Consider the following 111975-nt stretch of genomic DNA (forward strand, 5'->3'; position numbering starts at 1 on the left):
AAGCCCGCCTTGGGCGGCGCGATGAAGCTGCCCTGTGGCCCGCGTGCTTCGATCAGCCCACGCTTGCGTGCTTCATCGAACGCGCGGGTCACCGTGGTCAGGTCCACGCCGAGCTGCTGCGCCAACGCGCGCTGCGAGGGCAGCCGTTGCCCGGGCGCAAGGCCGCCACGATTGATGGTGCGTTCCAGCGTGTTGACGATGCGCAGGTAGATCGGGCCGCTGTGCACGTGCACGTCCTGCACCCAGCCCAGCCCTGCAATGCCAGGCCCTGCGACATCGGGTCGCGGCATGTACGGAGGATGTCGGGGCGTATCGTTGCTTCCAACGGCGGGAGCCTGTCCATAACCATCGGTCGGTTCGGACAGGTGACCGCCGTTGTTGTTTGTGGCGGCTGCGCCGGCCAGCGTCGGTGATGTCATCGCGCGTCCTCAGCGCTGGGCCTGCCACGGGCAGTAGCAGCCCACGGCAAGCAGTCCTTTCGGGCGCACGGTTTCCCCGCGCACCAGTTTGTCCAGCAACGGTTCGACGAAGCTGTTGGCCGAATTGCAGACCATGCCGATGCTGTACGGGCCGGCATAGGCCAGGTGGCCCTGGCGGTCCCAGATCGCCACCGCCGGGCTGGCTGGAATGTTCCCGATGCCGTCAATGGTCGGCAGGGTGATCACCTTGCTGCGCAGCGGCTCGGGCAGTTCACCCTGGGTACCGGGGCGGCGGATCGCATAGAAGTCGATGCCGGCGCGGCGATACATGCTGATCAGGTAGCTCAGGTGCGCACCGGTTTCGCGGTTGCACACGCCGCAGGCCGGGTCCCAGAAATGCACCACGCGGATGCGGCCGGTGTCGCCGGCCAGTTCCGCCGGCAACCGCAGCTGCGAGTCATCGAAGACGATGGCCTGTTCGGCGAACGTGGACTGCTCGCCATAGCCGAAGTACTGCCACAGTGCCACCGCCACGCCGGCCATGAACAGGCAGGCGAGGGCGATCATCACCGGCAGCATCGGACGGCGTGGGCGCGGCGCGGCTGCGCCCATCAGGAGCCGTCCGCGCCGAACTTGTGCACGTACTGCTTGCGCATCTCGCGGCAGGAGTCGGCCTGGGCGCGGCGCTGGATCTCGCTGCGCGCCGCGTCCTCGCTGCGTTGCAGGCACTGTTCAATGGCGTGGCGCTCGGCGGCCTGCACATCCACGGTCTGCGGTTGCAGGCAGACCCAGGCCAGGGCGGCCAGCATCAGCACGACGAACCCGCCGCAGCCGGCCATCACCAGGTGGAACTTCAGTTTGTCGGCGGCCATCTGCGGCACATCCTCCGTCCATACATTACATACAAGATATCATCTTGTATGGGTATGGCCCACGGGATGGCTCAGACGATCGCCGAATGCCGCGCGTCGGGCGCCTCGGACAGGATCTCGTTCAGCTTGGCCAGCGCACCGGCCAGTGCCTCCTGATCCACCGCACCGCCCAGCGACAGGCGGATGGCGTTGCCCGGTGGTGGTTCCTCCACGCTGAAGGCATCGGAGCTGGCAATGCCCAGGCCCTGTTCCTGTGCCGCCTGGATCAGCCGGTACTGGTCCAGCCGCGGCGGCAACGGCAGCCACACATGCAGGCCGGCCGGGTGGGCCTGGCGGCGGGCGGGCAGGTAGCGGGCAGCAATGGCCTGGCGCTCGCGCAGTTCCTGCTGGAAGCGCTGCACCATCGCCTGCGCCTGGCCGGTGCGGATCCAGTGCGAGGCCACTGCCACCATCGACTGGGTGGGCATCAGCGCGATCGCACGCAGGGCGTCCAGCACCGGCTCCATCGGCTCGCCGCCCGGCACCACCAGGTAGGCCGTGCGCAGGCCGGGGGCCAGGCACTTGGACAGGGTGGAGATGTAGTAGACCGGGCAGCCACCGTCGGCCAGCGCGGCCAGCGGCGGGGCGGCATCGCCGGCCAGCAGCCAGTAGGGATCGTCCTCGACCACGGTCAGTTCGTGCCGCCTTGCCACCGCCAGCAGGGCCTGCCGGCGCTGCGCCGACATCGTCGCCGTGGTCGGGTTCTGGATGGTCGGCACCAGGTACAGCAGGCGCGGCCGGCGCTGCTGGCAGGCTTCGTCCAGGGCATCGGGCAGCATGCCCTCGGCGTCCATCGCCACCGGCACCACGCCCCGCTGCAGCACGCGCGCAGCGGCCAGCAGGCCCGGATAGGTCAGTTGCTCGGCGGCGATCAGTTCGCCCGGCTGGGTGCGGGCCAGGATCAGTGCGCACAGCGCAGTCTGCGCGCCGGGGCAGATCACTACCCGCTCGGCGCCCACCGTGCCGAGCACCGGCGCCAGCCATTGCACGGCCGCAGCGCGGTCGTCACGGCTGCCGGCACCAACGTGGTAGCTCATCAGCTCGCCTTGGCCAAGCTGCTGGCCCAGGTGCTGGAAACCGGCCTCCATGCCCTGTGCGAACGGCGCGCTGCCCAGCAGCGGCGGGATGTTCATGCTCAGGTCGACCGAGGTGCCGCGGTTGCCGGCGGACATCGCAATGAAGGTGCCGCCCGCGCCCTGCGCGTCCAGCAGGCCCGCCTGGCGCAGTTCGGCGAAGGCGCGGGTGACCGTGGTCAGGTCCACCCCCACCTGCTGGGCCAGGTCGCGCTGTGGCGGCAGGCGATCGCCCGGCCGCAGCACGCCATCGTCCACCGCCTCGCGCACCTGCTGGGCGATCTGCAGGTACAGCGGTCCTGCGCCCTCACGGAACGGGCGGACCCAGGTCCGGTTGGGGTGTTTCAGGCGGCGGCCGGCAGCAGGAGGCGTCATCGGTCGGATTTTTCCATACGTGCAGATGCACAAGTCCATACAATGCTGTATCTTGTATGGGCTTGATTGGAGTGGCTCGCCTGTTTGTAGGCGACCTCGTACCCACAGTGTAGCCGCTCCACGCCCGGGCGCTGCGCGCAGGCGAGCCGGTCAAGCGCGCATCTTCAACAGGGTTGACCACCAATGAATATCTACTGGAACCGCATTCGCCTGGCGCTGGTCGCCCTGGCCTGCATCGCCCTGACGGGCTGCGATTGGGTGCTGCTGGATTCGAAGGGCATGGTCGGGATCGCACAGCGCGACCTGATCCTGATCTGCATCGGCCTGATGCTGATCGTCGTCGTGCCGGCCATCGTGCTGACCTTCGTGTTCGCCTGGCGCTTCCGCGCCGGCAATACCAAGGCGAAGTACACGCCGGACTGGTCGCACTCCACCAAGGTGGAAGTGGTGGTCTGGGGCGTGCCGCTGATCATCATCGCGGTACTGGCGGTGATCGTGTGGAAGTCCACCCACGAGCTCGATCCGTACAAGCCGCTGGACGTGGCCGGCGAACCGCTGCACGTGGACGTGATCGCCACCGACTGGAAGTGGGTGTTCGTGTACCCGGACCTGGGCATCGCCACCGTCAACCAGCTCAACTTCCCGGCCAACCGCGCGCTGGCGTTCAACATCACCTCCAACTCGACGATGAACACCTTCTTCATCCCGCAGCTGGGTGGACAGATCTACGCGATGGCCGGCATGCGCACGCAGCTGCACCTGATCGCCAACGAACCCGGCCAGTTCCGTGGCATGTCCGGCAACTACAGCGGCCATGGCTTCTCGAACATGAAGTTCATCGCCACCGCCAGCAGCAACGAAGACTTCGATCGCTGGGTGGCCGAGGTGCGCAGCGCGCCGGATGCGCTCAGCTTCGAGCAGTTCAAGGCGCTGGCCGCGCCGTCCAAGAATGCACCGGTGCAGCACTTCTCCAGCGTCGAACCGCTGCTGTTCAAGAAGGTCATCGACCAGTTCATCGGCGTCGGTGAGAACACCGCTGCTGCAACCCCGGCGGGCGCTGCCGGCGGTGCCCAGGTTTCCCAGGAGTAACGAACATGTTGGGTAAATTGACGTGGGAGGCCGTGCCGCTGCACGAGCCGATCGTCGTGGTCACGTTGGCGGCCATGGTGCTGGGCGGCCTCGCCCTGCTCGGCGCGGTGAGCTATTTCAAGCTGTGGGGCGTGCTCTGGCGCGACTGGTTCACCACGGTGGACCACAAGAAGATCGGCATCATGTATGTGGTCGTCGCGCTGGTCATGCTGGTGCGCGGCTTCGCCGATGCACTGATGATGCGCGCACAGCTGGCGGCGGCCGGGCCGGGCAGTGATGGCTTCCTGCCACCGGAACACTACGACCAGATCTTCACCGCGCACGGCGTGATCATGATCTTCTTCGTGGCCACCCCGTTCGTGGTCGGCCTGATGAACATCATCGTGCCGCTGCAGATCGGCGCGCGCGACATGGCGTTCCCGTTCCTCAATGCCTTCAGCTTCTGGATCTTCGTGGTCGGCGCTGCGCTGATGATGATCTCGCTGGGCGTTGGCGAATTCGCGATGACCGGCTGGGTCGCCTATCCGCCGCTGTCGGGCATCGAGTTCAGTCCAGGGGTCGGTGTCGATTACTACATCTGGGCGTTGCAGGCCTCCGGCATCGGTACGTTGCTGACCGGCGTCAACCTGTTCATCACCATCCTGCGCATGCGTGCGCCGGGCATGACCCTGATGAAGATGCCGGTGTTCACCTGGACCGTGCTGGTCACCAGCGTGATCATCATCGCCGCCTTCCCGATCCTGACCGTCGCCCTGGGTGCGCTTACCCTGGACCGCTACCTGGACTTCAACTTCTACACCAACACGTTGGGTGGCAACCCGATGATGTACGTGAACCTGGTGTGGGCCTGGGGCCACCCGGAGGTGTACATCCTGGTGCTGCCGGCGTTCGGCATCTTCTCTGAAGTGACCGCCACGTTCTCGCGCAAGAAGCTGTTCGGCTACAAGTCGATGGTCGGCGCCACCCTGGCGATCGGCATCCTGTCCTTCATCGTCTGGCTGCACCACTTCTTCACCATGGGCTCCGGTGCCAGCGTCAATGCCTTCTTCGGCATCATGACGATGATCATCGCCATCCCCACCGGCGTGAAGATCTTCACCTGGCTGTTCACCATGTACGGCGGCCGCGTGGAGTTCAGCGTGCCGATGCTGTGGACCATCGCCTTCCTGGTCACCTTCACCATCGGTGGCATGACCGGCGTGCTGCTGGCCATCCCGGGCGCCGACTTCCTGCTGCACAACAGCCTGTTCCTGGTCGCGCACTTCCACAACACCATCATCGGCGGTGCGCTGTTCGGCTACCTGGCCGGCTTCGTCTACTGGTTCCCGAAGGTGTTCGGCTTCACTCTCAACGAGCGCCTGGGCAAGTGGTCCTTCGCCTGCTGGGTGATCGGCTTCTACCTGGCCTTCATGCCGCTGTACATGCTGGGCTTCATGGGCATGACCCGGCGCATGAACCAGTACGACAACCCGGCGTGGACGCCGTACCTGATCGCCGCCTTCATCGGTGCGCTGTTCGTGTTCGCGGGCATCATCCTGATGCTGGTGCAGATCTACGTCAGCGTGCGCGACCGCAAGCGCAACCTCGACCTCACCGGCGACCCGTGGAATGCACGCACGCTGGAATGGGCCACGCCGTCGCCGCCGCCGTTCTACAACTTCGCCGTGGTGCCCAAGGCCGATGAGCTGGACGCCTTCCACGAAGCGAAGAAGCGTGGCCTGCCGCCGCCGCCGAAGAAGTACGCACCGATCCACATGCCGAAGAACACCGGTGTGCCGCTGATCCTCAACGCCTGGATCCTGGTGCTGTGCTTCGCCCTGGTGTGGCACATCTGGTGGATGGCCGGTGCCAGCTTCATCGCGATGATCGTCACCCTGATCGCGCGCTCCTACAACGAGGACGTGGATTACTACGTCAGCTCCGAAGAGGTGGCGCGTACCGAAGCGGCAAACCACGCCAAGCTGCAGGAGGCAGGCGCATGAACCTGTTGACCCGTCCGCAACTGGGCAGCGATGTGCTGGCCCACGACGACCATCACGAGCACGATCACGCCCACGAACAGGGCGGCATGAAGGTGTTCGGCATGTGGGTATACCTCATGTCCGACCTGGTGCTGTTCGGCTCGCTGTTCGCCTCGTACGCGGTGCTCAGCACCGCCTACGCCGGCGGCCCGACCGGCAAGGAACTGTTCTCGCTGCCGTTCGTGATGGCCGAGACCTTCATCCTGCTGGTGTCCAGCATCACCTATGGCCAGGCCGTGCTGGCCATGCACCGCCTGGACAAGGCGGCGGTGCTGCGCTGGCTGGGCGTGACCTTCGTGCTCGGCGCCTCGTTCATCGGCATGGAGCTGTACGAGTTCTCGCACCTCATCCATGAAGGTGCCGGTCCCAGCACCAGTGCCTACCTGTCGGCGTTCTTCGCCCTGGTTGCCACCCACGGCCTGCACGTGGCCAGCGGCCTGATCTGGATGGCGGTGGTGATGCACCAGGTGTATCGCCGCGGCCTCACCCCGACCAACATCACCCGCGTGTCCTGCCTGAGCCTGTTCTGGCACTTCCTGGACCTGGTGTGGATCTGCGTCTTCACCTTCGTCTACCTGATCGGAGCCTTCTGACATGGCCCACGTCGAAACCTCGCGCGCCGGCAATGCGCACGGTTCCACCAAGTCCTACCTGATCGGCTTCGTGCTGTGCGCGTTGCTGACGGTGGTGCCGTTCGCGCTGGTAATGAACCCGGTGCTGTCGCGGCCGGTCACCCTGTTCCTGCTGGTCGGCTTCGCGGTCGCGCAGATCCTGGTGCAGCTGGTGTACTTCCTGCACATGGACCGCAAATCCGAAGGTGGCTGGAACCTCGCCAGCTTCGTGTTCACCCTGGTGATCCTGTTCATCGTGGTCGCGTTGTCGATCTGGATCATCTGGAGCATGCACTACCACATGATGATCAACTGACCGTGGCCGGGGCGATCGGCAAGGAGTGCGCGATCGCCCTGGCACCTCAGCCCTCTCTCCCCCCAGGGCAGGCCTGACCGAGACCGCGCCCACCTCGTGTTGGTGGTACCCGTGATGCGTGTTGCTTCCGTTGTTCGTTCCCTGCGCCTGCCGCTGCTTGCCGCAGGCCTCGCACTCGGCCTGCTGGCCGGCTGCAGCGCGCAGTCGCGCATGGATTTCTATTCCAAGGACATCGCCTGCGAGGAACTGGGCCAGCACTGGACCATGCCTGACAGCGCCGGCACCCTGCGTGGCCCGAAGGACCTGCAGGGGCAGGTGACCTACCTGTTCTTCGGCTTCACCAGCTGCCCGGACGTGTGCCCGACCACGATGGTCGAACTGAGCCAGGTCAAGCACCTGATGGGCAAGGATGCCGACCAGTTGCAGGTCGTGTTTGTGAGCGTCGATCCGGCGCGCGATACCCCCGAAGTCGCGCACACCTATGTGCACGCGTTCGACCCGAAGGCGATGGCACTGGTCGGTGACGAGGCACAGCTCTCGGCGATGGCCAGTGACTTCAAGGCGTTCTACGAGAAAGAGCCCGGACAGCTGCCGGACACCTACACGATGAGCCACATCGCCGGCGGCTACGTGTTCGACCGACAGGGTCGCCTGCGCCTGTTCGCGCCCTACGGCATGCCGGTGGAGCAGCTGTTCTCGGACGTGCAGCGGTTGCTGCTGGAGCCGGAACATCCGGCCGCAGGCAGTGAAGCGCTGGCGGCGTGCAAGCTGCCGCACAGCGCGAGCATCGCCGCACGCTGAACGACGCATCGCCCTGGCAGGTGTCGACCTTGGACGACACGCGATGAATGAATCTGGTGGGTGCCATTGGATTCTGGTGGGTGCCGACCGTTGGTCGGCACGCCCTCCCGCTCGCCAATCCCCCCGGCCGGCCAGGAGAGCCAACCGGCCGGGGGGGGTATCACGCAACGCCCAGGATCACTTCTTCTCTTCCCACTGCACCACGTCCGGCTCGGCTGCGCGCACGCCCGCAATCGACAGCAGCCGGGTGCTCGCATCCAGCGCCGCGTTCACCGATGGGTACTCGACGATGGCCAGGCCGGCGGCCTTGGACACCTTCACCACGGTGCCACCCGTGGCCTTCGCCGCGCGTTGTGCAGACGCCGCATCGGTAAAGAACACCTTCACCCGCGAGGTCGCCACCACCGGCGCACCATCGTTGGACACCGCAGCGGCGAACTTGCCGGCGCCGGCATCAGCGCCAGCTGCTGCCGCGCCATCCAGCGAACGCTTGCTGCGCGAACTGGTGGTGGCCGCTGCCTGCGGCGTGATCCGGAACTGGCCGCCCGCAGCCTGCTGCACCGAGGTCGACGGGGACAGCTGGAAACGCGTGCCGCCCACGTCGAACGAACGGCCGGTGGCCGAAGCTTTCAGTTCCTGTGCATCCACGGTGGACAGGCTCCGTGCCGGTGGGGTCTGCCCCGAGCTCTGTGCCCAGGCAGGGGAGGTCATCGCCGCGAAGGCGAGCGTGCTCAACAGAATGGTCGTTTTCATCATCAGTGCCCCAGAACGCGGATCTTGAAGAATTCGAGGTTGCCGCGCGATGCAGCATTCGCGGCCTGCCCCATGTCGGTCACTTCCAGCGTCCAGGTGCCGGTGGCACTTTCATCCAGGAAGGCATTGCTGGACAGCAGATCCCAGTTGGTGAAGTTGCGCTGCACGCCATTGGTACCCGAACCGATGGCGGTGAAGGCCGGCTGCACCACGCTGCGCGTACCACTGGGCGAAACAAGCACGAACTGCAGCTGGCGGGTATTGCTGTGGTTCACCCGGAAGCCCAGCTGCACCGACTCGATGTTGCGTGCGCCATTGGCCAGCTGGAAGGTCAACCGCGCGGCGGCGGCGGAGGTGTTGCCGATGGCCACCGTGCGCGTGGTGGTGCGCCAGCCCGTATCCAGCAGTGGGCCCAACGACTGGAAGGTCTCGGCGACCTGCACGGCGCGCGCCGCGTTGACCACACCGAACCCGTACCAGTTGCTGTAAGCGCGGTTGGCTGCATTCACCGTCCAGCCCGGCACCAGCGTGCGGCCGTCGGCCAGGGTCACCGCCGGCTGGTTCGGATGGTTGCGGGTGGCCGTCGTGGCGAGGATGTACTTCACATCGCGGTAGGACAGGTTCGGGTTGGCCTCCAGCACCAGCGCCGCCACGCCCGATACCATCGGCGCCGACGCCGACGTACCGTTCATCTTCGCGGTGTAGTTGCAGGTGCTGTCGATGGCCGACAGGTTGCTGTCCAGCGTGTTCTGGCGGTTGGTGTTCTTGTTGCTGCCTTGGGTGCAGCCGGTCACGTCGGTGGTGACGATGGCCGGATCGTACGCACGTGCCACCAGGTTCGGGGCGTACTGCGCCTGCAGGCCGTACTCGCCGCCAAAGGCCGACACCCACAGTGCCGAACCGGTGGACGAGTACGACGAACGCACGCCATCGGCGCGCACTGCACCCACGGTGATCACGTTGAACAGGTTGTTGCGTGGATCGCGGCCGGCCGGCACACAGCCGGTGTTGCGGTTCTTGGTATCGGTGGTGCAGACGTCCTGGGTCTGGCTGATCGAGGCGTTGTTGAAGTTGTTGCCGGCTGACTTCACGTAGATGCCGCCGCGGCCACCGCGCGTGCCCGACAGTGCCTGCTCGTACGAACTCACCGTGTTCTGGCTGTAGGCCACGGGCAGGTTGGGGTTGCCCGGGCCAGCGCCCCAGCTGTTGTTGAACACCTGCACATCGGCCGACTCGGCGCCATCCCACCAGGCGTATTCGATGTTGCTCTGCTGGTTGCCCTGCGCATTGGAGGCCAGCACGTTGAAGCCCTTCAGCGTTGCCGCCGGGGCCACGCCACGCACGCCCAGGTTGTTGGCGCCCACCGCACCGGCGATGCCGCCCACCATCGTGCCGTGGTTGTCAGCGTCGGGATTGGACGGCGTGGGATTGTTGGAGCCGTTGGCGAAGTTCTTGCCCGCTACCGCCGCCACGTTCGCGGCCAGGTCCGGGTGGGCAATCTGCAGGCCGTCATCGACGATGCCGATCACCACGCCCTGGCCACGGATGCCATTGCGGAACAGGCCATCGACGTTGAGATCGTTGCCGGCCACCGGCAGCGTATCGGCCGGCACCGTCTGCCCGGTATTGAGCAGATGCCACTGGATACCCGCCAGTGGGTCGGCCTGTTGCGCCTGGGCGGTAACGGCCAGGCTGCCCAGTACCAGGGCAGTGGCCAGGGCCAGGCGCGCAGAGCGCGGTGGCGCGGAGCGTTGCGTGTGTCGCTTCATACACGAATCCTTCTGTTGTGAATCGGCATGGCAGGACGGCGGGGCGGATCTGCCCCATCGCAACGAGCCAAACGCGACACAACGAACACCCCCCTACCTCTTCACGCAGCCGATGTGCGGATGTGCCAAATACGTCACAAACACTTATGCCGCCTTGTAATGACGACTGCGCCGCTCTGGTCGGTGCCCCGCTAGGTGCCAACCTTGGTTGGCACAATCCACCCGCACCGGAACCCCACCGCCATGCCCAGGCTCCCCGGAGGACACCGGATGAAACGCCCCAATGCCCGCGCCCGCGCCGATCTGGCCCCACTCACCGTGGCCACCATCCGCAAGGTGGTGCTGTCGATGTATCACCGTCGCCACGATTACTGGACCGACGCCGACATCGCCGAGCTGCTGCCGGAGCTCACCGCATTCAACATCACAACGGTGAAGCAGCTGCGCCTGCTGATGAAACGGCACCGCCGCGCGTTGCTGCGGGAGGAGAAGACAAAGATGCCCCGGGCGCAGACGCTGGATCTGCTGGCAGGGGGCGGTTGGCATGGGATCGATGTGCACGCCAATACCAGCTGGTTCGCCATTGGCGGCCTGGTCCGCATCAGCATGGAACACGAATTCGGCTTCGAGACCATGCTGCCATTCCATGAGATACGGGACGCTGCCATGGAGCTGGATGCGGAGGCGCAGACGTGAAGACCCTGGCGTGGCTGTTGGCGTTGGCAGCCGTGCTTTACGTGGGGGGATGCTCGGCTACTTCCATCCTGGCCGAGCGCGGCATCGCTTCCCTGCAGCCCGGGGACCGTCGAGAGGCGGTCATCGATGCGCTGGGTGCACCCGATGTCACAGAGCCGCGTGGACAACGGTTTTCCCGCTATGCCAGCACCCCATGCAGTGGTACCTGCGTGGAACGGCTGTGGTACGAAAACCCATTCCTGCCCCATATCGAGGCGTGGTCGGTGGAGCTGGATGGCACTGGCCACGTCGTGCGGACTTCGCATTGGGCATCGCCATAGCGTCGAGGCCATCCGATGCCCAGATCATCGCACCCCCTCCCGCCCCCCTGTGCTACTACAGCCCGTGCACCCCTTCCCCGAACGGAGCACGACCATGGTCAACCCCGTCGCCCAGGCCCATCGCGGCCTCGGCACAACACTCTTCAGCCTGTTGAATCCGATACCGTTCGGCTTCTTCGTGGCCGGCCTCATTTTCGACATCCTCTACCTCAACACCGCTGAAGTCATGTGGGGCAAGTCGGCGGCGTGGCTGATCACCTTCGGCCTGCTGATCGCCATCCTGCCGCGGCTGATCAACCTGTTCGCGGTCTGGCGCCGCAACGGCACCGCCACCGGCACCGACCGCCTCGATTTCCTGCTCAACCTGGTCGCCATCGTGCTGGCCGTCTGGAACGCCTTCGTGCACAGCCGCGATGCCTATGCGGCGGCCGTGCCGGGCACCATCCTCTCCGCGCTGACGGTGGCACTGATCGCGCTTGGCTTCATCGTGCTTTCGCTGCAGCAGCCGGTGCTGCAAGGAGCCCGTCATGGCTAAGCGCATCCTGCCTGCCGTGGGCGTGCTTTCGCTGGCATTGGCGCTGGCCGCGTGTGCCGGCAAGGCCGAATACCACCCGGCCGACCAGTCCGGTGCACAGCCACCGCTGCCCGCGCCGCAGAACTACCTGATGCCGCCGATGCAGGTGCCCAAGGGCGTGGGCTGGGCCGAGGGCCAGGCACCGTCGGTGGCCGACGGCCTGAAGATCGAACGCATCGCTGCCAACCTGCAGCACCCGCGGCGATTGTTGACCCTGCCCAACGGCGATGTGCTGGTGGTGGAGGGCAACGGCCCCGGCGAAGAGCCGGTCACCACGCCCAAGCAGTGGATCGCCGGCAAGGTGAAGGCGCGCTCGGGCAAGGCCGGCAAGGGCGGCAACCGGGTCACGTTGCTGCGGCGCACGCCGGGCACCGGCATCTGGACCCAGCACGTGTACATCGAAAACCTGCACTCGCCGTTCGGCATCCAGCTGATCGGTGACACGCTGTATGTGGCCAACACCGGCAACATCATGAAATACCACTACGTGCCGGGCGAAACCCGCATGTCCGACAAGGGCAGCGAGTTCACTGACCTGCCCAGCACCATCAACCACCACTGGACCAAGGAACTGCTGGCCAGCCGCGATGGCAGCAAGCTGTACGTGGGCGTGGGCTCCAACAGCAACATCACCGAGAATGGCCTGGCCGTCGAGTATCGCCGCGCGGTGGTGCTGGAAGTGGACGTGGCCACCAGCGGCAGCCGCATCTACGCCTCGGGCCTGCGCAACCCCACCGGCCTGGACTGGGAGCCGAGCACCGGCAAGCTGTGGGCGGTGGTGAACGAACGCGACGAGATCGGCGCCGACCTGGTGCCCGATTACCTCACCTCGGTGCAGGAGCACGGCTTCTACGGCTGGCCCTACAGTTACTACGGCCAGCATGTGGACGAGCGCGTGCAGCCGCAGCGGCCGGACCTGGTAGCCAAGGCAATCCGCCCGGACTTCGCCATCGGCTCGCACGTGGCACCGCTGGGCCTGCTGTTCTACACCGGCCAGGCACTGCCGGCGAAGTACCACGGCGGTGCCTTCATCGGCGAGCACGGCAGCTGGGACCGCTCGCCGCTGAGCGGCTACGAAGTGGTGTACGTGCCGTTCAAGGACGGCAAGCCGGCCGGCCGCCCGGAAGCGGTGGTGAGCGGGTTCGCGTCCAAGGACGAGAAGACGCTGATGGGCGCGCCGGTGGGCATGGCCATCGACGCGGAGGGCGCGCTGCTGGTCGCCGATGATGTGGGCGACGTGGTGTGGCGGGTGTCGGCGAAGTAGCCGGCTGCCCGCGCATCACCCGTGCTGTAGAGCCGAGCCCATGCTCGGCTCTACAGCGCCGATGACCCGCTGCGGAAGCCACTGAACACCGATTCGGCCGCAAAGCCCACGCCGCCCAGCAGCACACCGAAGTACACCAGCGACGCCACCACGAAGCCGTAGCCGGCCGCCACCGCTGCGCCATCGCGCTGGATGAAGCCGATGGCAAAGGACATCAGCGCCAGCGCCGGCAGCGTGTTGCTGAAGGGAATCGGCCCGGCCGGCAGCATCAGCAGGATCGTGGCGAACACCAGCGCCAGGTTGTTCAAGCGCATCATCTTCTTTGAGCGCACCATCGCTGCCAGCCGCATCGGCCGGGACAACCGCTCCATCCGATGCACCCATTTCAGGGCACGGCCCAGGTTGGCTTTCAGCTTGTCGGTGGCGATCTGCTTGTCGGCCAATCGCTGCGGCACCCACAACGGACGGTCGCGCACGCGGCTGAGGCCGATCAGCAGGATGGACGCACCGAACACCGTGCTCAGCCCGGGAATCGATACCGGAATCAGGAAGATCGCCGACAGCAGGATCACCACCAGCATCAGGCCTTCGTCGCCCAGCGCATGCAGCAGCGTGCCCACGCGTATGTGGTCGCCGGGCAGGCCGTCGATCAGGTCTTCAATCTGCTGGGCAAGAGGGGCGGTGTCGGTGGCGTCGGGCGCTTGGTAGGTCATGCGTCGAAAGAGTGTCCAGGGAAGGGCGGTCGATAGGGCCGTCCTGCGGTGGGGGACGCACAGGCCCCACGAGTATCCCCGGCCAGCGCCGCGCAGAGGTGAACGATGCATGAGGCCGGCGTTGCCAGGCGGCCTGGCCTAAAATGGGCGTCCCCCGCACTGGTTGAAGATGATGGACATGGGTCGCAGGCAATCGACCATCGAACTGGTCGCCATCGATATGGATGGCACCCTGCTGGACCCCGCCCACAAGCTCACCGCGCGCGTGAAGCAGGCCATCGCCCAGGCGCGCGCGCTGGGCGTGCACATCGTGCTGACCAGCGGCCGCCCGGTTCCCGGGTTGGCGCCGTTCCTGCATGAGCTTGGCATCGAGGGCGACGATGACTACTGCATCGCCTGCAACGGTGGCCTGGTGCAGCGCATCGGCCCGCGTGAAACCGTAATCGAGTATCCGCTCAGCTTCGACGATTTCGTGTACTGCGAACAGGTCGCCCGCGAGATCGGCGTGCACTTCCAGGCGCTGGACGCGCAGCGCATGTATACGCCCAACCAGGACATCAGCATCTACACCGTGGCCGACTCGCATCTTTCGCGCATGCCACTGTCGTACCGCCGCGTGGCCGACATGGACCCGGGCATGTCCTTCATCAAGCTGATGATGATCGACGAACCGGACGTGCTGGACGCCGCCATCGCGCGCCTGCCGGCCGCGCTGACCGAGCGCTTCGCAGTGCTGAAGAGCGCGCCGTTCTTCCTGGAAGTATTCGACCACCGCGCCGGCAAGGGGCCGAGCCTGCAGAAGCTGGCCGAGCACCTGGGCATCGACCGCGCCAATGTGATGGCCATCGGCGACCAGGAGAACGACCTGACCATGCTGCAGTACGCCGGCACCAGCGTGGCGATGGGCAATGCCATCGATGCGGTGAAGGCTGCCGCGCGCTTCGAGACCGCCACCAACGCCGATGAAGGCGTGGCCAAGGCGATCGAGCGCTTCGTGCTGCAGTAACCGCGCGTCCATCTTCGCCGGTAGGTGCCAACCTTGGGTGGCACACGCAGCCTGCAAGCGCCGACCAAGGTCGGCCTATCACGCAAGGGCTATACCCAGGTATAGCGCATCCATACACAGCGCCATCGGCGCTGTACCACGGTGCAATGGCGGATGCGGCAGTGCGATGCAAGAATTCCGCACGTCGAAATCACGCCACCGAATCCCACGGCAGATGATCGTCTTCATCTGCCACTGACCAGCGCTTACCGCGCCGTCATCACTTCAATGCAATCGCCGCCAGCCAGCGCGCCGTACACCGGCGTCGCATCGCGCTGGGCGTGCGCCTGCGCCACCTTTCCCCTGCACCCTGGATCTGGCCATGAACACTCCACCTACGCTTCTTGCCCTGGCAATCGCTACCGCCCTCGTTTCACCGCTTCACGCTGCCGAATCCACCGACGCCGCGCACGACACCCCCACCACCTTGAACGCGCTGCAGGTCATCGCCACCCCACGCGGTGCCGCTGTCGCCCCCACCCAGGTGGTGGGCCCGAACCGCTACGTCATCAATGCCACCGACCTGGATGCGATGGTGACCGGCAACAACGGCCTGTCGATGCTGAAGAACGTGCCGGGTGCCAGCTACACCGCCACCGACGGTCTCGGCCTGGATATTTCTGCCACCAGCCTGTTCGTGCGCGGTTTCCGCATGAATGAAATGGGCATCACCTTCGAGGGCGTGCCGCTGAACGACAACGGCTTCCTCTCGCTTACCGGCACCAGCGTGGTCAACGTCGGCGTGCCCGATGGCATCGGTTCGATCACGGTCAGCCCGGGCGGTGCACCGGTCAGTGTGTTCTCCAGCAGCGTCAATGGCGGCAGCCTCGAGTACCGCCTGCGCGACCTGCAGGACACCCCCAGCCTGCGCATCAAGCAGGGCGTGGGCAGCAACAACACGCGGGTCACCACGGTCTCGGGCCAGAGCGGCCAGCTGGGCGAACACGGCCCGAAGCTGCTGGTCGACCTGCAGCGCGTGTCGGCCGACAAGTACCAGGGCGCCGGCACCCAGAAGTTCCTGCGCGGTGACCTGAAGGCGCAGCAGGATGTGGCGTGGGGTGACTTCACCGTGTTCCTGTCCGACAGCAAGGCCGCAGTGTGGGGCTACAACAACATCTCCTTCGACATGATCCGCAAGCTGGGCTGGAAGGCCGACAGCTTCTATCCGGACTATGCGTGGGCGTACTACGTGGCCTCGCCGGAGAACGCCGAAAAGTCCTGCGGCGCCTACACCTGCGGCGAGCTGTCCGAGCTGATTCCCTACGACACCGGCCAGGTGACGCGCGACCGTGTCGCTTCGATCAACCATCGCTTCCAGATCACGCCCGCGCTCAGCGGCAACGTGCAGCTGTACAACGCCAACAGCCACACCCAGGCCACGTTGACCGACCCGACCGTGCCCTCGCCCAACGGCGCGCCCTTCTCCGAACAGGTGCAGACGCCGCACCTCAATCGCCTCGGTGGCATGTTCAACCTGCAGTTCGAGACCGGTGCGCACACCCTCACCACCGGTTTCTGGCAGGAGAAGAGCAAGGCGGCCGCGAAGACCGAGTGGTACCAGCAGCCGCTGCTGGGCCAGGGCAAACCACTGAAGGCCACCGGACCGTACGATGTGTACGGCCCAGCGTTCCAGACCGACAACGCATCCAACTGGGTGACCCGCTCGCGGCAGTTCTACCTGCATGACAACTACGCCGTCACCGACACGCTGGTGCTGGGGTTGGGCTTCAAGGCCGTGGACTTCACTACCACCGGTGGCGGCATCGGCGATGCAGCGGAGCGCCCGGTGTTCGGCACGCTGCGCGCAAAGAGCAACTTCCTGCCACACGTGTCGCTGTACTGGAGCCCGACCGAGCGCACCGATGCCTTCATCGACCTGGTCAACACCATGAACGGCTATCGCGTGGCCCAGCGCGGCAACATCGGCTATACCGCGTCGGCCTGGACCATCAGTGACCAGAAAGAGTTCGACCGCGTGGCCGGCACCCTGCGTCCGGAAAAGAACTGGAACCTGACCGTGGGCGCCAGCCACCGCTTCGACCGCCTGACCGTGACCGGTGATGTGTTCTACAACGACATCCGCAACCGCCTGCTGTCGGCGGCCATCGGCACCCAGTTCGCGCAGATCAACACGGTGCGCTTGATGCCGAAGATGCACGTGATCGGCGCCGACCTCGGCATCACCGCCGACCTGACCGACCACCTGCAGTTCTACCAGGGCATCGCGCTGGCGCGCTCGTACTACGACAGCGATTTCGTGGTGGGCGATACCGTGTACCCGATCAAGGGCAACGCGCAGCCGGGCTACCCGCAGCTGTCGCTGGTCAGCGACCTGTCCGCGCATTTCGGCGACTGGCGTTTCGGTGCCACCAGCACCTCGTACCTGCGCCAGCCCTTCACCTATGAAAACGACATCCGCGTGCCGACGTTCTGGCAGGTCAACGCGTACACCGCCTACACCCTGGGCCCGGACAGCCTGCTGCCGGGGCTGGAGCTGCGGCTGGACGTAAGCAACCTGTTCAACCGCAACAACATCGGCACCGCCACCATCGCCGGCTCGTCGTTCTCGGGCGACTACCAGACCCTGCAGCGCAGCGCCCCCCGGCAGGTGATGTTCAGCACCTCGATAACCTTCTAAGTAGATCCACGCCATGCGTGGATGCACTTCGCGGCAGGCTGGGTAGCGCCGGGCCATGCCCGGCGAAATCCCTCCGGCGCCGACGCGCCTTGCCAACCAAGGTTGGCATCTACCCAAGCGGGGGCCCTTCGCCGCACGCAATCCGGTAGCGCCGGGCCATGCCCGGCGGAATCGCTCCACCCAAACGGGCCATCCGCCGCACTTTGCACAATCAGCACTGATATTCCGGCACCAACGCAAGGTTCCCACAATGTTGCTGGGTCATCCTGTACGCATGGCACAGCACAACCCCCGTTTCCCTCCGGTCCGCAGGCGCGCCCATGGACGTGCGCGTCCGGTGCCGTTCGCAGCACCGGCGGTCGACCTGGAGGCCGAATACCAGTTCTGGCAGGTCTATGACCGCGTGGTCCGCCCCCTGCCCGGGGGCGGGTTCCGCCTGGCCTGGCTGGTGCTGCAGGCCGTGTACCGGGCGCGGGCGCGCTATCCTGCCGACACCCACAAGGCGGCGCTGTCGCGGGTACTGTTCGGTACCAACATGACCGATGCGCGCGCGGCCGAACTGGAAGAACTCTACGGGCTGGTCAGCCGCAGGCTGGCGGCGGTGGCCGTGCGCACGCTGGCAGCCGGCAGCACCGCCTAGCCCGCCTTGCAGGGCATGCAGATCCGTCCCACCCCGCCGGCACCGGCGCGCAGGTCAGGGTCGAAGAACTCTTCCTGGCTGCGGATCTGCCCACAGCGGCTGCAGGCCTTCTTCTCTTTCGATTCCAGCCCCTGCACCTGCTCGATCACCTGATCGACCGCTGCCGAGCGGATCTCCGTGCCGGCCACTTCAATCAGGCGATAGAGGCGGTCGGACAGTGTCTGCACCGGGTCGCTGCCGAGGTTGAACCGGTTGATGCGCAGGAAGCGGTAGCCGTAGCTTTCCAGGGTCAGCTGGCGCTCGACGTCGGCCTCCACCAGATAGCGCTCGTGGTTGCCCACATGCACCGGCTTGTCGCGGCGGAAATGGAATTCGAAGCCGTCGTACTCGATCACGATCTGCAGCGCGCCGCGCACGGTCTGCACGGTCACCAGGAAGTCCACCCGCCACGCCGGGTGCTGATAGGTCGGGTCGAGCTGGCGCAGGTAGTCGCCCACCGGGAACTGCGGAATGATCTCGACTGCATCACCATGGGCAAGCACGAACGGCGTCTGCTGCAGCCACTGCAGCACCTTCGATTCCATCGGGCTGCGCGCATCGGTCTGCGCGGCGTCGGGCGCGGGACGGTCCAGCTGGCTGGCGTAGTAACGCAGCGCATGGCCGATCGCGCCGCGGAACGAATCCACCGGCATCGAATGTACGAACCAGATCGCCTCCTGCGCACGGGAGAAGCCAACATTCAGGCGCTGCACTTTCAGCTTGTCTTCCACCGCATCCACCGCGCCGCTCAGGCTGACCGGGAAGATGTAGTTCAGCGCATCCTGGCCGGCGGTCGCCACCATCGAATAGAAGATCAGCCCGCGCTCCTCACCCTGGCAGGAGTCGACCGTCATCACCTTCAGGCGAAGCCGCTCTTCAAACTCGCGGCCGCGCGGATGGTTGAACAGCGTCTTGGACAACAGCGTCTGCTGCTCGCGGAACGGAGTGATGATGCCCACAGTAGGCGGCGCATCCGTAACCAGCAGTTCCACCAGGCGCTCGGCGATGAAGGCCGCTTCGGCGTCGTTGGTGCTGCGGCTGGTGCGGTGCCCACTGGCATCGACCTGGCTGAAGCGGATCACTTCCTGCAGCGGCCGGCTGCGGATCTTCAGTGCCTGCAGCTGGTGGTTGTAGAAGGTGGAGGACGAGAAGCCGATCAGTTCCGCATAGCTGCGGAAATGCTTGCGCAGCATCACCGAGTACGAGGCCGAGAGCGAGCAGAACTCCAACACCGAGCGCTTCACATCGAACATGGCCAATCGTTCCAGCACGTCGGCCTGCTGGCTGACGTTGGTGCGGAAATAGTTGACCAGGTCCGACCGGTACTTGTCGTTCAGCGCGATGCTGGCGTTGGCGGCCTTGACGTTGGAGAACTGCTTGGAGTCGCCCAGCACCACCACCTTGCGCGCGCGCAGCAGCGCCGGCAGCGCCTGCGCCACCGAGACCTGCGAGCCTTCGTCGATCACCAGCACGTCGAACAGGTCCGGCGCCAGCGGCATGTATTCGCCGAACTCGCGGATGCTGGCGATCATCACCGGGAACGACTCGCGCACGCTCTCGAACTTGTCCACCGGGAACTTCTGCCGATTGGCGATCACGCCCGCCAATGCCCGCGCGTCGGCGCGGTGATGATCCATGAAGCTGATCAGGCGCCCATCCACATGGGCATTCATCACCGAGGTGTTCAGGCGTTCCAGCTTGGTCTTGGTGCCGACATAGTCGTACTGCGGTGCATCGACGAAGGCCTTGCGCGTGGCCATCCAGCCCTGCAGGAAGCGCAGGGTCAGCGCCCACAGTGCGGGATCGTCCTTTGGCTCGGCCAGCAGGGCCTCGACGATGGCCGGATTGAGCCGCGCCAGCAGCGTCATCGCCTGGCGTGCAACCGCCGCACCCGGTCCCGGCGCGGCGCCGTGGGCGATCTGCCGATAGCAGGCCGGCAGCTGCGTGCCCAGGCCTTCGGCCTCCAGTTTCATGCGCAGCGCGTTTGCGCCCTGCACGATGTCCTGCAGGGCAGCTGCATCCTGCTTGAGCAGCAGCGGCCGTGTAGTACCCAGCTGGTTGAGCTGCAGTTCCAGCCCGCGCACCGCATTGCCACGCAGCAGATAGCCCAGCAGCGGCATCTTCAGCTGCTGGTACTGCAGCAACAGCGTACCCAGCAGCCGTATCTGCCCGGCATCCAACGACTCGAACAGCGCCCAGCCGTCAATCGGTCGGTCGGCGAGGAAGGCGGTGGTCACCGCATCGCGGCGGATACGTTCGTCCAGTGAGGCCGGCGTGTAGTCGGTGCTGCCGAACAGGTCGGCAAGATAGGCCTCAAGCACGTCCGCCTGCGCAGCCACCGCTTCCAGCTCGGCCAGCACGTTGGCATCCATTACCGCGTGCACCTGCTGCAGCACTGCAGGGGCGCGCTCGCCCAGTTCCGCTTCCTGCTCGTGCATGGTCTTCACTGCGGCAAGCGATACACGCCCCAGCGTCTGCACGGTATTGGAGATGGCCTGCCGCAGTGTCTGCGCCGTGTCCTGGCGCTCGCTTTCTAGTGCGGGCTGGTTGGCCTTCATGGCCTTGGCGAAGGCCGAAATCTGGCTGATCGTGCCGGTGGAGGTCAGGCGCTTGAAGTTGGCCGCCTGCTGGCCCAACCGCAGGATCGGGTTGGGGAAATCGCGATCATGGCGAACCCGGCTCATCGCATCGGACAGCTTGTCGTACACCACGTCCAGCGCTTCGGTCTTGTCCGACAGCACCAGGCAGCTCTTCTTGTTGAAGGCGCAGTCGGCGGCGATGGCGGTGATGGTGTGCGACTTGCCGGTGCCGGGCGGGCCTTCGACCACCACGATGCGGCCCTGTGGCTCGCGCACGGCCAGCAGGATCTTGCGCTGTTCCTCGTTCAACGGAATGGGCGAATCGAACACCATGCGCTCCACCAGCGGCAGCGCATCCCAAGCCGATTCCACCCGTTCCCCGATGGGCTCGGGGTTGCGCATCAGCACGCCTTCCACCATGCCGTGGAAAAGATCCACCAGTTTCGACCCACCATTGCGGGCCTGGTCGATGATCTCCTCGAAATCATTCAGCAGCGCCTCGTCCGCGCGCTCGAACGCAGCCAGGTGCAGGGCAGGCGACAGCGCCACGGTGGCGGTGGAAGCCTCGCTGGCAGACGAGGAAAGCGAGACGTCGCCGCCCAGATCCATCGCGTTGGCTACCTGCCGGAACAGCGATGCCGCCACTTCGAACAAGCTCTGCGCCGGGTCGAGGTACTGGATGCGCTCCTGGATCGGCGACACCCACTCGCGGGCCATGCCCACGGCCAGTTCCTGCAGCACGAAATCGATCGCGCGGCGGTTGGCGAACAGGCGGTTGCTGAGGGTCAGGGTGTAACCCGATCCATCCTTGGCACGCACCACGTCCAGCGGCAGGTAGAACACCGGGTACTGCACCCCCGCGTACTTGAGCGTGCCCACGTAGAGATACAGCTGCAGACCATCGCCGGTGGCGACATAGGTTTCCAGGTCGCGGAACTCATGGAAGGCGTCGGCCGCCACGAAGTTCTCGAAGAAGGCCGTCAGCGCGCTGATCGTGCCGTCGCGGGTCAGCTGATGCTCGCAGGCCTGCTGCAGCGGCAGCTCGTCACCGGTGGCCAGCAAGCGCGCCAGCACCTCCGGCAGGGTCTGATACAGATCCACAACGGAGCGGGTGACCAGGTCCGATTCAGCCGCGTGCAGCGAATCCATCACCCAGTACGCCTGGCCCTGCAGTGGGCCGGCCAGATGCGCGATCAGCGGCCGCACCACCTGCACGCACATCGCATCCACCAGGGTGCCCTGCACCGATTCCACCCAGGCTTCCGGGTCTTCCAGTGCACCGGCCATGCTGGCACGTGCCTTGTCCAGCACGGCCACGCGCACCGTGGCGATGGCGGTCTCGGTGATGGCGTTCACTTGTTCTTCGACGATGCGGCGCAGCGTCGCGCTGATCGGCCGGGTGTAGCTGCGCGGTCCGATGGTGAACGACAGCTCCTCGCCGGAGGGCCGGCTGAGCAGCTTCCACAGCTCCTTGTCCAACGCCGGATACGGCGCGGTGCGCATGCCTGCGCGGAAGCCGGAATCGCTGGTCAGCACGATGCGGCGCCGCGGTGCCTGCGCGCGCTTGAAATCCGATTCAAGGAAATCGCGGAAGTACTGCGAGATCCGCACCGCGATTTCGCGCATCTTCGTTTCACCCAGAGGCCCGCCGCCGCCGGTTGCCGCAGGTGTCAGCGGGGTGGACGCATCGGAGGTCGGCAGGTGCGGCGGCTGGGGAGTGCTCATGTATGGCTGGGCGGGCACCTGGCAAGACAGGCACCGCTAGGGACTGGGTCCTGCATGGTCGCACGCGTCGCCCACGGCGGGGAGGGGGCCAGTGCCCTCCAGTACCGACGGCAGGATCATGTGCGACGTCAATGATCGCCAGAACAGCGACTCGTCATAGCTGTCAAAGCCGGTCCGGACCAGAATCGGCGACGGCAGACCCTGCGCGCGCAGGCGCAGGCGGATGCTGGCGACTTCCTCGCCCAGCCCCATGCCGAACAGCACCAGTTGCACCTTCGCATCGCGCAGCACGAACGATTCCTGCAGGCGCGTGCCGAGGCCGGCCGCAAGGAACGTTCCCACCAGGTCGTAGTTGCGCCATTCCAGCACCGACAGGCCGCTGTCCACGCTGTAGATCGATTCCATGCGGATCAGGCCGCGCCGTCCTATCGTCCGTGATATCCGCTGACGGGCGGCCTCCTGCCCGCCCATGATGAGCATCCTGAGCAAAGCCGCGTCTCCTTGTGTATGGGCTCGCGGAAATGGTCAGGGCGCAGGTGGCATGGCAGATATCAGATGAATCTGATTCCTTCGTGCATGCAGTAGCGTGCTAGGTGCCCGGCTTGCCCCGGTCCAGCTGCCGATAGCCGATGGCCTCGGCCAGGTGCGCAGTCTGGATGATCTCGCTTTCGGCAAGATCGGCAATGGTGCGTGCCACGCGTAGGATGCGATGCATCGCCCGCGCCGACAGCTGCAGGCGCTCGATGGCTTGTTCCAGCAGGTCCTGGTCGGCTTCGCTCAAGCGCGTGCACGCGCGCAGGGCAGCAGGCGGCAGGTGCGCGTTGAGGCCGCCACGCGACTGTTGCCGCGCATGTGCCGCTTCCACCCGCGAGCGTACGCTGGCGCTGGGCTCGCCCAAGGGTGTGCTCTCGCGCAGCTCCACCGCATCCATGCGGTTCACGTTGATGTGCAGGTCGATGCGGTCCAGCAACGGGCCCGATACCCGTGCGCGGTAGCGGGTGATGCGCTCCTCGCTGCACAGGCAACGGTTGCTGCGGTCGCCGGCCCAGCCACAGGGGCACGGGTTCATCGCCGCCACCAGTTGGAAGCGTGCCGGGTAGACCACGCTGCGCGCTGCGCGGGAGATGCGGATGTGGCCCGACTCCAGTGGCTCGCGCAGGGTTTCCAGCGCACTGCGGTTCCACTCCGGCAGTTCATCCAGGAACAGCACGCCGTGGTGCGCCAGCGAGATCTCGCCGGGGCAGGGCGGATTGCCGCCCCCCACCAAAGCCGCCGCGCTGGCACTGTGGTGCGGCGCCCGGAACGGCCGCTGCCGCCAACGCTTCGGGTCCAGCCCTTCGCCGCTGACCGAGGTAATGGCCGCCAACTGCAGGGCATCGATCTCTTCGGAATCCGGCAGCAGGCTGGGCAGGCGCGAGGCGAGCAGCGTCTTGCCGCAGCCGGGGCTGCCGATCAGCAACAGATGGTGACCACCGGCCGCGGCAACCTCCAACGCGCGGCGCGCGAGCGCCTGCCCGCGCACATCGGCCAGATCCGGCAGCGGCAGCGGTGTGGTGTCCACCCGTTCCACCTGCGGCAACAGGCGCGGATTGCCCAGACCGGCACAGCATTCCAGCAGGGTACGCGCCACCCGCACATCGGCGTGCTGGGCGAGGGCGGCTTCAGCGGCGTTGCCTGGCGGCACGATCAGGATTCGCCCCGCTTCGGCGGCGGCAATGGCGGCGGGCAGCGCGCCGGACACAGGGCGCAGCTCGCCGGTCAGGCCCAGCTCGCCGAGGAACTCGTACTGCAGCAGCGACTGCGGATCGACCTGGCCACTGGCAGCGAGGATGCCCAAGGCAATCGCCAGGTCATAGCGACCGCCCTCCTTGGGCAGGTCGGCGGGCGCCAAGTTCAAGGTGATGCGCCGCTGTGGGAAATCGAAGCGCGCACAGAGCAGGGCGGCACGTACGCGCTCGCGTGACTCGCGCACGCTGGTCTCGGCCAAGCCGACAATCTGGGTAACCGGCAGTCCACCGGAGAGATGCACTTCGATCCGCACCAGCGGGGCGTCGACGCCGGCGCGGGCACGGCTGTGGACCAGCGCCAGGCTCATGTGTGGATTCCTGCGGAGGGGCGCTTGATGGTGAGGCGGCGCGCTGCGGGTAGCCATCGGGGATTGCTGGAGAAGCGACTCGGGAGATTCCGACAGATAGTTGGAGCGTGCTGCTTCCTCTGCCGTACGCATCCTTGCAATTGAGTGACGGAAATCGACCGGCGTGAAGTGGACCCGCGCGGGCGTAATAACCGGTGTCGCTCTTTCCTGCGTGTTTTTGACACTACGTGATCTGTACCCAAGAGCCTGCTCGGCTCGACCGGCTTTCTCTCAAATTGCTTTGCGAACAGGCGTTTAGGTCCAGCCAAAACGACACCTGATTACTTGCAGGTAAGCGACTAGGGCGCTAAAATAGCCCCAACACACCCGCCACGCCTCTGACGCGCTAGTTCGCGACATGCTCAAATTGGCGGGTTTTTTTTGCCTGCAGATTGGTGTCAGGATGACGCATTACCGCAAGCCGCCGCTGTCAATTCAGGCGCAGCTAGATCAACTCCAGCAGCGCGGGCTTGCCATCGGCGATGCCGCTAACGCCAACCGCTATCTGCAGCGAGTCGGCTACTACCGCCTCATGGGCTATCTGCATACCCAGCGCCTACCCGGTAGTGATCACTTCCAGGACAAAGCGACCTTCGAGGAGGCGGTTAGTCTCTATGAGTTCGATAGGGGGCTCCGAGACCTTGTGATGGAAGCGGTCGGCCATATCGAGATAGCAACGCGGACCGTGCTTACGTATCACTTTGCACATGCTCATGGCGCCTTCGGTCACCTTGAGCCGCGCAACCTGACCTTCACTGTGCAGCACCATGCGGAGTGGCTTGCCGGCGTCGAGAGTGAAGTGATGCGCTCCAAGGAGACGTTCATTCGACACTACAGGAACAAGTACACCTCACCCGCGTTCCCCAAGGTGCCCATCTGGATGGCGACGGAGGTAATGTCGTTGGGCTCGCTTTCTCGCTTTTACAAGGCACTGCACAACAGAGAACAGAAGGCTGTTGCTGGGGAGATGCAGATGGCAGCGCCGGTCCTCGCGAATTGGCTGCATATCACCAGTGTGGCGCGGAACGTTGTCGCACACCACGGCAGGTTGTGGAACAAAGAGCTCGGTGTTTCGGCGATACGTCCACGGTCCACGGGTTGGTCTGAGCGTGAAGCACCGTATGCACCGAATCGCTCTTTCTTCCTATTGCTCGTGCTTCGCAAACTTCTGGAAGGCACCACCGCTGATTCCCAAAGTTGGCGCAGACGTGTCGATGCTCATCTTTCGGCCGGCCTCACGAGCGAGGTCCGAATGAAGAGCCTTGGGGCTGCGGACGGATGGCAGGAACACCGTCTTTGGCGGGAATGAGTCCCAGTTGGGGCTCAAAACAAGCACCGTTGCCCATAAGGTACCGCCGCACTGAAGCGCCCAAACCGCGCCTCAACCCACGATGGCCCTGCTATCGGGGGTGGGTCAAGCTCAGTTCGGAGCCGTGCCGCACAATACGCTGCGCACGGTGATAGCTGGAACAGGGCAGAAGAGCCACCATCTCATTGAGAAGAGACTTTCCGAAGTGGTGGGGGCCGAAGCAGGCTCAGATGTTCTCCGTCGCAGTTGCGGAAGCCGAGAATCAACTGTTTACGCTGCGCAGCGGAGAGGTTTCCCATATGGAACAACGGCAGGTAGTTGAGTTCTGATCGAATTAGAAACAAGCTGCGCGAAATTCGTGCTAATTATCCAGCCATCCTTATGGGGCGGATCTTGAGGCCCATTTATTCATGAAGGTAAATTATCGTTTTACATTTAAATGGACGGCCAAGCGTGCTCTGGAGCTCGAGCAGATCGGCGTCGCTGTCGATCCGCCATCTGACTTCAATGGGGAGTGCATCATTGGTGTCGTCCACTCGGCGGAAGGGGCTCCAGAATGGGCTGGTGTTTCTTCGCTGATCAGGGAATGGGGCGGATCTTCCCTTGTAACGACGGATTTTTCTGCCGCTGAGATTGCCGCTGCGGATTATTGCGAACTGCTGGTTACTCATGCAAATGGGTATCCTCAGCCAGAGGATGATTTTGGCTTCCTGGCGCAGAGTTATGACACTTCGAAATACTGTGATGAGTGCGGAGCTTGGGCTGTCCAAATTGCGCCTTTTCGTGTGCGGAAGTCATTGAAGTGGGGGCGTAACGCCTTCCTCAAACTGTTCTGGGTTGAAGATGCGATTTTCATGCATAGGGAGGTATGGCAAGCGCACCTTGCTCCACTCTGCATTGAGACGTGGCCGGTTGAGGACACACAGGGGAATGTTCTTGATCACATCGTGCAGCTACGCGCTGACACGAGCGTGGCGTTGCAGATTGAGGAGGACTTGGGGGTTCGTTGTCCGAAATGCGGGCGCGTTCGCTACATGGGCCCAGAGCGAGGATTCCTCCCGGCGCCAGTTGGGGCTCCAGATCTTCCCATCTTCCGAAGCGAGCAGTTCTTTGGGGCAGGCCACCAGTCCTCCAATGCCATTCTCATCAGGCGGGATGTCGTCGCGGCGATTCAGGCGGCCAAGCTAAGGGGAGCTAAGCTATGGCCCTGTGCTGCGCCAGAATAGGCTTCGGGCTGACGTCCCCCAAGATTGAGCAGCGGAATTCGACCGTATCAAGCGGAGCAGCGCTGTGGACAGACCCGCCGTCGTTTGGCCAGCCTGTCTCTCACGCGTCCTGACACCCGCCCGAAAGCTCGTTGATTGGCGGGTGTTTCTTGCCCGCTGGCTGGTGCCACGATGGAGCATTACCGCGAGTGGCCGCTGTCAATTCAGGCACAGCTGGATCTGCTCCATCAACGGCGCGAGTGAGTTCCAAGACCGGCCGTAGTTGGCTCGATGATTGTTGGCGACGTGGGGCTCAAAACACACAACGCTGCTCATCAGGCACCGACCTGTCGAAGCGCCCAAACAGCGCTTCGATCCACGATGTTCCTGCACTCTCCACCAGCAACGCGCCCTGGCTCTGGTGGTAGTCCAACCATCGCCCGAAACTGAGGCGCAGGCGCTCGATATCCGGTGCCCGCGTAAGTGCATCGGCGGGCACCCGGATCAGCACGCGTGAGGGGGCGTTCTCCACGTCCATCACCAGGACGCCCTTGCAGCGGATCTCGAAGGACGTCACCCCGGCATAGCGCGTGTGCAGTTCAAAGCCCTCATCTGCTTTGGCGGTCACGAACCCGAGTGCATCACTGTGCAGCAGCCGGTAGTCGACTGGCTGCAGCTTCTGGTAGGCCCACACCTGATCGCCCGCTGGCTCCGGCCACCCCGCCCATACCGCGCCGATCACCACGATGCACACCGCCGCCGCGGCAAGCCCACGCTTCTTCATTCATCACCCCGCACAAAAACAGAACGTCACGCCCACAAGTGCGCCCTCAGTCCTGTGGCCGCACCCGCTCGTGGATGAAGGCCGTGAGTGCGATGTCGGCCATTACCAGTCCCTCCATCACCCGGTCGCCCACGTACTGGTCGGGCTCGCCGTTCTGGCGCGTGCGTTCGGCCGCCAGCAGGATCTCCTGCACGATGCGCTGGCCCGTCAGCGCGCAGTCGGCGTCGGACAACTGCATCTGCCGGCTGCGCAGGTGGTGACGCTCGGGCCAGGGTTGGCCGTCGGCTGCAGCACCAGCGCCGATGCTGTGCAGGATGGCGATGAGGCTGTTGGGGTCCAGCGCAGGGGCGGGCGAGGGCGCTTCCTGGATGGGGCGCGGGGGAGGGGAGTGCGGCTTGGTCATGGCAGGCTCCGTGCAAGCAGGCAGAAGCCGCCACCGATAAGGGTGGCGGACGATGCGTGGCTCGAAAACCGGTTGCTGTTGTAAGGCCGGCGGGTACAAGACCCCCACGCACCGCCCGCCATAGCCGGCAGACGGATTGCCAGCCGGCACCACGCGTGGTGGTGCCGGCTGACAAGCGTAAACAACAACAGCAATCGGGTTTTCGACGCCCGGCCACCCCTTTTCGGTGGCCCTACCAGAGTTGCCTGATGTTGTTTGGAATGCCAAGGGGTTGGGGCCAAAGCCGCCAAAGCCTGAGACGTTTTTGGCATTGTCGCATAGCGTGTAAAGTGGCGAGAGCGTTGTGTTACGGGAAGACTGGCACTTCTGGAACGGAGTCGTCAGAACCTTCCGCCAAAGACGCAGGGTGCGGCAAATGCGACAGCATTCGACGAGCGGTCCTTCATGGCACTGGCAATAGAGCACGTGTTGCGAGCTTCACTTCCTGGCGATGTGCAAGTCACGGCTTCACCCATGCTATCCACGTTTGTTATAGGTGGAATTCCCAAGCTGTGATTGCACGCATGACTCTGACGGACTTACTGGCTTCTGCCGCCTACCGCGACTATCTATTCGCCTTGGACGCGTACCTGAAGAAGCAGCCCTTCAAGCATGAGGCACCGATCGAGCCGGTCATTGTCCGTGTACAGGAATGGTGGATGCGGCACGCCAATATCAAGGCAGATGCACTTCTTCAGTTGATCAGTGCCGAGCGAGTTCAGACCTTCAGCTACATAGCGCAGAAATTGGCCGCCTATTCGGAGGCGGACGGAGGGCCAGACAACCTTGTCAATCTGCCCGCAACGCTCCACATGCCTATCGGCCACCTGATTGAGTATCTCCTGCTTCGCGACGATGTGGCTGGAATGAAGAGCTACTTGAAAAAGACCCGGGTTCCGGATGCCATTGCTTATGTCAGCGAAGTCGCGGAGATGTTCCGTTCCACGCGAGTCGCCAACGAGTAGGACACCCGCGCCCGCCCAGCTCGCGTTAGCACGATCCCTCGCGCTGCAGCTGTCAACTGCGATACCAGCCGCCGCAATCGAATCGAGATCAGAGATGCACAAGTTCATTGCAGAGCTATGTACGCGGACTCGCAAGTCAAACGGCGAGATTGTGCAGGACGCAGGCGATCAGAATGACAAAAGCTGAGCAGCTACTTAGCGGCAAACTGGCTGGCATGTGGGGGCTCATGCCTAGATGCAAACGCCCTTCGTAGAGACGAGTCTAGAGGCATCTCAAGCCAACAATGCTACGCCACCTGGTCTGATAGCGATCGCCCTGCAGTGGCTACATCGGCCTGGCTACCGATGCTGGCTAGACACACGTGCCGCCTCTTTCCAACAGACTCTATACCGCTATAGAGTAGGCTAAGGGGGCTAAGTGCGATGGATTCGAGTTTTCTGCCGGTCCACTTGCGCGCAGCTAAATTCAAGGCAAGGAAGATCATGGCTCGTAAAGGCAAGCGGAAACACTCACTGCATCGTTCAATTGGCGCAGTGCTTAAGGGGGGGGACTTTGCGAGAGAGTCGCTCTTTCTTTTAAAGGTCAACAGCGCCGCGGCAGAGCTATTTGAGCGATTTCCCAAGCTTATAAAGGAGCCGCGCCGCTTGCTTCCAGTGCACGGCGCACCATTTCCACGGACATACAAGGATATGTTTGAGGTGCAGGCTGCTGGTGCACCCGCTGGTCCAGTTAATGAGGTAATTTGGGCAATCTGCAGATGTGTGCTGCACAGCGCCGAAATAAACCAGTACGTCACGGACAGGGTTAACTTTGAATCTCTTTTGCTCCTATCCAAGTTCGACAGCGCGGCGGCGATACTAGTGGAGCACGAGCAGAGATTCGGAGTGTCTCTTTGGCTCGCGCAAGCTTGGTTAACACTCGGCGACAACGCTCCCCTTGCCGAACGGCAGCGGGTTCAAGAGCAATTTGACTCGACGGCTCCGAAGTCAATTTCGGCATTTCTTATCCATTACCTGTCTCGTAGGGCAGAGAGTCGAGGAACAAAGAGATTTCTCAAGGATGAGGTGCTCGCTAAGCTAAATGACGTATCAGACGTCTTTAGGAAGTACGCGGCGAGTAGAGTGAGTGATGTATCTACGGCGAATCCCAGCGAACTATCGGCGTATTTGTTCTTTGAAGCCCAGGCAAGCGTCATAGACCACTATGAGGCGCTCATCGCAACCCTGCAAGATATGGCTGGAACAGATCGACTGCCAGCATCTGTCTCGTCGGCTCTCGAAACGCCGTTCGCTCTGCTTCATCGTCGAATCAAGGATCGTAGGGTCGAGCCCCTGGCCCTCGCATTCGGCTGTGTGGTTAAGATTGACGTCGATGCCAGAGCAAAATTCCGAGCGGAGATCTTTGACTCCTACTTCCAGAGTCGAAACGAAGACGTCTTGCGAAACGGGACAATATTCCTGACTCAGTACGACGCAACTGACGCGGCAATGCTAACGCTAGTCGCACGTGCAGCGGTCAGATCAAATCGTGAGGTGTGTGGACTTTCGGCGGCACAGGCAGCTCTCTGCGCAAGCCTCATAAGCGTCCTCAGGCTAGACGAACACTCTTACGGCGAGGCGACGTCCATCCTTTCGACCGCAGATATTCACTATGGACACTCCTGGGCGCTCTACCTTCGCGGAGTTGTTCTCTCCAGCCTTCAGCAGGAGTCTGCGCTACCAGTGGTGGATCAGATAAGAGGAATTGTTGTCTACGATCCGTGGCTATCGCCACTAACTCTGGCCTGTGCAAAACCTCTTTCTCTACGGTCCGCGGTCGCTGCCCAAATTGAATCCGGAATATACGTTAATACTTTGGCCGCAGTGAGCCTGCTCTACTTCGGTACAGATGGTGGATCTGCGGCTGCGCACATTTCTAATAGAAGGCGCTTGTCATACTTGGCGCATAATATAATGCGGACTGGTCGCTCATTAGAGGCGATCGAGAAGCTAGCCGCTCTAATGCAGGGTGCTCCAGCGGATGCGCGCTATAGAATAACTACTGCCTTGGCGATGGCTAAGGCGATCTCCGGGAATGTGCAAGAAGCAATCGAGCTTCTAGTGGATGCGCATATTTTGAACCCGGAAGTTCCGACCTCATTGCCGCTTGATCTTGTTGTAAGTGGCTTGAAAGACGCGGAGGACTGGCCCACCACAATTGACGTCCCACTTAGCTTCGAGCTCTTCAATGCCTTCTCCTCCGATGCAAGACTAGCAGAGTTAAGGTTCTCATTCGAGAGGTTTCAAGAGCACAAGAATATTAATGGTCCGGCAGACGTCGTAGATTTTCTGGGTCCGGCGAATAGGGCTAGAGCAGTGCTCTATCTCGATCGCGTATGGACGCCGGAAGTGATGAGGCAAACTCTTCTCTATAACGGTACAGAGGACATCGTCGAGGCGCGTATAAACGTATGTAGGCAGCTTGCATCCATCGACCCTAACAATGCGACAAGATACCTCGATGAAATTCGCGATAGAGTGAAACAGCAGGAAATCTCTAAGGGAACTTCTCTCTTGGAGCAGAGTAAGGTGTACGTCGATATAGCTGCGATAAAAAGAAGTTTGAAGTCCAAGATCGGGGGGCAATACTCTCGATACAAAGCCAACGCTGGGGCGATAAGTGATTCATCACACGCTGTTGTTGAGCGAATCGCAGATGCTCTCATGGACATTCCAATGACTGAGAGCATTTCAATAAGTAGGGCGCTCTCCAGTGTGCACCTTGTCGACGAAGCTGAAACGGAGACTGATAATCAATTCGATTCAATCTTCACCGAGGTGACTCATGAGTTCTTGCGAGGAGATCACGGGCTAAATGCGTACCTGAGCACTCGCGTCAGACATGGTGTGCTCGCTAATACGCTCAGGAAACCTCTGGCGGACGACCGTTTGATAAGCACCCGAAATCCGACCGGCCAGGGCTATAAGCGGAATAAGCACTGGGATGATAAGTTCGAGTCCTACGATTCGGTGGCGAGAGACCTGATTGCCGAAGCTTTGGCAATATTCTCATCGGAGTTCGACCGCATTTTGCATGAGCTGCGAGACGAACGATTGCAGATAGCCATCTCTCACGGCGTAAAAGATGTGAGGCAAGATCATAAGGCTGCTTTCATATACAGGTCTTCCAATCTTGAAAGGCGATTTATGCAACGCTATGCGATCCGGTCAAGATCCATGGACGAGTTTATTGATGTTTGCATTGACAATCTGTGGGAAAAAACTGACGAGAACCTTCTCATGGTTAGGGAGCTTCTTGATGGCACAATTAAGCCGGCTTTCAATCATGCATTTGAGCAGCTCACGGATAGCATTCACGGCTTGCCTTATAGTCAGCCCGTTGGCGATTTAAGGAACGCGATAGCGCGCGCTCGGACTCAGCTCAGGATGAAACTCGATGAGGTCTCACTCTGGTTCCACCGAAGCCAAGTATATGACCGACAGGACTATCAGCCGAACCTTCCGGTCGACATCGCACAGAACATGATCGCAAAGACGGCTTCGGAATCCTCTCAAGTGCCCCGAGTTCACGTCGGCTCATACGAGGGTGGGGTTAGGCTTCCGGGTCGCACGTTGGACGGGATGGTCGACGCATTCTACGTCGTACTTTCTAATGCCGTTGAGCACTCGGGTCTTGATGGTGAGGCACTGAACGTAAACGTGACGTTCGAAATAAGCCAAACCAGGTACTCCGCTCGAATCGTTAGCTCGCTAGCAGGCAGTGTTCCTAGTCCGGTGCAGCGCGAGAACGTAGCCTCAATTAGAGATAGTCTCAGCAAGAGCGAGTCACTAAGGCTTGCGCAGGTCGAAGGAGGAAGTGGATTGCGTAAACTCTGGCGATCTATCAACTCTCCGTTCTATGAGGATCCGCGGTTGGATTTTGGTTTCTCCGACGACGATCGCTTCTATGTGGAAATTTCTTACAACATTCAGGCTCAGGATGAAAATTCTCCTAATTGAAGATGACGCAGATAAGTCTGTCGAAATTAGAGATTTTGTAGTTGGGCTCAGTCAAAACATACAAGTTGACGAGGCTCGATCATTCAATTCCGCGCTCAAAGCCATATGCAACCGAAACGTGGCATACGACGTCGTTCTTCTGGATATGAGCATGCCGAACTTTGACGTGGGCGCCGGTGAACCGTCTGGAGGGGCCCAGGAGAACTTTGCCGGCCGGGACCTTCTGATGCAGATGAAAATGCGACAAAGGATGATGCCGACGATCATAGTCACGATGTTCGATGGGTTCGGTGAGGGGCAGAGTCGAGTATCTATTGAAGATCTCGCATCAGAAATGGCGCAGTCTTTCCCGACCTTCTATTTAGGTCACGTCTACTACAGTCAGACTGAGGACGCTTGGAAGACCAACTTGACTAAACTACTGGAAGGGATAATAAATTGATTGGCGTGCGAATTATTCTTGTCGACGATCAGGTGGACAAGGCTTCATCGATCGTGTCTCCGCTGAAGGCGCGTCACGGCAATGCAGTCGAAATTGTACATGTGAGCAATGCGGTGGATGCTCGTAAGCGCATGAGGGAGCATCGCTTCGACATAGCGCTGATTGATGTGAATCTCCCGGAAAGCTTGGGCGATCCCCCAAGTCCTGATTCTGGGTTCGATCTTCTTGATATGTTAAAGGTTGACAACAAAGTCACCCTGCCAGACGAAATAGTGTTCGTTACGGCGCAGGAGGAATTGCAGCATGAGGCTGTCGCGAAGGCGACCTCGCGAGGCGCTTCTCTTCACTTCCATACAGCAGAAGGCAATGGCTGGATAGACATTCTCGTAGGACGTGTTGGCTACATTATTGACAGAGGTAAACGGCATCGAACCCCCGTTGTCGACGTAGCTATTATTACTGCACTCAGTACGCCAGAACTCGACGCGGTGTTGAAGTTGAATTTTGGCTGGGTGCAACATATGGTTCCCGGCGATCCGACGCACTACTATTTGGGCAAAACAAAGGCTGGTTCTCGAGAATTAAACTTGGTCGCGGCTTGTGCCCCCCGAAAAGGTATGCCGATGTCTGCGGCACTGTCTGCGAAGGTCGCGCAAATATTCAAGCCGAAGGTCTTGGCGATGGTTGGTATCTGTGCGGGAGTACGCGGGAAGGTAAATTTGGGTGACATCATCGTGGCGGATCCGACGTGGGACTGGGGAAGCGGAAAGCATGTGCAAGGGACAGATCCCCTGCCCGTATTTAGGGCGGCACCATATCAAAGCGCGTTAAGAGGTGATGTCGCAGCCATCGTTCAAGCCGAGTGCAGGGATGCGAGGCTCTGTGCGGCCGTTTCCGCAGAATGGAATGGCTTGGTTCCTGCAGGGCGGCTCGCGTTGCACATTGGCCCGATGGCCTCCGGTGCGTCAGTGCTAGCGCATGATGGTGCCATCGCTCCAATCGCAGAGGGGCATCGTGAAGTAATAGGCGTGGAGATGGAGGCGTATGCAGTGATGGCTGCGGCAGAGCTATGTAGTGCAACGCCGCTCGTCATCAAGTCCGTCTGCGACTTCGCTGACTCTGAAAAATCAGATGGCTGGCAAGCGTACGCAGCATTTACGAGCGCAACGTTCTTGGCGGAGCTGCTTCCTAAGCTTGCTGCTGCAGATATCTGCTAGTCATCGAAAGCGGCTGCCCCTCTGCTTCAGCAACAGGCCTCTACAATAGGCTACGCCTTGTTGGTGGTCAGGCGCTCCATCTGGTGGGCTGCTGTCGCAGCCCTCCTGAGTGTGGGCACATTCTCCCGATGCCGGTGGCCAATCCGCTTTGCATCGGTCGAGCGCTTATCTCCAAGCTGGATTGAGCGTGGCGATCTTACGCTGACTGGTGTTGCGCGGGGATCTCTACTCATGAGTCGACCCTCGCACAAGGGCTGATATCTCAGTGCGCGGCTTTCAAACAATGGACTCATGGGGCTGAGTAAAAAATCGGCCGCTTCTTCGCCAGTGTGCAGCGGTTGCTGTCCTTCAATTCTGTGAGCCAGGCCATGGTTGCGAACAAGATCGCGCGCCTTTTCCTCAGTGAGAGAAGGGGGCGGGAATTTCTTGCCGAAGGTGGGCTCTAGGTGCGTATAATTTAATTTATCCATTGACATTTGACAAATAGAAATCGCGGAGCCGTGTTCATGTGAATAGTGTTGCCGTTGGAATTTCTGGATGGCTTTTTTGGTGTTGTTAAATGGAAGAAAATTGGTGTGAATAATTTATATAAATACTTACCTCCAGATCGTGTAAGCTACCTCAAGGATGGGCTTTTAAGGTTCACTCAGCCGGATGATTTGAATGACCCGTTCGAGCTTCTTCCTACGATAACTAGAAGCCAGTTTTTGATAGTTCGTGAGACGTTGCTTCGTGAGGAATTGGAAAGGGCCCTACCTGTGGCAGGGGGGCGTAATGAGAGGCGGCTGGAGCGGAAGAGAAGAGAGAAAGTCTACGCGGCTTCAATGAGGCGAACGGAACTTGATTTTAGTGATTTTGTCGGCTTCTTCTTTAATGGCGCAAAGGCCAAGATAAATTCGAGTATCGGGATATTGTCGTTGTCCCGTCGCTGGAATAGCTCGCTGATGTGGTCCCATTACACCAATTCTCATGCTGGATTCTGCGTGGGTTTTAATCGCGACCACGATTTCTTCAAAACCAAGGGGGAGGTGGGCGATCCAGAACGATCTTTGCATGAAGTTGAATACTCAAAGCAGCGGGTCGCTGTGTCGCACGTTAGGGGGCAGCCAATTGATTTAAAGGTGATTTGGACAAAATCACAAGACTGGGAGTATGAGCAAGAGGAGCGCGTTGTGGCTCTTCTTTCTGGCGCGGACAAGCGGATAAGTATGAGCCCGTACGATGTGTGTTTATTTAACGTACCTCATGAAGCTATCTCGGAGCTGGTTCTGGGACTGCGCGCGCAGGCTGCGCTTGTTGAGGAGGCTACCGACCTTGGCAAGCGCCTCGGCGTGCAAGTTTTCCAGTCAACTTTGTCGGAAAATTCATTTGACGTTACTCGGAAAAGGCTTGCTTAGATTCAAGTTGACTTTGTTTTCGCAGGCGATTGTTGCATTTTGATAGAATTTATCAAAAATAACGATTTGGTCTGCATCGATAGATGGTGGCGGATTGAAACGATTGGGCTGAAGTTGATTCGGGTGCACGATTTTGTGACTGGCACATCACGTCATTCAGCGAACCGATCGACGCCGGGACGCGACAGATGAAAGGCGAGATTCTAGGCGGGCGCCATTGTAAATTGGGGCGTCCTCGGACATGCCGAATGGAATACGCTCGCCTGCTGCGCCCGCATTTCGATCCATCAGTTAATAATTTCTCCACTTCCCGAAGCAACAAGCGCCCTCAACTGCCGAACGAACTCCGCATCGTAGGCCTCCCACTCCGTAATCTCCCCAACAACCCGCAACGGCTCCACACTCCGATACGACCGCGTCGGATTCCCGGGAAACTTCTTGTTGGTCACATTAGGATCGTCCTCAAACGGCCCGGTCGGCTCCACCAAATACACACGCGGTCGCCCCTCACCCCGGGCCATCTCCGCAGCCAGCCCGGCGCCCTTGGCAATCGTGGTGAAGTAGATGTGGTTCATCACCACGCTGTGGCGATAGTTGGAGCGGAAGCCCGCGCTCAGCAGCTCGCCCACCGCGAGGTCAGCGCGGGTGCCGTGATAGAACGGCCCGGCAACCTGGTCGCAGGTGTCATGCGAAACGGGTGTCCATTCGGTGTCCTGCGCCATCGGCACTGCCCCTGACTGTCCTGCCGGATCGACAGGCCGGCGAGTCTAGGGCGCCGGGCGGGCCTTGCGGCAAGGCCCCTTCAGGGAAATAATCTGTAAGTGGGAGGCGCAGCGCGCCTCCTTTTTCATTCTGCCTTGCCGCGGCCTTCCAGCTCGCGCACCGCCGTTTCCAGCGCATCCAGCTTCTCGCGGGTCTTCAGCAGTACCGCACGCTGCACTTCAAACTCTTCGCGGGTCACCAGGTCCAGCTTGGCCAGCCCCGCCTGCAGCGCGCTCTTGAAGGTGGCCTGCAGTTCCTCGCGCGATTCGCGCAGGCCCGGCGGCACCAGGTCGCTGAGGCGACGGGCCAGGTCATCGATTTGGTTCAGGTCGATCATGGGGTGCTCCGTGGGGTGGTGGGCCTGCGCATCCGGCGCGGCCACGGCTGTTCGGCGCTAAGGATACTGCCGGCCCCGGGCCGCCGGACAGGCGCGGCGGGTTTCGCACCGGCCGCGTTCAGGCGCTATCCTCCACGCCGGAATACAGGAGATAGACGATGAAGATGGTCATGGCGGTGATCAAGCCGTTCAAGCTCGACGACGTGCGCGAAGCGCTGGCCGAGCGCGGGGTTACCGGGATCACGGTGACGGAAGTGAAGGGCTTCGGTCGCCAGAAGGGCCATACCGAGCTGTACCGCGGCGCCGAGTACGTGGTCGACTTCCTGCCGAAGGTGAAGCTGGAAGTGGCGGTGACCGACGATCAGGTGGAGCTGGTGGTGGAAGCCATCGTGAAGGCGGCGGGCACCGGCAAGATCGGCGACGGCAAGGTGTTCGTGTACGACCTGGGCAGTGTGGTGCGTATTCGTACCGGTGAGCTGGACGCGGACGCGTTGTAAGCCGCTGAAGGGATGTGACCGGCGGGGTTTTGCGTCGCCGGAACGAAGAGCGGTCGAGCAAGCTCGACCCCTACCGGTGAAGCGGGGCGGTGGCTACCGGCGCTTGGCCCACTTGTAGAACCGCTTCCAGCCTTGGCGCACAGCCGCCACCCAACCGGGGTCGGCCACCAGCGCCGCCTGCGCAGGGCTCGGCGCCTGCCCGGTCACGCGCTGGCGCATCTTCAGCAGGTTCTTCATGTCGCTGCGGCTCAGCTGCCGGCTCAGCGGGTTGCGGCGCAGCCAGCGCGGTACGCGCCAGGCCGAGGTGAAATCCAGCAGTACCGGCACGCCGGCGCTGACCACCACGTTGGTGCCATGCAGGTCGTTGTGGGTGATGCCGGCGGCATGCAGGCGGCTCAGCGCGTGCTGCAGCTGTTCGAACACTTCATTGCCCACGGCCTGCGCGGTGCTCAACGTCTGGCCGGGGATGAATTCCATGCCCAGTGCGAGGCCACCAAGGGTGCCGAGCAGGGCCGGGGCGTGCTTCCAACCGCCCAGCCGCTCCAGCATGCGTGCCTCGCGGCGCACCATCAGCCGGGCGATCGGCGACACCGGGGTGCCACGGTAGCGGGAGTAGTCCTTCACCACCGCCGGACGGCCGTCCAGGCAGGTGCGGTAGACATCGGGGGCGAGGAAGCGCTCGCCGCGCTTGAGCAGCAGCGGCGCCACGGCGTCATCGCCGCAGGACGGGGAGGGAGTGATGGAAGGGATCATGGGGGTCTCGGGCGACCCGGTGGGCGGCGCTGAAGCGTCAAGCGAACCGGTACGACGGGGGGAACTGGCTAAACTTTCGTTAAGTCAATTTTAGTACCGGCAAGTTCGCTATTCCACGATTTGTCGGAGAAATGTCGGCGCCGTGGCTGGAACAGTTCGTCGCGCTTTTTCGGACAATTCTGTCTCACTTTTCGAAAAGCAATTTGATTTCAATAGCTTGCAAATGCGGACGACAGCGCTCGCGGCGCAGCGCTGCGGCCCACGCACGCCTGGCTTGACCCCGGCGCACGGCCTGCCGACCATAAGCTGTTACACGCGACATCGACGGCCGCACCCACTCGGCACGTCCCCGTCTCCTGCCGCGTTCCCCCACTGATGCCGGCCCTGCGGCCGCATCGCCCTGTTTCCCTGTCCGGCGCGTGCTGGAGGAAAGTGCTTTGATCATCAAAATCGTACTTGCGGCGCTGTTCGTGTCCTGCGTGCTGTACATCCACTTCCGTGGCAAGGTCCGTGCGCGCTGGTCGCGCCAGCTGCTGGACCACTCCAGCTTCATGGCCCCGATCAACGTGGTCATGTACATGTTCTCCAAGGTGCCGACCACGCCGTTCCTGGACCCGGGCAAGGAATTTCCGCAGCTGGAGCCGTTGCGGCAGAACTGGCAGATGATCCGCGACGAGGCATTGGCGCTGCGCGATGCGCAGGCGATCGCTGCCTCCAGCACGTTCAATGATGCCGGCTTCAATTCGTTCTTCCGCCGCGGCTGGAAGCGCTTCTACCTGAAGTGGTACGGCCCCTCGCACCCGTCGGCCAAGGCGATGTGCCCCAAGACCACCGCGCTGCTGGAATCGCTGCCGGACGTGCGCGCGGCGATGTTCGCGCAGCTGCCCTCGGGCAGCGAGCTGCGCCCGCATCGCGACCCGTTCGCCGGTTCGCTGCGCCTGCACCTGGGCCTGGCCACGCCCAACAACGATGCCTGCTACATCGAAGTGGACGGCATCAAGAAGAGCTGGCGCGACGGTGAGTGGATGATGTTCGACGAGACCTACATCCACCATGCGCACAACGAGACGCCCGATGACCGGGTGATCCTGTTCTGCGATATCGCCCGCCCGCTGCGCTTCGGCCTGCCGGGCCTGTTCAACCGCCTGGTGGCGTCCACGCTGCTGGCCGGTGGCGCCTCGCCGAACCTGCCGGGCGACCCGACCGGTGGCGTCAACAAGGCCTTCGGCAGCGTGTACAAGGTGCGGCTGAAGGCCAAGGCGCTGCGCGAGCGCAGCGTGGTGGCCTATCAGGTAATCAAGTGGGGCCTGGTGGTGGCGGTGATCGCCGGTATCTGGGCGCTGTGAGCGGACCGCCGCCGGGCATGGCCCGGCGCTACCGGAAAACGAAAAAACCCGCGCTGTCGCCAGCGCGGGTTTTTGCTTTGGTAGGTGCCAACCTTGGTTGGCACATCCCAATCCCGGTGGGTGCCGACCGTTGGTCGGCACGCCTTACTTCAACGCCGCCTTCACGAACGGCGGGGTCACCAGCACGCCGGTGTGCAGCGCGGCGGTGTAGTACAGGGTATCGAAGGTCTTGGCGGCCGAATCGGCCTGGCGGAAGTCGAAGCTGCTGTCGCCCTTGCGCGCCAGGGTCACGCTCCACCAGCCGGTGGGGTAGCACGGCTGCGGGAACGGCAGGGTCTTGAACGAGCCGAAGCCGGCCTTGCCCATCTCGGTACGCATTTCGTTGATCAGCTCCAGCTGCATCAGCGGCGACTCGGACTGCTGCACCAGGATGCCGTCGTCCTTCAGGGCCTTGAAGCAGCTCTCGTAGAACGCCTTGTTGAACAGGCCTTCACCCGGGCCGACCGGATCGGTCGAATCGACGATCACCACGTCCACACTGCCGGCCGGGCAGTTGGCCATGTAGGCCACGCCGTCGTCGAACATCAGCTCGGCGCGCGGGTCGTCGTTGGAATCGCACAGTTCCGGGAAGTGCTTGCGCGCCATCACCGTCACCTGCTCGTCGATGTCGCACTGGGTCACGCTCTCCACGCCCTTGTGCTTGAGCACTTCGCGCAGGGTGCCGCAGTCGCCGCCGCCGATGATCACCACGCGCTTGGGCGCAGCGTGGGTGAACAGCACCGGGTGGCTGATCATCTCGTGGTAGAAGAAGTTGTCCTTGCTGGTCAGCATGATGGCCCCATCGATGGTCATCAGGTTGCCCCAGTCGGTGGTCTGGAAGATCTCGATCTTCTGGAACGGCGACTGCACTTCGTCCAGCTTGCCGGTGATGCGGTAGCCGATGGCCGAGCCGGTGCGCTCGAAGTGTTCGATGTACCAGTTGCTGTTGTCAGTCATGGGAAAGCATTCCTGTTCGGAGGGGATGGAGCCGGGCTGAAGGCGGGGTGCCACGCATCCGGACGGATCGGCCCGTTCAGGTTCAGACCTGCCACGGGCGCGGGCGCGCATGATAACGAACCTGTGGGCATATAGGCGTTATCATGCCCCCCCTTTTATTTGCCACAAGGCCGACTGCAATGACCGATTGGTCCCTCGACCAAGCCCGCAAGACCTACTCGATCCCGCACTGGGCGGATGGCTATTTCGACGTGGATCAGGCCGGGCACATGGTGGTGAGACCGACCGGGGCGGATGGCCCGGTGGTGTCGCTGCCCAAGGTGGTCGATGCCGCGCGCGCGGCCGGTGCCAAGCTGCCGCTGCTGGTGCGCTTCCCGGACATCCTCGGCCAGCGCCTGGGCAAGCTGCAGGCGGCGTTCGCCCAGGCCCAGCAGGATTGGGACTACCCGGGCGGCTACACCGCCGTGTACCCGATCAAGGTGAACCAGCACCGCGGCGTGGCCGGCACCCTGGCCAGCCACCACGGTGAGGGCTTCGGCCTGGAAGCGGGCAGCAAGCCGGAACTGATGGCCGTGCTGGCGCTGTCGCGCCCGGGTGGCCTGATCGTCTGCAACGGCTACAAGGACCGCGAGTACATCCGCCTGGCCCTGATCGGCCGCAAGCTGGGCCTGCAGACCTTCATCGTCATCGAGAAGCCGTCCGAGCTGAAGCTGGTGCTGGAAGAATCCAAGGCGCTGGACGTGAAGCCGGGTCTGGGCGTGCGCATGCGCCTGGCCTCGCTGGGCGCCGGCAAGTGGCAGAACAGCGGTGGCGACAAGGCCAAGTTCGGGCTGTCGCCGCGCCAGCTGCTGGACCTGTGGAAGTCGCTGCGCGATACCGAATACGCCGACTGCCTGAGCCTGCTGCACTTCCACATGGGCTCGCAGATCTCCAACGTGCGCGACATCGCCAACGGCATGCGCGAAGCCACCCGCTACTTCGTCGAGCTGTCACAGCTGGGTGCGAAGATCACCCACGTCGACGTGGGCGGTGGCCTGGGCGTGGACTACGAAGGCACCCGTTCGCGCAGCTTCTGCTCGATCAACTACGGCCTCAATTCGTACGCCAGCAACATCGTGCAGCCGCTGGCCAATGCCTGCGAAGAACACGGCCTGACCCCGCCGCGCATCGTCACCGAGTGCGGCCGCGCGATGACCGCGCACCACGCGGTGCTGATCGCCAACGTGTCTGAAGTGGAACAGGCGCAGGAAGGCCGCGTGCCGGACCAGCACGATGACGAGCCGGCTTCGATCCGCCACCTGCGCGAGATCCACGAAGAACTGGACGTGCGTCCGGCGGTGGAACTGTTCCAGGAAGCACAGCACTTCCACGCCGAAGGCCTGTCCAGCTATGCGCTGGGCCAGATCGACCTGCCGCAGCGTGCGCGCATCGACGATCTGTTCTATGCCATCGCCCATGGCGTGCGTGCGCGCCTGAGCTACGACGAGAAGAGCCATCGCCCGGCGCTGGATGAACTGAACGAGCGCCTGGTCGACAAGTACTTCGTCAACTTCAGCGTGTTCGAATCGATTCCCGATGCGTGGGCGATCGACCAGGTGTTCCCGATCGTGCCGATCGAGCGCTTGAACGAGATGCCGGATCGCCGCGGCATCATCGCCGACATGACCTGCGATTCCGATGGCATGGTCAAGACCTACGTCGAGAACGAAAGCCTGGACAGCTCGCTGCCGCTGCACGCGATCAAGCACGGCGAGAGCTACCGCATCGGTTTCTTCATGGTCGGTGCCTACCAGGAAATCCTCGGCGACATCCACAACCTGTTCGGCGACACCGACGCGGTGGAAGTGCTGGCCGATGCCGATGGCTACGCCATCACCCAGCAGCGCCGCGGCGATACCACCGACGTGATGCTGGACTATGTGGGCTACAAGCTGGATGACCTGCGTGCGGCCTACGCCGAGCGCGTGGCATCGGCGGACCTGTCGCCGGAACGCGCGCAGGAGCTGTCCGAAGCGCTGGAAGCGGGCCTGACCGGTTACACCTACCTGTCCGATGAACCGTTGATCTGAGGGTGACGGGAACGCCGGGCATGGCCCGGCGCTACCGGTGCTGATGAGCGCCCGCGCGATCTTCCATCTGTTCCTGCATGCCGCCGTGCCAGCCCTGCTGGCATGGCTGTTCTGGCGCAAGCGCTTCGCCTCGGCGTGGCTGTTGCTGCTGTTGGGCTGGATCATCGACCTGGACCATCTGCTGGCCGATCCGATCTACGCCCCGAACCGCTGCAGCATCGGCTTCCACCCGCTGCATACCGCACCGGCGATTGCCGTGTATGCCGGGCTGTGCGTGCCGAAGAAAACGCGACTGGTGGGCATCGGTTTGATGATCCACATCGTGCTCGATGCCATCGACTGCTGGTGGATGCATCACCGTTGATGCTCCGGGTGGCGCATGATCCGGTAGCGCCGGGCCATGCCCGGCGAGCGCAGCGGCGCGTCACCCCATCGGCAACCACAACGTGGCGCGCAATCCCGGTTGTGCATTCTCCAGCGCCAGCCGTCCACCATAACTGGCGGCGATATCACCGACGATGGCCAGGCCCAGGCCGCTGCTGTTTTCGCGCTCATCCAGCCGCACGCCACGCTGGGTCACCTGCGCCAGCGCCTCGGCTGCCAGCCCCGGACCGTCGTCGCGCACATCAATGCGCAACTGTTCGTCGTCCACGCGCGCAGTGACTGTCACCTCCCGCTGTGCCCACTTGCCGGCGTTGTCGAGCAGGTTGCCAAGCATCTCTTCCAGGTCGGCGCTGGCGCCGGCGAACTGCAGGTCGTCGGCAATGCCCTCGGCCTGGAACTGCAGCGCACGGTCGCCATGCACGCGCGCCATCAACCCGCACAGCGCCTGCGCCACCGTGGCTACCGGCGTACGCTCGCGATGGTCGGCGGTCAGCCCGGCGGCAAGGTAGCGATCGACGCTGGCCTGCATGCGTGCGCCCTGTTCGCGCAGCGTCGTGCGCCACACGCGGCCCTCGCCATCGGCTTCGGCGGCGAGCACGCTCAGCGGTGTTTTCAGCGCATGCGCCAGATCCTGTGCGCTGGTGCGGGCGCGGCCTACCATCCGTTGCTGGTGGTCGAGCAGGGTATTGAGCTCCTCGCCGAGCGGTGCGATTTCAGCGCCCAATCCGGCCGTATCGATGCGCTGTGCATCGCCGCGGCGCACGCGTTCCAGCTGCGCACCGAGACGCTGCAGGGGCCGCAGGCCGAAATGTACCTGGCTGGCCAGTACCGCCAGCCACGCCGCCACCAGCACGGCCAACGCCATTGCGCTGCGCTGGCGGAATGCGGCGACGTCCGCATCCAGTGCACTGCGGTCGGTGGCGACCACGGCGACATAGGGTTGGTTGGCGCGGGGCAGGCGCACCGGCTGCACGCGCGCGCGCAGCGATTGCTGCAGCGGGCCCGGCAGATTGCGTTCGGCCGGGCCAGTGGCGGCCACTGGCAGCGTTTGGTCCCACAACGAACGTGACTGCAGCAGCACCTTGCCGCTGCCATCGGCGATCTGCCAGTACGCGCCGGAGAACACGCGCTGGAAGCGCGCATCGTTGGGTTCCTGGCGCAGCTGCAGCTGGCCATCGGCATCGATCTCGGCCTGCGCCAGCAGGGTCAGCATGTCCTGCTGCAGTTCGTTGTCCAGGCGGTCGCGCGCGCTGCGCTTGAACAGTTCGCCCAGCAGCGCACTGGCCAGTGCCGAGACCAGCAGCAGGCCGATGCCACCGGCCAACAGCAGCCGGCGTCGCAATGACGGCTGCCGGCTCACGGCGCGGCCAACCGCCAGCCCTGGCCGCGTACGGTCTGGATCAGGTCGGTGCCGAGCTTGCGGCGCACCCGCCCCAGCAGTACGTCCAGCGCATTCGAATCCGGGTCATGACCGCCATCGAACACATGTTCGCCCAGGCGGTCGCGGCCGATCACCTGGCCGCTGTGGTGGATGAAGTAGCTCAGCAGGCGGAATTCCTGCGGGCTCAGCGCCAACGCCTGCCCATCCAGGTCGAAGCGCCCGGCATTGACGTCCAGCTGCAGCGGACCGCACTGCAACCGTGGACTGGCATGGCCGTGGCTGCGGCGGATCAACGCGCGCAGGCGCAGCACCAGTTCGTCGGCCTGGAAGGGTTTGGTCAGGTAGTCGTCGGCGCCGGCGTCGAAGCCGGCCAGCTTGTCATGCCAGCGCCCGCGCGCGGTCAGCACCAGCACCGGAAAGTCGCGGCCGTTGCCGCGCCAGCGTTCGATCACGCTCAGGCCGTCCAGCCCGGGCAGGCCCAGATCGACGATGGCGGCCTGCAGGTCTTCCACCTGGCCGATCTCCTCGGCCTGGCGACCATCGGCCACCACCTCGACCACGTAACCGGCCTGTTCCAGCAGCGGCTGCAGGCGCTCGGCCAATGCGGCATCGTCTTCGGCCAACAGGATGCGCATCAGTCGTCCAGCTCCGTCTTCAACAGCCTGCCGTTGCGCGCATCATAGTCCAGCTCCACCACCACGCCGTCGGCGCGCAGGATCTCCACTTCGTACACGCCATCGTCCAGTTCCACTTCCAGCAGCTGGCCGGGGTGGCGCTTGAGTGCATCGCGCACCACGCCTTCCAGCGGCACGTAGCGGCCCTGCTGCACCGCGCGGCGCGCGACCTGCTGCGCCGGGTCCTGGGCAGGGCCGGCGGCGGTCGGGGCGCTGGCCAGGGCCAGCAGCAGGGACAGGGAGGGCAGGATCGGCACGTGAGTGGCTGGGAACATGGGAACAAGTGACAGGCGCGAGTGTGCCGCGGCCGACTAACGGTTGGCTAACAGCGCCGGCTAAGCCGCTGTTAACCACGCCGTGCATCGTGGCGTTGCCGGGATGGTCCGGCACCGAACAGGAGAACCCCCATGTTGAAGTCGCTCACCCTCGCCACCGTTGTCGCCCTGGCCGTGGCCCCCGCCGTACAGGCCGCGCCGCTGGGCATGGCCCAGGTCGAACAGACGCTGCGCAAGGCCGGCTACACCCAGATCCATGAGATCGAGCGTGATGATGGCTTGTGGGAAGCCGATGTCAGCCGTGCCGATGGTCGCTTCAGCGAGGTGTATGTGGACCCGAAGACCGGCGAGATCTTCGACGAGCACGATGGGCGTGCGCGGCTGAGCACCGAGCAGGTGCTGGCCAAGGCGCAGTCGCAGGGCCTGCGCGAGATCCATTCGCTGGAACGCGATGGTGCGACGTGGTCGCTGGAAGCGCGCAATGCCCGCAACCAGAAGGTGGAAGTGCGCCTGAGCGGTCATGACGGCCGCATCCTGCACAGCGAGCGCGATGGCTGGCTGGATTGACGCCTGCTTCGGGATGGGGCGTGTCGCTGGTAGCGCCGGGCCATGCCCGGCGAGCGCAGCGGACGCATCAGGCCGCCGGGCATGGCCCGGCGCTACCTTCCGCTGTTACCAGTAGAGGCCGACCTTGGTCGGCCCAGGCCCGACGCGGGGGTTACCAGCCGTAAGGCGGCGGATAATCCCAATAGCCCGGGCCACCCCCGTAATACCCACCACCGCCGTACGGCCCGAAGAAGCCCGGGCCCTTGCCTTCGCTCACGTGGATGTTGACGTTGACCCCGCGGGTCTTGCCTTCATCGTTGGTGTAGTTCTTGCTGAGATTCAGCGTGGCGGCGTTGTAGTGGGTATTGCCGTAATTCTTGGCATAGCCGATGCCGGTGGTGAAGCTGCCGGAGACCTTGACCTTGTCGTCCTGCACGTCGGCGATCCTGCCGTCGCCGTGCACGCGCGGGCCGGTCTTGTCGCCGTAGAACGTGCCGGGCGGATCCTGTTGCAGCGTCGGATCGTTGAGATAGCGCATCGGCGTCTGCGGCACGGACAGGTCCAGGCCGGACGCCTGCGGCGCGGTGGCGCCGGCGGCGGACTGAGCCAACGCGGTCCCGGGCAGGGCGGCCAGGCACAGCAGCAGGGTCAGGGGGCGGATCATGACGGCACTCCAGCGCAGAGGGGCCGCGCAGCACGCGGCGGTACAGGCCGACGCTAGCAGGCGTTGCTTGAATGATGCCTGTCGGCGCCCGCTTGCGGTAGAGCCAGGCCATGCCTGGCTTCACGCTACAACCGCCCGAACCCGAACAGGTCCTGCAACGGGTGCCGGCGCCGCTCGATCCGCGCCCGCAGCAGCCCGGCGCCGATCATCGAATAGGTGATGCCGTTGCCACCGTAGGCCATGGCCAACTGTACCCGCGGTCCCCATTGCGCATGCGGCCCGAAGAACGGCAGGCCGTCAGCGGTCTCGGCAAAGGTGCCCGCCCATGAAAACGCCGGGGTCGGCTGCAGGTGCGGGAACCATTGCAGCAGCTGCTTCATCAGTTTGCGGGCCTTGCTGTCCACCCGGCCATCGCGGCGGGCGGGAATATCGATGGCATCGTCCAGCCCGCCCACCAACAGCCTGCGGTCGCCAGTGGCACGCAGGTACAGGTAGGGGCGCGCGCTCTCCCAGACCATCGTGCGCTGCAGCCAGCCCAGTTCATCGGCGTTGATCGGGTCGGTGATGAACGCATAGCTGCTGCGGTTGCGGGCCACGCGCGGGTCCAGCCACTGCTGGTTGGCATAGCCCATCGCCAGCACCACGTGGCGGGCGCGGATCTGCATGCCGGATTCGGTACGCGCGGTTACGCCGCGCGCGGTGGGGGTGAGGGCATGCAGCACGGTGCGGTCATGCACAGTGCCGCCGCGCCGCTGCAACCGCCGCAGCAGCCCGTAAGTGAAGCAGTAGGGATCAACCCGTGCGGCCTGGCGGGTCAGCAGGGCGCCTCCGGCATCGACGCTGAAACGTTCCTGCAGCGCATCCCGGTCCAGCCAGCGCGCATCCAGGCCGATACCACGGCGCGCCTCGCCTTCGGCCATCAGCCGCGGTACGTCACGGCGACGGCTGGCCAGGTACAGGCTGTCCATCTGCTTGAAGTCGACGTCCTTCAGGCCGCGCGCGACCTCGCCCAATGCAGGGATCGCGTCCGCACAGGCCTGGTAGGCCAGCGCCGCAGCGTCCTGGCCATACTGCGAGGCCAGCTCCAGCAGATGGGTATCGATCTCGTACTGCAGCAACGCGGTACTGGCTGCGGTGCTGCCCCAGCCGATGTCACGCTGCTCGATCAGCGCAACGGCGTGGCCATGGGCCGACAGCTCATCGGCGATCAGCGCGCCGGTGATGCCACCACCGACCACCAGCACATCGCACTGCAGATCCTGTTCCAGCGGCGGAAAGGCCTGGATCAGGCCGTTGCGCACCGCCCACCACGGGTAACCACTCTTCAGGTCCATGCGAGGTCAGGCTCAGGCGGTGGGGTGGCCGGTATGCGGGGTCTGGATCAGTTCGGACAGATCGAAGCCCTGCAGGCGTGCACTGGCCAGATAATGTTCCTGCACGGTGGCATCGAGCCGGGGCTCACGTGCCAGCAGCCACAGGTACTTGCGATCCGGGCTGCCGACCAGGGCAACGCTGTAGTCCGGCGCCACCTGTATCACCCAGTAGTCACCCTTGGCGAAGGGCAGCCAGCGCAGGCCCTTGGGCAGGAAGCTGACTTCCAGCCGCGCGCTGTCGTTGTCGATCGCGCAGGCCTCACCGGTGGCTTCCTCGATCTCGCCGTCCATGCGGCAGCGGTTGGTGACGCCCACGTTGCCGTTGTCGAGCAGCTGGTAATGGGCCGACACGTCGGTGCAGCCCTCTGGCTCGTGGCGCATCGGCAGGCGGGCGATCTCGTACCAGGTGCCCAGGTAGCGGGGCAGCTTGAGGTCGGTGACGGTCTTCAGGGGAGGCAGGTCGGTCATTGTCAGGCGTGGCAGGAGAGGACCTCCACGATGCCGAGGACACTGCCACGGGCGGGTGAAGCCGGGGCGAGGGCCATGTCCAGAACATTCCGTCGCCCCGGCGGAGCGCGTGCCGTCATCGGCGCAGCGGTATGCTTCGGCCAGCGCCGCGTTTTTCCGATCCAACCGAAGTGGAGGTGCCGATGTACCAGGTGATCCTGTTGAAGAGTGAAACCCAGTTCGCCCGCGAGCAGTGGCCGCAGGTGGACGATCTGGTGGACTACGAAGGCGTGGCCTACAGCCTGCGCGCCGGGCCGCGCCAGCCGTTGCCGACCGATCACGCCTGGCACCCGATCGCGGTGTATGCGCCGGATGAGATCACCGAGGAAGAATTCCAGGACTGGTACGCGCTGCAGCAGCCGCAGGTGGAAGAGCTGCGCCTGAAGTACTGAGCCGCAGCCAGCGGCCAGCGCCCGCGCATCCGCCGTTTACGGTACCTGCCGTATAGTCGCGCGCAGGCGCGGTGGTCCGCGCAAAACGGTATGGCTGGCTTGTCTTCCTTCTTCCGAACGATCCTGGTGCGTGGCCCCTGGTTGGCCCTGCTGTTGTGCTGCACGCTGCTGCTGGCTGTGCCGGCGCTGGCCCAGGATGACGACCCCACGCCCAAGCAGCAGCTGGCGGATATCGACAACGCGTTGAAGGCGGTGGAACGCAAGCGCAACGACGCCGAAGCCATCGAAACGCTGGGCACGCTTTCGGAAAATGCGTCACAGGCCAAGCGCGATGCCGAGGCGCTGGAAAAGACCCTGCAGCCGCAGCTGGACCAGCTCAACGAGCAGCTGACGCAGCTGGGCGAGGCGCCCAAGGACACCACTGAACCACCGGAGCTGGCGGCGCAGCGGCGCACGCTGACGCGCCAGCGCGATGCCCTGGCGGCATCGATTGCCCAGGCCAAGTCCAGTGCCGTCCGTGCGCAGCAGTTGAGCGCGGACATCGACAAGCAGCGCAACGCGCAGCGCACCGAGGAACTGGGGCGCAAGGTCGCCTCGCCACTGTCGCCAACGCTGTGGCGGCAGGTGGCCGACCAGTTGCCGAACGATATCGCCCGGGTCACCCCTTTGGCCCAGCAGGGCCGGTCCGCACTGACCACGGCCATTGCCACCCATGGCTGGGGCACGTTGCTGCTGGGGCTGGCGGCGGCACTGGTGATGATGTTCCCGTTGCGCCTGTGGCTGCGCGCGCTGGGGCGCCGGTTCGCTGCGTCAGAGCGCGCCCCCGACGGCCGCCTGCGCCGCTCCGGTCTGGCCATGTGGCTGCTGCTGGTGGGCACCCTGCTGCCCGGCTACGCCGTGGTGGTGCTGGTGGCTGCGCTGGATGCCATCGGCGCGATTCCACCGCGTCTGCAGAGCGTGGCCGAAGGCGTACAGGCGGCGACGTTTGCCGCGGCCTTCATTTCCGCGCTCAGCGCCTGCCTGCTGGTGCCCAAGCGGCCGTCGTGGCGGCTGCTGAACCTGGATGACACCGCCGCGCTGAAACTGCGCAAGTATGCCTGGGGTGCGGCGGCACTGGCCTGGCTGAGTACGGTGCTGGTGGCCATCGATCGCGCCACCCGCACCAGCGAGGTCACTACAGTGGCGCTGGACGGCGTGATCGCGCTGACCTATCTGGGCCTGATCATGGCCATGCTGGTGACCCTGGCGCGCCTGCATCGGCGCCAGACCGCCGAGGCCGAGGCGAAGCTGGAAGCGCAGGCCGACGGCCAGGGCGCGGCCGTTCCGGTGCGGCGCAGCAGCTGGCTGGTGCTGGCACGGGTGGCCGGCAACGTCGCCGTGGTGGCCGCGATCATCGCCACCCTGATGGGCTATGTGAACTTCGCCAAGTTCGTCAACCAGCAGCTGATCGGCGGCAGCATCGTGGTGCTGGCGGCGACGCTGCTGTTCAAGTTCGTCGACGATTTCTCCACCTGGCTGCTCAACGCCGACAGCAAGGTCGGCCAGACCATCCTGCTCAGCACCGGCCTGAGCGTGTCGCGGCTGGAGCAGGCCGGTGTGCTGCTGTCTGCCGTGCTGCGCACGTTCGTGGTGCTGATCGCGCTGCTGGCGCTGGCGGCGCCGTTCGGCAACATCGGCTCGGTGGTTGAGCGCGTCGCTTCGCTGGCCAACGGCATCCCCATCGGCGACATCACGCTCAAGCCCGCACGTATCGCCATCGCGCTGCTGGTGATGCTGGTCGGGTTGGGGCTGACGCAGCTGCTGCAGCGCTGGTTGACCGACACCTACCTGCCCAAGACCGAACTGGACCTGGGCGCGCGCAATTCAATCAGCACGATCACCCGCTACGTGGGCATCATCCTGGTGGCGCTGTGGGCGCTGACCGCCATGGGCCTGAACCTGAAGAACCTGGCGTTGCTGGTCAGTGCGCTGTCGGTAGGTATCGGCTTCGGCCTGCAGGCGATCATCCAGAACTTCGTCTCCGGCCTGATCCTGCTGACCGAGCGGCCGGTGAAGATCGGTGACTGGGTGAAGCTGGGCGATCAGGAAGGCGACATCCGCCGCATCAACGTGCGTTCCACCGAGATCCAGGTGAGCGACAAGTCCACCTTGATCGTGCCCAATTCCGAGTTGATCACCAAGACCATCCGCAACATGACGATGGGCAACAACCAGGGGCGCATCCAGATCCAGTTCGCGGTGCCGGCCAGCACCGATGTCGCGGGCCTTCGGCAGGCGCTGCTGGATGCCTACGGTGCCCACAACACAGTGCTGCAGCAGCCGGCGCCGTCGGTGTACATCGACAGCATCGCTGGCGGCCAGATCACCATCAACAGCTTCGCCTACGTGGCCAGCCCGCGGCAGGTGTATGGCACGCGCAGCGATCTTTACTTCAGCCTGCTGCAGATCCTGGCCGAGCGGCACATCCCGCTGTCCACGCCGACCGACATCCACATCACCCGCGATCCGCCGCAGTAAGAGGGTGGGTCGGCAGGGCTGCGCCCTGCACCCGCCGAAGCGGTAGTGCCGGCCGCTGGCCGGCAACCTCAGGAGCAACAGCAACAGCAAAAGCAAAAGCAAAAGCAAAAGCAAAAGCAAAAGCAAAAGCAAAAGCAAAAGCAAAAGCAAAAGCGGGTTTCCTGAGGGATGGCGGGGTGGGTCCGGTTGCGGGGGACGCCGTAAACCCGTCCTTGGGGGCTTGGCCGCGGCATCCATGCCGCGGACACCCCCGCAACCGGACCCACCCCGCCTTCGACAGATTTTCGCGATCTGACGGAATGGTGTCTGTGTTGCTGTTGGTGGGTGTCGACCTTGGCCGACACGGATCTGACCCCACGATTGATTCGATATCTGACAGAGATTCATCCACGCATGGCGTGGATCTACTGAAGATCGCGGAAATCCGTCGGAGGTGGGGCGGTGTCGGATTGCGGGGTGTCAGCCGCATGGATGCGGCTGCCAAGCCTACAAGGACGTACTTGCGGCGTCCCCGCAATCCGACACCGCCCCGCCATCCCACGGAACACCAGCTGTTGCTGTTGCTGTTGCCTTGGCCGCGGCAGGTGCAGGGCGCAGCCCTGCCGAACCCCTTTACCCCCGCGGCCGGCCGCGCGAGGGCACCAGTGCGAAGGTATCCACCGCCAGCTTCTCGGCATGGTTCAACCACGCGCGGATTTCCAGATCATCCACTTCGTGGTCGAGCCCGAATGACACGTTGATCTTGCCATCGGCATCAGGCTGCACCCACTGCTGGGCCAGCACCACCTTGCGCTGCGAGGACACCGCTTCGATCCAGAAACCCCGGTCCGGGCGCGTGCTCGCCACCAGCTGCAGCATGTACTGGCCGGCGCGGGTACGGCGGCCCTTCTGCGTGATCATGTGTGCCTGGCGCACGCTGGGGCGGGGGCCCTGGAAGGCATCCAGTGGTGCATCCACGTCGATGCCGTTGCGCAGCTGGCCATCGCGGTACAGCTTGATGCCGTTGTCGCGGTTCACCAGCAGCGCGCACCAGTCGCCGTCGGCCGAGCCATCCTCGAACGCGGTGCAGCGATCAACGTAGGCGAGCGTGTTGTCCGGGTCGGCATCGTCGAACTGGCGCGAGGTGTTTTCCAGGTACACCGATTTCAGGTCCCAGTCCTTGTCGTATTCCAGCAGCACCGGCGGCTGCACGTGCTGCAGGCCCACCACCACCTGGTCGTCGCCGTCGATCTTCAGCTGCCGCGTCGGCTCACCCAGCCACAGCGAGCGGGCGAAGGCCAGGTACTGCGGATAGTCGCGGCCGCCATCGCGGCGTGCCGCGGCGCTGGCACTTGGCGCGCGCTTGTCGTCCAGCAGCGAACGGCCAAAGCCCATCGTCTGCAGGTTCGGATCGAGCAGGCTGAGCAGGGTGGCTCCGGAATCCAGGGTCGAGCCGTCTTCGGCGGCCAGCTGGCGCGGGGCCACGCCATCACCGAGGAACAACAGCAGGTTCTCGCGCTTCTGCCTGGTCAGGATATGGCTGAGGTCATTGGGCATGGCCAGGTGATCGGAGGCGATCACGATCAACGTGCCCTTGCCGTAGGGGCTGGCCTGGATGCGTTCGACCAGCTGCGAGATCAGGCGGTCGGTGCACTTGAGCGCATTGAGCATGCCGATGTTGCCGTACTGGCTCTGGTAGTGCTCGCCCTTGCACGCCACCGGCAGGTGCCCGGCGGGGTGGTGCGTGTCCATGGTCAGCGTGGTCAGCATGAACGGCGCATCCTGCCGCGACAGCTGCTCGAAGCGCTGGTAGGCGGTGTCCAGCAGCACGTCGTCATGCACGCCCCACGCCGAGTAGTGGATGCGGCCGATCTTCTTCTGCTGCTTGAACCACGCCAGGTCATGCACTTCATCGAAGCCGTGGCTGGCCAGGAACTGGCCCTTGCCAGCGAACTGGCCGTTGGCACCACCCAGGTAATGGTTGGTGTAGCCCTGCTGCTTGAGGTAATCGCCCAGGCACACGGCCTTGGGCAGGAAGCTGCCCATGCGGTCCATGCTGTTCTCATCACCCTGCGAGGTGGTCAGCGGCACGCCGCACATCGACGACACCAGGCCGGCGATGGTCCAGCCACCGCCTTCGGCCGAGGCCAGGCCGCGTACATCCAGCGACCTGGCCGCCAAGCGGTTGAGATTGGGCATCAGGCCGGGAAACACGGCCTCATCCAGATAGGTGCGCTCCAGGCTCTCGCCGTAGATCCAGACGATGTTGCGTGGGCGCTGCAGGGCCTGCGTGGGCACCTGGTATTCGGGGGCGATACGGGCGAAATCCACCGGGCGCAGCTGCTGATAGAGGCGCTGCCCGTCACGTGCCAATGGACTGATCATGATCGTGGCCACCCACAGCACGGCGAAACCGGCAAACCACGCACCACCGGCCGTGGGGCGGCGCCAACGCTTCACCCGCGTAGCGAACAGCGGCAGCAGCGACACGGCGGCCAGCACGATGAAGCCGGCGATATAGCCCTTGAAGTCGGCGACCCCGGCGCCTTCCATGTCCGCACCCAGGTGGTACAGGGTGGCGGCGTTGAGGCCGTCACCGGACAGCTTGTCGATCAGCCACCAGGCACTGAGCGCCAGCAGCAACAGCGAGAACAAGCCTGCTTTCCACCACACCCATTTTGCGGACGCGAGGAACAACCAGGACAGCAGCAACAGCGACAGCAGCAGAATCCAGAGCATAGGCAGCTTCGGCAGTGACGGGGTGGCGATGGACGTCGTACCGACGCGTGTCCATCCGACCGGCGCTGCTGCAAGCACATCTGCATGACAGGCCGATGACCCGATAGTGCATGCACGAACCTGACTGAAATGTTTGTTGAAATCGTGCGCGCGATATCACGCCGCGAACGTAAATCGAGCGTGAAAACTCACGCTCGATTGCATTAAAAAACCTGCATGAATGCACTGTTTTCGCTGATCCACGTCGAGCGTGGATGCGACACTATCGATGCCCGCGTTCCTCGCGCGAACGCGCACGGCGATCGAACAACAATGCGCTGGTCACGATGCCCAGCCCAAGCACCACGCCGATCAGCAACAGCACCAGTGCGATGGCGGGATAGCCCAGCACATGCCAGCCGGTGTCGATCTTCATCATCATCGCCGCCGCCATGATCAACGCGGCGCTGATGATGCCGGCGGCCACGCGGTTGGCGATCTTCTGCAGGTTCTCCATCAGCCGCGATTCTTCCAGCCCGGTCACCTTCATCTGCAGGCGGTTCTCGGCCAGCAGCGCCATGATGTCCGACAGCTTGCGCGGTCCGTCGCGCAACAGCTGCTGCATTTCCATTGCTTCGCTGGCAAGGTTGGCGGCCGACAGGGACTTCTTCAGGCGCGCGCGCATCACGTGCTGCAGCTGGCGTTCGACGATGCGGCGCGTGTCCAGATCCGGTGCCAGCAGGCGGCATACGGTTTCAAGGTTGAGCAGCGCCTTGCCCAGCAGGCTCAGCTCCGGCGGCGTGCGCAATCCGGACGAGGTGGCAATGCGCACCATGTCCAGCACCACGCGCCCTTCGGAGAAATTAGCGCTGGCGGCATAGCGTGCGATCAGCTGGCCGGTCTCGCGCAGGTAGCGCTCCTCATCGAATGCCTCCAGCCGCGTGCTGATGCTGATCAGGTCGTCGGCCACTTCCTCGCCGCGGCCATCGACGGCGGCAAACAGGATCTTCAGCAGGCGCTCGCGCAGCCGCGGCGGCATGTGCGCGACCATGCCCAGGTCGAAGATGGCCAAGCGCCCATCAGGCATCACCCGCAGGTTGCCGGGGTGCGGGTCGGCGTGGATTTCGCCGTGCACGAAGATCTGGTCCAGATAGCCGCGGATCAGCGCCGCCGCCAGCGGGTCCATCGCCTGTTCGGTGCGGCGCACATCGGGAATGGCATCCACGCGCACGCCGGTGGCCAGTTCCATGGTCAGCACGCGATGGCTGCTGTAGTCCCACAGCGGCTGCGGAATCCACAGGCGGCGGAACGGCTTCAGGTGCCGGCCGAAGCGCGACAGGTTCTCGGCCTCGGCGTGGTAGTCCAGCTCCTGCATCAGCGTCTTGGCGAATTCGTTGAGCCAGTCGCGCAGGCGCACGCGGCGACCGATCTGGGTCAGATGGTCGGCGGCCAGGGCGAAGCTGCGCAGCACTTCCAGATCCGAGCGCAGCTGCGCGGCTACCTCGGGTTTCTGCACTTTCACCGCCACCTCGCGGCCGTCATGCAGCACCGCGCGGTGCACCTGGGCGATCGACGCGCAGCCCAGCGGTTGTGGGTCAAATGCAGCGAACAGCTTGTTCACCGGTGCACCCAGTTCCTGCTCGACGATGGCGTGGATGCGTTCGACCGGAATCGGCGCCACCTTCTCCTGCATGCGCTCCAGCGCGGTGGCGAACTCCACCGGCACCATGTCCGGCCGGGTCGACAGCATCTGCCCCAGCTTGACGAAGGTGGGCCCCAGCGCTTCCAGGTCACTGACGAACTGCTCCGGATTGCCGTCCGGGGGCACGTCGGTGTGGCTGCCGGCAGCGTCCAGGTTCATGCCGGAGAACACGCCGGAATGGCGGTAGCGCATCAGCAGGCGCAGGATCTGGCTGCGCCGGTTCATGCCCCTGATCAGCGGCGGATTGCCTGTGGCGGTGGACGGATTGCTCAAACGACACTCCTCGAAGACGACGACCCGATGTCCGTGATCCCGCCGCCGGCGGGACCGGATTACGCTTCCAGTGTCCCTGCCGCCCGGTGGGCGCGCGGTGAACCCGCTATCGCAGGTGGCGCCGGATCGGTCAGAATCCGCTCATTCCCTTTACTGGATCCCCCATGGCCGGTGCCAGCCTGTTTGCCCTGCTCGACGATATCGCCTCCCTGCTCGACGACGTCTCGGTGCTGACCAAGGTCGCCGCCAAGAAGACCGCCGGCGTGCTGGGCGACGACCTGGCGCTGAACGCGCAGCAGGTAACCGGCGTCAACGCCAACCGTGAACTGCCGGTGGTGTGGGCGGTGGCCAAGGGCTCGCTGGTGAACAAGGTGATCCTGGTGCCGGCGGCGCTGGCGATCAGCGCGCTGGAAGGCTGGTTGCACAGCCGCGGCTGGAACGTGCCGCTGATCGTGCCGCTGATGATGATCGGCGGCGCCTTCCTGTGCTTCGAGGGCGTGGAGAAGCTGGCGCACCGGTTCCTGCATTCCGCCGATGAGGACGCCGAGCACCAGGCCGAGCGGCGCAAGGCGCTGGCCGATGCGCAGGTGGACATGGTCGCGTGGGAAAAGGACAAGGTGAAGGGCGCGATCCGCACCGACTTCATTCTCTCGGCCGAAATCATCGTGCTGTCGCTGGGCGTGGTTGCCACGGCGTCGTTCATCAACCAGGTCAGCACCCTGGTGGTGATCGCGCTGGCGATGACCGTGTTCGTCTACGGGCTGGTCGCCGGCATCGTCAAGCTGGACGACCTGGGCCTGTACCTGTCGCGCAAGGGCGCGGCGCTGGCGGCAGTCGGCCGTGGCCTGCTGGTGTCGGCACCGTGGCTGATGAAGTTCCTGTCGGTGGCCGGTACCGCGGCGATGTTCCTGGTCGGTGGCGGCATCCTGGTGCACAACGTGCCGGCGCTGCACCATGCGGTGCAGGCGCTGGGCGGTGAAGGCCAGTGGGGCTGGCTGGTGAACGCGCTGGGCAACATGGTGGTCGGCATCATCGCCGGTGCCATCGTGCTGGCGGCGGTGACCGGGTTCCAGAAGCTGCGCGGCAAGTAAGCGCCGGCCCGCTGCCCGGTGGAGGCCGACCTTGGTCGGCGGTTTTATTCCCGCAAGCACCAACCAAGGTTGGCACCCACCAGCGAGCTAGCCCGCGTGTACCCGGTTCTTGCCTTGGCGCTTGGCCGCGTACAGCGCGTCATCGGCGCGCCGCAGCAGCGTATCGGCATCGTCTCCTGGCTGCCATTGCGCCAGCCCCGCGCTGAAATGCACGGGGATGCGTCGCTCCTGCAGGGTCAGCACGCGATGGGCCAGTGAGCGCTGCAGCCGCTGCACCGTGGCCATGCTGTCCGCGCCGGGGGTTTCGGGAAGCACCAGCACGAACTCGTCGCCGCCCAGCCGGGCGATGCCATCGGTGGCACGCAGCAGCAGGCGGCACACCGCCACCAGGTGCTGCAGCAGCGCGTCGCCGCCGGCATGGCCGTGTTCGTCGTTGGTCCGGTGGAAATCATCCAGGTCGATCACCGCCAATCCGAGCGGCGAGTGGTTACGTGCGGCGCGGGCCAGCTCGCGCTGCAGCAGTTCATCCAGGCCACGCCGGTTCAGGGCCTGGGTCAACGGGTCGATACGCGCCAGATCGCCGGCCGCGCGCAGATCCTGTTCCAGCTGGTTGATGCGCTGTTCGGCGCGTTCCACTTCCTGCCGCGCGCTGGCCAGGTGATCGCGCGCCTGCGCCGCCTGCTGCTGCACTTTTCCGGTGTCCTGCATCACTTCCTGCAGCAGGTGGTTGAGGTCGGCGATGCTGCGCGCCTCGCGCAACTGCAGCGCGTAGCTGCCGATGCGGTCGTGGTACTCGCCGGTGCTGGCAGCCATCCCATCCATGCGCTCGATGAACTCGCCCATCAAGCTGCGCATGGCCGCTTTCGAATCGTCGATTCCCTGCCGCAGCAGGCCCTGCTTGTAGATCACCTCGCGCAGCTCGGCGCGGGTGCGCTCGACCGATTCGGCTTCCAGCGGCCCGGCCAGCAACTGGCGCACGGCTGCGATCTGGCCCTGCAGCCAGCTGCGGTCATCCAACAGCTCGCTGACGTTCTCCAGCAGCAGGGCGAACAACTCAAGCAGCAACGCCTGCTGTTCCTGCCAGCTTTCGGCGCGCACGCCGATCTGGTGGCCCAGCTCGCGCGCGCCCTGTTCGATCGGTTCCAGTGCCGCGCCCGGTTGCCATTGGCGCAGGCGTACGGCCAGGGCCTGCGCCTGCTCGCGCAGGTCGGGATCGTGCTGCAGCAGCGCGACCACCGCGCCGCCCAGCAGCAACCGCAGCTGCTCGGACAAGCGCAGGCTGTCGGGCTGCCCATCGGGAGAGTGCTGGTCGATGGTGCGGATGTACTTATCGATCAGCTGCCGCATCGCCCGGCCATAGCGCGGCCAGTCGGCACTGGCCTGCGCCGATTGCAGGCGATCACCCATGTCGCCCAGCTCACCCGGCAGAGTGGCCATGCCATTGGCGAAGGCGGCCAGCAGCGGCTCGGGGGCATCGGCCCCGGCAAACAGCTGCTGCAACGCCACGCTGCCACCACCCTGCAGTACCACCCGATCGCCGCGCCCGTCATCGACCACCGCGCGCACGCGCGCAGGCGGCCCGATGGCGGTACCGGGGACAGGGCGGGGGTCGGGCTGGTCCGTCATGGAACGCATCCTGGGATGGCAGGGGGGCTGGTCACAGCATATCGGCGCAACCGGCGGTGGCTTGAACCGATAGGATGGGCGACAGGATGCCGCAGTGGAGGTGGGTATGCGTGTGATGTTGCTGGGGGCGACGGGACTGGTCGGAGGCCACGCCCTGTCGCAGCTGCTGGCCGACCCCCGCTGCAGCACCGTGGTCGCGCCCAGCCGTCGCCCGCTGGCTGCGCCGCACGGGAAACTGCACAACCCGGTGCTCGACTTTGCACGGCTGCCCGATGCGCCGGACTGGGCCCGGGTGGACGCGGTGATCTGCGCCCTGGGCAGCACCATCGCCCAGGCCGGCAGCCGCGAGGCGTTCCATCGCATCGACCACGATTACCCGCTGGCCTTCGCCCGCCTGGCCCTTGCGCAGGGTGCCCAGGCCTTCGCGCTGAACTCGGCCGCAGGCGCCAACCCGCGTTCGTCAATCTTCTACAGCCGGGTCAAGGGCGAGCTGGAGCGAGACCTGCGCGCGTTGGGTTTCCCGTCGCTGACGCTGGTGCGGCCGGGGCTGATCGGCGGTGAGCGGCAGGAGGTCCGCCGTGGCGAACACTTCGCGCTGCAGGTGCTGGGTGTGCTGGGGCCGGTGTTGCCACGTGCCTGGCGGATCAATCCGGCACCGGTGATTGCCCACGCGCTGGTGGATGCGGCGCTGGCGGCAAAGCCGGGCGAGCACGTGGTGCCGTCGCGCGATCTGGTCGGCTGATGTCGCGCGCGCTGCGTCTGAACCAGCTGCTGCAGGTGCTGCGCCGCCATCGCCGGCCGGTGGCCGGGCAGGCGCTGGCCGAGGAACTGGGCATCAGCCTGCGTACGCTGTACCGCGATATTGAAACGCTGCGCGAGCAGGGCGCCGACCTGCGCGGGGAAGCCGGTGTCGGCTACCAGCTGGAACCGGGCGATGTGCTGCCGCCGCTGACCTTGCCACCGGCCGAGATCGACGCGCTGGTGCTGGGCCTGCGCTGGGTGGCGGCACGCACCGAGCCGGCCCTGGCCGAGGCCGCGCGTGATGCCCTGGCGCGGATCGCGCACGTGCTGCCGGCGGCGCGACGCGATGCGCTGCGTGACAGCGGCCTGCGGGTGGGGCCATCGCGTACGACGGCCAAGGTACCCCCGGCGCGGCTGCAGGTCGTACGCGAAGCGGTGGGCACGCAGCAGCGGCTGCAGTTTGCCTATGAAGATGCGCAGGGCCGGCGTACCGAGCGCGTGGTCTGGCCGTTCGCACTGGGGTACTTCGATGAAGTGCCGATGCTGGCGGCGTGGTGCGAGGGCCGCGAGGACTTCCGTCATTTCCGCCTGGATCGCATTCGCCATGCGCGTGCGTTGGAAGAGCGCTACCTGGTGCCACGCGCGACCTTGTTGCGGCGCTGGCAGAAGGCGCAGGGCATCGCTCCGGATTGGCTGGACCGTTCGTGATGTATCCGTTTTGGTAGAGGTCGAGCCTACTCGACGCTGCTGACAGGATCTGTCAGCAGGGCAGGGCCACCATGACCGCTCCCAACCACGGAGCTTTCCCATGTTCAAGCCAAGCACCCTGCTGCAGTACGTGCGCGACGTTGCCACCAGTGCCACCTTCTACAGCGGCATCCTCGGCACGGCACCGGTCGAACAGTCGCCCGGCTTTGCGCTGTTCCTGCTCGGCGATGGCGCCGCGCTCGGCCTGTGGCAGCGCGATGACGTGCAGCCGCCGGTGGATGCGCAGGCCGGTGCCGCTGAACTGGCGATGGTGGTCGCCAACCCCGACGCCGTGCAGCAGATGCATGATGCGTGGCGCGCACTCGGCGTGCAGATTCTGCAGGCGCCGGTGACGCTTGAATTCGGTCACACCTTCGTCGGCATCGATCCTGATGGCCACCGGCTGCGTGTCTACAGCCGCGCCGAGGGCATGGTCGCGCGCGATTGATCCAGGAATCTTGTATAGCAGAGCCCAAGCTCGGCATGTTTCATGCCTTCATCCACGCATGGCGTGGATCTACTGAAAAGCAGCCGAGCATGGCTGGGCGACATGGTGGAGCAGGCACAAAAAAACGCCGGGCAATGCCCGGCGTTTTTTCAACTCATGTGCCAACCAAGGTTGGCACCCACCAATCAGCTGGCCAGCGCCAGATCGTCCATCATCGCGCGCAGGAAGCGGGCCGCTTCACCGCCGGTGGCCGCGCGGTGGTCGAAGGTCACCGACAGCGGAATGACCTTGTGCGCTTCCACGCCGCCCATCACCGGGGTCATCTGGTGGCGGGCACGGCCGGCACCGACGATGGCCACGCACGGCGGCACCACGACCGGGGTCGCGTAGCGGCCGGCGAACATGCCGAAGTTGGACAGCGAGATGGTGTAGCCGCTCAGTTCCGAGGCCGCGATCGAACGCGCTTCCACCTGCTCGCGCAGGCGGTTCACGCCTTCACGGATGCCACGCGCGTCGAGCATGTCGGCGTTGCGCAGGGCCGGCACGAACAGGCCGTCGTCGGTATCCACGGCGATGCCGATGTCCACCTGCGCGTGCAGGGTGCGGGTCAGCGCTTCACCGTCGAACCAGGCGTTCATCGCCGGCACCTTCTGCGCGGCGACCACGATCGAGCGCACCAGGCGCGCGGTGACGTCGTTGCCCGGCAGCCAGGCGTGGATGTCGGCGTCGTCGTTCAGCGTGGTCGGCACGACCTTGCTGTGCGCATCGGCCATGACGCGGGCCATGTTGCGGCGCACGCCCTTCAGCGGTTCCGGCTGGCCCTTGGCGACCACGCCCGGCGGCTGGGTGCGCATCGGCTTGCCGGCAGCGGACAGCGGGGTGCGTGCGTCGGACGGTACCGGTGCGGCCACCTGGGCCGGCGCCGGTGCGGCGGCAGCCGGTGCAGCAACCGCTGCCGGTGCCGCGCCGATCTTCGCGCTGCCATCGGCGGCGGCCTGCTTGACGTCGGCCATGGTCACCGCGCCATCGGTGCCGGTGGCACGTACGCGGCTCAGGTCCACGCCCAGCTTGCGCGCGGTGGCACGCACCGCCGGCACGGCCTTGACGCCGCCCACGGCCAGCGCCTGTTCGGCATGCACAGCGTTGGAGCTCTGCATCGCGCCGACCACGGTGCCGGCGTCATCACGCTCGGCGGCAGCCGGCTTGGCTTCTTCAGCGGCCACCGGGGCGGCTGCTGTCGGCAGCGGCGGCGGCGTCGGTGCTGCCGCAGCAGCCGGAGCGGCATGGCCGTGGCTGTGGCCGGTGTCCTGGCCATCAGCGCGCTGCGGCAGGTTCGGGTCCAGCGCGAAGCTGGCCAGCACCGCGCCGGTCGGGATGATGTCGCCGGCAGCGCCGGACAGCTTCAGCACCGTGCCGGAGAACGGCGAGGGCACTTCGACGACGGCCTTGGCGGTCTCCATCGAGACCAGCGGCTCGTCCAGCTTGATCACATCGCCTTCCTTGACGAACCACTCGACGATGGTCGCGTCCGGCAGGCCTTCGCCCAGGTCGGGCAGGTTGAAGTTCTTGGTCTGGCTCATTTGCAGTTCTCTTCCAGCAGTTCCAGTTCGCGGGCAGGCAACCAGCCCGTCGCGCCATTGGCGCGCTCGGACCACCACCACCCGCCGTGTTCGTGATGAAGCTTGACCATCTCGCCGTTCTCCACATCCAGCTCGCGGGCGTCGTAGTCGCGCAGGGCTTCGGCGCGACCATCGTCCAACAGCTGCAACCACGCTACCGGTGCCCATCCGGCGCGCCCATCGCTGGTGCGCACCCAGGCAAACGCCGGCCATTCCTCGTCACGTACACCTACTTCGACGATCTGGCCGGTGCGGAACCGGAGCGGGTTGGGATACTGGCTGCGGTAAGCCCCGAGAAGGCGGGCCCGCATGTCAGCCTGCCGCCACCGCGCGCTTGGCCGCCGCCACGATCCGCTCCACGCTCGGCAGATACTTCATCTCCAGGCGGAACAGCGGAATGTGGGTGTCGTAACCGGTGACGCGCTCGACCGGAGCCAGCAGGTCGTAGATCGATTCCTCGGCCAGGCGTGCGGCGATTTCCGCGCCGAAGCCCGCAGTCTTCGGGGCCTCCTGCACGATCACGCAGCGGCCGGTCTTGGCCACCGACTCGGCGATGGTGGCAAAGTCCAGCGGACGCAGCGTGGCTACGTCGATGACTTCGGCACTGATGCCTTCGCCGGCCAGCTTGTCGGCCGCTTCCAGCGCTTCCTTCACCTGCGCACCCCAGGTCACCAGGGTCACGTCGGTGCCATCGCGCAGCACGAAGCACACGTCCAGCGGCAGGGCTTCGCCGTCATTGACGACCACTTCCTTGTACTGGCGGTAGATGCGCTTGGGCTCCATGTAGATCACCGGATCCGGCTCGCGGATCGCGGCCAGCAGCAGGCCATAGGCACGCTGCGGCGAGGACGGCAGCACCACGCGCAGGCCCGGCACGTTGGTGAAGATCGCTTCGTTGGCCTCGCTGTGGTGCTCCGGCGCACGGATGCCGCCACCCCACGGCACGCGCAGCACCATCGGGCAGTGCAGGCGGCCACGGGTGCGGTAACGCAGGCGCGCGGCGTGGCAGATGATGTGGTCGACCATCGGGTACATGAAGCCATCGAACTGCGCTTCGGCCACCGGCTTCATGCCCTGTGCGGCCAGGCCGATGGTGAGGCCGGCGATGGTGGTTTCATCCAGCGGGGTGTCGAGGATGCGGTCGGCGCCGAAGCGCTGCTGCAGGCCGGCGGTGGCGCGGAACACGCCGCCGTTGACGCCCACGTCTTCGCCCAGCACCAGCACCGACTTGTCGTGCTCCAGCTCCCAGGCCAGCGCCTGGGTGATGGCTTCGATGAGGGTGATCGGGGTGTCGGTCATGTTCTGTTCTCCGCGCGCGACGGCAGCGCTGTCGGCGGCGTTGGTATGCGCGCTGGACGCGCCGTTCTTGATCTCATCCATGGCGCTGCTCCAGGGCGATGGCCTGGGCACGCTGGGCCAGCAGGTCCTGCGGCGGGTCGGCATAGAGGAAATCGAACATCGCCTCGACCGGCTGCACCGGCGTGTTGAGGTACAGGTTCACTTCCTCGTCCACGCGCTTGCCGCACTCGGCGGTCCAGGCAGCTTCTTCTTCCTCGCTCCAGACACCGGCGTTGGTCAGGTACTTGCGCAGGCGCAGCATCGGCTCGCGCTGCCAGGCATCCTTCACTTCGGCGTCGTCGCGGTAGCGACGGGCGTCATCGGCGGTGGTGTGGTCGGACAGGCGGTAGGTCATCAGCTCCAGCACGGTGCCGCCGTCGCCGGCCAGCGCACGCTCGCGCGCCTGCAGCATGGCGGCCATCACCGCGATCAGGTCGTTGCCGTCCACCTGCAGGCAGTGCAGGCCGCCGGCCAGGCCCTTCTGTGCCAGCGTCTCGGCACCGGTCTGGGCCGAACGCGGGACCGAGATGGCCCAGCCGTTGTTGACGATGCACAGGATCAGCGGCAGCTTGTAGGCACCGGCCGAATTCAGTGCCGCGTAGAAGTCGGTCTTGGAACTGCCGCCGTCGCCGCATACGGCCACTGCGATCTGCGGTTCCTTGTTGAGCTTGAACTTCAGCGCAGCGCCGGCGGCGTGCAGGCACTGGGTGGAAATCGGCACGCAGAACGGGAAGTCCTTGGCGGCGTTGCCGCCGTAGTCGTTGCCGCGCTCGTCGCCGCCCCAGTACATCAGCACGTCGTGCGGGCGCACGCCACGCATGAACATCGCGCCGTACTCGCGGTAGGACGGTGCGAACACGTCGTCCTTCTGCATCGAGGCGCCGATGCCCACATGCGCGGCTTCGTGGCCGAGGCAGGCCGCGTAGGTGCCCAGCTTGCCGGTGCGCTGCAGCGCGATCGACTTGCCGTCGAACACGCGCACGAACAGCATCTGCTTGAACATCGGCAGCAACGCGCGTGGGTCGCGCAGGGCTTCGGGCAGGTCATCGCGGACGAGCGTGCCGTCCGTGTCCAGATACTGCAGGTATTCGATCTTGAACTCAGCGGCAACCGTCATTGCGTACTGCACCTTCGACAGAGAAGTTACAAATGATATGAATCGCCATGTTAAGGAATGCGTACGAAAAAGCCGTCCTGCGGCGCAGCACGGCCCACCGGCCTTTGTACCCCCTTCCGGGCGCATGATGCCAATAACTTCAACGTATTCAGCCATTGCTGCAAAGCATCACAAGCGACGCTGGGCTGAGCGCCAGTAGAACGGCGCAAACGGTTCCACGCGCAACCACCGTTCCACAGGCCTACCGCACGCCCCGGTACGGTCATCGCGGCTGCCAGCGCGGCGGCAACGCGCTACCCTTGCCGCCCCCGATCTGGTCCCGCCCATGTCCGTCGACAACAACCAACGCGATCTCGAAGCCGGTATCCACACCGATCTGCAGGGGCGGCTGACCTACGGCGGCTACCTGCGGCTGGACCAGCTGCTCAGCGCGCAGCAGCCGCTGTCCAACCCGCCGCATCACGACGAGATGCTCTTCATCATCCAGCACCAGACCTCCGAGCTGTGGTTGAAGCTGCTGGGCCACGAGCTGGGTGCGGCGATCGGCTTCCTGCAGCGCGATGAGGTCTGGCAGTGCCGCAAGGTGCTGGCGCGCAGCAAGCAGGTGCTGCGCCAGCTGACCGAGCAGTGGTCGGTGCTGGAAACGCTCACCCCGTCCGAGTACATGGGTTTCCGCGACGTGCTGGGTCCGTCCTCGGGCTTCCAGTCGCTGCAGTACCGCTACATCGAGTTCCTGCTGGGCAACAAGAACGCGCAGATGCTGCAGGTGTTCGAGCACGACACGGCCGGGCAGGCGCAGCTGCGCACCGTGCTGGAGGCGCCGAGCCTGTACGAGGAATTCCTGAAGTACCTGGCCCGCTTCGGCCACGCCGTACCGGCGGTGTACGAGGCGCACGACTGGACCCAGCCGCACGTGGCCGACGACAGCCTGCAGCCGGTCTTCGAACGCATCTACCAGGACACCGACCGCTACTGGCGCGAGTACGCGCTGTGCGAGGACCTGGTGGACCTGGAAACGGCCTTCCAGCTGTGGCGGTTCCGCCACATGCGCACGGTGATGCGGGTGATCGGCTTCAAGCGCGGCACCGGCGGCTCGTCCGGCGTGGGCTTCCTGGCCAAAGCGCTGGAACTGACCTTCTTCCCTGAATTGTTCCAGGTACGCACCACCCTGCAGGCCGCGCCCCCGCCGGATCTGGCCTGATCCCCATTCAGCTTGGCCGCCCGCGGCTGGCTGGATCGTTTCAGATGCAAGTTCAGCGAGCAGGCTGCGACCTGCCTCAAACGGCGTGTATTTGACGTGAACGCCAGAAGTCGGTGATCCTCGCGCGTTGCTTCACCGCACATCGGACGTGCCTCCATCCACCGAACCAGGAATTCCGCATGAGCGTAAACGCCACTGCGAACACCCCAGAGCCGGCGCTGCCGGACTTCAACACCACGATGGGCCATCCGCGCCCGTTGTGGATGCTGTTCATGACCGAGTTCTGGGAGCGCTTTGCGTTCTACGGCATCCGCTGGGCGTTGGTGCTGTACATCGTTGCCCAGTTCTACAACGGCAACGCCGCCGGTGAAGGCGACGCCAGCCGCATCTACGGCGCCTATCTGGCGCTGGTTTACGCCGCGGCCATCTTCGGCGGTTACGTGGCCGACCGGGTACTGGGTTACCAGCGCTCGATCCTGACCGGCGCGATCATCATGGCCGTCGGCCTGTTCATGATCTCGCTGCCGCAGGAGCATATCTTCAAGCTCGGCCTGGCCACGATCATCGTCGGCAACGGTCTGTTCAAGCCCAACATCTCGACCATGGTCGGCAAGCTGTACGGCCTGAAGGACGAACGCCGCGACTCGGGCTTCACCATCTTCTACATGGGCATCAACATCGGCGCGATGATCGCTCCGGTGCTGACCGAGTACCTGGCCCGCAAGGTCTTCGGCACCTCGGAAATGCCGTCCTACAAGGTCGTGTTCATCGCTTCCGGCGTGGGCATGCTGATCTCGCTGGTGTGGTTCTACATCGGTCGTGCCGGCCTGAAGGGCATCGGCGCACCGCCGGCCGGTGCCGAAGGCTTCGGCCGCATCGTGATGGTGCTGGGCGGCTCGGTCGTGGCCATTCCGGTGGCCTACTTCCTGCTCGCCACCGGCGCCACCGCGCTGGCGTGGATCCTCGGCGTGATGTTTGCCGCCCTGGCCGTGCTGCTGCTGGTGGAAGGCATCCGCGAAGGCAAGGTGCAGCGCGACCGCGTGATCGCCATGCTGATCATCTTCGCCTTCAACGTCATGTTCTGGATGTTCTTCGAACAGGCCGGCAGCTCCTTCACCTTCCTGGCCGAGAACATCGTCAACCGCCAGCTGGGTGATTGGACCTTCCCGACCGCGTGGTTCCAGTCGGTCAACTCGGTGGCGATCATCACCCTGGCGCCGATCATCGCCTGGATCTGGGTGGCCCTGGGCCGCGCCAATCCGTCCATCCCGCGCAAGTTCGGCCTCGGCCTGCTGTTCAACGGCGCGGCCTTCGCCCTGCTGATGTTCGCCCTGTCGACCATGGTCGTGGACGGCAAGATCCCGTTCTGGACCCTGTTCATGGTCTACGTCATCCAGTCCGTCGGTGAGCTGTGCCTGTCGCCGATCGGCCTGTCGATGGTGACCAAGCTGGCCCCGGTGCGCCTGGTCGGTTTCGGCATGGGCGGCTGGTTCCTGTCCACCGGCATCGGCAACAACCTGTCGGGCATCTTCGCCGGTGCGGTCAGCGGTGAAGGCGGCATGACGGTCGAATCGGCCCTGAAGGGGTATACCTTCGGCTTCTGGGCCTTGATCGGTTCGGGTGTGGTCCTGTTCCTGGTCGCGCCGCTGATCAACAAGCTGATGCATGGCGTGAAGTAATGAGAGGGTAGTGGGCATGCGTACAACGTTCGGTGGTGCAGTGGTGGCAGTGGTGTGTGCGGCGCTGATCGGCGCCTGTTCGCAGCCTCAACCTCCCGCGGCCCCTGAGCCCACGCAGCCCCTCGACACCCGCCCCACCGAGCCACCGGTCGCTGACCCCAGCGAACCGGTGGTCTCGGGCAACACCCCGGCGGCGGCCGATATCGCCGCCATTGCCGGGCTTGGCGCACAGTTCGACCCGGCCCGCGACCCCGCTGCCGACCTGGAAACGGCCAAGGTCGAGGCCCAGCGCGGCAACAAGCGCATCCTCCTGGAAGTGGGCAACGCCGCGTGCGAGCCCTGCCATGCGCTGGATGAAGCCGTGGAAGGCAATGGTGATCTGCGCCGCTTCCGTGATGCCCACTACGTGTGGGTGAAGGTCAACAACAGCACCGAGAACCCGAACGCGGCCTTCCTGGGCCAGTTCCCGCCGTTCGAAGGCGAGTACCCGCGTCTGCTGGTGATCGATGCCGACGGCACCCTGCTGGCGCCGCAGCCCAGCGAAGCATTGCGCAAGGGCAATGCCGTGCAGACCGCACGCGTGATGGCGTTCCTCAAGCAGTGGGCGCCTGACCGGTAGCGCCCGGCGCCTCCCGCTGCCCGGCCATCCACGCGTGGCGTGGATCTACAGATCATTACCCTTCGGCCGTTAATGGCAAGGACCTCACTGCGCCACCCGGCGCGACCGGAGCGCCCATGCACAGCGACCACGCCGAACGCCTGCCCGAACCTGCCAGCCCGTTGGCCGAAGGAGAGGCACCCGATGGCGTGAGCCTGCCTGCGCAGGAAGCCCTGCTGGATGACGCCGGCACCGGCGACGACACGCTGGAGTTGGCACCGCCGCGGCATCGGCTGCCGCAGATCGCCCTGCCCGACAACGTGGTGCTGAAAGGCGCGGTGCAGAAGCTGGTGGAACAGAAGGCGCGGCTGGATCGACTCGCCGCCGAAGGACAGCTGGCCGGCCTGCTGCCGCCGGAATGGCACGGCAACGGCGTGCGTGCCATCGACCTGTCCAGTTTCGTGCAGGGCGTGCTGCCGTTCCTGCAGCCCGCTGAGCGTGGTGAAACCGCACCAGCCCGCCTGCCGGTGCGCCATGTGCTGGGCGACGACAGCCGCTGGGGCCTGGCCGACGTGCCCGAACCGAAGTCACTGGCCTGGTACCTGGCCAGCGATGACCGCGCCAACGCGGGCAGCAAGGATGTCGCCGAGGCCTATCTGGTCGGCGCGCTTGGCCTGGCCTGGATGCAGGAAGGGCGCAGCCGTCCCGGCTTCCTGCGTGCAATGGACCAGGACAGCCTGGCGGCCCGGGTGACCATGCTGGGCTACCCGCCGCCGAGCGAGCTGGCGTTGTACAGCGTGACCGCACACGGCCAGCCACAGATCTGGTGTGTGCATGGGCGGCGCAGGCTGCGTCCGCTGGTGGCGCCATGGCTGAGCGTGCCGCTGCTGACCGCCTATGGCGTGCCGGCACCGGTGGCGTGGCCGGGCAGCTTCCCGCCCGTCGAGGCCGTGGCCGAGGCGATTGCCGCCGCGCGTCCAGGCAAGCTGCTGCCGGAGGTGGATCTGGGCAGAGTGGTAGCGAAGATCGCCGAAGATGCCTCGTCCGAAGCGTGGCAGCCGGTCAGCCTGCTGCAGCTCAACACCTGGTCGCCGCGCTGGCCGTTCTTCCTGGGGACGTTCGTCGGCCTGCCGTCGCTGCTGCTGGTCACTGCCGCACTGGCGTTGCCCGGGGCGGTCGAAGCGGCCACTGTTGCCGCCTCGCTGGGCTTTGCCGGTGGCGCCATCGGCGCGCTTGCGGTGCCGTGGATCCATGCGCGGCGCAAGCATCTGAGCTGATTGAGCGGGTCATCCACGCATGGCGTGGATCTGTCGATCCTTGCTGAGTGGAGGCTAGGGATCGATGTCTTCAGCAGTGAGTTCCATGCGTTGCCGGGCACGCTCGGTGGCGGCCTGCAGTCGTTGCTTGAGGACTTCCCGGGAGGGAAGGGAGGTCAGGTACTCCGCCACATGGATGCCTGAGCGGTCCAGCTCCAGCAACTCGATCTGGCCTGCCTTCTTGCCTGTGCAAAGGATGATGCCCAGCGGCGCCTCTTCCCCTTCCTCTCGTTCATAACGATCCAGCCAACGCAGATAGAGCTCCATCTGGCCCTTGTATGCTGGCTTGAAGTCACCGATCTTCAATTCGACGGCCACCAGCCTGCGCAGGCGGCGGTTGTAGAACAACAGGTCGAGATGGAAGTCATCGTCGTCGATCTGGATGCGTTTCTGGCGGGCGACGAAACTGAAGCCTGCCCCGAGTTCGAGCAGGAACCCCTGCATTTCACGCAGGATGGCGCCTTCCAGTTCCTGTTCGTCCCAGCAGTCCTTCAACCCGAGAAAATCCAGTACGTACGGGTCGCGCAGGACCAGGCCTGGGGAGAGCTGCTGGTTCCTGCGCAACGCCGACAGCTCATTGGCGATTGTCTGTTCGGGCTGGCTGGAGAGTGCTGTGCGTTCGTACAGCATCGAATCGATGCGCTGGCGCAACATGCGGACACTCCAGCCTTCCGTGCTGGCCATCTGGGCGTAGAAGTCGCGTTTGAGTGGATCAGACAGCGGAATCAGCGCGATGAAATGGGTCCAGCTCAATTGTCGTAGCAGTGATACGACAATCTGCTCGTCGGCAAATGCGATGGAGAACTGCACCATCCTGCGCAGGCTCTTTTCACCGAACGAGCCGCCGAACTCGGCAGACAGCGTCCTGGCGATGCGCTTGAACAGGACCTCCCCATAGCGTGCCCGATGTCCACCCATCTGATCGACATGGATGCGACGTCCTATACGCCAGTAAAGCAGCGTCAGTTCGGCATTGACGGTCCTGACCATCCCGGCGCGGGCCGTGGATATCAGTGTCCGGATATCAGCCAGCAGGTCGTTGGTATGCGGCAGGGTGGGGCGCGGTGTGTCATCCATGAGGTGCTTTCCAGCAGGTTCAGGGTTCGGCAATCACCCGCAACGCGCTGGCATAGCCCTTGGCGAGACCGGTCAGGTCAAGCAGCCGGTTCAACGACAGCAGCAGCCCTGGCGGGCAGGCCTTCAGGCGATGATGCTCAAGCCACGCCTCGGTGACGGTTTCCAATGTGGCCAAGGCCTCATCGATGCGCTGCAGGTCGGCATCGCGGTCGATGGGCCCGGTAATTGGAGGATGGGGATGGGTCATGGCGAAGCTCCGAGGAGAGGCCGCCGGAAAGGCGGCAGGCGATGCGTGGTTGAAAGACCGTGATCCGAAGGAAGAACGGCGGCCATGCGGCCCCACGCACCGCCCGCCAAAGCAGGGCAGCGCGAGTCGCCGCCGCCCGCGATGGGCGGCGACGGGTGCGGCGTGGTTTCCTTCGGATCATCGGGCTTTCAACCCCGGCAGCGGAGCGCCGCTGCGTTCCCACCCTCAGGCCTGTGCAGCCCGCCGTCCAGTAGGCAATGCCACTCGATGCGCGAATGTCGATACAGCCGCTCTGTCGGTCAGGACTCTACCGGCCCGATGCCGAAACATCAGGTGGTAAACGCGACACGTCGAGTCGAACCCGGCCGAAAGACCGTTCGTCGGCGGGCCATGAACACCGCGCGTTGCACGTCATCAATGGCCTGCGCCGGATCCCTCACAGCGCAGCCCGCGACATCATCCACGCGTGGCGTGGATCCATGTGCCGACCAAGGTCGACACCTGCCAAGGGGCGCCGCCCCGAAGGGGTCAAACCCCTTCGCCCATCCGCTCCAGGCCATCGCCGGCCAGGCGCAGGATCAGCTTCTCCAGCACCTGCTCCTCTTCCTCGCTCAGCACCGACATCAACTTGCGGGTGATCTCGATCACCATCGGCGCGATCGTCTCGTACACCTCGAACCCCGCCGCCGACAGCGCCAGCACCGAACGGCGGCGGTCATCGCCATGCGTCTCACGCTTGATGAAACCGCGCTCCAGCAGGCGGGCCACCGCGCGGCTGACCGCGACCTTGTCCATCGCCGTGCGGTCGGAGACCTCGCTGGCCGACGACCCGGGGTACAGCGCCAGGATGGTGATCACCCGCCACTCCGGAATGGCCAGGCCATAGCGGTCGCCGTACAGCTTGGCGATGTTGCCGCTGACCCGGTTGGACAGCACGCTCAGCCGGTACGGCAGGAACTGTTCCAGGTCGAGCAGGACGTGGGAGGCACGCAGGCGGGTGGAAACGGGATCGGCGGGGCTCATGTTGCGGTGCACCTTGCTGGTGGTTTCAAGTGTAACTATAAGTGTTGGGTCCGTACCCTGCATTCTCGCCGGGTCCAACCCCGCCCGCACCTGGTTTGTGCCGATGCGGCACCGATTCGGAGCCACGCCATGAATACCGCAGTACCCTCCGCCTCGCATCCCAACCCCGGCATGCAGGTCACCACCTTCGAAAACCCGATGGGCATCGACGGCTTCGAGTTCGTCGAATTCGCCGCACCGGCCGGCCGTGGTGCCGAGCTGCACGAGTACTTCCGCAAGATGGGCTTCAGCGCGGTGCTCAAGCACAAGCAGCGTCCGATTACCGTCTATCGCCAGGGCGACGTCAACTTCCTGGTCAATGAAGACCCCGATTCGTTCGCCGCCGACTTCGCTGAAAAGCACGGCCCGTGCGCCTGCGGCTTCGCCATCCGCTTCAAGAAGCCGGGCGCGGAGGTCTACCAGACCGCGCTGGGCAATGGCGCCGAAGCCATCGCCTTCAAGCCGGAGAGCAAGGCGGTCAACGCCCCGGTCATCAAGGGCATCGGTGACTGCATGTTGTACCTGGTGGACCGCTACGGCGACGCCGGCAGCATCTTCGATGGTGACTACGAGCTGATCGCCGGCGCCGAGCTGCGCCCGAAGGGCTTCGGCCTGACCTTCATCGACCACCTGACCCACAACCTGTACTTCGGCAACATGCAGCAGTGGTCGGACTATTACGAGCGCCTGTTCAACTTCCGCGAGATCCGCTACTTCGACATCAAGGGCCTGAAGACCGGCCTGGTGTCCAAGGCGATGACCGCGCCGGATGGCATCGTGCGCATTCCGCTGAACGAATCGTCCGACCCCAAGAGCCAGATCAACGAGTACCTGGACGCGTACAAGGGCGAGGGCATCCAGCACATCGCCTGCTTCACCGAGAACATCTACGAAACGGTCGAAGCCATGCGCGCGCAGGGCGTGGATTTCCTCGACACACCGGAGACCTACTTCGATGTGATCGACCAGCGCGTGCCCAACCACGGTGAGGACGTCGCCCGCCTGGCGAAGAACAAGATCCTGATCGACGCCGACCCGGAAACCCACCAGCGCAAGCTGCTGCAGATCTTCACCCAGAACTGCATCGGCCCGATCTTCTTCGAGATCATCCAGCGCAAGGGCAACGAAGGCTTCGGCGAAGGCAACTTCACCGCGCTGTTCGAGAGCATCGAACGCGACCAGATCCGCCGCGGCGTGCTGTAAGGTTTCCACAACGGCACCTTCTCCACCGGTAGCGCCGGGCCATGCCCGGCGGCTTTCCCCAGGCTTCCAGGAACCCCCATGTCTCCCTCCATCACCGCCCGCGGCTACCAGTCCGGTTTCGGCAACGAGTTCGCCAGCGAGGCCGTGCCCGGTGCGCTGCCCGTCGGCCAGAACTCGCCGCAGAAGGTGGCCCATGGCCTGTATGCCGAGCAGCTGACCGGTACCGCATTCACCGCACCGCGCGGCAGCAATCGCCGCAGCTGGCTGTACCGGATCCGTCCGGCGGTTACCCACGGTGAGTTCACTCCCTTCGCGCAATCGCAGCTGCAGTGCGATTTCAGTGCACAGCCGGCTTCGCCGAACCAGCTGCGCTGGAGCCCGCTGCCGCTGCCGGAACTGCCCACCGATTTCGTCGAAGGCCTGTACACGATGGGCGGCAACGGTTCGCCCGACGCGCATGCCGGTGTCGGCATCCATCTGTATGCAGCCAACCGTGACATGGTCGGCCGCTATTTTTACGACGCCGACGGCGAACTGCTGATCGTGCCGCAGCTGGGCAGCCTGAGCCTGCTGACCGAGCTGGGCGTGATCGAGATCGAGCCGCAGCAGATCGCGGTGATTCCGCGCGGCGTGCGCTTCCGCGTCGAGCTGCCGGATGGCCCTAGCCGTGGCTACATCTGCGAGAACTTCGGCGCACTTCTGAAGCTGCCCGACCTGGGCCCGATCGGTTCCAACGGCCTGGCCAATCCGCGCGATTTCGAGACCCCGCATGCCGCGTTCGAAGATATCGACGGCGATTTCGAACTGATTGCCAAGTTTGACGGCCGCCTGTGGCGTGCGCCGATCAATCATTCGCCGCTGGACGTGGTCGCCTGGCACGGCAACTACGCGCCGTACCGTTATGATCTGCGCCGCTTCAACACCATCGGCTCGATCAGCCACGACCACCCGGATCCGTCGATCTTCCTGGTGCTGCACTCGCCCAGCGACACCCCGGGCACCAGCAACATGGACTTTGCGATCTTCCCGCCGCGCTGGCTGGTGGCGCAGAACACGTTCCGCCCGCCGTGGTTCCACCGCAACATCGCCAGCGAATTCATGGGCCTGGTGCATGGTGCCTACGACGCCAAGGCCGAAGGCTTCGTGCCGGGCGGTGCGTCGCTGCACAACTGCATGAGCGGCCACGGTCCGGATGCCCCGACCTTCGACAAGGCCTCCAATGCGGACCTGTCCAGGCCGGATGTGATCAAGGACACCATGGCCTTCATGTTCGAGACCCGTGGGGTGATCCGCCCGACCGCGCAGGCGCTGGCAGCAAGCCACCGGCAGGGCGATTACCAGCAGTGCTGGAACGGCCTGCGCAACAATTTCCGTTGATCGTCCGCGTCCACGCATGGCGTGGATCTACCGGGAAGCGCGATACCGTATCCACGCATGGCGTGGATATATCGGGAATCGCGATACCGTATCCACGCATGGCGTGGATCTACCGGGAAGCGCGATACCGCGTCCACGCATGGCGTGGATCTACCGGGAAGCGCGATACCGTATCCACGCATGGCGTGGATCTACCGGGAAGCGCGATACCGTATCCACGCATGGCGTGGATATATCGGGAATCGCGATACCGTATCCACGCATGGCGTGGATCTACCGGGAATCGCGATACCGTATCCACGCATGGCGTGGATCTACCGGGAAGCGCGATATCGCGTGCACGCGTGACGTGGATCCATCCGGGCACGTGATGTAGTAGATCCACGCCATGCGTGGATGCTGTTCACCGGTTCAGGCAATGGCCGCGAACGCGCTGCAATGCTCCACCGGCAGCGCCTCCATCAGCCGCTGCCGCACGCGCTGGCAGTACCCTTCCGAGGTCAGTGCCGGCAGCACCTGCAGCGCCGATTGCATCACCCGCAGCACCTCGCCTTCGGCACGCGCCTGCTGCAGGTCGCGGAACAGCGCCGCTGCGTTGGGATGCCGCTGCATCTCCAGGATTCCCAGCACATAGATGCGCGCGGCGACCAGCGAGCGGCGGCGCTCGACCGGCGCCGCAGACGCTGGCGTGACTGACGGCGCCAGTGGAGCCGTCATCGCAACCGGTGCAGGTGGCGAGGATGCGGGTGCGTCCGCAGCGGTCACCAGGTAGCCGCCCTGGATCAGCTGGATCACCATCGCTGCCGCATCCTGCCCAAGCAGTGCGGTCAGCTCGGCGATGCTGCGCTGGCCATCACACAGGATCAGCAGGCGTCGCTGGCGCATGTCCAGCGGTGCGCGGTGGGCCTGCAGCGCGGTTCGGGCGAGGTCGGTCTTGCGCGGTTGCATGGGGAGGACAGCCAAGTCGGTGCTCGCCCAGCCTGAATGAGGGCGATGAAACCGCGATGACAATGCAGCGCCTGCACGCCGGCTGCGGTAGCGTGCACCCACCCTGTGCCAAGGATCCGCACCGATGAAGCATCTCCCGATGGCCGGCCTGCTGCTGTTGTCGCTGGCCGCCTGCAACCGTAGTCCCGACACCGCCGCACCGGCAGCGCCGCCTGCGGCCACCGCACCGGCGAAGGATGCCTCCGTCCCCGCCGACGCCGATCTGGCCACCGCTTCGCCGGTGGATCCGCGCAGCGACAGCCCGGCACGCCTGGATGGCTTCGGTGGCGCCACGCTGGGCGCAGGCATCGCCGAGGTCCGCAGTGGCTTCGGCACCCCTTTGCAGGGCCTGGGCACCGATGCGGCTGGCAAGCCGCTGCCTGCCGACGATGCCAATGAAGGCTGCTACTTCCTGCGCCCGCAGGGGGCCGAAAACCCGCGCCTGATGTTCGAAGCGCGCAAGCTGGTCCGCTACGACGTACGCAGCCCGTCCATCGTCGCCCCCGGTGGCGGCCGGGTCGGCATGACCCTGGGCGAGCTGCAGGTGCTCTATCCCGAGCGCGCCGACGTCGGTCCGGACAAGTACGACGACAAGGCCCAGCACCTGCGCGTGCGCCCGGCGCAGGACGGAGCGGCGATCATCGATTTCGCCCTCGGCGCTGACGGCAAGGTCAGCGCCTGGCGGGTCGGCAGGACCCCGCAGGTGGACTACGCTGAAGGCTGCGGCTGATCGGCCGTCCTCGGCTCACCCGCCGCGGGTGGGCCGAGCGTAGAATCGCGCCACGACCGCTGGGGAGCGCCCGATGATCGCTATTGCCATTGCCTGGTTCCTGCTCGGCCTGCTGTTGCTGGCCCTGGGTGGGGACTCCATCGTCAAAGCCGTGTCCGGCCTGGCGCAGCGTTTCGGCGCCAGTGCATTCACCGCAGGCCTGCTGTTGCTGGGAATCGCCACCTCGCTGCCGGAGCTGGCGGTCAACGCCCGCGCGCTGGTGGTGGGCCAGCCGGAGCTGGCCTTGGGCAATGCCGTCGGCAGCAGCGTGGTCAACCTCGGCCTGACCCTGGCGGTGGCCGCGATGGTGGCGCCGTTGCTGCTGCGCGCGCGCCTGCAGGCCGTGCTGTGGTGGGGGCTGCTGGCCGCGGGCCTGCTGCTGATCGTATTCGGACTCGATGGCCGGCTGCTGCGCTGGGAGGCCTGCGTGCTGGTGGCCGGGTTCGTGGTGGTGCAGTTGCTGCTGCTGCGTCGCGGACGCCATGAGGGCGCCGAAGTACAGGCGATCATCGCCGAGTCGGCGCTGAGCCGCACCAGCCTGCCGTTGAACGTGCTGCGCCTGCTGGTTGCCGCGCTGGCGTTGTATTGGGGCGCGCGCCTGGTGGTCGGTGCCGCCGCTGATTTCGGCGCCGCGCTGGGCTGGACGCCGCTGCTGGTGGGTCTGCTGCCGGTGGCGATCGGCACTGCGTTGCCGGAGGTGGCGGCCGCGGTCGCGGCAGCACGCCGTGGTCACGGCGACATGGTGCTGGGCCACGTGCTCGGCTCCAGCGTGGTCAACCTGATGCTGGTGATCGGTGCGATGGGGCTGCTGCAGCCGCTGGCGTTGCCAGCCTCGTTCGTGCGCCTGGAACTGCCGGCGCTGCTGGCCTTCGCACTGGTGCTGTACCCGATGTTGCGCGGCGACCTGCGCATCAGCCGCATCGAAGGTGCGGTACTGCTGGGCGCGTTCGTGGCCTGGCTGGGACTGGAAATCGCGCTGGTCACACCGGTCTGAGGTAGTGCCGGCCGCTGGCCGGCAACCTCGGCGAACTCGCAGCCAGGCATGGCCTGGCTCTACTGGTGGTTATCCGGGGTCGTGCCGATCGACGGTCGGCACCCACCGTCAACGCGCGGTGGTTTCCTCTTCCCGCTCCGGTTCCGGCGGGGGCAACTGTTCGTCTTCGGCACGCTCGTTGCCCGGCAGGCTGGGGCGCGTTTCCATCAGCAGCGACAGTGCGGCCTTGGCCATCAGGTGCGCGCTGATCGGTGCGGTGATGAACAGGAACACGGTGATCAGCAGCTCGCGCGGCTGCGGGTCCTGGCCCAGGAAGATGTGGTAGCAGACCGAGCACACCAGCACGCAGCCCACGCCCAGCGTGCTGGCCTTGGTCGGTGCGTGCAGGCGCTTGAAGAAGGTGGACAGCTTCACCAGGCCCAGCGCGCCGACCAGGATGAAGAAGCAGCCGAACAGCAGCAGGATCGACAGCGCGATCTGGATGAAGGTGATCATTCGACGATGTCCCGGCGCAGCACGAACTTGCTCAGCACCACGGTGCTGCCGAAGCCGAGCATGGCGATGATCAGGGCCGCCTCGAAGTAGATCGCCGAATTGAGGTACATGCCGAACAGCATCAGCTCGGCGATGGCGGTCACCGACAGCGTATCCAGTGCAAGGATGCGGTCGGGCACGGTCGGCCCGCGCAGCAGGCGCCAAGTGGCCAGCAGCATGGCCAGGCCGACCACGTGCATGCACACCACCAGGGTGGTCTGGATGATCTGGAATCCAGTCATGGGAAGATCTCCATCAACGGGGCTTCATAACGGCGCTTGATCGTGTCGATCAGCTCCTGCGGGTCTTCCAGGTGCAGCACGTGCACCAGCAGGAATTTGCGGTCGTCGCTGAGGGCGGCCGACACCGTGCCGGGGGTCAGGGTGATCATGCTGGTCAGCGCGGCGATGCCGTGGATGTTGGCGATGTCCAGCGGCAGCCAGATGAAACCAGGGTGGATGTTCTTTTCAGGGCCCAGTACCTGGATGGCCACGCGGATGTTGGACATCAGGATGTCCCACAGGGTCACCAACAGCAGCTTCGGCAGCGGCCGCAGGGTGCCGATGCGGGCGAACTCGCGGTCCAGGCGCGCGGCGAACAGCGGAATGACCACGCCCAGCAGCAGGCCCAGCAGGAACTGGCCGAGCGTGAAGCTGTCGGACATCAACAGCCAGAACACCACCACCATCACGCTCAGCGCGGGCGAGGGCAACAGGCGGCGGATCGGGGAACGCTTGGCGGTCATGGCTGGCGGATCTCCGGCGTGGTCGCGCGCAGCTGCTGCACGTAGTCGCCCGGCTGCAGCAGCTGGGTGGCGATGGCGTCGGTGTGCTGCATCAGCGGGGCAGCGAACAAGGTCATGCCGATGCCGTAGGCCAGCAGGATGCAGGCGGCAAACAGCTCCACACGGCGCAGCGGTGCCTTGCGCGGTGGCGGTGCATCGGGATCGGGCAGCGGCACGCGCCAGAACAGGCGGATGCCGCCGCGGGTCAGGCCCATGATGACCAGCAGGCTGCTGACCAGCACGGCGGTCCATACCGCGCCGGTGTACTGCGCGGGCATGCCGGCCAACAGCGCGGCCTTGGCCAGGAAGCCGGACAGCGGCGGCAGGCCGGCCACCGACACCGCCGCAATCAGGAACAGCACGGCCGGGGTCTGCTTGCCGGGCATCGGTGCGATCACTTCCTTGCGGTCGCTGGCGCCGCCACGACGGCGTCGGATCAGGTCGGCGACCAGGAACAGTGCGGCGGCGACGAAGCTGCTGTGCGGCAGGTAGTACAGGCCGGCCGACAGCACCTCAGGGGTGCCCACCGAGAAGGCGATGAACAACGTCGCCGCCGAGACGATCACCAGATACGAAATCAGCACGCGCAGGCGCGCGGCGGCCAACGCACCCAGGCCACCCAGCACCAGCGTCGCTACGCCGGCCCACAGCAGCCAATCGCGGCCGTAGCCGGCCATCGCCCCCGCATCCTCGCCGAACCACAGCATCTGGATGCGCAGCACGGCATACAGGCCCACCTTGGTCATGATCGCAAACAGCGCCGCCACCGCCGCCGGTGCACGCGCATACGATTCGGGCAGCCACAGGTACAGCGGCATCAGCGCGGCCTTGGCACAGAACACCAGCAGCAACAGGCCCATCGTCGCCTTCACCAGGGTCAGCTGCGCAGGCGGCACTTCGGCGATGCGCTGCGACAGCTCGGCCATGTTCAATGAACCCAGCGAGGCGTACAGCAGGCCCAGCGCGATCAGGAACAGGGTCGAGGCGGTGACGTTGAACACCACGTAGTGCAGGCCGATGCGCATGCGCAGGCCACGACCGCCACTGAGCAGCAGGCCGTAGGAGGCGATCAGCATCACCTCGAAGAACACGAACAGGTTGAAGATGTCGCCGGTCAGGAAGGCGCCGTTGAGGCCGACCAGCTGGAACTGGAACAGCGCATGGAAGTGCGGCGCGCGGCGGTCCCACCCCGAACACGCATGCAGCAGGCAGGGGATGGCCAGCAGCAGGGTGGTCAGCAGCATCCACGCCGACAGCCGGTCGGCCACCAGGGCGATGCCCAGGCGTGACGGCCAGTCACCCAGCAGGTACACGCGGATGTCGCCGCCAGCGGTGTCGGCGAACAACAGGCCGACCACCACCGCCAGCGCGCCCAGCGCGGCCCACGCCACGGCGCGCTGCACCTTCGGCCCATAGCGGCGGTGTTCGACGAACAGCGACAGCGCAGCGCCGAGCAGCGGTACCAGGATCGGCAGGATCACCAGATGATTCATGCGCGGTCCTCGCCCCGGCGCGGCGGTGCATCGTCATCCGGCTCGTGCGCGTCCACGTGGTCACTGTGGTTGTCGCTGCGGCTGCGCATGGCCAGCACGATGCTGACGGCGGTCATCGCAAAGGCAATGACGATGGCGGTCAGCACCAGCGCCTGTGGCAGCGGATCGGTGTAGTTGCCCAGGTGGCTCTCCACGCCCTCCTGCAGCACCGGCGCCTTGCCCTGCACCACGCGGCCACCGGCGAAGATCAGCAGGTTGGTGGCGTAGGACAGGAAGGTCATGCCGAGGATCACATCGAAGCTGCGCGCGCGCAGCAGCAGGTAGATGCCGATGGCGGTCAGCACGCCGATCGCAGAGGCCAGGGCCAGTTCCATCAGTGCATCTCCCCCGTTCGTGCCGAGCGGCGTTGCAGGTCGATCTCGCCCTTGCGCGCGGTGCGCGTCCGCGAGGGTTTGACGGTGGCCATCATCGACAGCATCAGCATCGCGCCACCGAACACCACCAGGTACACGCCGATATCAAAACCGATCGCGCTGGCCAGCGGTACATCGCCGATCAACGGCAGATGCAGGTCCAGGTGGCCGCTGGTCAGGAACGGCACGCCGAACAGCATCGACGCGGCGCCACTGAGGATGGCGATCAGCAGGCCGATGCCGATGCAGCGGATGTAGTCGAAGCCGAAGCGTGACTCCACCGAGGCGGTGCCCTGGATCACGTACTGGATCAGCAGCGGCACCGCCAGCACCAGGCCGGCGATGAAGCCACCCCCCGGCGCGTTGTGGCCGCGCAGGAACAGGAAGATGGAGACCGTCAGGGTCAGCGGGAACATGATCTGGGCCAGATCGGCCGGCACCGGCAGCTTGATCGGCGGACCGGGCATGATCTGCTCCGGCGCCATCCGCGTGCGACGCAGCAGCGCGTGCACGACCAGTGCGGCAATGCCGAACACGGTGATCTCGCCGAAGGTATCGAAGCCGCGGAAGTCGACCAGGATCACGTTGACCACGTTCTGGCCGTAAGCCTCGGGCAGGGCGCGGGCAAGCAGCTCGCCGGCCATGGTGTTCGGCGGCAGGGTCATCGCGCTGTAGGCCAGCGCGCCCAGGCCGGCACCGGCCACGATCGCGATCAGCGCATCACGGCGCTTGCGCCAGCGTGGCCGCTCCGGGCCGGACTGTGCCGGCAGGTAGTTCATGCCCAGCAGCATCAGCACCAGGGTCACCATCTCCACCAGCAGCTGGGTCAGCGCCAGGTCCGGTGCGGACAGGAACACGAAGGTCAGCGCCACCATCAGGCCGACGCCGCCGACCAGCAGCACGGCCAGCAGGCGCTGCTTGTACATGCGCAGGGTCGCTACCGCGCAGGACATCATCACCAGCCACAACGCCCAGCCCAGCAGCGGTATCGGCTGCGGTCTGGTCCATTCCGGCGAGGCCGGGTTGGCGATGTAGGGCGCGGCGGCGACCACGATCGCCACCAGCACCAGGCCCAGCAGCATGCGCTGCAGGCTGCCGTTGGCGATGCCGGCGGTCAACCGCTGCGCACCGGCCGACAGCAGGTCCAGCTGGTGGTGGAAGACGTTGCGTCCCGGGGTGGTGTTGGTTACCGCGTGCAGATCGATCAGCTTGCGCAGGCCGAAGTAGAGGAGCACGCCACCGACCACGCCAGCGGCGCTCATCGCCAGCGGCAGGTTGAAGCCATGCCAGATCGACAGGTTGTATTCGGGCATCGCGCTGCCGAGGATCGAGGAGGCTGCCGCGTGCAGCACCGGCGCCACCGTCAGTGCCGGGGCGATACCCACCGCCACGCAGATCACCACCAGGATCTCCACCGGCACCTTCATCCAGCGCGGCGGCTCGTGCGGCACGCGGTCCAGTCCATGCGGGCCCTTGCCGAAGAACGTGTCGTGCACGAAGCGCAGGCTGTAGGCCACGCCGAACACACCGGCCAGCAGCGCGGCGATCGAGACCGCCGTGCGCATGGTGTCGGTGCCGCCCGCCGACAGCGCTTCGGCGAACAGCATTTCCTTGGACAGGAAGCCGTTGAGCAGCGGGATGCCGGCCATCGCCAGCGAGGCGATGATCGCCAGCGCGCTGGTGAACGGCATCAGCCTGCGCAGGCCACCCAGCTTGCGCATGTCACGGGTGCCGGTCTCGTGGTCGATGATGCCGGCGGCCATGAACAGCGAGGCCTTGAAGGTGGCGTGGTTGAGGATGTGGAACACGCCGGCGACCACCGCCATCGGCGTGGACAGGCCGAACAGCAGGGTGATCAGGCCCAGGTGCGAGATCGTCGAATAGGCCAGCAGGCCCTTCAGGTCATGCTGGAAGATCGCGTTCCAGGCACCGATCAGCAGGGTAATCGCACCGATGCCGCTGACCGTGTAGAAGAACAGATCGCTGCCGGCCAATGCCGGATGCAGGCGCGCCAGCAGGAACACCCCCGCCTTCACCATGGTGGCCGAGTGCAGGTAAGCCGACACCGGGGTGGGTGCGGCCATCGCGTGCGGCAGCCAGAAGTGGAACGGGAACTGCGCGCTCTTGGTGAAGATGCCCGCCAGCACCAGCAACAGGGCATAGGGGTACAGCGTGCTGGCGCGGATCTGCTCACCGGCGGCCAGCACCACGTCCAGATCGAAGCTGCCGACGATGCGGCCGATCAGCAGCACGCCGGCCAGCAGCGCCAGGCCGCCGCCGCCGGTGATCACCAGCGCCATCCGCGCGCCCTCGCGCGCGTCCTGGCGGTGCGACCAGAAACCGATCAGCAGGAACGAGCTGATGCTGGTCATTTCCCAGAAGACCATCAGCAGCAACAGGTTGCCCGACAGCACCATGCCCAGCATGGCGCCCATGAACAGCAACAGGTAGGTATAGAAGCGGTGCGCGTTGTCCTGGCTGCTGAGGTAGTAGCGCGCATACAGCACCACCAGTGCGCCGATGCCCAGCACCAGTCCGGCGAACATCCAGGCCAGGCCATCCAGGCGCAGGGTGAAGTCCAGGCCGATCTGCGGCAGCCACGGCACCATCGTGCGCACCACCTGGCCATCGAGCACCGATGGGGTCAGCCAGGCGAGGATCGCCAGCCCGCCCAACGGCGCAAGCGCCGCCAGCCAGGCAGCAGTCGAGCGCGAACTACGGGGGAAGGCTGCGACAGCCACTGCCATCAGGAACGGCAGGGCCAGCAGCAGGGGCAGGCTGGGGAGCATGCAGGGAATCCATGATTCACGAGCAGGTCAGGGAGCATAACAGGCTGCCAAATGTCGCCGAAACCCATTGAACAGCGATCAATTGCAGGTAACGTGCGCTGATTCATTTTTTCTGCGATGCAGCATGCCGCGCGGATGACCCATCAGGACCCGCTGGGCAGGTCCACCCTACGCCCACGCAGGGACAGCGCAGCCCCTGTCGCACAGGGACCGCCGCCGCCGGGCGGGGCAAGGTGAGGAGGCCACCGCGGCAGGCTGGCAGGCGCGCCGTGCAGTGTCGGTGACGGGATCTGCCCGTTCAGGAAACGAAGGCGTCGACGCGGCGACGCTGGTCAGTAGCGCCAGTCGAGCTTGCGATAGGCCTTGGCCATCACCCACGCCGGGCCGATCAGCAGGTAGGTCAGGTCGGTCAGGAAGCTGGGCTTGCGGCCTTCGAACTTGTGGCCGATGAACTGCGCGATCCAGGCGACGACGAATACGCCGATGGCCAGCGAGCGCAGGTTGTGCAGGCCGATTTCCGCTTCCAGCAGCCGGCACAGGCAGCCGAAGACGAAGAACTGGATGAGCATGCCGATGCCCAGCGGACGCGACAGCTTGTTGTAGAAGCACCACGCGCTGAACATCGCGAACGCCGACCAGATGCCGTACTGGAACCAGGTGATCAGCGGCGGCACGCACCACAGCAGGGCCACCACCGACCACAGGATCGCCGGCACCGCCACCACGTGGATGCGCTGGTTGACGACATTGCGGTGGTCGTCGGAGTAGCTGGCGAAATAGCGGTCGATCGGACGCGCAAGCTGGGTGCTGGTCTGCATGTGGCCAGCATACCCCGGCCGGGGCCGCCAGTAGAGCCAGGCCGTGCCCGGCTGCAGGTTCGCCGGGGTTGCCGGCCAGCGGCCGGCACTACCAACCGGCAGTAGAGCCAGGCCATGCCCGGCTGCAGGTTCGCCGGGGTTGCCGGTCAGCGGCCGGCACTACCAACCGCCAGCAGAGCCAGGCCATGCCTGGCTGCAGGTTCGCCGGGGTTGCCGGCCAGCGGCCGGCACTACCAACCGCCAGTAGAGCCAGGCCGTGCCCGGCTGCAGGTTCGCCGGGGTTGCCGGCCAGCGGCCGGCACTACCAACCGGCACTACCAACCGGCAGTAGAGCCAGGCCATGCCCGGCTGCAGGTTCGCCGGGGTTGCCGGCCAGCGGCCGGCACTACCAACCGCCAGCAGAGCCAGGCCATGCCTGGCTGCAGGTTCGCGGGGTTGCCGGCCAGCGGCCGGCACTACCAACCGGCAGTGGAGCCAGGCCGTGCCTGGCTGCAGGTTCGCCGGGGTTGCCGGCCAGCGGCCGGCACTACCAACCGGCAGTAGAGCCAGGCCATGCCCGGCTGCAGGTTCGCCGGGGTTGCCGGCCAGCGGCCGGCACTACCAACCGCCAGCAGAGCCAGGCCATGCCTGGCTGCAGGTTCGCGGAGATTGCCGGCCAGCGGCCGGCACTACCGCATTCAGAACGCCCCCGCCACGCGGGCCGGGGGGGCGCAGGGGAATCAGTCGACGCTGATCCCGGCCAGGCGCTGCAGCGCTTCGGCGTACTTGGCGCGGGTGCGCTCGATGATCTCCGCCGGGATGCTCGGGCCCGGGGCGGTCTTGCCCCAGTCCAGCGTCTCCAGGTAGTCACGCACGAACTGCTTGTCGTAGCTCGGCGGGCTGGTGCCCACTTCGTACTCGTCGGCAGGCCAGTAGCGCGAGGAATCCGGCGTCAGCATCTCGTCCATGATGTACAGGCGACCGTCGGCGTCGGTACCGAACTCGAACTTGGTGTCGGCCAGGATGATGCCGTGCTCGCGTGCGTAATCGGCCGCGAACTTGTAGATGCGCAGCGTCGCGTCGCGCACCCGCTCGGCCATTTCCGCACCGACCGTCTTCACCATCGCGTCGAAGTCGATGTTCTCGTCATGGTCGCCAACGGCGGCCTTGGTCGAGGGGGTGAAGATCGGCTCGGGCAGCTGCTCGGCCTGGCGCAGGCCGTCGGGCAGCTCGATGCCGCTGACCTTGCCGGTGCGCTGGTAGTCCTTCCAGCCGCTGCCGATCAGGTAGCCACGGGCGATGGCTTCCACCGGTACCGGCTTCAGCTTGCGGGTGACCACCGCGCGCTTGGCGTACAGGGCCGCGTCCACGCCCTCGGGCAGCACGCTGGCCACATCGATGCCGGTCAGGTGGTTGGGCATCAGGTGCGCGGTCTTGGCGAACCAGAAGTTGGACACCTGGCAGAGCATCTCGCCCTTGCCCGGGATCGGGTCGGGCAGGACCACATCGAACGCCGACAGGCGATCGGTGGCGACCATCAAGAGGTAGTCCCCCGGTGGGGTACCGGCCGGCAGTCGCTCGCGCGGGATATCGAACACATCACGCACCTTGCCGCGGTGGCGCAAGGGCAGGCCGGGGAGATCGGATTGCAACAGCGTGGTTGGCACGGGCACTCCTGGGGCTTCGTCGAGACGGCTGCCCAGGGGACCCGGCGGGCCCGCAACTGGTCAGCGGGCGGCCTAGTGTAAAGCGGTCCGGGCCCGCTGTGACGTAAAATGAGCGTCCATTTCGTCGGCCGACCCCGGAGCGCCATGCGCTGGTACGGAAAACTGCTCGGATTCATCGCCGGCGCCCTGCTGTTCCGGCCCAATCCGCTGTTCGGCGCGGTGGTCGGCCTGTTGCTGGGGCATGCCTTCGACAGCGACTGGTTCCGCCTGAACAAGGAGAACCCGTACCGCGAGCTGGGGCTGACCTCCGAGGCCACCGATGCCGAGGTCGAGCGCGCCTACCGCAAGCTGATCTCCCAGTACCACCCCGACAAGCTGGGCGGCGCCGCCCCCGAGCTGCAGCAGCAGGCCGAGCAGAAGTCGCGGCGCATCAACGCCGCCTACGACCGCATCAAGACCCTGCGCAAGCGCTGACCCCATTGCCCCGCCTGCGGGCGGGAAACCCCTTTCCCCGTTCCGAAGGCCCCGGCCATGTCCAACTGCCTCATCGCTCCTTCCATCCTCTCGGCCAACTTCGCCCGCCTGGGCGAGGAAGTCGACAACGTCCTGGCCGCAGGTGCGGACTGGGTCCATTTCGATGTGATGGACAACCACTACGTGCCCAACCTGACCATCGGCCCGATGGTCTGCCAGGCGCTGCGCAAGCATGGCGTCACCGCGCCGATCGACGTGCACCTGATGGTCGAGCCGGTGGACCGCATCATCCCGGACTTTGCCGAGGCCGGTGCCACCTACATCAGCTTCCACCCGGAGGCCAGCCGCCACGTGCACCGCACCATCCAGCTGATCCGCTCGCTGGGCTGCAAGCCGGGCATCGTGCTCAACCCGGCCACCCCGGTGGACATCCTCGACTGGGTGCTGGACGACCTGGACCTGGTGCTGCTGATGTCGGTCAACCCGGGCTTCGGCGGCCAGGCCTTCATTCCGTCGGCCTTGGACAAGCTGCGCGTGGTGCGCCAGAAGATCGATGCCAGCGGCCGTGACATCCGCCTTGAGATCGATGGTGGCGTGAAGGCCGACAACATCGGCGAGATCGCCGCCGCTGGCGCCGACACGTTCGTCGCCGGCTCGGCCATCTTCAACGCCAAGACCAGCTACCAGGACGTGATCGCGCAGATGCGCGCCAACGTCGCTGCAGCGCGCTGACAAAAAGGGGACGGAGGGGATTAAGCTCGTTCAACTCCCTTCGTTCCCTCTTCGCCCATGGCACTGTTGAACATCCGCCCGGCCACCGTCGCCGACGCCGGCCTGATCCTTCGGTTCATCCGCGAACTGGCGATCTACGAGAAGGCCGAGCAGTCGGTGCAGACCGACGAGATCGGCATCGCCGAAAGCCTGTTCGGCGCCGACGCCACCGCCCGCGCGCTGGTCTGCGAGGCCAACGGTGAAGCCATCGGCTACGCGGTGTATTTCTACAACTATTCCACTTGGCTGGGGCGCAAGGGCATCTACCTGGAAGACCTGTACGTGAGCCCGGAAAAACGCGGCTCCGGCGCGGGCAAAGCGCTGCTGAAGTACATCGCCCGCCAGGCGGTAGCTGAAGGTTGTGGTCGCTTCGAATGGTCAGTGCTGGACTGGAACACGCCGGCCATCGAGTTCTACACCGCAGCCGGCGCCAGACCGCAGGACGAGTGGACGGTATACCGGTTGCAGGGTCGAGCGTTGCACGATTTCGCCAACGGTTGAGGCGAAGTGCATCCACGCCATGCGTGGCCATGGATAAAAAAAAGCCACGCCAAACGCTGGCGTGGCCTTGCTGCATGCGTGGGAGGCTGATCCTGCCTCCATCCGTCGTCCCTGCTATGGCCTTCCATTCTCCGGGTGGCCGATGACACCTGCATGACATGGCGCACGGGCGAGTCCAGCGCCCTGACCTGAACGGTGGCCGCTGCCTTTCACTGGCCCCGAACGCGCGGTTGCTAGCCTGTGCCGCCCTTCCCTGGAAGCACCGCATGAGCACACCGCGCTGGCGCCTGATCCTCAACGGCAAGTCCGCAGGCAACGATGACCTGCGCGAGGCCGTGGGCCACTGGCGCGAACGCGGCGTGCAGCTGGAAGTGCGGGTGACCTGGGAAGATGGTGATGCCGAGCGCTATGTCGCCGAGGCCATCGACCACGGCGTGGACGTGATCGTGGCGGCCGGCGGCGACGGAACGCTGAGCGCGGTGGCCGAGACGCTGGCCCATCGCGACGAACCGGCTGAGGCGCTGCCTTCGCTGGCGCTGGTGCCGATGGGTACCGCCAACGATTTCGCCACCGCTGCTGGCATTCCGGTGGAGCCGCAGGAGGCCTTCGCGCTGATTGCCGGCGGCCACCCACGCCCGATGGACCTGCTGCGCGTCGATGCCGACGGCAAGCCATGGTGGTGCGCAAACCTCGCCAGCGGTGGCTTCGGTACCCAGGTCACGGTGGAAACCGATGCCGGCTTGAAGAAGATGCTCGGCGGACTGGCCTATGTCATCACCGGCATCGCCAAGCTCGGCCGCATCGAACCCATCACCGCACGCCTGAGCGGGCCGGACTTGCAGTGGGAAGGCGGGTTCATCGCACTGGGCGTCGGCAATGGCCGTCAGGCCGGTGGTGGCCAGCAGCTGTGCCCGCAGGCACTGATCGATGACGGCCTGCTGGATGTCACCGTGGTGCCGGAGCTGGAGGGTGAAGTCGCAGCCACCCTTGGGCAGATGCTGACCGGCGGCAAGGAGGCGGCGCTGGAACGTGTCGCCACGCGCGCGCAGCTGCCGTGGCTGCAGATCGACGCACCGCAGCCGTTGACGTTGAACCTGGACGGCGAACCGGTGCAGGCACGCCGCTTCCGCATCGACTGCGTGGCGGGCAGGGTGCGGATGCATCTGCCGGATGACTGCGTGCTGCTTTCCGGCAGCTGAGACAGGAATCAGAGCAGCGGAATGTCTTCTTCCTTGCTTGGGAATTTGAAGGCCTCGCGCTTCCTGCGGATGTGGTCGGGCATCGGCGGGCGGGGGATGTTGCGCTCAGCCAGCCATTGCTGGCATTTCTTCTGCCACGGCAGGTTGTCGGGTGTGGTGATTTCCCAGTAAATGTCTTCGACCATCAATTGCCGAGCCGTCCTGCCAGAGTTCTGGGGCACGCGCTCGGATATGGTCGGGTCTGCGCCATGCTCCAGCAACCAGTAGGCGTAGTCGAATCCGCCTCTTCCCGTGTACCAGCTCAGCACGGTGTCATCCCCCAGGCTTCTGCGGTTGGATTCATTCACGTCTGCGCCGTTCTTGACCAGGGTCTGGACATTCTTCCACTGGTTTCCACTGATGAAGGCTTGGAAGAGAAGCGTTTCATTGTTGGCATTTCGTGTATTGGGATTTCCCCCGTGCCTCAGCAGCAGCTCCAGGAAGCGGGAGTCGTCCATCCTGGCTGCGTAGACCATGGCGTTGCTGTAACCAAGTCTGCGTCCATCGACCGTCTTGTATGCGCGTGCATTCGGATCTGCGCCGTTGTCCAAGAGAGCGCGCAACCCATCAAGATTCTTCGCCCGGAGGGGCCACGCCACCAAGGGGATGCCAGCATCGCGAGCGAAGACCTTGTCGGGATCGACGCCTTCGTCCTTTACCAAGCGCGTGATCGTGTCGGCATCCCCTTGCTCGCTGGCAACGGCCAGCTCAAGCGCCTTGCCCTTGAAGTAGCTGCTGGCACCATGCGTTGACTGTGGCGTGCAGCCCGGAATCAGAAACAGCGCTGCTGCCAGAAGGGCGGGATACGCAATGATGCGTCGCAGGTGAACGTCCATGTCAGAGCTCCTTACAGCAGCGGAATGTCTTCTTCCTTGCTCGGGAATTTGAAGGCCTCGCGCTTCCTGCGGATGTGGTCGGGCATCGGCGGGCGGGGGATGTTGCGCTCAGCCAGCCATTGCTGGCATTTCTTCTGCCACGGCAGGTTGTCCGGCGTGGTGATTTCCCAGTAGATGTCCTCGACCATCTTCTGCCGGCCAGGCTGGCTGGACCCTTCCGGCTTTGCAATCGCTGGATCAGCACCATGTTCGAGCAGCCAATACGCGTAATCGAAGCCGCCTCGCGCTGTGTACCAGCTCAGGACCGTGTCATCGCCCAGGTCCAGGCTTGATTCATTGATATTGGCCCCGTTCTCAATCAGTACCTGGATGTTCTTCCACTGATTTCCGCTGAGGAATGCCTGCAGCAGTAGAGTCTCGTTGGCTGAGTTGCGGGTGTTGGGGTCTCCGCCATGCTTCAGGAGCAGCTCCAGGAAGCGAGGGTCGTCCATCTTTGCCGCGTAGACCATCGCATTGTTGTAACCAAGCCTGCGCCCGTCCACCGTCTTGTACACGCGTGCATTCGGATCTGCGCCGTTGTCCAGGAGAGCGCGCAACCCATCAAGATTCCTCGCCCGAATGGGCCACGCCATCAGGGGGATTCCAGTGTCACGAGCGAAGACTCTGTCGGGATTAACTCCTTCGTTCTTTATCAGGCGCCGAACGGTGTCCGAATCGCCATGCTCGGTTGCTATCGCAAGCTCGAGGTTTTTTCCGTCGAAGTACTGTTCGGCGCCATGGCTCGATGAAAGGGCGCATCCGCTCACCATCAGAAAGATGGCGTAGAGCATTATCGGGAACGTCCTTTTCAAACTTTCAAAAACATGAATGGGCATGTTGATTCCGCAACGGTGCTCGAGACGTGACATTAGCAAACGGATCTGATAATCGATATGTGTCGCGGGGGCATGTCCCCTCAAGGTGGATGGAGCTTGCCATGAAGGATCACGACATTGACGCGCGGGCACGCGCAGTCCAGGAACAGCGCGAGCTTGTGGAGCAGTTGCGCGCAAGCGGCCACAATGAAGATGCAGATCGTTTGCAGGAGACATACCACGCACGTGAGATGTCTGGACTTGCCTCCGATGTGTATCAGTCAGCCAAGCATGCTGGCGAACCGCCGGCGGGCTGGACTCGCGCAAGCACGGATCCTGCAGTTTTGCGTGCGGCGGGCTTCGAACTGTCGGACGCAACCGTACGCGACCTGTTACAGCCACCTGAATCGGGATTCCGTGCCGAAATCTACATCCCGGACAAGCGCGTCTTCGGCGAGGATGCGAAACCTGTCGTGGTCTACAAGGGATCTACGGGTGAGATTGTTGATCCTCTGGCGCCCGATGGAAAACGCGAATCCGGTGGCGAGGATTTCCTCAACAACGGTCAGCAGGGCATCGGCATGCGCAGCGATTACTACGATCGCGCCATGCGTCTTGCCTCCATCGTCAATCAGGAGCGCCCCGGTGGCTTCGAAATCGCCGGTCACTCCCTCGGTGGCGGCATGGCGTCCGCCGCGTCCGCAGTCACCGGCGCACGTGCCACCACGTTCAACGCAGCGGGCCTGCATCCGGCTACCCCGGCGCGTTTCGCCAAGGACAACGGCCTGCCGACCTTCGATACGCAGCAGACCGTGCATACCTACCAGACCACCGGTGAAGTGCTGAACGATGTGCAGAACGGCATGCACCGCCTGAGCGAGCAGCAGCGTCGTGGCTACGGCGTGCTTGCCAACGAGCTGGGCATGGTGCTGAAGGATCCGACCATGCAGAAGGTCGTCGGTGAAAAGCTGCGCGAGATGCTGCCCCCGGGGGCGCAGACCTCCGCCGCACAGTTCATCGAACAACTGGCGAGCCAGCCGGGCCAGCAGGCGCTGCGCGATATTCCGCTCGCGGCAGGGCGCCTGGAATTGTTGCTTGAGCCCAAGACCCGCGATGCGCAAGGGGCGCTCGTCGATCGCCCGCACCTGGCGCCGCCCAGCCAGGTGGCGGAACTGGCGGGGCCGTTGTCCACTGTCCTGCACGCCACGGCCTACGGTATGCGTAGCGGTCGCCTGGCCGGCGAGCAGGTCGAGCGGGCGGGCGCTGCCACTGCCCAGGTGCTGGACAGAACGGGCGATGGCGTCGAGCGTGTGCTGAAGACCGAAGGCATGGTCATCGGCCAGGTGGTGAACATGGGCTCGGCCAGCCTGCAGTTGGGTACCCGGGCGACGAGCACGGTGGTTGCTTCGGGGCGAGAACTGACCGGAAGCATCGAATCCACCCTGCACCGCGTCGAATCGCAGACCCGCTCCCATGGCCTGTCCGCACTGTCGTGGGTCGCTGACCGGGTGGGCGCGGACAACGTCGCCGCCAGGCTTGCCAGGCAGGCCGAAGACGTCCGTGACCACGGCGAGCAACATGCGCAGCATGCGACGAAGCAGGCCCTTGCTGATGCCGCAGGCACGCGCGCGGCGGGCGAGCGCGTGGCCGCCGCCATCAACCACGACGGCCAATGGGTCGCTGGCAAGCTGCAGAACGGGTTCGCCACCGCCGGCGCCCATGTTGACCGCGGCTATGACCTGGTGGCCTCCCATGTGAAGGGCATTACTGCCAAGGCGCCGATCACACTGTCCGCGGTAGGGGGTGCTGCGGTGGGCATCGGGGCTGCCGCTGCGACCCACTTGCCGACCGGCAACCTGGCGTTGGACGCAGCGAAGCTGCACAACCTCGACAAGTCCGGACGCGTCATCCGCGGAATGATGCCGGCCTTCAGTGAGGCGACCGCCCGCCATGGCATGGATCCGACGGTCATCCCCAGCCTGGACTCGGAACTGATCAAGCAGGAGGCCGCCGCCCGGAAACTGGTCGCGCGGCCCCCGCACGTCCAGCCTGCCGCCGAAAGCCGGCAGGCCAGCCGTGCCGGCGAACCCTCGGCGCAGGCGATCGGCATCGACCATCCCTCCCATGCCGGCAACCCCCTGTTTGTGGGTGCCCAGACCGGGGTCCACGCGCTGGACCGCGCCCACAACCGGGTGCCTGACCTGCAGAGCGACCAGCTCGCCGGCGCACTGGCCGTGCAGGCCAGGCGCGAGGGGCTGGAGTCCATTTCCCACGTGGTGCTCAGCGACGACCACAGCCGCGCCTTCGCGGTGGATACGCCCGACCTGAACGCCGCGCACCGTCGACATGCCCACGTCGAAGTGGCGGCGGGCATGGCCCAGCCGTTGAGCGCGAGCACCGCCCAGATGGACGCGATCAATGCCACTCGCGAGCAGGCGCAGGGGGTGTCGCTGGCCCAGCAGCAGGTGCAGGAGACCCAGGAGCAGGCGCGGCGGATGGGCTAGGGCGGCGCAAACCGCCCGTCGCCAAAGGGTTTCCCTGCGGCCAAAGCTGCGATACAGTCACTGGGTGTCCAGCCTGACGACCCCGCATACCCTTTCTTCCGCACGCCGTTGGTGGCGATGGTGGCCTGTTGCCGTCGTCCGTCCCCATAACGCTGTGTCCCGGAAGGAAAGTCGTCTTGATCTCGCACGCTCAGTTTCAGCAGCAGGCCGCTGAAGGCCACACCCATATTCCCGTTGTCCGCGAAGTGCTGTCCGACCTGGACACGCCGCTTTCGGTCTATCTGAAGCTCGCCGACGGCCCCAATACCTACCTGTTTGAATCCGTCGAAGGCGGCGAGCGCTTTGGTCGTTACTCGATCATCGGCCTGCCGGCACGTCGCGTGTACGCCTTCCACGGCCACACCCTGACGGTGCGCGAGGACGGCCAGGTGGTGGAAACCCGCGAGGTGGCCGATCCGTTTGCCGAGGTCGAGGCGCTGCGCAGTGCCCACTCGGTGCCGAAGCTGGAAGGCCTGCCGGGCTTCACCGGTGGCCTGGTCGGCTGGTTCGGGTTCGAGTGCATCGGCTACATCGAGCCGCGCCTGGCATCGCCGGCCGGCCGCGACGAACTGGGCACGCCGGACATCCTGCTGCTGCACTCCGATGAGCTGGCTGTGTTCGACAACCTGAAGGGCCGGCTGTACCTGATCGTGCACGCCGACCCCCGCCTCGCGGGTGCGTTCGAGCAGGCCCAGACCCGCCTGGATGCGCTGACCGCCAAGCTGCGTGCGCCGGGCGCGGGCTATCCCGCACCGCTCACCAGCGACGTGCTGGACGAGTCCGATTTCATCTCCGGCTTCACCCGCGAAGGCTTCGTCGATGCCGTCCAGCGCAGCAAGGAGTACATCCGTGCCGGCGACATCTTCCAGGTGGTGCTCAGCCAGCGCCTGAGCGTGCCGTTCAAGGCACGGCCGGTGGATGTGTACCGCGCGCTGCGGGCACTGAACCCGTCGCCGTACATGTATTTCCTCGATGTCGGCGACCTGCAGGTGGTCGGCTCGTCGCCGGAAATCCTGGTGCGCCTGCAGGACGGTGAAGTGACCGTGCGCCCGATCGCCGGCACCCGCCCGCGCGGCGCCACGCCGGAACTGGACCAGGCGCTGGAGGCCGAGCTGCTGGCCGATCCGAAGGAACGCGCCGAGCACCTGATGCTGATCGACCTGGGCCGCAACGACGCCGGCCGCGTGTCCAAAGCCGGTACCGTGGCAGTGGGCGAGCAGTTCGTGATCGAACGCTACAGCCACGTCATGCACATCGTCAGCGAAGTGACCGGGCAGCTGCAGCCGGGCCTGAGCTACGCCGACGTGCTGCGTGCCACCTTCCCGGCCGGTACGGTCAGCGGTGCGCCGAAGATCCGCGCGCTGGAAGTGATCCGCGAACTGGAACCGATCAAGCGCAATGTCTACGCCGGCAGCATCGGCTACATCGGCTGGCACGGCGATGCCGATACCGCGATCGCGATCCGCACCGCCGTGATCAAGGACGGCCGCCTGTACGTGCAGGCCGGCGCCGGCATCGTCTACGACTCGGACCCGGACAAGGAGTGGGACGAGACGATGAACAAGGGCCGCGCGCTGTTCCGTGCCGTCGCCCAGGCCGCCAAGGGCCTGTGAGTTTCCCCGTGCTGTGGCCTGCGCCGCAGCACCCCTCGCTGTTTCCATTCAAGACAAGGAGTACCGCATGAAGCTGCTGAGCGCATTGCTGTGGTCGTCGTTGCTGGCCACGATGGCCCCGTCTGCCTGGGCGCAGGCAAACACCATTCCCTCGCAGCCGCACCTGCTGGTGAAGGGGCATGGCACCCGCACGGTGATGCCGGACCGGTTCGGCCTGCAGTTGAACATCGAAGAAACCGACATGGACGCCGATGCGGCGCGCCGCCGCGTGCAGGACAACGTCGCCCGCGTGCTGGCGCTGTTCAAGCAGCACAAAGCGGTGGACGGCAGCGTGCGCGCAGACAACCTGCGCATCGGCCCCGCCACGCGCTATGAGCAGAACCGTCAGGTCTTCATCGGTACCCGCGTGTCGCGCCAGCTGCGCGCCAGCTTCGCCAGCGTGAAGGCGATGCAGGATGTGCTGGGTGCGCTGAAGGCCAATGAAAACGTACAGGTCAGCAGCCTGGCACCGACGTACTCGGGCGAGGTGGCGCTGCGCCGTGAACTCAAGGGCGAGGCCGCAGCCAAGACCCGCGAGTCCGCGCAGGGCCTGGCCAAGGCCTACGGCACCCAGCTGCGCGGTCTGTACAGCATTTCCGATGTGGCGCCGAACTTCGCCTACGGCATCCAGGCAGGCAGCTGGCCCAGCAGCGGCGATCTGGTGACGCCGCCTTCGCCGCCCTCGCCCGAGGCGCCGATGAACAGCATCGAGACCACGGGCTCGCGCCTGCCCGAATCCATCGAAGCCGGCCCCATCACCTACACCGAAAACGTGTACGCCATTTTCCTGATAAGCGACGGAACCTGACCATGTTGTGGATGATCGACAACTACGACAGCTTCACCTACAACCTCGTGCAGTACCTGCAGACGCTGGGTGCCGAAGTGAAGGTGGTGCGCAACGATGCGATGAGCGTGGACGAGATCGCCGCGCAGAAGCCCGAACGCATCGTCATTTCGCCCGGCCCGTGCACGCCCAATGAAGCGGGCGTGTCGCTGGAGCTGATCCGGCGCCTGGGCCCGACCACGCCGATCCTCGGCGTGTGCCTGGGCCACCAGGGTATCGGCCAGGTCTACGGCGGCACGGTCATCCGTGCCGGCAACATCATGCACGGCAAGACCTCGCCGATCCGCCATGAAGGCAAGGGCGTGTTCGCCGGCCTGCCGGACGGTTACCAGGCCACCCGCTACCACTCGCTGGTGGTGGACAAGAACAGCCTGCCCGACGCGCTGGAAGTGACCGCGTGGACCGAAAACGAGGATGGCTCGATCGAAGAGATCATGGGCCTGCGCCACCGCCAGTTCCCGGTGGAGGGCGTGCAGTTCCATCCCGAATCGATCCTCACCGAGCATGGTCACGCGCTGCTGCGCAATTTCCTGCAGCGCCCGGCTGCCTGATCCAAGGAGTATTCCGATGAGCTTCTCCCCCCAGGAAGCCCTGCAACGCACCATCGAACACCGCGAGATCTTCTTCGACGAAATGGTCGACCTGATGCGGCAGATCATGCGCGGCGATGTCTCGCCGATGATGACCGCCGCCATCCTCACCGGCCTGCGCGTGAAGAAGGAAACCATCGACGAGATCGCCGCCGCGGCGACGGTGATGCGCGAATTCGCGCTGGCCGTGCCGGTTGCCGATACCACCCACCTGGTCGACATCGTCGGCACCGGTGGCGATGGCTCGCATACCTTCAACATCTCCACCTGCGCGATGTTCGTTGCTGCTGCCGCCGGCGCGCGCGTGGCCAAGCATGGCAACCGCAGCGTGTCGTCCAAGTCCGGCAGTGCCGATGCGGTCGAGGCATTGGGCGCAGCGATCGAGCTGCAGCCGGCGCAGGTGGCGGCGGCCATCGAACAGACCGGCATCGGTTTCATGTTCGCGCCGATCCACCATCCGTCGATGAAGGTGGTGGCGCCGGTGCGTCGCGAGATGGGCGTGCGCACCATCTTCAACATCCTCGGGCCGCTGACCAACCCGGCCAGCGCACCGTCGGTGCTGATGGGCGTGTTCCATCCCGACCTGGTGGGCATCCAGGCGCGCGTGCTGCGCGAGCTGGGTACCGAGCGCGCCATGGTGGTCTGGGGCCGCGACAACATGGACGAGATCTCGCTGGGCGCCGGCACCCTGGTGGGTGAGCTGCGCGACGGCAAGGTGCGCGAGTACGAGATCCATCCGGAAGACTTCGGCATCGCCATGTCGGCCAGCCGCAACCTGCGCGTGGACGGCCCGGAGCAATCCATTGCCATGCTGCGCGCGGTGCTCGACAACGAGCCGGGTCCGGCGCTGGACATCGTCGCCCTGAATGCGGGCGCAGCGTTGTACGTGGCGGGTGTAGCCAGCGATATCGGCGACGGCCTGGCCCGTGCCCGCGCGGTCATCGCCGACGGCAGCGCCCGTGCCCGCCTGCAGCAGTATGTCGATACCACCCGCGCGCTGGTTGCCTGAGCGCGCGGTTCAGCCTGACCCACCCGATGGCCGATAATGGTCGTCCTCACCGCCCCAGCACCGACCCGACGACGATGAGCGATATCCTGCAGACGATCCTGGCCCGCAAGGCCGAAGAAGTAGCCCAGCGCCGCGCCCAGCGGCCGCTTGAGGAGCTGCAGGCCGCGCTGGCCGATGCGCCACCGGTGCGCGGTTTCGTGCGCGCGCTGCAGGCCGCGGTAGCCAATGGCGATCCGGCGGTGATTGCCGAGGTGAAGAAGGCCAGCCCGTCCAAGGGCGTGATCCGCCCGGACTTCCGCCCGGCCGACATCGCGGTCAGCTATGAGTTCGGCGGCGCCAGCTGCCTGTCGGTGCTGACCGACGTGGATTTCTTCCAGGGGGCCGACGTCTACCTGCAGCAGGCCCGCGACGCCTGCACGCTTCCGGTGCTGCGCAAGGACTTCGTGATCGACGCCTATCAGGTGGTCGAGGCCCGAGTGCTCGGCGCCGACTGCATCCTGTTGATCGTCGCCGCGCTGGACGATACGCAGCTGGCCACGCTGTCCGAACTGGCGATGTCGCTGGGCATGGACGTGCTGGTGGAAGTGCATGACATCGACGAACTGGAGCGTGCGCTGCAGGTGCCGGCGCCGATGATCGGCATCAACAACCGCAACCTGCGCACCTTCGAGGTGTCGCTGCAGACCACGCTGGACATGCGCCTGGCCGTGCCACGCGACCGCCTGCTGGTTACCGAGAGTGGCATTCTCGGCCCGCAGGACGTGGCGTTGATGCGCGATGCCGGCATCCATGCGTTCCTGGTCGGCGAGGCCTTCATGCGCGTGGAAGAGCCGGGCGAGGGTCTGCGTCAGCTATTCTTCGCAGCATGAAAACGCACTATCCAACGCCGCGCGAGGATGCGCCGCTGGTGGTCTTCGACTTCGACCACACCCTGTATGACGGCGATTCGGGCACCCACCTGTTCGCCTCGCTGATCAAGCGCAACCCGCTGCGGATGCTGGCGGCGCTGCTGGTCACCCCGATCGCCGGGCCGATGGTGGCGATGCTGCCGACCCGCCGTGCCGGTATCTCGGTCTATGTCTGGATCGGCAGTTTCGGGCTGCACCGCGCGCGTGAGTTCAACAAGGTGATCGACGCCTACGTGCTGCGCAACGAGGCGCAGATGCGCGCCAAGCTGTTGCCGCAGGCGCTGGAGGTGTTCGCCGCGCATCGTGCCAAGGGCGACCGCGTGGTGGTGGCCACCGGTGCGCCGCCGGAGCTGGCCCGCGCGATCCTGGCCTTTGTCGCTCACCAGGACGTGCCGGTGATCGGCACCGAAGTGGGGCCGCGTCTGGGCGGGGTGGGGCCGACCCGCCACTGCCACAACGAAGAGAAGATGCGAATGCTGCGCGAGCGCGGCTACGGCGACATCGACATCGCCTATTCCGACAGCACCGCCGATCTCCCGCTGCTGCTGGCGGCGAAAGCGCCGGTGGTGGTCAACCCGAAGCCGGCCAAGGTGGAATTCTTCCGCCGCGTGCTGCCGGCCGGCACCCGCATCCTCAACTGGGGCTGCGTGGACCGTGGCGGCGACAAGGCGTAATCAACCCCGCCTGCCCGCCGGGCAGGGACCCGGTAGTGCCGGCCGCTGGCCGGCAACCTGGCACGCGTTTCCGGAGTTCATGGGGTTGCCGGCCAGCGGCCGGCACTACCGGATCCCTCGCGGATAGCGCCGGGCCACGCCCGGCGGGCGGTCAGCGGTGCAGGTACCCGAACAGCGCATGGCCCACCTGGAACAGGCTGATGCCCAGTACCAGCACGCCCACCGCGACCAGCACCCAGCGTTCCTTCACCCGCTTCACCAGCACCGCCGCCACCGGCGCGGCCATCATGCCGCCGATCAACAGGCCGGCGACGATCTGCAGGTGCTGCACTCCCATCGACAGCAGGAACGTGGCAGAAATGGTCAAGGTGACCACGAACTCGGCCGCGTTGACGGTGCCGATCGTGGTCCTGGCCTGGCCACCGCGGGCGAGCAGGGTGGAGGTGGCCACCGGGCCCCAGCCGCCGCCGCCGCTGGCATCGAGCAGGCCAGCGAAGAATCCCAGCACCGGCACCCGGCGGATCTCGCCCTTGGGCATCCAGCGGCCGGCTGCGCGGGCCAGGATGATGATGGCCAGCACCAGCAGGTACAGGTAGATCAGCGGGCGGATCAGGTCGCCAGGGACCTGTGTCAGGACGTACGCGCCGAGTGCACCGCCCAGGGCGCCGGGCAGGGCGAGGCGGAAGAACAGTCGTCTGTCGACATTTCCAGCGACCAGATGCGACACGCCGGAGGCGCCGGTGGTGAACACTTCAGCGGTATGGACGCTGGCGCTGACCTGTGCAGGAGGCAGCCCCATGCTGAGCAGCACCGAGGAAGAAACAAGCCCGAACGCCATGCCCAGTGCACCATCGACCAGCTGTGCGCCAAGGCCGATGAGGATGAACCACCAGAATTCGCTGCTCAGTTCCATGGACCGAGCCTAGCGGAAGCGGGTGTGCGGGACATGCGATGGTACGTCGCACGTACGGCCATCCGCCGGGCATGGCCCGGCGCTACCGGCGCAGGTCTTGTGGCAGCGCCGGGCCATGCCCGGCGGACACCAGGTGGTCAACGGGTGCCGTACAGCACCACGGTCTTGCCGCGGGCATGCAGCAGGCCGTCGGTCTGCAGCTTCTTCAGCACCCGGCCGGCCATTTCGCGCGAGCAGCCGACCAGGCGGGCCAGTTCCTGGCGTGAGACGCGCAGCTGGCTGCCCTGCGGATGACTCATCGACTCCGGCTCCTGCGCCAGATCGTGCAGGGTGCGCACGATACGGTCAGTGACATCCAGGAACGCCAGGCGGCTGGCCTTGCGGCTGGTGTCCAGCAGGCGCTTGGAGATCTGCTGGCCCAGCGCATACAGCAGGCGCGGGGCATCGGCCGACAGCGGGCCGAGGAACAGCTGATGCAGGCGCTCGTAGCTGATTTCGGCCAGCTCACAGGCGGTGCGGGTGCGCAGGATCACCTCGCGGCGGTCCGACTCCACGAACAGGCCCATCTCGCCGACGAACTCTCCGGCGCCGAAATAGCCCAGCACCAGCTCACGGTCCTCTTCCTCCTCGGCCATGATCGAAACCGAACCGCTGATGACGTAATACAGGGTTCCCGCCGGGTCACCAGGTCGGAAGACGTCGGTACGGGTGGGATAGCGCCGCCGGTGGCTGTGTGCCAGGAAGCGGTCGATTGTGGCGATGTCCAAGGCCAATGGGCTGCTAGCTAGGCGCACGGTTGACACGATAGGGGCGCTCCCTCTGCGCATGAACGGATTCACGGGGTCGATAGCGGAGCTTAACCAGCGCAATTGTTAAGGGCAAACAGTGTGCCAGAAGCTGAGCGTCTTCACGTTCCCCCTGGAGACACTTATGCCGCATAATTCCCCCTTTCCCTTCTTACACAGGAATCGACCGCCGTGGTCAAGCCGTTGCCTCGCCTGAGGTTGCAGGGTTTCAACAACCTCACCAAGGCGCTGAGCTTCAACATCTATGACGTGTGTTACGCGCGCACCGAAGAGGAGCGTCAGCGTTACATTGAATACATCGATGAAGAGTACAACGCCGACAGGCTGACTCAAATCTTGACCGATGTCGCTGAGATCATCGGCGCCAACATCCTCAACGTGGCGCGCCAGGATTACGATCCGCAGGGTGCCTCGGTGACGATCCTGATCTCCGAAGAGCCGGTGATCGACAAGAAACAGGCCGGCAAGGAGTTGATTTCCGATGCCGTGGTCGCGCACATGGACAAGTCGCACATCACCGTGCACACCTATCCGGAAACGCACCCGCAGGAAGGCATTGCCACCTTCCGCGCCGATATCGACGTGGCTACCTGCGGCGTCATTTCGCCGTTGAAGGCACTGAACTACCTGATCGAAAGCCTGGAATCGGACATCGTGATCATGGACTACCGTGTCCGTGGCTTCACGCGTGATGTGAAGGGCAAGAAGCACTACATCGATCACAAGATCAACTCGATCCAGAACTTCCTGGCCAAGAACATCAAGTCGCGTTACGAGATGTTCGACGTCAACGTCTACCAGGAAAACATCTTCCACACGAAGATGCACCTGAAGGACTTCGACCTGGACCAGTACCTGTTCGAGGAGAAGGCCAAGAACATCTCGTTCAAGGAACGCATGAAGATCGAAGCGCTGCTGCGTCGTGAGATCGAAGAGCTGTTCCACGGCCGCAACCTGGCTGAGTGACCCATGTGCGATGCCGGCAGGCATCGCCACCCAGGCGGGACGCCCCGCCCCGTGGAACCTGCGCTTGGCGCAATCTTCAGTTCCACGGCGATGTACCGACTTACGGCCCGGTGTGAAAACACCGGGCCGTTTCGTTTTTCCCAAAAAGGTAAGGAGCCCCCCACCCATGCCCTGGATCTACCTGCTGCTGGCCGGTCTGTTCGAGATCGGATTCGCCCTTGGAATGAAGTACTCCGAAGGTTTCAGCAAACCCGTGCCGACCGCCCTGACGGTGGTGTCGGCCCTGATCAGCCTGTACCTGATGAGCCAGGCGATGAAGAACATTCCGGTCGGCACGGCCTATGCGATCTGGACCGGCATCGGCGCCATGGGCGTGACGGTGCTGGGCATCTACCTGTTCAACGACAGCGCCTCGCCGGCGCGCCTGGCCTGCGTGGGCCTGATCGTGGCCGGTGTGATCGGCCTGAAGCTGGTGTCACCGAATTGAAGGGCGGCCCGACCAACGGTCGGGCCCCACCGTGTGGTTTGGTAGGCCCCCACCGTTGGTGGGGGTTGCCCTTTCAAATGCGGTAGGCAATGGTCTTCATCACCCTGGAGGCCAGCGCCATCGCGCCCGGGATCGGGAACGGCAGGCGGCGTGCGCCGGCCTGTTCGGCATGCTCGGCATGCCGGGCCTCGTCTTCCTTCATCACCCGGATGACCGCGCGGCTGCGCAGGTCGCCGGCCGGCAGGTCGACCAGGTGTTCGTCCAGATGGGCTTCCACCTGGCGCTCGGTCTCGACCACGAAGCCCAGGTTCCAGCCGTCGCCGCGCAGCCCGGCCAGGGTGCCGATGGTGTAGCTGCCGGCGTACCAGAGCGGATTGAACAGGCTCGGGCGGCTGTCCAGCTCGCCCAGGCGGGTGGCGCACCAGGCCAGGTGATCGGTCTCTTCCTGGGCCGCTTCCAGCAGATGTTCGCGGGTCGCCGGGTCGCGTGCCACCGCGGCCTGGCCGAAGTACAGGCCCTGGGCGCAGACCTCACCGACATGGTTGATGCGCATCAGCCCGGCCGCGTGGCGACGCTGGGCGCTGTCCATGCCGGGCTCGCCGGTGTCCGTGGCCGGATAGGGGCGGCTGGCCGGCGGGTTGCCGAACACCGTGTCCAGGGCGCGCTGCGCCTCGGTCAGCAGGTGGTCCAGCGGGGTGGTCTGGCGAAGCACGGTCATGGCGGCACGGCGTGGAGCGGGGGAAGCCCGATTCTCGCCCGGCCCCGGTCCCCTGCCAACCCGGGGCGGGCGCCGGCTTGCACCCGCCAGCCAAGCTGCGTACAATGCCGCCCCTTACGCTCCACCTTTCACAACGCGTGGCAGAGTTCCGGCGAGTCCTTCGCCGCAATGAGCCCGACCTAACCAAGAGTTCTTCATGAGCACTTTCACTGCCAAGAACGAGACCGTCCAGCGCGACTGGTACCTCGTCGACGCCGAGGGCAAGACCCTGGGCCGTCTCTGCACCGAGCTGGCCCGCCGTCTGCGTGGCAAGCACAAGCCGGTCTACACCCCGCACGTTGATACCGGCGACTACCTGGTCGTCATCAATGCAGAAAAGATTGTCGTCACCGGCAAGAAGCTGCAGGACAAGATGTATCACCGTTTCACCGGTTACATCGGCAACCTGAAGACCGAATCCCTCGCCCAGGCGCTTGAGCGCCACCCGGAGCGCGTGATCGAGACCGCCGTCAAGGGCATGCTGCCGAAGGGCACGCTGGGTCGCCAGATGTACCGCAAGCTCAAGGTCTACGCCGGCACTGAGCATCCGCACGCCGCACAGCAGCCGCAGGTTCTGGATATCTAATCATGGCTATCACTCAAAACTACGGCACTGGCCGCCGCAAGTCCTCCACCGCTCGCGTGTTCCTGCGCAAGGGTTCGGGCAACATCACCGTCAATGGCCGTCCGCTGGACGAGTTCTTCGGCCGTGAGACCGCTCGCATGATCGTGCGCCAGCCGCTCGAGCTGACCAAGAACACCGAGAGCTTCGACATCCTGGTCACCGCCGCTGGCGGCGGCACCACCGGCCAGGCCGGTGCGATCCGTCTGGGCATCGCCCGTGCTCTGGTCGAGTACGACGAGACCCTGAAGTCCGAGCTGCGCAAGGCTGGCTTCATGACCCGCGACGCCCGCGAAGTCGAACGTAAGAAGGTCGGTCTGCACAAGGCCCGCCGCGCCACCCAGTTCTCCAAGCGCTGATTTACCGCGCCTGGTTGGGCTCCTTCGGGAGCCCGCTGGATGGAAAAGCAAAAGCCCGGCTTCGGCCGGGCTTTTGTCGTTCTGGGGCTCCGCATTTCAAGGTTGCCGGCCAGCGGCCGGCACTACCCATGGTCCGTATGCCCGACCCCGGTCTCTGTCTGGAGGAGAGTCCCCTTGTTGTTCAAGGGGGCGCGCCGACAGGCGCGGGGATAAGGTGGGATGCGTGACCAAACAAAAAAGAAAAAAGCCTGATCTTTCGATCAGGCTTTTTTCTTTTTTGTTTGGCTGCCCCGGATGGATTCGAACCACCGAATGCCTGAGTCAGAGTCAGGTGCCTTACCGCTTGGCGACGGGGCAATGTCGCGTGTAACTATTTTCTCACTTTTCACGTTGAAAAACAACTTCAACGTGGTGGCTATGGGTGGACTCGAACCACCGACCCCAGCATTATGAGTGCTGTGCTCTAACCGGCTGAGCTACATAGCCTTGGTGAGCCCGCTATTCTGCTGATGTGTACAAGGGCTGTCAACACCTTTGTATCGTGCTTGTGGCCCGACAGACGGCATGGGATAGTCCCAACCAGTAGATTTTCTTAGGAGTCCGCATCGTGATCGATCCGGACGGCTATCGACCGAACGTCGGCATCGTGCTGATGCGGCAGGACGGGCAGGTGTTCTGGGCACGACGTGTGCGCCGGGATGGCTGGCAGTTCCCGCAGGGTGGCATGAACACCGACGAGACGCCTGTCGAGGCCATGTATCGTGAACTGCAGGAAGAGACCGGGCTGTTGCCGGAGCACGTTGAAGTGCTTGGGGCGACACCGGGCTGGCTGCGTTACAAGCTGCCGGCGCGTGCCATCCGCCGCAATGAACGCCAGGTCTGCATCGGCCAGAAGCAGGTCTGGTTCCTGCTGCGCCTGACCGGTGATGAGGCCCACGTCAGCCTGGACCATACCGACTCGCCCGAGTTCGATCATTGGCGCTGGGTCGACTTCTGGTACCCGGTGGAGCATGTGGTGGTGTTCAAGCGCGGCGTCTACGCGCGCGCGCTGCGACATCTGGCGCCGTTGGCCCAGGGGGTGGCGGGGCAGGGCATCAGTGCCATGCCCAAGAGCGCTGCCGAGGCCTGGATGCCAGGCCACGCGGCCGGCCACGACAGGCCCAGGAAGCGCACGCCCAAGCGCGGCGGATACTGGCCGCGCAAGGCGAAGGGTGAACCGGGGGCCGTTTGACGGGGAAGCTGCGCAAAGCGCGGGGCGAGCCGTCACAACGCCCCCCTGCCGGGTATTTCCGGCAGCAACTGGCTGTCCGCCTGGCAAGCCTGCCCTGGCTGCTGTTGTGCGTGGTGGTCCTCGCCGACACCGCATGGATGCCGCTTGCGCTGGGGGTGGCCCTGGCCCTGGCCACCGGTGCCGGCGCCCTGTTCCTGGCGGACTACCTGATTCGGCGGAGGGCAGCAGGCGGCGAGCGCTGCTGGCTGATCGTCTTCCTTGGCACGCCGGTGCTGGCGCTGTTGTGTCTGTAGCCGCCCTACGGCGGGCCGGTTGGACCGGAGGCTGAACCTTATCGAGAATGGTTCAGGTCGCTGATTGACAACCATTCTCGTTTCCATTGGAATAGCGACCAGGCCGCTACTGGCCTGCTGCCCTGGTTCCCGCCCGTGTACGTCTGCATCTGCAACGGTGTTACCGACCACCAGATCCGCGAAGCCGCCAGCCATGGCGTCACGTCGGTGGCCGAGCTGACCATGCGCACCGGATGCGGCGCCACCTGCGGCTCCTGCCTGGACATGGCCGGCGAGCTGCTGGCCAAGGCGCGTGCCACCCACGATCTTCCGTTGCCGGTACTGGGTCTGGCGCAGGTCGCTTGAGTCGTTTCGCGGCGCGTTGACGCCGCACGCTCCTGGTCTTCATTGCTGGCCGCAGTAGCCAATGCACACGATTCGCGTTCCTTCACGCGCAGGCGCAAGGCGTTACAGTGCCCGCGATTTCAGCGTGCAGGAGCATCCCCATGAAGGGCGACACCAAGGTCATCGAATTCCTCAACAAGGTCCTCTACAACGAGCTGACCGCGATCAACCAGTACTTCCTGCACGCCAAGATGCTCAAGAACTGGGGCATCAAGGAACTGGCCGAACACGAGTACAAGGAATCGATCGAGGAAATGAAGCATGCCGACATGCTCGCCGATCGCATCCTGTTCCTTGAAGGCCTGCCGAATTTCCAGGCGCTGGGCAAGCTGCGCATCGGTGAGAACCCGACCGAGATCCTGCAGTGCGATCTGTCGCTGGAACGCGATGGCGTGGTCACCCTGCGCGAGGCCGTGGCCTATGCCGATTCGGTCGGCGACTACGTCAGCCGCCAGCTGTTCGTGAAGATCCTCGATTCCGAGGAAGAACACATCGACTGGCTGGAAACCCAGCTGGAGCTGATCGAGCGCATCGGTGAGCCGAAGTACCTGCTGAGCAAGCTCGAAGAGTGACTCAACGGGCCTGGCCGGCGAGGTAGCCGGTCAGCGCCACGCGCGCGCGGGCGAACTCCGCCACCAGCAGCGCCACTGCCACGGCGGGGCGCTGCAGGCTGCCACTGCGGGCTTCGTGTTCGATCCGCCGCGCCACCGCTGACAGCGACAGCGCGCCGACGTTGGCGCTGGAGGATTTCAGGCTGTGCGACAGCGCCTGCAGGCGTTCGACGTCGTTGCCCTGCGCCGCCTGCTGCAGCTGCTGCACCAGCTGCGGTGCGTCTTCCAGGAACACCGTTACGATCTGCGCGGCGGCATCGCCGATCACCGCCTGCAGTTCATCCAGCACGCTGCGATCAAGCACCGGCTGTGGAACCGGGGTCGCGCGCGTTCGTTCATCGTCCAGTCTTTCGCCGTCGGGCACGCTCGGGGTTGCGGCAGGTTGAACGGGGTGCGGCAGCGGTGCATGTCCGCGATCCACGCAGACCTGCCCCCAACGCTGCAGCAACGCATGCAGTGCTTCACGGGTGATCGGCTTGGACAGGTAGTCGTCCATGCCCGCCTGCAGGCAGCGTTCGCGATCACCGGCCATGGCGTTGGCGGTCATCGCGATGATCGGCAACCGCGTGCGCCCCGCTTCGGCTTCCTCCCTGCGCCAGCGCTGTGTCGCGCTGTAGCCGTCGAGCACCGGCATCTGGCAATCCATCAGCACCACGTCGATTCCACCTTCGCGCAGCAGTGCGAGGGCCTGCTCGCCGTCGGCGGCATTGCGCACGCGACACTGGAAGACCCGCAGCAGGTGCTCGGCCACCATCCGGTTGACCGTGTTGTCTTCGACCAGCAGCACATGCAGATCCAGTGGCGGCAGCGCGGCGGCCGGACTGGCGCCTTCGGCGTTGGCAAGCAGCGCTGCCGGACGTGCAGTGGCTGTTGGCTGCGCCAGCAGGGCGTGCAGGTCGGCATCGTTGAATGCGCTGTGCAGCTGCTGCTGGCGCGGCCGTGCTGCAACCGGGTCGTCCTGCAGCCACAGCACCTGCAGTGCGTCGTCGGCACCGCGCTCGGCCAAGGTGCGCTGCAGGGCCGCCTCGCCATTGCGGCGGTGGCGCGCGTCGACCAGCAGCCATGCCGGTGTGCTCTGGCCCGGGCGTGGTGCTGCGCGCAGGCGTTCCATTGCCTCATCAATGCTGGCCAGCGGCTGCACCTGCAGGCCGTGGTGCGCGGCGATGCGCTCTACGCGTGGCTGCAGCTGCGCATCGGCGGTGTACAGCAGCAGCGCTGCCGGTGAGCGGGCGAGCGCCGGCAGGTCGCCGGGAACCTTCAGCAGCGGTATTTCAAACCAGAAGGTTGCGCCCTGGCCTGGGGTGGAATGCACGCCGATGTCGCCATGCATCAGGTCGGTGATGCGCTTGCAGATGGCCAGGCCCAGGCCGGTGCCACCGTAGATGCGGGTGGTGGACGCGTCGGCCTGGCTGAAGGACTGGAACAGCCGCGCCTGCAGGGCCTCATCGATGCCGATGCCAGTGTCGATCACTTCGAAACGCAGCTGGTGCTGGGCGGGTCCTTCGCCCAGCCGCTGCACGCGCAACTGCACCTGGCCGCGTGCGGTGAACTTGATGGCATTGGCCAGCAGGTTGCCCAGGACCTGGCGCAGGCGCACCGGGTCGCCGCGTACCGGCAGGCGCACGGCCGGATCCAGTTGCAGGCTCAGCGTCAGGCCCTTGGCTTCGGCGGCGCGCTGCAGCAACTGCACCACGCCATCGAGCAGTTCGCGCAGGTTGAAGCTGGTGATCTCCAGCTCCAGCGCCTGGGCTTCCAGGCGCGAGTAGTCGAGGATGTCATCGACGATGCGCAGCAGCTGCTGCGAGCTGGCCGAGGCGGTGGCCAGCATCTGCCGCTGGTCTTCGCCCAGCGGGCCGCGGGCAATCAGCTCCAGCATCGGCAGGATGCCGTTGAGCGGCGTGCGGATTTCATGGCTCATGGTGGCCAGGAATTCGCCCTTGGCCAGCACGGCTGCTTCTGCTGCCTGCTTGGCCTGCAGCAGCTGATGTTCCAGCTGGCCCTGGCGCTCGGTGGTGCGCCGCAGCTGGTCGCGTTCGCTGGTCAGGGTGATGCGTTCGCGCTGCAGTGCCGTCAGCGCGCGATTGCGCGAACGCAATCGCAGGCCCAGTACCAGCAGGGCGACGATGGCCAGCGCCAGCACCGCCAACAGCGCGACCGTCGGTGACACTCAGAGCACCGCGTTGTGGAAGTCGAAGTTCAGGTCGCTGCCGGCTGACTGCACCATGTTGCCCTGGATGTAATCGACACCGCCGACCCACATCGCGGCCGCTGCCTGCGGGTCCTCGATCTGCTGGCCGATGATCTGCAGGCCGGCTGCATGCGCCTGCTCGATCGATCGGCGCAGTTCTTCGCGCGTATCGGGGTTGGAGTGGCTGCTGGAAAAGCGTGCGGCCATGCGCACGAACGACAGGGGCAACTGGGTAAGCAGGGCCAGGGCTTCGCTGCCCGGTTCGAACTGGCTCAGGCAGAAGCGCACGCCGACGCTGGCCATGCGCTGGCAGAACTGCTGCAACGGCACGGTGTGGATCAGTGCATCGGGCAGGCGCACGTCGATCACCAGCGCGCTGCCGGGCAGGCGGCGTTGCTGCAGTGACTCCAGCAGCCAGTCGGCGAAGGCATCGCGCTGCAGGGTGCGCAGCGACTGCGAGACGAACAGGTTCAGCGGCTGGGTGGCGTGGCGATACAGGTCGAGCAGACCCATCGCATGCTCCAGCACCTGCTGGTCGAGGTCGGCGATGCGGCCGGCCGCCTCGGCTGCCGGAATCACCTGGCCGGCGGTCAGTACGCTGCCATCGGTCCGGCGCAGGCGCAGCAGCAACTGGTACTGCGCGCTGCTGCCGCCGGCGACGGCGACGATCGGCTGGTAAGCGAGCTCGAGCTGGCCCTCCAGCAACGCCAGGTGCTCCTGCTCGGTCGTGACCTGGCGATGCACGTGGCCGGCCACGCCGGCGCTGAGCAGGCGTGCCTGCAGGGTGGTACGTTCGATCGCTTCCAGGGCGCTGCTGGCATCGTCGAAACCCGGCGACAGCGGCGCGTAGCCGACCACGCCACGCAGGTGTACCGACTCGTCGTCGCGGATCACGAAGGCGCGCGCGGACAGCTGCTCACGCAGGGTGCCGGCGATCGCTTCCAGGCTGTCCTCATCGGCGTTGCGCGCCAGCAGCAGGAAGCTGTTGTCGTTCAGGCGCGCCAGCAGGTGCGGATGGCCAGCCTCGGCAAGGCGTTGCCCGGCCTGCACCATCAGCCGCTCGAAGGCCGCATAGCCATAGCGTTCGCGCAGGCCCAGCGCGCTGGAGATTTCCACGAAGAACACGCCACCGCGTTCGTGCTGGGCCAGCGTCGCGTTGAGTTGCTGCAGCACATGGTGGCGCGTGGGCAGCCCGGTTTCCGGGTTGCTGGTGGCCGGAGCACCGTTGGCACCGGGCAGGGTTGCTGCCTGCGCGCGTGCGCGGCGGATACGGTTGGCCACCGCGGCAATCAGGTGGCGCGGCCGGATCGGCTTGCTCAGGTAATCGTCGGCACCGCAGTCGAGCACTTCGAACTGGCGCTCCGGATCCGGGTCGCCGCTGAGGAAGACGATCGGCAGCAGCTGCATGCCGGGCTGCTGGCGGATCATCGCGGTCAACCGCATGCCATCCAGCCCGGGCAGGTGCAGATCCATCAGGATCAGGTCAGGGCGTTGCTCGCGGATGGCCTGCTGCACGCCATCGGCATCGCCGAGCACGATCGCCTGCATGCCGGCGCCATGCAGCACGCTCTGTGCGAACAGCGCCTGGGCACGATCGTCTTCGACGATCAGCACGCGGTAGGGCGAGTCGGCATCGACAGGCGGGATGTCACTGTTGCCCGCCTCGGGCAGTGCCGCGGTGGAGGGCAGGGGGGGCGGAGCCGCCAGTCGGGCGCCGTCGCCGGGCACCGACAGGGCGGGTGCCTCTGACACCGCCGGTACTCCTTCGGCAGGCGTTGCCGCGGCCAAGGGGGCGGCCCAACGTTGCCAATGATCGGCCGGAGGGGTTTCAGCGCGTCCCGGGCGGGGGCCCGCGGCGGATTCGTTTGCGGCCATCGATGCTCCTGGTGTTCGCGGCCATTATGCGACAAGCCTGCCGATCAACCGGTACGCGGTTGCCGTTGTCCGTCGTGGCTGCCGCCACGTGCCAACCAGCGCACGCTTTTCCACAGGGTGCGCCAGACCAGCCAGACCAGCAATGCGCCGGCCAGGCTGCAGGCCAGCACCACCACCAGCGCGATCCATGGATGCGCCAGCGCGAGCGCCAAGCCGCCGATCACCACCGTATCTTCGGCCGCAGAGGCGACCCAGTTGCTGGCCGGTTCCGGTGAGGTATTGAGCAGGGCGCGGGTGCCGGCCTTCAGGCCATGGCTGGCCAGCGCAACGCCCGCGCCGGCGACCAGTGCACCGGTGCCCAGGTTGCCATCGGGCGACAGTGTCGCTGCCGCCAGGAAAGCACCAGCGGGCACGCGCGCCAGGGTCTGCACCAGGTCCCAGGCTGAATCCACGCCGGGAATCTTGTCGGCGAAGAATTCGGCAATGGCCAGCGCCGCCGACGTGCCCAACACCCACCACGACTCGGTGGCCTGCAGCGCCGGTGGCAGGTCGACCCAGCCGAGCAGGCCGGCGATGCCGACGCCGAATACGGTGAGGTAGACGCGGATGCCGGCCAGCCAGGCCAGCAGGATGCCGATCACGAACAGGTGGGCTTCGGTCATGGCGGGCTCCGGCGGCGGAACTGTGCGGGGTGCCACACTATCGACCATGGAGTGGCTGAATGCCACCGCCCGGTACCGGCCGGCACCGGGGAAACCTGCCGTTCCTGTCATACACTAGCCCGTCGTTTGCCCCAGGGGCCGTACTGGCGGCGCTTCGGCGCTGCCACGGAGACTACCCATGAACAACCGCCCTCCCATGCGCGTGCAGGTCCGCCTTCCCGGTGCCGCGCAACCACCCGCCGACCGCCGTCGCCTGCTGGTGATCGCCGGCATCTGGCTGCTGAGCCTGGTGCTTGCGGTGCTGGGTGGCTGCTGGCTGGGCACGCCGCGCGGTGAACAGGGCCAGCGCGTGCAGGCTGCCGAGAAGCGCGCCGATACGCTGCAGACGCAGCTGACCGAACTGCGCCAGAAGCAGGCCACGCTGGAAGCGTCGGACCGCATCAGCCGCGCCGCCAACAATGAAGTGCAGTCTTCGCTGGCCGAGCGTGATGAAGAGATCGCCGGCCTGCGCGCTGACGTCGCCTTCTACGAACGCCTGGTGGGCTCGACCAGCCAGCGCAAGGGCCTGAACACCCATTCGATTGAATTCAGCCCGGAATCGGCCGGCACCTGGCAGTACAGCGTGGTGCTGACCCAGAACCTCAACCGCGGAGCGATCAGCCAAGGGCAGATGCGTTTCACGGTGGAAGGCGTGAAGAACGGCAAGCTGGCCACCATCAGCTGGGACGAGCTGCACCAGCGCAGCAAGGTGCCGGGACAGGATTACTCGTTCCGGTACTTCCAGCAGCTCACCGGCAGCG

At 65.1% G+C, this 111975-nt stretch carries 106 protein-coding genes and 2 tRNA genes (2 of these 108 running past the window's edge); 57 read left to right on the top strand and 51 right to left on the bottom strand.

The genetic code is table 11. From position 1 onward, the window contains the following. The 4 genes from K5K93_RS13970 to K5K93_RS13985 form a co-directional block, all read right to left on the bottom strand. Positions 1-419, bottom strand: the beginning of a protein-coding gene (locus K5K93_RS13970) for a PLP-dependent aminotransferase family protein (protein WP_222388204.1). 1111 nt of this gene lie to the left of the window's left edge; 419 of the gene's 1530 nt are visible here — the first part of the coding sequence; its start codon is at positions 417-419; its stop codon lies beyond the left edge, outside the window. Positions 420-428: 9 nt separating this feature from the next. Beyond that, the gene (locus K5K93_RS13975; RefSeq protein ID WP_222388205.1) at positions 429-1031 is read right to left on the bottom strand and encodes a DUF6436 domain-containing protein; all 603 of its coding nucleotides are present in this window, start codon (positions 1029-1031) and stop codon (positions 429-431) included. Continuing rightward, positions 1031-1291 carry a hypothetical protein gene (locus tag K5K93_RS13980; RefSeq protein ID WP_025877432.1) on the bottom strand — a complete coding sequence of 87 codons (261 nt, stop codon included), beginning with the start codon at positions 1289-1291 and terminating at the stop codon, positions 1031-1033. Before K5K93_RS13980 ends, K5K93_RS13975 begins: the two co-directional genes overlap by 1 nt. Positions 1292-1362: 71 nt before the next feature. Beyond that, on the bottom strand, positions 1363-2778 hold the full coding sequence (locus K5K93_RS13985; RefSeq protein ID WP_222388206.1) for a PLP-dependent aminotransferase family protein: 1416 nt from the start codon (positions 2776-2778) through the stop codon (positions 1363-1365). Between the two features lie 183 nt (positions 2779-2961). Here K5K93_RS13985 and cyoA point away from each other — a divergent pair, with 183 nt between their 5' ends. The 5 genes from cyoA to K5K93_RS14010 all read left to right on the top strand — a co-directional run bounded on the left by cyoA (position 2962) and on the right by K5K93_RS14010 (position 7616). Next, positions 2962-3867 carry a ubiquinol oxidase subunit II gene (gene cyoA / locus K5K93_RS13990; RefSeq protein WP_222388207.1) on the top strand — a complete coding sequence of 302 codons (906 nt, stop codon included), beginning with the start codon at positions 2962-2964 and terminating at the stop codon, positions 3865-3867. Between the two features lie 5 nt (positions 3868-3872). Next, positions 3873-5849 carry a cytochrome o ubiquinol oxidase subunit I gene (gene cyoB, locus K5K93_RS13995; protein WP_059065479.1) on the top strand — a complete coding sequence of 659 codons (1977 nt, stop codon included), beginning with the start codon at positions 3873-3875 and terminating at the stop codon, positions 5847-5849. Next, positions 5846-6481 (top strand): cytochrome o ubiquinol oxidase subunit III, encoded by a 636-nt coding sequence (gene cyoC, locus K5K93_RS14000; protein WP_222388208.1) that lies wholly within the window; start codon positions 5846-5848, stop codon positions 6479-6481. The genes cyoB and cyoC overlap by 4 nt, the downstream gene beginning before the upstream one ends. Before the next feature lies 1 nt (position 6482). Continuing rightward, positions 6483-6815: a cytochrome o ubiquinol oxidase subunit IV gene (cyoD, locus tag K5K93_RS14005; RefSeq protein WP_025877422.1), complete on the top strand. Its 333-nt coding sequence runs from the start codon at positions 6483-6485 to the stop codon at positions 6813-6815. Positions 6816-6929: 114 nt separating this feature from the next. Continuing rightward, complete coding sequence (locus K5K93_RS14010; protein ID WP_080149638.1) at positions 6930-7616, top strand: SCO family protein; 687 nt, start codon at positions 6930-6932, stop codon at positions 7614-7616. Positions 7617-7793: 177 nt separating this feature from the next. Here K5K93_RS14010 and K5K93_RS14015 read toward each other — a convergent pair whose 3' ends face one another. Next, positions 7794-8372: a DNA breaking-rejoining protein gene (locus K5K93_RS14015; protein ID WP_222388209.1), complete on the bottom strand. Its 579-nt coding sequence runs from the start codon at positions 8370-8372 to the stop codon at positions 7794-7796. Beyond that, positions 8372-10138: a S8 family serine peptidase gene (locus K5K93_RS14020; protein WP_093819334.1), complete on the bottom strand. Its 1767-nt coding sequence runs from the start codon at positions 10136-10138 to the stop codon at positions 8372-8374. The genes K5K93_RS14015 and K5K93_RS14020 overlap by 1 nt, the downstream gene beginning before the upstream one ends. 270 nt (positions 10139-10408) lie before the next feature. On the opposite strand from K5K93_RS14020, the gene K5K93_RS14025 reads away from it, so the two are divergent. From K5K93_RS14025 to K5K93_RS14035, 3 genes are all read left to right on the top strand, one after another. Beyond that, complete coding sequence (locus K5K93_RS14025) at positions 10409-10834, top strand: hypothetical protein (RefSeq protein WP_222388210.1); 426 nt, start codon at positions 10409-10411, stop codon at positions 10832-10834. A gap of 414 nt (positions 10835-11248) precedes the next feature. After that, entirely contained in the window at positions 11249-11689 is a 441-nt protein-coding gene (locus tag K5K93_RS14030; protein ID WP_025877408.1) for a DUF2231 domain-containing protein, read from the top strand. Continuing rightward, complete coding sequence (locus K5K93_RS14035) at positions 11682-12992, top strand: sorbosone dehydrogenase family protein (protein WP_222388211.1); 1311 nt, start codon at positions 11682-11684, stop codon at positions 12990-12992. Before K5K93_RS14030 ends, K5K93_RS14035 begins: the two co-directional genes overlap by 8 nt. A 50-nt stretch (positions 12993-13042) precedes the next feature. On the opposite strand, the gene K5K93_RS14040 is transcribed toward K5K93_RS14035, so the two are convergent. After that, positions 13043-13705: an exopolysaccharide biosynthesis protein gene (locus K5K93_RS14040; protein ID WP_222388212.1), complete on the bottom strand. Its 663-nt coding sequence runs from the start codon at positions 13703-13705 to the stop codon at positions 13043-13045. 172 nt (positions 13706-13877) lie between these two features. On the opposite strand from K5K93_RS14040, the gene yidA reads away from it, so the two are divergent. The 3 genes from yidA (at position 13878) to K5K93_RS14055 (ending at position 18028) form a co-directional block, all read left to right on the top strand. Next, positions 13878-14711: a sugar-phosphatase gene (gene yidA / locus K5K93_RS14045; RefSeq protein WP_222388213.1), complete on the top strand. Its 834-nt coding sequence runs from the start codon at positions 13878-13880 to the stop codon at positions 14709-14711. Positions 14712-15072: 361 nt separating this feature from the next. After that, positions 15073-17388 carry a TonB-dependent receptor gene (locus K5K93_RS14050; RefSeq protein ID WP_222388214.1) on the top strand — a complete coding sequence of 772 codons (2316 nt, stop codon included), beginning with the start codon at positions 15073-15075 and terminating at the stop codon, positions 17386-17388. Between the two features lie 337 nt (positions 17389-17725). Continuing rightward, the gene (locus tag K5K93_RS14055) at positions 17726-18028 is read left to right on the top strand and encodes a hypothetical protein (RefSeq protein ID WP_261311853.1); all 303 of its coding nucleotides are present in this window, start codon (positions 17726-17728) and stop codon (positions 18026-18028) included. On the opposite strand, the gene K5K93_RS14060 is transcribed toward K5K93_RS14055, so the two are convergent. The 3 genes from K5K93_RS14060 to K5K93_RS14070 form a co-directional block, all read right to left on the bottom strand. After that, positions 18025-22371, bottom strand: coding sequence for an AAA domain-containing protein (locus K5K93_RS14060; protein WP_222388216.1), 4347 nt, complete (start codon positions 22369-22371; stop codon positions 18025-18027). The genes K5K93_RS14055 and K5K93_RS14060 overlap by 4 nt on opposite strands. Positions 22372-22407: 36 nt before the next feature. Next, positions 22408-22776 (bottom strand): hypothetical protein, encoded by a 369-nt coding sequence (locus tag K5K93_RS14065; RefSeq protein WP_222388217.1) that lies wholly within the window; start codon positions 22774-22776, stop codon positions 22408-22410. 184 nt (positions 22777-22960) lie between these two features. Continuing rightward, positions 22961-24466: a YifB family Mg chelatase-like AAA ATPase gene (locus K5K93_RS14070; RefSeq protein WP_222388218.1), complete on the bottom strand. Its 1506-nt coding sequence runs from the start codon at positions 24464-24466 to the stop codon at positions 22961-22963. Positions 24467-24863: 397 nt separating this feature from the next. Between K5K93_RS14070 and K5K93_RS14075 the strand changes: the two genes are divergently transcribed. Both K5K93_RS14075 and K5K93_RS14080 read left to right on the top strand, forming a co-directional pair. Then, a complete protein-coding gene (locus K5K93_RS14075) occupies positions 24864-25814 on the top strand; it encodes an Abi family protein (RefSeq protein WP_261311854.1) in 951 nt (316 codons plus the stop codon). 410 nt (positions 25815-26224) lie between these two features. Then, the gene (locus tag K5K93_RS14080; RefSeq protein ID WP_222388219.1) at positions 26225-27040 is read left to right on the top strand and encodes a hypothetical protein; all 816 of its coding nucleotides are present in this window, start codon (positions 26225-26227) and stop codon (positions 27038-27040) included. Between the two features lie 292 nt (positions 27041-27332). Here the strand turns inward: K5K93_RS14080 and K5K93_RS14085 are convergent, their stop codons facing one another. Next, on the bottom strand, positions 27333-27803 hold the full coding sequence (locus K5K93_RS14085) for a cold-shock protein (RefSeq protein ID WP_222388220.1): 471 nt from the start codon (positions 27801-27803) through the stop codon (positions 27333-27335). Positions 27804-27849: 46 nt separating this feature from the next. Beyond that, entirely contained in the window at positions 27850-28206 is a 357-nt protein-coding gene (locus K5K93_RS14090; protein ID WP_140228459.1) for a hypothetical protein, read from the bottom strand. 563 nt (positions 28207-28769) lie between these two features. Between K5K93_RS14090 and K5K93_RS14095 the strand changes: the two genes are divergently transcribed. The 5 genes from K5K93_RS14095 to K5K93_RS14115 all read left to right on the top strand — a co-directional run bounded on the left by K5K93_RS14095 (position 28770) and on the right by K5K93_RS14115 (position 36265). Beyond that, positions 28770-29210 carry a hypothetical protein gene (locus K5K93_RS14095; RefSeq protein WP_222388221.1) on the top strand — a complete coding sequence of 147 codons (441 nt, stop codon included), beginning with the start codon at positions 28770-28772 and terminating at the stop codon, positions 29208-29210. Between the two features lie 483 nt (positions 29211-29693). Continuing rightward, positions 29694-33209 (top strand): hypothetical protein, encoded by a 3516-nt coding sequence (locus K5K93_RS14100; RefSeq protein WP_222388222.1) that lies wholly within the window; start codon positions 29694-29696, stop codon positions 33207-33209. After that, complete coding sequence (locus tag K5K93_RS14105; protein WP_222388223.1) at positions 33190-33651, top strand: hypothetical protein; 462 nt, start codon at positions 33190-33192, stop codon at positions 33649-33651. Before K5K93_RS14100 ends, K5K93_RS14105 begins: the two co-directional genes overlap by 20 nt. Positions 33652-33656: 5 nt before the next feature. Then, positions 33657-34868 carry a response regulator gene (locus tag K5K93_RS14110; RefSeq protein WP_261311973.1) on the top strand — a complete coding sequence of 404 codons (1212 nt, stop codon included), beginning with the start codon at positions 33657-33659 and terminating at the stop codon, positions 34866-34868. Positions 34869-35392: 524 nt separating this feature from the next. Then, positions 35393-36265 (top strand): DUF2971 domain-containing protein, encoded by an 873-nt coding sequence (locus tag K5K93_RS14115; RefSeq protein WP_222388225.1) that lies wholly within the window; start codon positions 35393-35395, stop codon positions 36263-36265. 287 nt (positions 36266-36552) lie between these two features. Here K5K93_RS14115 and arr read toward each other — a convergent pair whose 3' ends face one another. Then, a complete protein-coding gene (gene arr / locus K5K93_RS14120) occupies positions 36553-36987 on the bottom strand; it encodes an NAD(+)--rifampin ADP-ribosyltransferase (RefSeq protein WP_222388226.1) in 435 nt (144 codons plus the stop codon). A gap of 125 nt (positions 36988-37112) precedes the next feature. Continuing rightward, complete coding sequence (locus K5K93_RS14125; RefSeq protein WP_025874558.1) at positions 37113-37364, bottom strand: accessory factor UbiK family protein; 252 nt, start codon at positions 37362-37364, stop codon at positions 37113-37115. 158 nt (positions 37365-37522) lie between these two features. On the opposite strand from K5K93_RS14125, the gene K5K93_RS14130 reads away from it, so the two are divergent. After that, positions 37523-37861, top strand: coding sequence for a P-II family nitrogen regulator (locus tag K5K93_RS14130; protein WP_079223976.1), 339 nt, complete (start codon positions 37523-37525; stop codon positions 37859-37861). A gap of 93 nt (positions 37862-37954) precedes the next feature. Here the strand turns inward: K5K93_RS14130 and K5K93_RS14135 are convergent, their stop codons facing one another. Then, entirely contained in the window at positions 37955-38614 is a 660-nt protein-coding gene (locus K5K93_RS14135) for an RIO1 family regulatory kinase/ATPase (protein ID WP_051585083.1), read from the bottom strand. A gap of 440 nt (positions 38615-39054) precedes the next feature. Between K5K93_RS14135 and K5K93_RS14140 the strand changes: the two genes are divergently transcribed. After that, complete coding sequence (locus K5K93_RS14140; protein ID WP_049465655.1) at positions 39055-39960, top strand: aspartyl/asparaginyl beta-hydroxylase domain-containing protein; 906 nt, start codon at positions 39055-39057, stop codon at positions 39958-39960. 144 nt (positions 39961-40104) lie between these two features. Here K5K93_RS14140 and speE read toward each other — a convergent pair whose 3' ends face one another. Beyond that, positions 40105-40956 carry a polyamine aminopropyltransferase gene (gene speE, locus K5K93_RS14145; protein WP_025874562.1) on the bottom strand — a complete coding sequence of 284 codons (852 nt, stop codon included), beginning with the start codon at positions 40954-40956 and terminating at the stop codon, positions 40105-40107. 179 nt (positions 40957-41135) lie between these two features. Between speE and speA the strand changes: the two genes are divergently transcribed. Together speA and K5K93_RS14155 are read left to right on the top strand one after the other, a co-directional pair. Continuing rightward, positions 41136-43025, top strand: a complete 1890-nt coding sequence (gene speA / locus K5K93_RS14150) for an arginine decarboxylase (RefSeq protein ID WP_080149658.1) — start codon at positions 41136-41138, stop codon at positions 43023-43025. A 43-nt stretch (positions 43026-43068) separates the two neighbouring features. Next, positions 43069-43389, top strand: a complete 321-nt coding sequence (locus K5K93_RS14155) for a DUF6122 family protein (RefSeq protein ID WP_033832425.1) — start codon at positions 43069-43071, stop codon at positions 43387-43389. A 60-nt stretch (positions 43390-43449) separates the two neighbouring features. On the opposite strand, the gene K5K93_RS14160 is transcribed toward K5K93_RS14155, so the two are convergent. Genes K5K93_RS14160 through K5K93_RS14170 form a run of 3 tightly spaced genes read right to left on the bottom strand, consistent with a single transcriptional unit; the run spans position 43450 to position 45715 of the window. After that, a complete protein-coding gene (locus K5K93_RS14160; protein ID WP_222388227.1) occupies positions 43450-44769 on the bottom strand; it encodes a sensor histidine kinase in 1320 nt (439 codons plus the stop codon). Then, entirely contained in the window at positions 44766-45425 is a 660-nt protein-coding gene (locus tag K5K93_RS14165; protein WP_025874566.1) for a response regulator transcription factor, read from the bottom strand. Before K5K93_RS14165 ends, K5K93_RS14160 begins: the two co-directional genes overlap by 4 nt. Then, positions 45425-45715, bottom strand: a complete 291-nt coding sequence (locus K5K93_RS14170) for a PepSY domain-containing protein (protein ID WP_025874567.1) — start codon at positions 45713-45715, stop codon at positions 45425-45427. Before K5K93_RS14170 ends, K5K93_RS14165 begins: the two co-directional genes overlap by 1 nt. A gap of 156 nt (positions 45716-45871) precedes the next feature. Between K5K93_RS14170 and K5K93_RS14175 the strand changes: the two genes are divergently transcribed. Next, positions 45872-46306, top strand: a complete 435-nt coding sequence (locus tag K5K93_RS14175; protein WP_222388228.1) for a PepSY domain-containing protein — start codon at positions 45872-45874, stop codon at positions 46304-46306. Between the two features lie 151 nt (positions 46307-46457). Here K5K93_RS14175 and K5K93_RS14180 read toward each other — a convergent pair whose 3' ends face one another. The 3 genes from K5K93_RS14180 to K5K93_RS14190 all read right to left on the bottom strand — a co-directional run bounded on the left by K5K93_RS14180 (position 46458) and on the right by K5K93_RS14190 (position 48790). Then, positions 46458-46949: a hypothetical protein gene (locus K5K93_RS14180; RefSeq protein WP_025874569.1), complete on the bottom strand. Its 492-nt coding sequence runs from the start codon at positions 46947-46949 to the stop codon at positions 46458-46460. A 125-nt stretch (positions 46950-47074) separates the two neighbouring features. After that, on the bottom strand, positions 47075-48283 hold the full coding sequence (locus K5K93_RS14185) for an FAD-dependent oxidoreductase (RefSeq protein ID WP_222388229.1): 1209 nt from the start codon (positions 48281-48283) through the stop codon (positions 47075-47077). Positions 48284-48295: 12 nt separating this feature from the next. Continuing rightward, positions 48296-48790 (bottom strand): lipocalin family protein, encoded by a 495-nt coding sequence (locus K5K93_RS14190; RefSeq protein WP_032977226.1) that lies wholly within the window; start codon positions 48788-48790, stop codon positions 48296-48298. A gap of 182 nt (positions 48791-48972) precedes the next feature. Here K5K93_RS14190 and K5K93_RS14195 point away from each other — a divergent pair, with 182 nt between their 5' ends. Then, positions 48973-49221, top strand: coding sequence for a hypothetical protein (locus tag K5K93_RS14195; protein ID WP_025874572.1), 249 nt, complete (start codon positions 48973-48975; stop codon positions 49219-49221). Positions 49222-49311: 90 nt separating this feature from the next. Then, on the top strand, positions 49312-51738 hold the full coding sequence (locus K5K93_RS14200) for a DUF3772 domain-containing protein (protein WP_222388230.1): 2427 nt from the start codon (positions 49312-49314) through the stop codon (positions 51736-51738). A gap of 612 nt (positions 51739-52350) precedes the next feature. On the opposite strand, the gene K5K93_RS14205 is transcribed toward K5K93_RS14200, so the two are convergent. Together K5K93_RS14205 and K5K93_RS14210 are read right to left on the bottom strand one after the other, a co-directional pair. Then, a complete protein-coding gene (locus tag K5K93_RS14205) occupies positions 52351-54456 on the bottom strand; it encodes a phosphoglycerol transferase I (RefSeq protein WP_222388231.1) in 2106 nt (701 codons plus the stop codon). 262 nt (positions 54457-54718) lie between these two features. Further along, on the bottom strand, positions 54719-56362 hold the full coding sequence (locus K5K93_RS14210) for an AarF/UbiB family protein (protein WP_258954248.1): 1644 nt from the start codon (positions 56360-56362) through the stop codon (positions 54719-54721). Positions 56363-56574: 212 nt separating this feature from the next. Here K5K93_RS14210 and K5K93_RS14215 point away from each other — a divergent pair, with 212 nt between their 5' ends. Then, positions 56575-57501 carry a DUF808 domain-containing protein gene (locus K5K93_RS14215; protein WP_222388232.1) on the top strand — a complete coding sequence of 309 codons (927 nt, stop codon included), beginning with the start codon at positions 56575-56577 and terminating at the stop codon, positions 57499-57501. 87 nt (positions 57502-57588) lie between these two features. On the opposite strand, the gene K5K93_RS14220 is transcribed toward K5K93_RS14215, so the two are convergent. Continuing rightward, positions 57589-59127, bottom strand: coding sequence for a GGDEF domain-containing protein (locus K5K93_RS14220; protein ID WP_222388233.1), 1539 nt, complete (start codon positions 59125-59127; stop codon positions 57589-57591). 106 nt (positions 59128-59233) lie between these two features. Between K5K93_RS14220 and K5K93_RS14225 the strand changes: the two genes are divergently transcribed. The 3 genes from K5K93_RS14225 to K5K93_RS14235 all read left to right on the top strand — a co-directional run bounded on the left by K5K93_RS14225 (position 59234) and on the right by K5K93_RS14235 (position 61063). After that, the gene (locus tag K5K93_RS14225) at positions 59234-59869 is read left to right on the top strand and encodes an NAD-dependent epimerase/dehydratase family protein (protein ID WP_222388234.1); all 636 of its coding nucleotides are present in this window, start codon (positions 59234-59236) and stop codon (positions 59867-59869) included. Further along, on the top strand, positions 59869-60576 hold the full coding sequence (locus tag K5K93_RS14230; RefSeq protein WP_222388235.1) for a YafY family protein: 708 nt from the start codon (positions 59869-59871) through the stop codon (positions 60574-60576). The genes K5K93_RS14225 and K5K93_RS14230 overlap by 1 nt, the downstream gene beginning before the upstream one ends. Positions 60577-60676: 100 nt before the next feature. After that, positions 60677-61063: a VOC family protein gene (locus tag K5K93_RS14235; protein ID WP_222388236.1), complete on the top strand. Its 387-nt coding sequence runs from the start codon at positions 60677-60679 to the stop codon at positions 61061-61063. Positions 61064-61248: 185 nt separating this feature from the next. On the opposite strand, the gene K5K93_RS14240 is transcribed toward K5K93_RS14235, so the two are convergent. Genes K5K93_RS14240 through pdhA form a run of 4 tightly spaced genes read right to left on the bottom strand, consistent with a single transcriptional unit; the run spans position 61249 to position 65137 of the window. After that, on the bottom strand, positions 61249-62643 hold the full coding sequence (locus K5K93_RS14240) for a dihydrolipoamide acetyltransferase family protein (RefSeq protein WP_222388237.1): 1395 nt from the start codon (positions 62641-62643) through the stop codon (positions 61249-61251). Beyond that, positions 62640-62993 (bottom strand): SH3 domain-containing protein, encoded by a 354-nt coding sequence (locus K5K93_RS14245; protein WP_025874583.1) that lies wholly within the window; start codon positions 62991-62993, stop codon positions 62640-62642. The genes K5K93_RS14240 and K5K93_RS14245 overlap by 4 nt, the downstream gene beginning before the upstream one ends. Position 62994: 1 nt before the next feature. After that, positions 62995-64062, bottom strand: a complete 1068-nt coding sequence (locus K5K93_RS14250) for an alpha-ketoacid dehydrogenase subunit beta (RefSeq protein WP_025874584.1) — start codon at positions 64060-64062, stop codon at positions 62995-62997. Beyond that, positions 64055-65137: a pyruvate dehydrogenase (acetyl-transferring) E1 component subunit alpha gene (gene pdhA, locus K5K93_RS14255; protein WP_032976633.1), complete on the bottom strand. Its 1083-nt coding sequence runs from the start codon at positions 65135-65137 to the stop codon at positions 64055-64057. The genes K5K93_RS14250 and pdhA overlap by 8 nt, the downstream gene beginning before the upstream one ends. A 325-nt stretch (positions 65138-65462) precedes the next feature. On the opposite strand from pdhA, the gene K5K93_RS14260 reads away from it, so the two are divergent. From K5K93_RS14260 to K5K93_RS14275, 4 genes are all read left to right on the top strand, one after another. Further along, positions 65463-66338, top strand: coding sequence for a tryptophan 2,3-dioxygenase family protein (locus tag K5K93_RS14260; protein WP_025874586.1), 876 nt, complete (start codon positions 65463-65465; stop codon positions 66336-66338). A 179-nt stretch (positions 66339-66517) separates the two neighbouring features. Further along, entirely contained in the window at positions 66518-68017 is a 1500-nt protein-coding gene (locus K5K93_RS14265) for a peptide MFS transporter (RefSeq protein ID WP_222388238.1), read from the top strand. A gap of 16 nt (positions 68018-68033) precedes the next feature. Then, the gene (locus tag K5K93_RS14270) at positions 68034-68636 is read left to right on the top strand and encodes a thioredoxin family protein (protein WP_222388239.1); all 603 of its coding nucleotides are present in this window, start codon (positions 68034-68036) and stop codon (positions 68634-68636) included. A 116-nt stretch (positions 68637-68752) separates the two neighbouring features. Then, positions 68753-69892, top strand: coding sequence for a hypothetical protein (locus K5K93_RS14275; RefSeq protein WP_033832410.1), 1140 nt, complete (start codon positions 68753-68755; stop codon positions 69890-69892). Between the two features lie 54 nt (positions 69893-69946). Here the strand turns inward: K5K93_RS14275 and K5K93_RS14280 are convergent, their stop codons facing one another. The 3 genes from K5K93_RS14280 to K5K93_RS14290 form a co-directional block, all read right to left on the bottom strand. Continuing rightward, positions 69947-71008, bottom strand: coding sequence for a PDDEXK nuclease domain-containing protein (locus K5K93_RS14280; RefSeq protein ID WP_222388240.1), 1062 nt, complete (start codon positions 71006-71008; stop codon positions 69947-69949). Positions 71009-71027: 19 nt separating this feature from the next. After that, a complete protein-coding gene (locus K5K93_RS14285; RefSeq protein ID WP_222388241.1) occupies positions 71028-71255 on the bottom strand; it encodes a hypothetical protein in 228 nt (75 codons plus the stop codon). A gap of 528 nt (positions 71256-71783) precedes the next feature. After that, entirely contained in the window at positions 71784-72278 is a 495-nt protein-coding gene (locus K5K93_RS14290) for a MarR family winged helix-turn-helix transcriptional regulator (protein ID WP_049467584.1), read from the bottom strand. Positions 72279-72407: 129 nt separating this feature from the next. Between K5K93_RS14290 and hppD the strand changes: the two genes are divergently transcribed. Both hppD and hmgA read left to right on the top strand, forming a co-directional pair. After that, entirely contained in the window at positions 72408-73520 is a 1113-nt protein-coding gene (hppD, locus tag K5K93_RS14295) for a 4-hydroxyphenylpyruvate dioxygenase (RefSeq protein ID WP_170919610.1), read from the top strand. Between the two features lie 78 nt (positions 73521-73598). Continuing rightward, positions 73599-74897, top strand: coding sequence for a homogentisate 1,2-dioxygenase (hmgA, locus tag K5K93_RS14300; RefSeq protein ID WP_222388242.1), 1299 nt, complete (start codon positions 73599-73601; stop codon positions 74895-74897). A gap of 411 nt (positions 74898-75308) precedes the next feature. On the opposite strand, the gene K5K93_RS14305 is transcribed toward hmgA, so the two are convergent. Continuing rightward, positions 75309-75845, bottom strand: coding sequence for a hypothetical protein (locus K5K93_RS14305; protein ID WP_093818198.1), 537 nt, complete (start codon positions 75843-75845; stop codon positions 75309-75311). 124 nt (positions 75846-75969) lie between these two features. Here K5K93_RS14305 and K5K93_RS14310 point away from each other — a divergent pair, with 124 nt between their 5' ends. Together K5K93_RS14310 and K5K93_RS14315 are read left to right on the top strand one after the other, a co-directional pair. Beyond that, the gene (locus K5K93_RS14310) at positions 75970-76614 is read left to right on the top strand and encodes a hypothetical protein (protein WP_222388243.1); all 645 of its coding nucleotides are present in this window, start codon (positions 75970-75972) and stop codon (positions 76612-76614) included. A gap of 73 nt (positions 76615-76687) precedes the next feature. Next, positions 76688-77647: a sodium:calcium antiporter gene (locus K5K93_RS14315; RefSeq protein WP_222388244.1), complete on the top strand. Its 960-nt coding sequence runs from the start codon at positions 76688-76690 to the stop codon at positions 77645-77647. Positions 77648-77755: 108 nt separating this feature from the next. Here the strand turns inward: K5K93_RS14315 and K5K93_RS14320 are convergent, their stop codons facing one another. The 8 genes from K5K93_RS14320 to K5K93_RS14355 form a co-directional block, all read right to left on the bottom strand. Next, the gene (locus K5K93_RS14320; protein WP_025874597.1) at positions 77756-78142 is read right to left on the bottom strand and encodes a Na+/H+ antiporter subunit G; all 387 of its coding nucleotides are present in this window, start codon (positions 78140-78142) and stop codon (positions 77756-77758) included. Further along, positions 78139-78423 carry a K+/H+ antiporter subunit F gene (locus K5K93_RS14325; protein ID WP_025874598.1) on the bottom strand — a complete coding sequence of 95 codons (285 nt, stop codon included), beginning with the start codon at positions 78421-78423 and terminating at the stop codon, positions 78139-78141. The genes K5K93_RS14320 and K5K93_RS14325 overlap by 4 nt, the downstream gene beginning before the upstream one ends. Beyond that, positions 78420-78926 carry a Na+/H+ antiporter subunit E gene (locus K5K93_RS14330; protein WP_093818195.1) on the bottom strand — a complete coding sequence of 169 codons (507 nt, stop codon included), beginning with the start codon at positions 78924-78926 and terminating at the stop codon, positions 78420-78422. Before K5K93_RS14330 ends, K5K93_RS14325 begins: the two co-directional genes overlap by 4 nt. After that, complete coding sequence (locus K5K93_RS14335; protein ID WP_093818194.1) at positions 78923-80458, bottom strand: monovalent cation/H+ antiporter subunit D; 1536 nt, start codon at positions 80456-80458, stop codon at positions 78923-78925. The genes K5K93_RS14330 and K5K93_RS14335 overlap by 4 nt, the downstream gene beginning before the upstream one ends. Then, entirely contained in the window at positions 80455-80832 is a 378-nt protein-coding gene (locus K5K93_RS14340; RefSeq protein ID WP_025874601.1) for a Na+/H+ antiporter subunit C, read from the bottom strand. The genes K5K93_RS14335 and K5K93_RS14340 overlap by 4 nt, the downstream gene beginning before the upstream one ends. Then, a complete protein-coding gene (locus K5K93_RS14345; RefSeq protein WP_222388245.1) occupies positions 80832-83660 on the bottom strand; it encodes a monovalent cation/H+ antiporter subunit A in 2829 nt (942 codons plus the stop codon). Before K5K93_RS14345 ends, K5K93_RS14340 begins: the two co-directional genes overlap by 1 nt. A 332-nt stretch (positions 83661-83992) precedes the next feature. Continuing rightward, on the bottom strand, positions 83993-84478 hold the full coding sequence (locus tag K5K93_RS14350; protein WP_025874603.1) for an Mpo1-like protein: 486 nt from the start codon (positions 84476-84478) through the stop codon (positions 83993-83995). Between the two features lie 719 nt (positions 84479-85197). Then, positions 85198-86124 (bottom strand): phosphoribosylaminoimidazolesuccinocarboxamide synthase, encoded by a 927-nt coding sequence (locus K5K93_RS14355; RefSeq protein WP_032976644.1) that lies wholly within the window; start codon positions 86122-86124, stop codon positions 85198-85200. A gap of 144 nt (positions 86125-86268) precedes the next feature. On the opposite strand from K5K93_RS14355, the gene K5K93_RS14360 reads away from it, so the two are divergent. The 4 genes from K5K93_RS14360 (at position 86269) to yegS (ending at position 89069) form a co-directional block, all read left to right on the top strand. Then, on the top strand, positions 86269-86598 hold the full coding sequence (locus tag K5K93_RS14360; RefSeq protein ID WP_025874605.1) for a DnaJ domain-containing protein: 330 nt from the start codon (positions 86269-86271) through the stop codon (positions 86596-86598). A gap of 57 nt (positions 86599-86655) precedes the next feature. Next, the gene (gene rpe / locus K5K93_RS14365; protein ID WP_025874606.1) at positions 86656-87330 is read left to right on the top strand and encodes a ribulose-phosphate 3-epimerase; all 675 of its coding nucleotides are present in this window, start codon (positions 86656-86658) and stop codon (positions 87328-87330) included. 57 nt (positions 87331-87387) lie between these two features. Continuing rightward, positions 87388-87870 (top strand): GNAT family N-acetyltransferase, encoded by a 483-nt coding sequence (locus K5K93_RS14370; RefSeq protein WP_093818191.1) that lies wholly within the window; start codon positions 87388-87390, stop codon positions 87868-87870. 266 nt (positions 87871-88136) lie between these two features. Continuing rightward, on the top strand, positions 88137-89069 hold the full coding sequence (gene yegS, locus K5K93_RS14375) for a lipid kinase YegS (protein WP_222388246.1): 933 nt from the start codon (positions 88137-88139) through the stop codon (positions 89067-89069). Between the two features lie 8 nt (positions 89070-89077). On the opposite strand, the gene K5K93_RS14380 is transcribed toward yegS, so the two are convergent. Both K5K93_RS14380 and K5K93_RS14385 read right to left on the bottom strand, forming a co-directional pair. Continuing rightward, complete coding sequence (locus K5K93_RS14380; RefSeq protein WP_222388247.1) at positions 89078-89944, bottom strand: ankyrin repeat domain-containing protein; 867 nt, start codon at positions 89942-89944, stop codon at positions 89078-89080. A gap of 11 nt (positions 89945-89955) precedes the next feature. Further along, the gene (locus K5K93_RS14385; protein ID WP_261311855.1) at positions 89956-90819 is read right to left on the bottom strand and encodes an ankyrin repeat domain-containing protein; all 864 of its coding nucleotides are present in this window, start codon (positions 90817-90819) and stop codon (positions 89956-89958) included. A 101-nt stretch (positions 90820-90920) separates the two neighbouring features. Between K5K93_RS14385 and K5K93_RS14390 the strand changes: the two genes are divergently transcribed. From K5K93_RS14390 to K5K93_RS14420, 7 genes are all read left to right on the top strand, one after another. Next, positions 90921-93302 (top strand): XVIPCD domain-containing protein, encoded by a 2382-nt coding sequence (locus K5K93_RS14390; RefSeq protein WP_261311856.1) that lies wholly within the window; start codon positions 90921-90923, stop codon positions 93300-93302. A gap of 176 nt (positions 93303-93478) precedes the next feature. Then, positions 93479-94954 (top strand): anthranilate synthase component I, encoded by a 1476-nt coding sequence (gene trpE / locus K5K93_RS14395; RefSeq protein ID WP_222388249.1) that lies wholly within the window; start codon positions 93479-93481, stop codon positions 94952-94954. 67 nt (positions 94955-95021) lie between these two features. After that, positions 95022-95801 carry an SIMPL domain-containing protein gene (locus K5K93_RS14400; protein WP_222388250.1) on the top strand — a complete coding sequence of 260 codons (780 nt, stop codon included), beginning with the start codon at positions 95022-95024 and terminating at the stop codon, positions 95799-95801. A gap of 2 nt (positions 95802-95803) precedes the next feature. After that, positions 95804-96391, top strand: coding sequence for an aminodeoxychorismate/anthranilate synthase component II (locus tag K5K93_RS14405; RefSeq protein WP_025874614.1), 588 nt, complete (start codon positions 95804-95806; stop codon positions 96389-96391). A gap of 16 nt (positions 96392-96407) precedes the next feature. Beyond that, positions 96408-97439, top strand: coding sequence for an anthranilate phosphoribosyltransferase (gene trpD / locus K5K93_RS14410; RefSeq protein WP_025874615.1), 1032 nt, complete (start codon positions 96408-96410; stop codon positions 97437-97439). A 74-nt stretch (positions 97440-97513) separates the two neighbouring features. Further along, positions 97514-98308 carry an indole-3-glycerol phosphate synthase TrpC gene (trpC, locus tag K5K93_RS14415; protein WP_025874616.1) on the top strand — a complete coding sequence of 265 codons (795 nt, stop codon included), beginning with the start codon at positions 97514-97516 and terminating at the stop codon, positions 98306-98308. Beyond that, positions 98305-99021 carry a haloacid dehalogenase-like hydrolase gene (locus K5K93_RS14420; RefSeq protein ID WP_025874617.1) on the top strand — a complete coding sequence of 239 codons (717 nt, stop codon included), beginning with the start codon at positions 98305-98307 and terminating at the stop codon, positions 99019-99021. Before trpC ends, K5K93_RS14420 begins: the two co-directional genes overlap by 4 nt. A gap of 151 nt (positions 99022-99172) precedes the next feature. Here K5K93_RS14420 and K5K93_RS14425 read toward each other — a convergent pair whose 3' ends face one another. Together K5K93_RS14425 and crp are read right to left on the bottom strand one after the other, a co-directional pair. Next, on the bottom strand, positions 99173-99934 hold the full coding sequence (locus tag K5K93_RS14425; RefSeq protein ID WP_093818185.1) for a sulfite exporter TauE/SafE family protein: 762 nt from the start codon (positions 99932-99934) through the stop codon (positions 99173-99175). Positions 99935-100071: 137 nt separating this feature from the next. Continuing rightward, positions 100072-100761 carry a cAMP-activated global transcriptional regulator CRP gene (gene crp / locus K5K93_RS14430; protein ID WP_025874619.1) on the bottom strand — a complete coding sequence of 230 codons (690 nt, stop codon included), beginning with the start codon at positions 100759-100761 and terminating at the stop codon, positions 100072-100074. A 150-nt stretch (positions 100762-100911) separates the two neighbouring features. On the opposite strand from crp, the gene speD reads away from it, so the two are divergent. Together speD and sugE are read left to right on the top strand one after the other, a co-directional pair. Further along, entirely contained in the window at positions 100912-101706 is a 795-nt protein-coding gene (speD, locus tag K5K93_RS14435; RefSeq protein ID WP_025874620.1) for an adenosylmethionine decarboxylase, read from the top strand. Positions 101707-101872: 166 nt separating this feature from the next. Further along, entirely contained in the window at positions 101873-102193 is a 321-nt protein-coding gene (gene sugE / locus K5K93_RS14440) for a quaternary ammonium compound efflux SMR transporter SugE (protein WP_025874621.1), read from the top strand. Positions 102194-102266: 73 nt separating this feature from the next. On the opposite strand, the gene coq7 is transcribed toward sugE, so the two are convergent. Further along, positions 102267-102911, bottom strand: a complete 645-nt coding sequence (coq7, locus tag K5K93_RS14445; RefSeq protein ID WP_033832396.1) for a 2-polyprenyl-3-methyl-6-methoxy-1,4-benzoquinone monooxygenase — start codon at positions 102909-102911, stop codon at positions 102267-102269. A 196-nt stretch (positions 102912-103107) separates the two neighbouring features. On the opposite strand from coq7, the gene rplM reads away from it, so the two are divergent. Beyond that, entirely contained in the window at positions 103108-103536 is a 429-nt protein-coding gene (gene rplM / locus K5K93_RS14450; RefSeq protein WP_025874623.1) for a 50S ribosomal protein L13, read from the top strand. Between the two features lie 2 nt (positions 103537-103538). Beyond that, entirely contained in the window at positions 103539-103931 is a 393-nt protein-coding gene (gene rpsI / locus K5K93_RS14455) for a 30S ribosomal protein S9 (protein ID WP_005411311.1), read from the top strand. Positions 103932-104213: 282 nt separating this feature from the next. Here rpsI and K5K93_RS14460 read toward each other — a convergent pair. Together K5K93_RS14460 and K5K93_RS14465 are read right to left on the bottom strand one after the other, a co-directional pair. Beyond that, a tRNA-Gln gene (locus K5K93_RS14460) sits at positions 104214-104288 on the bottom strand. Between the two features lie 52 nt (positions 104289-104340). Further along, positions 104341-104417, bottom strand: a tRNA-Met gene (locus tag K5K93_RS14465). A 121-nt stretch (positions 104418-104538) separates the two neighbouring features. Here K5K93_RS14465 and K5K93_RS14470 point away from each other — a divergent pair. The 4 genes from K5K93_RS14470 to bfr all read left to right on the top strand — a co-directional run bounded on the left by K5K93_RS14470 (position 104539) and on the right by bfr (position 106411). After that, complete coding sequence (locus tag K5K93_RS14470) at positions 104539-105162, top strand: RNA pyrophosphohydrolase (RefSeq protein ID WP_049466578.1); 624 nt, start codon at positions 104539-104541, stop codon at positions 105160-105162. Further along, positions 105159-105455, top strand: coding sequence for a hypothetical protein (locus K5K93_RS14475; RefSeq protein WP_261311857.1), 297 nt, complete (start codon positions 105159-105161; stop codon positions 105453-105455). Before K5K93_RS14470 ends, K5K93_RS14475 begins: the two co-directional genes overlap by 4 nt. A gap of 135 nt (positions 105456-105590) precedes the next feature. Continuing rightward, positions 105591-105800 (top strand): bacterioferritin-associated ferredoxin, encoded by a 210-nt coding sequence (locus K5K93_RS14480; protein ID WP_032951724.1) that lies wholly within the window; start codon positions 105591-105593, stop codon positions 105798-105800. Positions 105801-105940: 140 nt separating this feature from the next. Then, the gene (gene bfr / locus K5K93_RS14485; RefSeq protein ID WP_025874625.1) at positions 105941-106411 is read left to right on the top strand and encodes a bacterioferritin; all 471 of its coding nucleotides are present in this window, start codon (positions 105941-105943) and stop codon (positions 106409-106411) included. A gap of 1 nt (position 106412) precedes the next feature. Here the strand turns inward: bfr and K5K93_RS14490 are convergent, their stop codons facing one another. Genes K5K93_RS14490 through K5K93_RS14500 form a run of 3 tightly spaced genes read right to left on the bottom strand, consistent with a single transcriptional unit; the run spans position 106413 to position 111175 of the window. Beyond that, positions 106413-108617 (bottom strand): ATP-binding protein, encoded by a 2205-nt coding sequence (locus tag K5K93_RS14490; RefSeq protein WP_222388251.1) that lies wholly within the window; start codon positions 108615-108617, stop codon positions 106413-106415. Beyond that, positions 108618-110513 (bottom strand): EAL domain-containing protein, encoded by a 1896-nt coding sequence (locus tag K5K93_RS14495; RefSeq protein ID WP_093818183.1) that lies wholly within the window; start codon positions 110511-110513, stop codon positions 108618-108620. A 44-nt stretch (positions 110514-110557) separates the two neighbouring features. Further along, the gene (locus tag K5K93_RS14500; protein ID WP_093818182.1) at positions 110558-111175 is read right to left on the bottom strand and encodes a DUF4126 domain-containing protein; all 618 of its coding nucleotides are present in this window, start codon (positions 111173-111175) and stop codon (positions 110558-110560) included. A 178-nt stretch (positions 111176-111353) separates the two neighbouring features. Here K5K93_RS14500 and K5K93_RS14505 point away from each other — a divergent pair, with 178 nt between their 5' ends. Next, a protein-coding gene (locus tag K5K93_RS14505; protein WP_025874629.1) for a DUF6776 family protein crosses the window boundary here: on the top strand, positions 111354-111975 show its 5' portion. 122 nt of this gene lie beyond the right edge of the window; only the first 622 of its 744 coding nucleotides appear in the window; the start codon lies at positions 111354-111356; its stop codon lies beyond the right edge, outside the window.

Source organism: Stenotrophomonas sp. DR822, assembly GCF_019793815.1.
GTDB classification, from domain to species: domain Bacteria; phylum Pseudomonadota; class Gammaproteobacteria; order Xanthomonadales; family Xanthomonadaceae; genus Stenotrophomonas; species Stenotrophomonas indicatrix.

Excerpts from the sequence above, each read along its gene's own strand:
- K5K93_RS13975 (WP_222388205.1), bottom strand. The coding sequence starts at position 1,031 with ATGGGCGCAGCCGCGCCGCGCCCACGCCGTCCGATGCTGCCGGTGATG.
- K5K93_RS13980 (WP_025877432.1), bottom strand. The coding sequence starts at position 1,291 with ATGGCCGCCGACAAACTGAAGTTCCACCTGGTGATGGCCGGCTGCGGC.
- K5K93_RS13985 (WP_222388206.1), bottom strand. The coding sequence starts at position 2,778 with ATGACGCCTCCTGCTGCCGGCCGCCGCCTGAAACACCCCAACCGGACC.
- cyoA (WP_222388207.1), top strand. The coding sequence starts at position 2,962 with ATGAATATCTACTGGAACCGCATTCGCCTGGCGCTGGTCGCCCTGGCC.
- cyoB (WP_059065479.1), top strand. The coding sequence starts at position 3,873 with ATGTTGGGTAAATTGACGTGGGAGGCCGTGCCGCTGCACGAGCCGATC.
- cyoC (WP_222388208.1), top strand. The coding sequence starts at position 5,846 with ATGAACCTGTTGACCCGTCCGCAACTGGGCAGCGATGTGCTGGCCCAC.
- cyoD (WP_025877422.1), top strand. The coding sequence starts at position 6,483 with ATGGCCCACGTCGAAACCTCGCGCGCCGGCAATGCGCACGGTTCCACC.
- K5K93_RS14010 (WP_080149638.1), top strand. The coding sequence starts at position 6,930 with ATGCGTGTTGCTTCCGTTGTTCGTTCCCTGCGCCTGCCGCTGCTTGCC.
- K5K93_RS14015 (WP_222388209.1), bottom strand. The coding sequence starts at position 8,372 with ATGATGAAAACGACCATTCTGTTGAGCACGCTCGCCTTCGCGGCGATG.
- K5K93_RS14020 (WP_093819334.1), bottom strand. The coding sequence starts at position 10,138 with ATGAAGCGACACACGCAACGCTCCGCGCCACCGCGCTCTGCGCGCCTG.
- K5K93_RS14025 (WP_222388210.1), top strand. The coding sequence starts at position 10,409 with ATGAAACGCCCCAATGCCCGCGCCCGCGCCGATCTGGCCCCACTCACC.
- K5K93_RS14030 (WP_025877408.1), top strand. The coding sequence starts at position 11,249 with ATGGTCAACCCCGTCGCCCAGGCCCATCGCGGCCTCGGCACAACACTC.
- K5K93_RS14035 (WP_222388211.1), top strand. The coding sequence starts at position 11,682 with ATGGCTAAGCGCATCCTGCCTGCCGTGGGCGTGCTTTCGCTGGCATTG.
- K5K93_RS14040 (WP_222388212.1), bottom strand. The coding sequence starts at position 13,705 with ATGACCTACCAAGCGCCCGACGCCACCGACACCGCCCCTCTTGCCCAG.
- yidA (WP_222388213.1), top strand. The coding sequence starts at position 13,878 with ATGGACATGGGTCGCAGGCAATCGACCATCGAACTGGTCGCCATCGAT.
- K5K93_RS14050 (WP_222388214.1), top strand. The coding sequence starts at position 15,073 with ATGAACACTCCACCTACGCTTCTTGCCCTGGCAATCGCTACCGCCCTC.
- K5K93_RS14060 (WP_222388216.1), bottom strand. The coding sequence starts at position 22,371 with ATGAGCACTCCCCAGCCGCCGCACCTGCCGACCTCCGATGCGTCCACC.
- K5K93_RS14065 (WP_222388217.1), bottom strand. The coding sequence starts at position 22,776 with ATGGAATCGATCTACAGCGTGGACAGCGGCCTGTCGGTGCTGGAATGG.
- K5K93_RS14070 (WP_222388218.1), bottom strand. The coding sequence starts at position 24,466 with ATGAGCCTGGCGCTGGTCCACAGCCGTGCCCGCGCCGGCGTCGACGCC.
- K5K93_RS14075 (WP_261311854.1), top strand. The coding sequence starts at position 24,864 with ATGCTCAAATTGGCGGGTTTTTTTTGCCTGCAGATTGGTGTCAGGATG.
- K5K93_RS14080 (WP_222388219.1), top strand. The coding sequence starts at position 26,225 with ATGAAGGTAAATTATCGTTTTACATTTAAATGGACGGCCAAGCGTGCT.
- K5K93_RS14085 (WP_222388220.1), bottom strand. The coding sequence starts at position 27,803 with ATGAAGAAGCGTGGGCTTGCCGCGGCGGCGGTGTGCATCGTGGTGATC.
- K5K93_RS14090 (WP_140228459.1), bottom strand. The coding sequence starts at position 28,206 with ATGACCAAGCCGCACTCCCCTCCCCCGCGCCCCATCCAGGAAGCGCCC.
- K5K93_RS14095 (WP_222388221.1), top strand. The coding sequence starts at position 28,770 with ATGACTCTGACGGACTTACTGGCTTCTGCCGCCTACCGCGACTATCTA.
- K5K93_RS14100 (WP_222388222.1), top strand. The coding sequence starts at position 29,694 with ATGGCTCGTAAAGGCAAGCGGAAACACTCACTGCATCGTTCAATTGGC.
- K5K93_RS14105 (WP_222388223.1), top strand. The coding sequence starts at position 33,190 with ATGAAAATTCTCCTAATTGAAGATGACGCAGATAAGTCTGTCGAAATT.
- arr (WP_222388226.1), bottom strand. The coding sequence starts at position 36,987 with ATGGCGCAGGACACCGAATGGACACCCGTTTCGCATGACACCTGCGAC.
- K5K93_RS14125 (WP_025874558.1), bottom strand. The coding sequence starts at position 37,364 with ATGATCGACCTGAACCAAATCGATGACCTGGCCCGTCGCCTCAGCGAC.
- K5K93_RS14130 (WP_079223976.1), top strand. The coding sequence starts at position 37,523 with ATGAAGATGGTCATGGCGGTGATCAAGCCGTTCAAGCTCGACGACGTG.
- K5K93_RS14135 (WP_051585083.1), bottom strand. The coding sequence starts at position 38,614 with ATGATCCCTTCCATCACTCCCTCCCCGTCCTGCGGCGATGACGCCGTG.
- speE (WP_025874562.1), bottom strand. The coding sequence starts at position 40,956 with ATGACTGACAACAGCAACTGGTACATCGAACACTTCGAGCGCACCGGC.
- speA (WP_080149658.1), top strand. The coding sequence starts at position 41,136 with ATGACCGATTGGTCCCTCGACCAAGCCCGCAAGACCTACTCGATCCCG.
- K5K93_RS14155 (WP_033832425.1), top strand. The coding sequence starts at position 43,069 with ATGAGCGCCCGCGCGATCTTCCATCTGTTCCTGCATGCCGCCGTGCCA.
- K5K93_RS14165 (WP_025874566.1), bottom strand. The coding sequence starts at position 45,425 with ATGCGCATCCTGTTGGCCGAAGACGATGCCGCATTGGCCGAGCGCCTG.
- K5K93_RS14175 (WP_222388228.1), top strand. The coding sequence starts at position 45,872 with ATGTTGAAGTCGCTCACCCTCGCCACCGTTGTCGCCCTGGCCGTGGCC.
- K5K93_RS14180 (WP_025874569.1), bottom strand. The coding sequence starts at position 46,949 with ATGATCCGCCCCCTGACCCTGCTGCTGTGCCTGGCCGCCCTGCCCGGG.
- K5K93_RS14185 (WP_222388229.1), bottom strand. The coding sequence starts at position 48,283 with ATGGACCTGAAGAGTGGTTACCCGTGGTGGGCGGTGCGCAACGGCCTG.
- K5K93_RS14190 (WP_032977226.1), bottom strand. The coding sequence starts at position 48,790 with ATGACCGACCTGCCTCCCCTGAAGACCGTCACCGACCTCAAGCTGCCC.
- K5K93_RS14195 (WP_025874572.1), top strand. The coding sequence starts at position 48,973 with ATGTACCAGGTGATCCTGTTGAAGAGTGAAACCCAGTTCGCCCGCGAG.
- K5K93_RS14200 (WP_222388230.1), top strand. The coding sequence starts at position 49,312 with ATGGCTGGCTTGTCTTCCTTCTTCCGAACGATCCTGGTGCGTGGCCCC.
- K5K93_RS14205 (WP_222388231.1), bottom strand. The coding sequence starts at position 54,456 with ATGCTCTGGATTCTGCTGCTGTCGCTGTTGCTGCTGTCCTGGTTGTTC.
- K5K93_RS14210 (WP_258954248.1), bottom strand. The coding sequence starts at position 56,362 with ATGAACCGGCGCAGCCAGATCCTGCGCCTGCTGATGCGCTACCGCCAT.
- K5K93_RS14215 (WP_222388232.1), top strand. The coding sequence starts at position 56,575 with ATGGCCGGTGCCAGCCTGTTTGCCCTGCTCGACGATATCGCCTCCCTG.
- K5K93_RS14220 (WP_222388233.1), bottom strand. The coding sequence starts at position 59,127 with ATGACGGACCAGCCCGACCCCCGCCCTGTCCCCGGTACCGCCATCGGG.
- K5K93_RS14225 (WP_222388234.1), top strand. The coding sequence starts at position 59,234 with ATGCGTGTGATGTTGCTGGGGGCGACGGGACTGGTCGGAGGCCACGCC.
- K5K93_RS14230 (WP_222388235.1), top strand. The coding sequence starts at position 59,869 with ATGTCGCGCGCGCTGCGTCTGAACCAGCTGCTGCAGGTGCTGCGCCGC.
- K5K93_RS14235 (WP_222388236.1), top strand. The coding sequence starts at position 60,677 with ATGTTCAAGCCAAGCACCCTGCTGCAGTACGTGCGCGACGTTGCCACC.
- K5K93_RS14240 (WP_222388237.1), bottom strand. The coding sequence starts at position 62,643 with ATGAGCCAGACCAAGAACTTCAACCTGCCCGACCTGGGCGAAGGCCTG.
- K5K93_RS14245 (WP_025874583.1), bottom strand. The coding sequence starts at position 62,993 with ATGCGGGCCCGCCTTCTCGGGGCTTACCGCAGCCAGTATCCCAACCCG.
- K5K93_RS14250 (WP_025874584.1), bottom strand. The coding sequence starts at position 64,062 with ATGGATGAGATCAAGAACGGCGCGTCCAGCGCGCATACCAACGCCGCC.
- pdhA (WP_032976633.1), bottom strand. The coding sequence starts at position 65,137 with ATGACGGTTGCCGCTGAGTTCAAGATCGAATACCTGCAGTATCTGGAC.
- K5K93_RS14260 (WP_025874586.1), top strand. The coding sequence starts at position 65,463 with ATGTCCGTCGACAACAACCAACGCGATCTCGAAGCCGGTATCCACACC.
- K5K93_RS14265 (WP_222388238.1), top strand. The coding sequence starts at position 66,518 with ATGAGCGTAAACGCCACTGCGAACACCCCAGAGCCGGCGCTGCCGGAC.
- K5K93_RS14270 (WP_222388239.1), top strand. The coding sequence starts at position 68,034 with ATGCGTACAACGTTCGGTGGTGCAGTGGTGGCAGTGGTGTGTGCGGCG.
- K5K93_RS14275 (WP_033832410.1), top strand. The coding sequence starts at position 68,753 with ATGCACAGCGACCACGCCGAACGCCTGCCCGAACCTGCCAGCCCGTTG.
- K5K93_RS14280 (WP_222388240.1), bottom strand. The coding sequence starts at position 71,008 with ATGGATGACACACCGCGCCCCACCCTGCCGCATACCAACGACCTGCTG.
- K5K93_RS14285 (WP_222388241.1), bottom strand. The coding sequence starts at position 71,255 with ATGACCCATCCCCATCCTCCAATTACCGGGCCCATCGACCGCGATGCC.
- K5K93_RS14290 (WP_049467584.1), bottom strand. The coding sequence starts at position 72,278 with ATGAGCCCCGCCGATCCCGTTTCCACCCGCCTGCGTGCCTCCCACGTC.
- hppD (WP_170919610.1), top strand. The coding sequence starts at position 72,408 with ATGAATACCGCAGTACCCTCCGCCTCGCATCCCAACCCCGGCATGCAG.
- hmgA (WP_222388242.1), top strand. The coding sequence starts at position 73,599 with ATGTCTCCCTCCATCACCGCCCGCGGCTACCAGTCCGGTTTCGGCAAC.
- K5K93_RS14305 (WP_093818198.1), bottom strand. The coding sequence starts at position 75,845 with ATGCAACCGCGCAAGACCGACCTCGCCCGAACCGCGCTGCAGGCCCAC.
- K5K93_RS14310 (WP_222388243.1), top strand. The coding sequence starts at position 75,970 with ATGAAGCATCTCCCGATGGCCGGCCTGCTGCTGTTGTCGCTGGCCGCC.
- K5K93_RS14315 (WP_222388244.1), top strand. The coding sequence starts at position 76,688 with ATGATCGCTATTGCCATTGCCTGGTTCCTGCTCGGCCTGCTGTTGCTG.
- K5K93_RS14320 (WP_025874597.1), bottom strand. The coding sequence starts at position 78,142 with ATGATCACCTTCATCCAGATCGCGCTGTCGATCCTGCTGCTGTTCGGC.
- K5K93_RS14325 (WP_025874598.1), bottom strand. The coding sequence starts at position 78,423 with ATGACTGGATTCCAGATCATCCAGACCACCCTGGTGGTGTGCATGCAC.
- K5K93_RS14330 (WP_093818195.1), bottom strand. The coding sequence starts at position 78,926 with ATGACCGCCAAGCGTTCCCCGATCCGCCGCCTGTTGCCCTCGCCCGCG.
- K5K93_RS14335 (WP_093818194.1), bottom strand. The coding sequence starts at position 80,458 with ATGAATCATCTGGTGATCCTGCCGATCCTGGTACCGCTGCTCGGCGCT.
- K5K93_RS14340 (WP_025874601.1), bottom strand. The coding sequence starts at position 80,832 with ATGGAACTGGCCCTGGCCTCTGCGATCGGCGTGCTGACCGCCATCGGC.
- K5K93_RS14345 (WP_222388245.1), bottom strand. The coding sequence starts at position 83,660 with ATGCTCCCCAGCCTGCCCCTGCTGCTGGCCCTGCCGTTCCTGATGGCA.
- K5K93_RS14350 (WP_025874603.1), bottom strand. The coding sequence starts at position 84,478 with ATGCAGACCAGCACCCAGCTTGCGCGTCCGATCGACCGCTATTTCGCC.
- K5K93_RS14360 (WP_025874605.1), top strand. The coding sequence starts at position 86,269 with ATGCGCTGGTACGGAAAACTGCTCGGATTCATCGCCGGCGCCCTGCTG.
- rpe (WP_025874606.1), top strand. The coding sequence starts at position 86,656 with ATGTCCAACTGCCTCATCGCTCCTTCCATCCTCTCGGCCAACTTCGCC.
- K5K93_RS14370 (WP_093818191.1), top strand. The coding sequence starts at position 87,388 with ATGGCACTGTTGAACATCCGCCCGGCCACCGTCGCCGACGCCGGCCTG.
- yegS (WP_222388246.1), top strand. The coding sequence starts at position 88,137 with ATGAGCACACCGCGCTGGCGCCTGATCCTCAACGGCAAGTCCGCAGGC.
- K5K93_RS14380 (WP_222388247.1), bottom strand. The coding sequence starts at position 89,944 with ATGGACGTTCACCTGCGACGCATCATTGCGTATCCCGCCCTTCTGGCA.
- K5K93_RS14385 (WP_261311855.1), bottom strand. The coding sequence starts at position 90,819 with ATGCCCATTCATGTTTTTGAAAGTTTGAAAAGGACGTTCCCGATAATG.
- K5K93_RS14390 (WP_261311856.1), top strand. The coding sequence starts at position 90,921 with ATGAAGGATCACGACATTGACGCGCGGGCACGCGCAGTCCAGGAACAG.
- K5K93_RS14400 (WP_222388250.1), top strand. The coding sequence starts at position 95,022 with ATGAAGCTGCTGAGCGCATTGCTGTGGTCGTCGTTGCTGGCCACGATG.
- K5K93_RS14405 (WP_025874614.1), top strand. The coding sequence starts at position 95,804 with ATGTTGTGGATGATCGACAACTACGACAGCTTCACCTACAACCTCGTG.
- trpD (WP_025874615.1), top strand. The coding sequence starts at position 96,408 with ATGAGCTTCTCCCCCCAGGAAGCCCTGCAACGCACCATCGAACACCGC.
- trpC (WP_025874616.1), top strand. The coding sequence starts at position 97,514 with ATGAGCGATATCCTGCAGACGATCCTGGCCCGCAAGGCCGAAGAAGTA.
- K5K93_RS14420 (WP_025874617.1), top strand. The coding sequence starts at position 98,305 with ATGAAAACGCACTATCCAACGCCGCGCGAGGATGCGCCGCTGGTGGTC.
- K5K93_RS14425 (WP_093818185.1), bottom strand. The coding sequence starts at position 99,934 with ATGGAACTGAGCAGCGAATTCTGGTGGTTCATCCTCATCGGCCTTGGC.
- crp (WP_025874619.1), bottom strand. The coding sequence starts at position 100,761 with ATGCGCAGAGGGAGCGCCCCTATCGTGTCAACCGTGCGCCTAGCTAGC.
- sugE (WP_025874621.1), top strand. The coding sequence starts at position 101,873 with ATGCCCTGGATCTACCTGCTGCTGGCCGGTCTGTTCGAGATCGGATTC.
- coq7 (WP_033832396.1), bottom strand. The coding sequence starts at position 102,911 with ATGACCGTGCTTCGCCAGACCACCCCGCTGGACCACCTGCTGACCGAG.
- rplM (WP_025874623.1), top strand. The coding sequence starts at position 103,108 with ATGAGCACTTTCACTGCCAAGAACGAGACCGTCCAGCGCGACTGGTAC.
- rpsI (WP_005411311.1), top strand. The coding sequence starts at position 103,539 with ATGGCTATCACTCAAAACTACGGCACTGGCCGCCGCAAGTCCTCCACC.
- bfr (WP_025874625.1), top strand. The coding sequence starts at position 105,941 with ATGAAGGGCGACACCAAGGTCATCGAATTCCTCAACAAGGTCCTCTAC.
- K5K93_RS14495 (WP_093818183.1), bottom strand. The coding sequence starts at position 110,513 with ATGGCCGCAAACGAATCCGCCGCGGGCCCCCGCCCGGGACGCGCTGAA.
- K5K93_RS14500 (WP_093818182.1), bottom strand. The coding sequence starts at position 111,175 with ATGACCGAAGCCCACCTGTTCGTGATCGGCATCCTGCTGGCCTGGCTG.